Consider the following 115,343-nt stretch of genomic DNA (forward strand, 5'->3'; position numbering starts at 1 on the left):
TTCTGTCTGAACAAGTTCACTGCTGCTGGTACAAACAGTGTCCTTTTCTCCCACGCCTAAAACCTCCTTTGCCTGATTATTTATTTACAACGTAACTTGCGTGTTCTGGTTCACGAACAGTGCAAACCATACTTCCAAGCCAGTTATATAAATCCGTTTTGCGAAAAATAATGTGTCTGCCATAACTTACATGCGGAATCCTTTTTTCTCTTGCTAGCCGGTAAACAAAAGTTGTACTGAATTTCAAGTAAGCCGCAGCTTCTTCAACCGAAAACAACTCCATGTTTTCTTTTTCAGTTTCGTCCATAAAAATCTCCCTGGGCCTTTTACGCAGAGCAAAAGAGCATAAAAAAAGCCACAACAGTTTTCTGTTATGGCTTAATGATAAATCCAAAGTGTTAAGCAAAAAGGTTTAGGATTTTTAACCCAGAGGTTAATTTTTCTAAACCTTTTTGCACATCAGGCAGAAATAATACATTCTTTCCAGGCATCTTGCATAATGCTTCGCATATTATTCAATTGCGTCATAGTCTCATGGTCCGCATAATGCAAGCTCATAGAAGCACTCTTATGACCAAGAATAGCCTGAACATTTTTAATATCAGTTCTCTGTGCAAGAAGAGTAGCGCAGAAGTGACGCAGACTGTGAAATACAATGTTTCTCTCTTTGCGCTGTTCTTCGCTAATTCCAATTTCACTAAGAGCCTCATAAAAGCTGTCCTGATAATAAGCAGGCCTGCAAGGAATCTCAGGTTTTACGTTACTGAAAAATACATAACTCAAATCAGAATAATTAGGATTCAATCTTGCCCTGTTCATAAGCTGCAAAAGAAGTTCACGAGTAACAGGCACGTCACGATCTTCGGTATTCTTAGTAGACTTCAAACCGTCTTTTTCATTCCAGCTATGACGGATGTGCAAAACTTCAGCCTGCATATCAAGGTCACAAACTCTAAGTCCGCTAATCTCTCCGGCACGCAACCCACAGTAAGCGGCAAGCTCAAATGCAAGTTTCCCAAGATGGTTTCTCCAGTTCAAATTCAAGAGAGAACGAGCTTCACTCTCAGTTGGAATGTCACGTTTTTCATTGCTGATGCCATAACGCTCAGCACCAGCCATAGGATTAAACGAAATCTTATGCTTATCAAAAAGGTATCCAATAGCCTTACTTCCACAAGTTATAGCATGGTTTACAGTAGAGCCCGAAAGCTTCTTTACCGTGTATAGGTAAAAGAAAAAGTCATCAAGTTCATCCTGTTCCAAATCTTCAACAAGCTTGTCCGGTCCAAAGTACGGAAGCCAGTGATTCTTAGCAAGCCCCTTCATTGCATCAGTATGCATACGCGAAAGTTTTTTACCTTTGGCAAAGGAACGTTGAAGAGCTTCAGACTTATCATAATCCCAGAAGTTAATTAAGAACTCAGCAAGCTTAATGTCAGATTTTTTCGGAGCCGGTTTTTCAACAGGAACAGAAACAGGTGCAACAGTTTGAATAGGCGTGGAGAGAGGAGTTGCAACAGATACGCCCATTTTTTGAGAAAGCATAGAAAACATAAGCTGCGCATCAGAAGCAGAAAGACCGTTAATAATGCTTTGAACTTTTTGTGGAGAAGCGGAATCAGAATTCAGAAAAGCACGTGAATGACTCTTAGCTTCCGGCAAACCATTCTTTACCCAGTCTGCCGCAATCACAGTAGCTTCAACCTTGTCTTTAGAATGAGTGCTTTTAGAAGCTCCCTTCAAACCAGTAATTGGATCAATCATTATGGCCATGTAATAGCCCCAATGATTCTTTACAAGATAGAACTGACGCATAAAAACCTCCTGTTCTGACATATCAGGACAGCAGTGGAAAAACTTCAAACGAACAAGCCTTGTGTAGGTTCTTATGTAGGTCTTTATGTAGCTCGTTGTGTAGGTCTCAGTTTTTCCACAAGTCTTTAAGCAACCTTTCCATCAGGAGGGTACACTCAAACTCATTGAATAAACTCTAATTCCTTACAAAATAAGAAAATAGACAAAAAAAAGACCTTCTCATCTGAGAAGGTCTTAAGCGGCTGCTGCAGGTTTTGAACCTGCGACACATGGATTAACAGTCCATTGCTCTACCAGCTGAGCTAAGCAACCAGCAGTTCTATTGAACGTGAGTATCATAGTATAAAAAAATGAAAAAAGAGTCAACCTAAATTGATTGATTTATCAGCAATTCATGATATTTTTGCTTAAATCAATTGTTTTTTTTTGCTTTATCACATTTTCTTAAACTTTTGGCAATAATTTGATATTATCTAAAAAATGAATCTTTCAAAAAATGAGTTGAGAAAACAAATAAAAACAGTAATCTCGGAAAACGGCGCAAAACTTGCTTGCTGGTCAAACAAAATTTGCTGCAAAATAATGTCATCTGAAATTTACAAAAATGCAAATACAATATTAAGCTATATGCCACTTTTTGACGAAGTTAACGTTTTGCCTGTCAATCAAAAAGCAGATGAAGATGGAAAATCAGTTTTCATTCCGCGAATTGAGTTTGAAAACAATTTATCACATATAAATTTTTATAAATTTTCTAATAAACTGCCAACTGAAACAGGTCATTTTGGAATTCAAGAACCGCAGACTGATTGTGCTCCATTTAAGATTGATCAGAGTGTCAAAGATATTCTTATATTGATTCCAGGGCGCGCTTTTACAAAAGACGGCAAACGGATTGGACGTGGAAAAGCATACTACGACATCTTTCTTTCTAAAATACTGAATAACAAATTTGTGTTAAATAAAAAATGCCGTGTCCATTTTGCCGGAGTTTGCTTTCCAATTCAGATAATGGAAAGCATTCCAACCGATGAACACGACATTTTGATGGACTTTATATTTTTTTAATCCAACTTTATTCTATTTTTCAAGGATAAATTCTACTCGTCTGTTTTTCCAGTTATTGTTCTTATCTTTCGGATTTACAACTGGCTTAGTGCCGCCAAATCCTTCTGTAGAGAGAGACGAAGAACTTACACCACGCTTAATCAAATAAGTTTTGATTGCCTCAGCGCGCTCTTTAGAAAGCGGCATAGAAGCACGTCCCCATTCACGAGGGTTATCTACAGTCTCTTCATTAGGATTATCTGTGATTTTGTTAGCGTGACCAACTACTGTTACTTTGTAATCAGGGAATTTCTTCAAGATTTCAGCAATTCGGTTCAAAACTTTAACGTTGTTGTTTACCTGAACTTCTGTAAGTTTAGCAGATGCCTTTTGGAAGTTTGAATCATCAGACTCAAAAATTATAGAAGGAACTGCCATCTTGAGAACATTGCCCTCGCGGATAACAAGCACATCGACAGGAATTACACCTTTGATTGTAGAAGTCATTCCAAGAGTGTCTGTCACAGTGAATTCATAAGGATAATCCATTGCAGACTGAACACGCTCCGCGTTTCCTTTATCATCTTTTTGAGTGTTACTCAACCCGTCCCAAATAATTCTTTCAGTGATTGTTGACTTGCCGGAAGTCGTCCAGAATGCATTTCCTTTTGGATCGTTGATCGTGAACGACCAGTTCTTTATTTTAGATTTTGTAGAACCTGAAAGTCTTATATACAGATCATCATCTATTCCGTCGTTGTCAGGGCTAAAGAATTCCGGAGCGGTCTTGATTGCAAGAACAGGAGGAGTTGCCGTACAAACAAATGCTGAAGAAACAGCGCTTACTGTGTTTCCGTTCTTGTAAGAAATGTCGAGAGTTCCAATAAATGTTCCTTCACATGCAATTCCGGATTTATCCGCACCGTTCCAATTTATGACAGCAGGCAGATTAGCGCTGTCTTTTTCTGTAAGCTCGTAAACGCTTGTGCCATCCTCTTTTCTTACATTGAAGTTCCAAGCAAGGATGCTGTCAGCCACAGTTGTTCGAATTTCAAATTTCTGAACATCGAGAGTTCCATCATTATTTGGAGAAATGCCTTCGTATTCCGCAGTGATATAAGCTTTTGTTTCACGATTATCGAGAGTGATTCCTTTTATTTCTGTGCTAAAACTATTGCCGGCATCATCCGTAGCAAAAATTACAACATTGTATTTTGCATTGTCTGCGAGATTTCCGGCTTCGTCTGTACCGTCCCAAGTAAAGTCGTCTGATTTTCCGTTCCAAGTGAATTTCTTGACTGCTTTATCTTTTGAGTTGCGAACTTCCGCCGTCCAAAGTTTTTCTGATGTGCTTTCTTTGATAGTGACAGGAATATTTTTTTGAGCACCGTTTCCGTTCGGAGCAAAAGAATCCCAAGGAATTTCTGCTGTCAATTTTGGAGCAACTGTATCTAGTTCAAATGACTGAGTTGAAGCAGCAGCAGTTGAACCGTTTGCAGCAGTTATTGAAAGCTGAGCCGAATACATGCCGTCTGCACAAAGAATCTTATCGTTATCTTTGCCGTCCCAAACAAAACTTACAGGAAGCTTTTTTGACTCTTTTACTGTATAAACAGCTTTTCCTGAAGAATTTTTTACTGAAAATTCATAAGAAGCAACATCTTTTGTGGCAGTTACAGGATTAAATGTTATTGTGTCTTTTACTTTGTTTCCGTTTGGAGAAAATGCTTTATCAGACATCGCTAGCAAAAGCTGAGTTTCTGTAGTGTCAAATGTTACGAGTTCAGAAGACTGGCTTACTCCTGTGTTGCCGGCAAGGTCTGTTCCTGTAAGGACAAACTTATACTGACCTTTGTCAGCAATAGTTCCCTTTGCAGAAATACCGTTCCAGATAACTTCTGACGGAGGATACTCTCCAAAATCATACGTATTTACGACTGCGTTTGTCTCAGAATTGATAATTTCGGCTTTCCAAGAAGGAACAGGAGCTCCTGCGGATGGTGTCAGCATAATTGAATATTTTACAGAATCTTTAGAACCGGCGCCAAAAACTTTTTCAGAAGCGACAATCTGAGCTGACGGTTTTTGAGTGTCGAGAACTATCACAGGAGATTTAATTTCCGCAGGTTCGTATCCGTTGAGATATTTAGCGGTAACTACAGCTTGATATTCTCCGTCTTTGAGAAGTTTTCCATCGTCGCCGGTTCCGTCAAATACGATTTTTTCCGGTGGAACTGAACCAGAATTGCTCTGATTGAATGATTTTACAACTTTGTCGCGGCTGTCTTTAATTGAAACTGCCCATTCAACAAGTTTGTTTCCTGAACGTTCAGATGGAACAGGGATTGTCAGCTCAAAAGTTACGTCAGAAAGTTTGCTTTCCGTTTTCGGAGAAAAATAACGCGAGCCTTCAACGAATATGTTTGTAGCAGGCTTATCAGCTGAATAAATGATGTTTGAGATTACAGACTGAGCTGCAACGTTTCCTGCTCTGTCTTTTGATGTAATTTCATAAGAATAAACTCCGTCTGCCAACTGCGCATCAAAATCATCTGTACCATACCAGTTGAAGTCCGCAGGTTCAGCGTTTACCCATTTTACAGTCTTTACGATTTTCCCATCGGAAGCTTTGAAAGTTCCAATCCATTCATCTTCTTTTGAACCGGTCTGCTTGATTTTCAATGCAGATTTAGAGCCTTCACCGAAAATCTTGTCAGAAGGCTGAGCAAGCTCAATATCAGGAGCAACTGTATCTACGACAACTTTAAACTCCTTTGTCTTGCCTTCATTTCCGTTATCATCAGTTGCTGTGAGATAATATGTATATGTCCCGTCAGGAGCTGTTTCTCCGTTGTTCATCGCACCGTTCCAGATAACTTCACGCGGAATCTGAACACCTTTTTTTACAGAAAAAAGCTGCTTAAAGAATGATTTGAATGTCACGCTCTCAGGACGTGCAACTTTATTGCCAATTGTACGGATTACGTTTCCTTTTGAATCTTTTATGATAAGACTCCATCCCTGAATATAGCGTCTATCAGATATATTGAGGGGGATTACGAGTTCATCTTTTACACCGTCATTGTTTGGTGAAATATATTTTGTTTGAGCCGATAACGCATTAGCCGCAAAAATTAAAAACAGACTAAAAATCAATATTTTTTTGTTCATTATTCAGCCTCCTTTATTTCAAAAATTTCAATTTTTGGACCTTCTGTATCTTTCATACCGAGGTCAATATCTGCACAAACCGAAAACGCATTTACTGCGCTGTACATATTTTTGTAACCGGCAGATGTAGTCATTTCACTTTCGCTCCAGCCGTTGTTCTTAAGATACGAATTTGATTTTACGTTGAATGAAAAAGTAAAAAGGAATGCAATCGATGGAATGTAGTTTGCATGACCGGCCATCGATTCTTTTAAGTTATATTTTTCTCCAATGCTTATAATAAATTTTTCTTTGATTGCGAGCATTACATTTGCGTCAACAATCAGGTTTTGAAAAAGCGGAGTCGTAAAATCGAGCGCAGTGCCGACCTTTAATACGTCGTTTTCAAACATCGTTGCAGAAGCGCCTAACTTAACTGTTGCGAGAGTTGGGAATGGCGTGCTGTCAAGCATGCGTCCCTTGTCATCAAAAGTTTTAATCGCATATTTCCCATTATCAGGAGTCGAATTCGTATAACCTTTACCGAGATTTAAAGCTGAAAAGCCTAGTCGAAAGTTTTTCATAAATCCGACTTCTCCGTAGTTATATACAGTACCTATATTTGCGCCCAATGACCAGTCAAAGCCGCTAGAAAGCTTTATTCCGGCATTCAAACTCAAGCCAACATCGAGTTTATCTGTGATTTCTTTTGAAAGCCCAATTTTCATATTGACTGAATCACCGAGGTTCATCTCGTTATAACCGACAAAAATCCCATCGACAAAACCACTTACAATATATAACTTTGTTGGGATCATAATGCCTAATTGGAATGCCTGTCCTATTTTGTGTATTAAAGAATCATATCCTCCCGAATAAAAGAAAGTATATCCAAGGTTTAAGTTAATTCTCTGTTCTTTAGCAGCAAGTGCAGGGTTTACAATAAGAGAATCAGAGCCGGCATTAAAAAGCCCACCTCCGGTAACAGAAAGCCCGCCGGAAATGTTTAGCGGACTCGAAACTAGATATAAATCCTCTGTTCCAACAGGAGGATTGTAGGCATTAACAGCAGTCAGCATAAATAAAGCCGAAATGACCGCAGTTGCTAATTTTTTCATATAAATCTCCTTATATGTTTAGGTATTTCCAATGACTGATTATAACTGAATAAATTTATTTTTACTATATGTTAAAATTTTCGGATAAAAAGCTTTGATTGTAAAACTGATAAAATCTTGAATTATTAATAGAATTACCATATAGTAAGTGTATGATCAGCAAAGAAAAAAATCAAAATTCTAAGAAAAAAGAAAATTTCTTTCAGGCGCTTATCGCTTCTATTTTTAAGTCTTCAAGCCCGGATGCAGAAAAAAAACGTCGTCTAAAAGCGATCGCAAAAAATATTGCAAAATCGAAATATCACAATTTTTATAAACAGTCTTCAGGAGAAATGCTCGCTCCTTTTGGCAAATTGATTTTTGAAATTTACAAAGCGACTTCTCCTGCCCAAATCGTATTTAAAAATGCTCAAAACCCTGCAATTTTCAATCGTCAGATTATAAACTACATCCTTTCTGAACGCCAGCTGGAACTTCTTGACAGCTTTGATGAAACGAAAGTTCTTGAAGCAATCAGACACACACCTGTATCCCAAGTAAAAAACGACATTGAAAACAAATTACAAGAATTTTCTCACGATTTTGACGAAGCAAAAACCGCAAAAGCCGAAGCAATTTCTAAAACTTTCACAATTTTCAAAGATTTCTGTTGTTTTGATTATTACATGATTATCAAAAAGTTCGATTCAACATATAGAGAATATTCATTCGATTTGGCTCCCACTATCGAAAAAGTCAGCGCAGAATATATCCTCGACGATATAAAAGATTTTCTTTCAGTCGCATATTCGCTTACAGACGATTCGATTGACTGGGGTCCACTTTTTGATTTCTTTAAGAAAACTCAAGGGAAAGAATTAGTTCCTTTTGGCAGCTGGAAAAAAATTGTCGCAAAAATCAGGAGCATCCAAAGCTCTCGCACCCTCGACTTAATAGTTCAGCACGCTTCAGAAAATCCTGAATATGTAACAGAAGTTGCCTACCATTACGAGCCGATTGTCGAACCATATTTTGATAAAATTGAAAGTGATGTAAGAAATCTTATCGCAAAAATAGAAGCAGAGCAGAAGGCTTCAAAAGTTTCTTCCATCTGCATTCAGATTTTTGGAACGGCAAATCCACAAAGTCTAAAATTTTACGTTCCATCTTTCAATGCACCTCTTGAAAAAAAAGATTTAAATACATTTGAATACACAGAGCCTTTGAATTATTTGAAAACTTTCCTTGTTGAATTTGTAAAAACAGCAATCCGTGAATTTTATGATGTTGTTGTAATCCGGGGTCAGTGGGATGCGACGCTTTCTGCACCTCTTTCAAACGCTTATCAAGAGCTTCTTAAAACTTCTGACGAAATTACAATTTTTGATGAAAAGTTCTCGGAAGACGGTGTCAGCGGAATTAAAGTAAAGACACTTTTGCCAAAGACCGCTCACGATGCCGGCGCAGAAAACATCATAAACCGAGTGATTTCAGATGCAAATGAAACGGCGCGAGGTTTTATAATTTCTTCTGCACAAAATTTGATAACGATCGGAAAAACAATAAAACCATTGATTGACGATATGGCTCTTTCAAAACCTGTAATTGTTCAAAACTGGAAAGAGCTTGATAAATACATCGACTTGCCGATGCATGATTTTTGCGTTGGAATTTATAAAAAGATTTATATGTTTGTTCAGTTGATGCAAGCTTACGTCAATTAATTTTTATTTGTTGCAGATTTTATTTGCCGACGCTTTCTCTGTCAACAATTTCCTGCAAATTTTCGAGTGGTTCTTCTGCAAATGACGACAGCGAAAAATAATCATTCTCTTTGTTTGCCGGGACTTCTTCTGTAAGTTCTTCGATCTTTTCCTGCTTCTCTGAAGCATAATCTTTCAAATCGAACACTTTAAATATTTTCCGATTTCCATTTAATGTCGCAAAAGAATATTCCGAACCGAGCCTTATTTCTTCTGCATAAAGATTATCTACAGTAGCGAATTCGTTGTTGTCAAAATACGTTTCGTCAGAAGGTTCGTACTTGTGTTGCCCCTTATTTATACTGAAAAGTAATTCTTCAGTGCGTTTATTTTCGAATTCGGATTCTTCGAGTTCATCAAGTTCGTCTATTACGTCGTCAATTATATCTTTTTGAACAGGAGGGGTATATTTCAAATCTTCATGACGTTCTTTTTCAGACTCAGGCGGCGAAACATCATCGGCATCTTCAAGCTCTTCAACGTCTTCAAGCTCTTCAACATCCTCGAGTTCTTCAACCTCTTCAACATCTTCAAGTTCTTCGACATCATCTACACCTTCAGGTTCTTCAACATCTTCAAGTTCTTCGACATCATCCAAGCTCTCTTCATCTAGTTCTTCAACATCATCGAGATCTTCAACATCTTCAAGTTCATCTATATCATCTGAATGCACAACAGTCTGCGCAGCGCCATCGTTTTTTTGCCCTGTCAAATCGCTTCCAGCAGAAACAACAAGATTTAATTTTGCCTTTTTGATTACGTCTTCAAGAACTTTGCGAATTTCTTCAACCGATGCTTTTGAAATATTCCTGTCATCAGATTTCAAAGCGGCTTGACTTTGAGTTTCCGAGTCATAGTCAGCTTCGGTTTCTGCCGAGATGTTTTTTATTTTATTGTCAAAAATAACAAATATCTCGTTCCAGTTTTTTTCGAGATATTCGCTTAATTCTTCTCTGCGCTTTTTGCTGTGCACGTTGAGGCTTTTTACGATATCAGTTGTAAAATCTTCTTTCCGAGTCTTTAACTGCCCCGCAACGTAGCTCCATTTATTTCCATTTTTACGGCTTTCGTCGCTGCTCAAATATTCGTCTATTATTGCAAGCTGTATGCATTTAATACGGTTTTTCAGAATCGTGATTGGATCTTTCCTAAAACTGAACACGAGAAAAATTATAAGAAAGATTGAAATAAATGCACAAAGATAAATTAAAATTTTTAATTCGTTTGAAAGTTCAAATAAATTGCTCGGGAAAACTCCGCTTATTCTGATAAAATCTTTGCGAGATGAAGTCAGAATTACCCAAAAGCGACCGTCTCTCATCTCTAAGATTTTTTCCGGTGATGACACTTTTTCAAGCTCAACGGCAGAGACTGCTGTTTTTGAAAGCGTTTGCCAATAATTTTGAACAGGCGTTTTAAATGTTTTTGTTTCCCCTGCCGGGATTCCTAAAACGATTCCGCCATTTAAACTATTGTCAGAATAAATCGTAAAGCTTTGAACAAATGAAATTGCATTTTTATCTGCAAGAGATTTTTCGATTTCGTAAATATTTAAGTAAAAAAGACATTTTGCCGAATAAATTCCATCCATCCAGCAAAACGGCACATAAATGATGATCCTCCCGCGCAAATCGTCAAACAGAATTTTTACGTTGCTTTCGTCGGTGTTATTTTCAAAAATATTGAATTCGAGCTCGCCTGCATCTTTTACAATATCAGGATAATTTTTGTAACTTTTTGTTATTCCATTCAGCCGCAGAACATCAGTATCATTATAAGAACTGAAATGAAGATTTTTACCGTTTTTATCGATGATTCGGATTCCATCGAGTGAAGGAATCTCAGCAAAAAGCTGTTCCGTGAGTCTGCGGCGGCGGCTCACATCGCTTTCAGATGGATTTTGAACGTAATAACTGCGGACAGAACGGTCATTTATCCAAGCTGTTTCACTTCGTTGAACTTTTTTGAGAATATCAGAGATGTACAAATTACAGCTTTCAGAAATTTTATCAAGCTCAGCTATGTTTTCACTAATTTTTGCCTGCGAATAAAACTTGTTTTCGATATACTTGAAAACGCTTGTATTAAGCGACAGAAAAAAAATTGCAAAGAGACTAAGCGCACTCAATAAGCTGAAAGCGATCTTCTGCCTAGAAGTCATCTTTATCGTTATATTATCGGCATAGAGATTAAAATTCAACAATGTTAGTTTTCAATCCTACACAAATAGAGTATTATAATTGCGATGGTTGAAGTAGAAAAAGAAGCAGCAAAAGTACCACGAGCACTCCTTGTAGGAGAGCCGGGAAATGATTTACAAGAACTCAAAGGCTTAGCCTTTACGCTTGGAATTGATGTAGTTCAGCGCCTTACATTGACTAGGATGGAAGTTCAGCCCGCATACGGAATGGGAAAAGGCAAAGCTCAGGAAATTTCAGATTTGGCGAGAGAAATTCAAGCTGACTGCATTATTTTTGATTTCAACCTTGAGCCGAGAAAACAGCGAAACTGGGAAGAACTTTCAGGAATCTCGTGTTTTGACAGACAGGAAGTCATCATAAGAATTTTTGCTCAACGTGCACAGACACGCGAGGCAATGCTTCAAGTTGAACTAGCGCAGCTTTCATATTCGCTTCCACGCCTTGCTCACGTCAATAAAGAATTTGCGCGCCAGAGAGGTGGGGCGTTTGGAACAAAAGGTTCTGGAGAGACTCAACTAGAACTAGACCAACGAAAAATCCGTGAGCGAATAGCTTTTCTAAAAAAAGAACTCGCAGAGATTGAATTGAACCGTAAAACTCAGAGAAAACAGCGTGGCAAAGTTTTTTCATGCGCGTTAGTAGGCTATACAAACGCAGGAAAATCCTCGCTGTTGAATGCGCTTACAGACTCAGATGCATTTGTTGAAAACAAACTTTTTGCAACTCTCGATCCTCTAACTCGCAAATTACCGTTAAACGAAAGCGCCGGAGTTTTGATTACAGACACAGTAGGATTTATCAGCAACATTCCACACCATCTGATAAACGCATTTAAATCTACACTCGAAGAAGCAGCCGATGCCGACCTTCTGTTGATTGTGCTTGACTCTTCAGATAAAGAAGCGGAGTTTCAATATAAAACTGTTTGCGACGTCCTTGAAGATATCGGGGCGGACAAAAGCCCTCGCATTATTCTTCTAAATAAAATAGACAAAGCCGAAGAAGACGAAAATAAAACACTCCAAACTTTGCGTCACAAATTCCCGGATGCGATTTTAGTCAGCGCAAAGGAAAAAAACGGTTTTGACGAACTAAAACAGAGAATTTATGAAACACTTTACGGTGAAATTGCAAATTATATAATTCCTGTAGAACGTGCAGACCTTGTTACAGAATTGCGAAAAGCTGGGTGTATTCAAAAAGAAGAATGGCTTGAAGACGGTGTTCATATAACTGCTCGTACAACTGGAAGGCTTTTAGAATTGATTAAGGATTATAGGTAAAATGCAGTCTGATTTTTATAAAAAAAATACATGGGAAAGACTTTTATTGCGCGACAAGATTATGCTCGCAGTTATAGCGCTGCTTGTTCTTGTAATATTGATTGGAACACTTTTTTCAATGCTCAACGAAAGGAGAAACACACCTGAAGTCCTGCTTTCAAAAGGTAAAGCGGTTAGTCTAGCCCCCCCTGTTGATGATGAAAAGACTGCGTACTTTGAGCTTGGGACGATGAGGATTGTAAATGCAAGCGAAAATACGAATGAAAATACAGTCCTTGTTGCGTCGGCATGGCTAGCGTATCCCGCAGACGACACCGTTTTTTATGAGGAAATCGCAAGAAAACGCGGAGTTGTAAGAGGAATAATGCAAAAGTACTTTTCGGAACGCACAAAAAATCAACTGCTTTCCGAAACCGAAGAAGTAATAGAAAAAAAATTGGTACAACAGATAAACAGCCGTTTTTCACTCGGGAAAATAAGCGGCATTTATTTTACAGACTATATTTTTCTGGAATAAAATAAAAAATCATAAAATTACCGATAGGAGTAATCATGGCAAAAACTATACCTTCTCGCAAAGATGTTCCTGAATCAGATAAATGGAACCTCTCTTCAATCTATAAATCAGATGATGAATGGGAATCTTCATTAAAAGAAATACCTATACTGACAAAAAAAGTATTGGAATATAAATCAAAGCTGGGAAGTTCTGCACAAATGCTTTTAGAAGCGTTGAAAGCGCTTGAAAAGGCAAATCTAAAAATGGAAACCGTTTATCATTATGCTTCACTTCAACACGAAGCAGATGAAGACGATTCAAATGCAACAGACCGCGAGGGTCGCGCTATGATGGCATACACTCAGATGGAAACTGAACTCAGCTTTATAGACCCGGAAATTCAGTCAATCGACGAAACAAAGCTTATGGAGTGGATCGAACAACCTCAATTTAAAGATTACAAAGTCTATATAAAAAAATTGCTGCATTTTAAACAGTTTATCCTAAGCGAAAAAGAAGAAAGAATTCTTTCTCTCGCAATGCAGCCTGCCCAAACTGCGCAAACAGCATTCAGCGTGCTTACTAACGTCGACATGAACAAAACTTTTGGAACTGTAAAAGTTGATGGAGAAGAACGGCAGCTTACAGAAACAACGTGGACGCTTTTTCTTCACTCTCAAGACAGGAAAGTCCGGGAAGAAGCGTATAAAAAATTTTACGGAAAATATGAAGAACATCAGAATACAATTGCAGCGCTTTATGCAGGCAGTGTAAATCAAGATGTATTCACGATGCGTTCACGCGGATACAAATCATCTCTCGAGCACGCTCTTTACGGAAACAAAGTGCCTCAATCGGTTTACCACAACTTGATTGAATGCGTGCACAAAAATCTACCGACTCTTCACACCTATTATTCGCTCCGAAAAAAAATTATGGGTGTCAGTGAATTGCGTCACTACGACGTTTATGTTCCGCTAGTAAAAACTGTTGAAACGAAAACTTCTTACGAAGAATCAGTTGAAATATGCAGGGCGGCTCTTGCTCCTCTTGGGAAAGAATATACAGACAGGCTTTGTGACGGCTTATTGAACGGTTGGGCTGACCGCTATGAAAATGTCGGAAAACGCTCAGGAGCATTCAGTTCTGGTGCGTACATAGGAGATCCTTATATACTTTTAAACTACAACGAATCAAATATCCGCGATGTATTTACAATGGCACACGAAGGCGGGCACAGCATGCACAGCTGGTATTCAGTCCACAACAATCCGTTTATGAGCTATGACTACACAATTTTTGAAGCAGAAGTTGCGTCGACATTTAACGAAGAACTCGTATTTGAATATCTTTTCAAAACGGCAAAATCAGATGAGATGAAAAAATATCTTCTTGCGATGCGTGCTGATGATATTCTTGCAACTCTGTACCGCCAGACAATGTTTGCAGAATTTGAACTTAAAACTCACGAACTTGTAGAAAAGGGAACTCCGCTGACTGCAGAGCTTCTTCGCAAGACATACCGAGAGCTCCTCGAATTATATTTTGGTTCAGAAATGCATTTCGAGAGCAATTCTGATTTAGAGGGACTTAGGATTCCACATTTTTACAACGCTTTCTATGTCTATAAATATGCAACTGGAATTTCCGCAGCGCTTGCTCTTGCAAAACGAGTGACGACAGGCGGCGAAAACGAGCGCAACGATTATTTTAATTTTTTAAAAAGCGGCGGCTCACGTTATCCAATAGAAAGCCTAAAAGTCGCTGGAGTAGATATGGAAAGCACGGAACCTGTTCAAGCCGCATGCGATGAGTTCAAAACAATCGTCGATGAATTAAATAGATTTTTCAACAGATGAAAACGGTATTTTTAAAGCTTCCCTTTGACGATTTCTTTAAAGTTGCTAACGTTTTATACCGATATTATAATACGGTAATATTATTCACTTATTGAAACGTCAAAATAATAGTGTTACAGTCAGAATCAGGAGATGATTAAATTGAACAAATCGGAATTCAAAACATTTCTAGCATGTATTCCAAAAGCAGAATTGCATATTCATCTTGAAGCAGTTATCACTCTATCAGGAGTAAAAAAACTTTATAAAAACAAATACGGAAAAGAGATGTCAAAAGAAGAACAGGAGTCTCTCTTCTCTTACAACGACTTAAACGGTTTTATAGAAGTTTTTCTCAAAATTCAAGAAATGTACAGTTCTGTAGATGACTTTAACCTTGTGTTTGATGAACTAGAAAAATATCTTGTGGAAAATGGAATTGTATACACCGAAGTGTTTTTTGCACCGACTTCATTTTTGAAGATGGGCTTTAAATACGAAGATATGGTAAAAATCTTCCACAAAAAAATCACGGAGATTAAAGAAAAACGTGGAATCACAGTAAAATTACTGATGGATGTATCTCGCACATTCGGCTGTAAAAATGCGATGAATAACTATAGCCTTTTCAAGAAATATCCGTGTGAAGACATAATTGGGATTGGTCTTGGCGGTGCTGAATCAAAAGGACCTGCAAAAGATTTTGCTCCTGTCTATGACCTTGCACATAAAGACGGATTTAAAGCTGTTGCCCATGCCGGAGAAGATGTCGGTCCCGAATCTATTTGGGATTCTATAAATTATCTTCATGCGCAGCGCATTGGGCACGGAATTACAGCGATTCAGGACGAAAAACTGATGGAAGAGCTCACGAAAACAAAACTTCCGATTGAAATCTGTATTTCATCAAATACATTCACAAAAAAAATCGTTCAAAAAGCAAAAGACCATCCTGTCCGCGAGTTTTATGACCGAGGGATGATGGTAAACATCAACACAGATGACCCTGTTTTCTTTAAGACGACTTTGCTCAACGAATATTGGATTTGTTACAGCGAACTGAACTTCACGATGGACGAAATCAAAGAACTCGTAAAAAACGGGTTTACATCATCATTTATGAGCGAAAAAGAAAAACAAAAAGCGATCAAAGCTGTAGACGAAGCTTGGAAATTGTAAAAAACATATCTTCCAAAACATTTTTGCAATTTTTATGTCCAAAATATGACTAAGCTCGAACAATATTACAATAAATTTCACGAAGAACACAGATTAGAGACTCGGCACGGAATTGTAGAATTTTCGACAACTCTAAAGTATATTTTAAAATGTGCTGAAGAGTTGGCATGTGCGGAAAAATCTGTTCTACAGGCAAATCAAGAAGTGCCCCGCAAACTAAAAATAGCTGATATAGGTGCTGGAACTGGGCGCTATTCTGTAGAGCTTTGTCACAGAGGTTTTGATGTAACTGCAGTCGAGCTTGTACCACACAATCTTGAGATATTGCGAGACAAACACGAAAACATAAAAACATGGAAAGGCGATGCGCGTGACCTTCACTTTTTAGATGACGAAGCTTTTGACATAACTTTATTGTTCGGGCCGCTTTATCATCTTCATGGAGAAGAAAACAAACTCAAAGCTCTTTCGGAAGCAAAAAGAATCACAAAAAAAGGCGGAAATATTCTAGTTGCATACGTGATGGACGACTACAGTGTGATTACATATTGTTTTAAAGAACACAACCTCGAAGAAGTTTTAAAAAAAGGCGGGCTCACCCAAGACTTTCACACAATCTGCACAAAAGACGATTTATACGATTACGTACGGATTTCAGATATAGACGTGCTGAATAAAAAAGCTGACCTTGAGCGTATAAAAATTATCTCCGCAGATGGACCTGCTGATTATATGCGCCGCGAACTCAATGAAATGTCTGATGCGGAATTTGATGCTTTTTTAAAATATCATCATGCAAACTGCGAACGACCAGAACTTCTAGGAGCTGGCAGCCACACTGTAGATATTTTAAGAAAATCATAAATCAGCAAATCCTTTACCTTTATGAATTGTAATTAAAAAATAAAATTTATCGGCTCAATTTTCTGTATACAACGCGTTTTGGAACTCCGGCTTCTTCACCGAACTGCTGCTTTTTCCACTCTGCGTATTCAGACCAGTTTCCTTCAAAAAACCGAACTTCTGAATTGTTTTCAAATGCTAGAATATGCGTACATATACGGTCTAAAAACCATCTGTCATGACTTACGACCAAAGCACAGCCTGCAAAATCTTCAAGAGCCTCTTCAAGCGCACGAACAGTCTGAACATCGAGGTCGTTTGTAGGTTCATCGAACAAAAGAACGTTTCCGCTTTCCTTTAGCATCATACCCAAATTCAAACGGTTTCTTTCACCGCCGGAAAGCACGCTGACTTTTTTGTTCTGGTCTGGTCCTATAAAATTGAACCATCCGCAGTATGCATGAGCGTTGATTTCGCGAACTCCGCCTTCAAGAGCACGACCTTTTTCATCGACAGCACCGAGTTTCACAATATCACCGCCACCGCCGAGAGTTTCATAAACAGTTTTGTTCATGTCGAGTCCTGAACGCATCTGATCGACATAGACAAGTTTTACTGTAGAGCCAACTTTTATCTCTCCTGAATCAGGTTTTTCTCCATCAGGAAGCCCTGCGGCATCTACAATCATCTTAAAAAGCGTTGTTTTACCTGCCCCATTTGGTCCGACAATTCCGACAATTGCGCCGGCAGGAATATGAACGTTGAGATTTTCAAACAAGAGTTTGTCGCCGAAAGATTTTGTCAGGTTTTCTATATCAATCACCTGACCGCCGAGCCGTGGACCTGCCGGTATCGAAATCTGAGTATCTTTCAACTGCTTTTTACTTTCCTGAGCCATGAGCTCGTTGTATCTGGTGATGTGTTCCTTGTGCTTTGCCTGACGCCCTTTAGCACCCATGTGAATCCATTCCAATTCCCGCTGAATCTCTTTTTGGCGCATGCTTTCATTTTTATTTTCCTGAGCAAGGCGCGCCTCTTTTTGTTCAAGCCAGCTCGAATAATTTCCCTTAAATGGATAGCCTTCTCCGCGGTCGAGTTCCAAAATCCATCCTGCAACATCGTCCAAAAAATAACGGTCGTGAGTTATCGCAATCACAGTTCCCGGATATGTGTGAAGATGATTTTCAAGCCATGCGACTGTTTCGGCATCAAGGTGGTTTGTAGGTTCATCTAAAAGAAGGATGTCAGGTTTTTGAAGAAGAAGACGGCACAATGCAACACGACGACGCTCACCGCCTGAAAGGACATCTACAATCTGCTCGGCAGGGGGACAGCGCAGCGCATCCATCGCAAGTTCAAGGTTGTTGTCAAGGTTCCAAGCATCACAAGCGTCAAGCTGTTCTTGTATTTCACCTTGCCTAGCGCAAAGTTTGTCAAAATCGGCATCAGGGTCACCAAACGCTTCGTTGATTTTATCAAATTCTGCGAGGAGGTCTGTAATCGGCTTTACGCCTTCTTTTACGATGTCCATCACAGTTTTACCTTTTTCAAGCTGAGGTTCTTGTTCAAGATATCCTATAGAGTATCCTGGAGCGAGATGAGTTTCTCCGACAAAATCTTTGTCGACTCCTGCAAGGATTTTAAAAAGCGAAGATTTACCGGAACCGTTTGCTCCAATCACGCCGATTTTCGCACCATAATAATACGAAATGCTGATATCTTTAAGGACAACTTTTGTTCCATACGAACGCGAAACTCTGTCCATTGTATATATTATTTTTTTGTCATCAAATGTTTTTGCCATCTCGAATATCTCCTTAAACTATAATGAAGCAAAGTTTAACATATATTGAATAATTCAACTAGGGAATATGTTCAAGAATGCGTACCTATCGTTTTAAGTAAACCATCAGCAGCATGATGTCGCTGTTTCGTATGCCTGAAATGCGGTTTGCCTGCCCCAAAGTCACAGGTCTAATCTGCTCGAGCTTAAGCCGCGATTCTGCAGACAAAGAAGGTATCGAACCGTAATCAAAATCTGCCGGGATATGAGCGTTTTCCATTTTGTGAAGTTTTTCCACACGCTTGTCTTGCTTTTCAATGTAATATTTATATTTGACTTCGATTTTTGCTTCTTGCCAGTCTTTTTCCGGGTAGCCGGGGTTTTCCATTTCAGGATTTTTCAAAAGCTGTGATTCAATTTCTTCAAGCCGCGCATATTTTTCGTTTACAGCATCGAACTGTGCCTGCGTTTTCAGACCACATTCAAAAGCATATTTTACAAGGCGGCGGTCGGCTGTATCGTGTCTAAGCTTCAACCTGTATTCAGCGCGTGCCGTAAACATACGGTAAGGCTCTTTTGTCCCAAGCGTCACGAGGTCATCGATTAAAACACCTATATACGCTTCATCGCGACCGAGAATTATCGGTTTATACTCAGGAATAAATTCGAATTTGTCATAGCCTGATTCATGTTGAAATTTTGCTTCATATTGATTTAATTCTTTTGTTTCACGTTCAGAAAATTCTGCAAATTGACGCTTTTCGTCGGCTGTCATATCATTTTTGAGGCAAAAAAATCCGGGCTCCATGCTCAAAGGAACTCCGTTTAAAGATTCAGGGATTGGACTCAACGGTCCACACTGAGCAATATGGGAGCGCGCATAAAGACTTGCGTTTATCCCAGCGATGAGCCCCTGCCCAGCCGCTTCTTCATACCCTGAAGTTCCGTTTATTTGACCCGCATTAAAAAGCCCTGCAACACGTTTTGTCTCCAACGAAGGATACAGCTGCGTCGGCTCAACAAAATCGTATTCTACTGCGTACCCGGGACGGCTCTGGACGGCGTTTTCAAATCCGCTCATCGTTCTCATAAAAGCGTCCTGAACAGATTCCGGCAAACTCGAAGAAAGTCCGTTCAGATAAATCTCTTCAGTTTCAATGCCCTCCGGTTCAACAAAAATCTGATGGCGATCACGTTCCTTAAAGCGCATGACTTTATCTTCGATTGATGGACAATAGCGAGGTCCGATTCCGCTTATCTTTGACGAGTACAGCGGAGAGCGACCAATATTGTCGCGGATTATTTTATGAGTTTCTTCATTTGTGAATACTATATGGCAAGGGACAAATGGGCGTTCAACAGTTTCATCATCAAAGCTGAACGGAATAACTTCGCTGTCGCCAGGCTGTTCTTCAAGCTTAGAAAAGTCGATTGTTTTACGAAGAATACGAGGCGGTGTACCTGTTTTAAGGCGTCCGGTCGTGAACCCAAGTCGATGAAGACTTTCTGTTAAACCGTAAACAGCAGATTCCCCGACACGACCGCAAGGAGCATCGTATTCGCCGATAAAAATGCGTCCACCTAGAAATGTGCCCGTTGTTAACACTACGGAACGCACTGGAATAATTCTCCCACGCTCCGTGACAATTCCTGTTACTTTTTGACGCATCCCCGATTTTGCAGCCAAAGTTTCCCCTGAGTGACGGCTTTCGCCGGGAATTGACCCTTTTTCTGCATGGCTGTCAGAATTTGGAGGAAGAGGCGTTGAAGATGCAGTTGTGAGAACATCTATAACTGTGTCCATAAGAGTAAAAAGGTTTGGGGTCTGCTCACATATTTTTCGAGCAAGCATTGAGTATGCAATTTTATCTGCTTGAGAGCGAGGTGCTTGGACGGCAGGTCCGCGGCTTTTGTTTAGCATTCGGAACTGAATCATGGAGCGGTCGATGAGCTTAGCCATTTCGCCGCCGAGCGCATCGATTTCGCGGACAATGTTGCCTTTTGCAATTCCCCCTATAGATGGATTGCAGCTCAGCCTGCCGATTGTATCCGGAGTTTGTGTAATAAGAACAGTTTTAAGCCCCATCCGTGCAGCGGCAAGAGCTGCTTCAATTCCTGCATGGCCGGCGCCAACTACAGCAACATCGTAATAATCATAAAACCCGGGCATTTTTTTCCTCGTGCAAGGATTATACTTAAAACGCCATTTTTTTACAATAAAACATCATTGTGAGAATTTGCGTATAAAAAGGCTGATTTATAGCAAACGCACCGTAAAAATAAAACATCACCCGATGCCTAAAATCACTTTTGCCATTTCAGATGGAGTCATGACAATGATTTTTGCACCGTGCTGAGCCAGAAAATCTTTGCCTCGAAATCCCCATGCGCAGCCGATTGCATCCAAACCTGCATTTGTGCCTGTTTGAATATCAACTTCTGAGTCGCCTATAAAAACTGCCTTTTTACAATCTGAACTGCATTCAAATCCAAAATGATTAAAAATCTCGTAAACTCCAACAGGGTCGGGTTTGTGAGGTTTGCCTTTTCGCCCACCGGAAACATAATCGATTAAATCTGGAAAATAATTATCACAGAGTTTTTTTGCAGCGGTTTCATCTTTGTTTGTGTTTACTGCAATTTTTACCCCAGCAGACTTAAGAGCCTTGAAAGCTTCTATCATTCCGTCATAAGGTGCTGTTTTTATTTCGCAGTGATTTCTGTAATAATCGATAAAATCTGCAAGCACTTGATTGTATTTCGGGTTGTTGACGCCATCAGGAATCGCTCTTTCAATCAGCTTTGGGATTCCGTTTCCGACCATCAGACGAACGTTGTCAACAGTGTGTTCAGGAAATTCAAATTTTTTCATAATTGCATTTGTTGAATCTGCAAGGTCCTGGAGCGTGTTTAAGATTGTTCCGTCTAAATCAAAAATTGCAAGTAAATATTTCATATATCCGACTATAATGATTTTTGTTTTTTTTAGCAAACTCTGATTTTTTTTCCACCAGTTGCTATTTTCCCGCCGGTCGTCAATAAATTCCCATGTGTCTAACAATTTTTCCCGCCGGCGCCAACGCATCAAAAAACTGAAAATATTTCACATCGGTAGCAAACACTCCTCGAGCCACAGTTTCGCCTATCAAACATTCGCTTTTCACTAAATAAAATCTGTGCTAGAATACCCGAACTATGGATTTACTCAAAAAACTCGATGAATGTGAAAAACGCTTTAAAGAAGTCAACGACCTTGTCATGGATCCAAATCTTGTAAAAGATCCGAAAAAGTACAAAGACACAATGCGTGAACATGGATATTTATCAGAATTATGTGAACTAAGTAAAAAATATAAAAACGTCCTTCAAGGTATCCAAGATGCAAAAGAGATGATAACGTCGGAAGATGATGTTGAAATGAAAGAGATGGCTCGCGAAGAACTTAAAGAACTTGAAGAAAATCAGCCGAAGCTTGAAGAAGATATAAAACTGAAACTCGTCCCTCCCGACCCTCTTGATGAAAAAAACATCATCCTTGAGATTCGCTCAGCCGCCGGCGGTGATGAAGCATCTTTATTTGTGCGCGACCTTTGGGAAATGTACACTCACCTTGCAGACAGAAAAGGTTGGAAAACAGAAACGATGGAAGTGCAGGAAACTGAAGTCGGCGGATTCAACAAAATCGTAACATCAATAAGCGGTAAATTTGTATACGGAACACTGCGTTGGGAATCAGGCGTTCACCGTGTTCAGCGCGTTCCTCAAACAGAAAGTCAGGGACGATTGCAGACTTCTACAGCGACAGTCGCAGTTTTGCCGGAAGCGGAAGAAACAGAAATCGAAATTAAACCGGGAGACGTTCGCGTTGACGTAATGCGGGCAGGAGGACCCGGAGGACAGTGTGTAAATACGACAGACTCTGCGGTACGCCTAACCCATATTCCAACAGGGATTGTTGTAATTCAACAAGATGAAAAATCACAGATAAAAAACAAGGAAAAAGCGTTCCGCGTACTTCGTGCCAGATTGTTCGACCTTGAAGAATCTAAAAAACAGGAAGAACGAGCGGCAGCTCGCTCAAGCATGGTCGGCTCAGGTGCACGCTCTGAAAAAATCAGAACTTACAACTTTCCTCAAGACCGCGTAACAGACCATCGAATCAACTACAGCCAGCACAATCTCCCTTCTTTTATGATGGGCGACATGGACGATATGCTTGACGCCTTGAATGTCTACGCAAAAGAAGAGCAATTAAAGGCTGACGTAAGTTCTTTGAGTGAAGAGTAAAATTGGACTACAATATTTTGATAACAATAGCTGCAGGCATTATTCTCGTTGTTGGCTTAATAGGAACTGTTGTCCCGGTTCTTCCCGGAGTTCCTTTAGCGTGGCTCGGACTTCTTGCCGCTTTTTTTTCGTCGTACAATTCAGTTTCAATTCCAACACTTGTGATAACAGGAATCATTGCAGCTGCTGTCTCAATTGCAGATAATTTTATTCCCGCTGCGATGACAAAAAAGTTCGGCGGAAGTAAATATGCAGTCAGAGGCTCCCTGCTCGGGATGATAATCGGATTTTTTATCGGGCCTGTCGGTTTAGTTATTGGTCCGTTCGTAGGCGCTTTGATTGGAGAACTTATTCACTCAAACGGAAACTTTAGCGCTTCGCTCAAAACCGCAGTCGGTTCTTTTGCAGGATTTTTGTTCGGGACCGGGCTCAAACTGATAACAACACTTTGCTTTATCTGGATTTATATAGTTTCATTTTTTCATCGCTAAGGTTAAACTAAGATTTCAGATGAAAATATCAGAATTCAAAAAATCTGCTGTTGACAACCTGACCCCATTTTCTACCACACCCCAGCTCGACGCAGACGTTTTAATACAACACGCTTTCAGCTATTCAAAAACCGAACTTTTGTTAAACCGCGATAAGCCGATAGACAATGAAAAACTTGCATGGCTCAATGACGCAGTTTCAAAACGCAAAAAAGGTTTCCCGATTGCATATATAATATGTCATAAAGAATTTTACGGCTATGACTTTTTTGTGACACCGGCAGTTTTAATTCCAAAACCTGATACAGAAATTTTAGTAGAGCGTGCAATAGATACAATCATAACAAAAATGGAAGTACAACAGAACAAAATCCTGACAGTTTGCGACATGTGCACAGGGAGCGGTTGTATCGCGCTTTCAGTTTTAAAATCTCTAAAAGAAAATCACGATATTCCAGAAAACATGCTTCCGAAGTTCACGCTCGCAGATATATCTCAGCCTGCTCTGGAAATTGCAAAAAAAAACGCCGACAGCCTTTTACCGCAGACAGACAGAGTGCGCTTTATTCAGACAAATCTTTTTGAAATGCTGCCTCATTCTTTTGATGTGATTCTCTCGAACCCACCGTATATTCCTCACAAAATGGTAGATGTTTTATTAAAAGACGGAAGGGGTGAGCCTCGCCTTGCCCTCGACGGAGACGTAAAACCCGACAGGACGAGAGGTGGCGACGACGGACTTGAAATCATAAGAAATTTAATTCCACAGGCAAAAGCACATCTTTCCCCGCGAGGAACTATTTTGATTGAAACCGGTGAATACAATGCGGAAAACGCAGAGAAAATCGCTCAATCATTTGGATTTAAAACGCGAATTCACAAAGACTTGGAAGGGCAATTACGTATTGTCGAGATGGAGTGAAGCAGCGTTTGATGGAGGGAATTAATAACCAAAATACACGTACTGTTTGTAATCAAAATCCAGTAAAGATGAGACTTGCCTTGCTTTTTCCAAGTAAAATTGCTGTTTCTCAAAATCTCCAGTTTTCTCCTCACAAAGTGCCATCTTTCTGTAAGTGAGTTTTAATACTGGGCTTGCATATATCAACTGGTTTCGCAAAAGCTTCTCCCATTCTCTTAGCGCTTTTCTATAGTCAGATTTTTTCTCTGAGTAGCCAGCTTGTTCCGTCCTGAAATAACTTATCCAATATTGGGGCCAGATATCGTGAGAATTTATCTTGTTAGCTTCTTTCATATTATATAAAATACCTTCTATGTATTCTGGTTTTGGATTATTTAAATATTCCGTGAGCATCCCATACGCATATAAATATTTCGCATATTCTTCCAGTTCTTCTATTTTTGAATCTCCATAAAGTTGATTTTTATTGATTAAGGGACTAATTTTCTCTAATGCTGGCTGCAACTGGTTAAAATCAGTTTCAAATGTGTATGGAAAATCATTCCCAAAGTAATATTTAAGATAGTAAGTCGCCAACAAGAATTGCATATAGTTATTTCCTACAACAGTTGGCTGTGTTTTATTTCTTCCTGAAGAATTTATTTGAAGCTGAACATTTTGTATTAGTACATCTATATTCTTTTTCGTTGGAATATAGCAGTATGGAACTCCATACAATTCTGTTTTTGTAATACACAGCCTCTCATAAGATGAGATAAAATCTTCCCTATACAAATTCAATTTAATAGAGTCAGATACAACCACACACTCTTTTTCACCAAATTTCCCATATATTTGACTCGAGTCATAAAATGTATCTATTTTATAATTTACAAAATTTTTACCATAATATTCATTCAAATACACACCAATTGATTTCCAATCAAAATCATAAAATTTTTGCACATTTCTATTACCATGATCACTTCCATAAAAAACAATTGCTTTCTCGCTTTTTTTAGAACCCTCAAGAGACTTTATTATGTTAGACTGTGCGTAATAGTCTCTCTTATTTAATAATTCACACTGTCCCTTTAATGTGTAATTAGCATCTTCGATGAAACCTTCTTCTGGAAAAATTATATGAATTGGATCGTTTTTATTCATATTGTTAATATTCAATATCCTTTCTTCCAGTATATGCTCCTCATACCTCCACCCACTGTTAATCCAAGGAGGAATTATTTTATATACGTTACTATCAAATTGTAACATTGGATAATTACCCTCAAGAAATATATATCTTAGACCAGCATCATAAAAATCATCTAAATATTTTGTAAAATACAATATTGGATAAATATTGCTATGATTTTCTCCAACAAATACAATTTTTTTAGATTCTAAATCTAATACTATTGAAGAATGCGCTTCTTGTAATTGCGAAAAATCATATATTTTTCTACATGAGAGTAGAATTAAGGGAATAAAAATAACGAATAGTATCTTTTTCATATTTCAAAAATATCTTTCAGAAAAAATTCTTCTCCTAGTGAACTAATTTCATTAATTATATAATCAGCCTCTTCAAGTTTATTCCATAAAGGTACACGAAGATTCGGATCAAATGAAATAAGGCAGCCGTTTTTCTTTGCAGTCATAACTGCAGTCTTTGTAGCTTTTCTAACTTCAGAATTTGTCATTGATAGAGTTCCAAGGTGAAAAAGTTTCGAATCTGCGATTAACTTCTGGTCAACATCTTTTACACGGAGCATCATGTCTGCACCTGGGTTTCTATAAAAAGAAAAATCTCTGTCCCCTTCCTCAAAGGTATGAACAAAAGCAAGTGTCGTATGTACTGCATTATCAAATAAAAGATTGCGAGTATCTATTCCAATCTTCGCTACTACATCTGCAAGATGATGCCCCAGAAAGTCATTTCCTACCTTTCCTATAAAAGCAGTTTTTTTGCCAAATTTTGTAAGTATAGCAAGAACATTACAGGGGGCTCCACCAGGATTTGCTTCCATAAGAAAGTTCCCCTGCCTACTTAAACCATTTTCTGTAAAATCAATCAATAGTTCGCCTAAAGCTGTTACATCATAATTTTTTATTTTATATCCCACTTACAAATAGAAACTTCGGACATTCCATAACTCATGAAAGTAATATTTTTATTGGTATGATTTTGATATACAGCCATTGACATAGCAAGTTCCCCTTCGCCAAAAAATAATTCCAAGGAATTACTATCCAACACAGCACGAATCTTTAATACTTCACCCTTAAATCCATACTTTATGCTTCTTTGATGGAGACAAGCAGACTTTGTTCCAGAAAATGAACGATCTAGGATCAGCTGCTGTTTTTTATATGAGTATGACAGAGAGACATATTCTGTTTTCTCATCATTCTGGAAAAAATGTATTTCAAAGTCTGATAAAGAGTCATCCGATTTTTGTATATAAATTTCCATATCGCAATTATTTCCAGAAATTCCGGTAAATTGCTTTTCTTCATTATTTATGATTTGAGACTTAACCTGAACTTCATTACAACGCATTGAAAGCAGTTCTTTTACAGGCTGCTGGATTAATTTATTATTTTTAATGGTAATTTCACGAGGCACGGACATCTGTCCATACCATTGGGAATTTTCTGTTCTATATCCACAAGTATCCCAGTTTTGAAGCCAGCCAATCATAATTCTTCTGCCGTCTGGAGAAAGAACTGTCTGCTGAGCATAGAAGTCTGTACCACAATCAACATCATAAAAAGTGTCGTATACAAAGTTTCCATTTTTATCAAAATTACCTGTTGCATATACACCAATATTTCCAGAGTGCAACCTTGCGTTTTGAGTAACACCCTGAGCACTGAGCATAAGAACATATTTATCATCCAGTTTAAAAAAATCTGGACATTCCCACATAATACCAACGCTTTTTTTGCCCTCTTTCTGATTTTTTGCAAAAACCTTATCAAATGTCCAGCTCGTTAAGTCTTTACTTTTGAAGGTTAAAATCTGACCAAGTTTATCTTCATTAAGATTTGCGATAAAAGCTATATACCCGTCTTCTGTTTTAATAATCTTTGGATCACGGAAGTCTTTTACAGTCGCCCCCTCGGGAAGCAGTTTTTTGTCTATTATAGGATTATTTTCAGATTTTATAAAGTCTTTTCCATCTCCAACCGCAAGGCACTGTACCTGACTTTCATTCTGTGAAACCCCTGTATAGACAAGCGCCAGTTTCCCATCTTCCATAGGAACTGCACAACCAGAGAAACAACCTTTGGCATCAGCAGGGGTATCTGGTGCCAAGGCTACGGGAATATATTCCCACTTTAAGAGATCCTTAGAAACTGCGTGTCCCCAATGCATTGGTCCCCACACAGTGCTATAAGGATGATATTGGTAAAACAGATGATACTCTCCATTATAAAATGTAAATCCGTTAGGGTCATTCATCCAGCCAATTTTTGGAGTAAGATGAAAAACCGGGCGAATTAATATAGGACATTCTGCTTCATATTTACGCGCTTTTTCAAGTATTGTCTGCTCCATCATTATACATCCTTATTGCTTTTATAGCTTACAAGTTCTTCTTGTATCTATCATACGCATCTTGATAAACCTTTATAAGCTCATCAAGTCCACAGTTCTTCTTAAGCATAGATTTATAAGCTTCCCATTCTGCGTCAGTAGGTCCCCCGTCTTTAAGCCATTTTCCTTCATATTCAGCAACAGTATTCTCAAAATCAGTTTTATAGGTGTCGATTATATCAAGTTCATTTTTTGTGAAAACACAGTCTACAGGGTAAGTTATATCGCTCTTAACAAACTTCATCCAGTAATTATCCAAATCTGTAAGACGTTCAATAGCACGGTCTTCCATCTTGAAAGTTGTTCTGTAATAATCAGCAAGAATTAACTTTGGACCTGCAACTTCAAAAGTTGATTTAAGCTCTCCTGCTCCTTTTCCATATTTTTGTTTTGCTTCTGATTCTGTGATAGAAAGCCATAAACCATTTTCATCTTTTCCAGTAAAGAAAACATCTTTTGGACCATACTGAAGCTGCATTGTATTCTCCGGTTCATACCACAAGTCATAGAACTTAAGCAAAGCAGCAGGATTTTTACAGGCTTTTGTTATAGAAAGATTTCCACTTGTTGTCCCGCCACCAGTACGAACTGTAACATTATATGTTCCATCTGGACCCTTAAGAACAGGAAGGAAAACATAATCTGCAGAATGAGGTCCCATCAATTCTTCAATATACCACCACGTGGAAACACCAACATAACCGTTGGAACATTTAGAAATAAGCTGAGTAGCCTTCATACTGAACATTGCAGGATCAATTAAACCTTCTTTATACCACTTGCTGAAGTATGTAACTGCCTGTCGATATTTATCTCTTGTAGAAACAAAATCTACTTTTCCATTGTCATTCAAGACTAAGTCACTTATTACATCATTAATCCAGTTAGTAAAACCAAAGCCTGCATAGAAAATATTCTGACCCCAGCACCATTGGTCAAAACCTGTGCTCATTGGAATAGTTGAACCTGCAGCATTTCCATAATAAGTATGACTCATATCGTTGTCTTTGAAGGCTTTAAGACAAACATAAAGTTCATCCAAAGTCTGAGGAACATCAAGTCCCAACTTATCAAGCCATGCTTTATTAATCATAGAAAATTGCGGTATCGCAAAAATTGAATGATTTACATCTGCTCCAATAGCAGCAGTTCCCATCTGCTCTCCCGAAGGAAGTCCGTAAATCTTTCCATCGGACATTGTAATAGCACTCTTAATTTCCGGATGTTTCTTTAAGATTTTAGAAAGGTTTGGCATGTATTCGTCCGTCAAATATTTTGTCAAATCAATAAAGGTACCGTCATGACCATATTCAGAAAGTTCATAGTTGCTGAATCCAATTCCTTGGAAAGCATCTGGGAGTTCATTTCCGGCAATACGAATGTTTACCTGTTCAGAAACTGAATCGCTTAACGTTTCCCATTTAATGCTAACTCCTGCTTTTCCAGACATCTCATTAAGAATCACGCTCTTGTCATAGCCGGCACTTAAAGCACTCATTCCAGCCAACACTTTAAAGTCTGTTTTAGAGCGATCCTCTTTTGAACCTTTTCCACCACATGAAATCAGCGAAAGCAAAACAGCTGATCCTACAAGGACTGAAGCAACTGCGCTCCAAACTCTTTTCTTTGCGTTCATATAATCCTCCTATTTTAATTATTGAACTATTATTTATTTAGCCGCGCCGTGTTTGATTAGCCTTTAACAGCGCCGGCCATAATTCCTTTTTCAAAATATTTTTGTACAAATGGATAGATAACAAGCATTGGAATAGCTGCAACAATCATTGAAGAAAACTTTATCATTTCCGTAAGCTTGTTAAGCTCTGCATACCCGCCAGAAATAGTACTTGCCTGAGCTGCACTAACTGAACTTTTAATCAAAATATTGCGTAACACAAGAGGAAGCGGAGCCTTTGCCTGTCCCGGAAGATAGATTAAAGCTGTAAACCAGTCGTTCCAGTAAGCAACCATGGAATATACCAACATTACAGCCATAATTGGCTTACTGAGCGGTATAATTATCTGCAAGAAAATTCTCCAGTAAGATGCACCATCTATTTTTGCAGCTTCCATTAAGTCCTTAGGCATAGAGTTTTCAAAAAAGCTGCGGACAATAATCATGTTTCCAACTGCAACTCCGCCAGGAATAATAATTGCGGCAGTGGTGTTGATTAAGCCAGTACTCTTTACAATAAGGTAAGTAGGAATTAATCCTCCTCCAAAATACATGGTTATAATGAAGAAAATGCTTATAATTTTTCTACCGGGAAGAGCTTTTACACTCAATGGAAAGGCACAAAGGTAAAGCATGGCAACAGAAAAAGCTGTCCCTAAAATAGTGTATTTGACACTGTTCACGAATCCCATAAAAAGTCCGTTATCGCTAAAAACCGCAGCATAACCTTTTAATGTAAAACCGCTCGGCTTAATAAAGGTCTTGCCGGCATATACGTCATAAGGATTAGAAACAGATGCCACCAGTACGTAATACAATGGATAGGCAACAATCACAGCAACAAGGACGGCCATAATAGCCAACACAAAATATCCAAATTCGCGATCTGTTTTATTTTTCATTTCGGCATTCCTCCTTATACAAAACTTATTTCTGAAGAAATCTTTTTAGCTAATTTGTTTACAACTAAAAGCAGCACAATATTTACAACAGTGTTAAACAAACCGACTGCGGTCGCATAACTGTATTTCGCATTTTCAATACCCTGTTGATAAACATAAACAGGAATTACATCGCTGTTTACCTTATTTAAGTCAGTTTGTAAAAGCCATGCTTTTTCAAATCCTACATTCATAAGATTTCCCGAGCTCATAATTAACATAAGAACAATAGTTGGAAGCAATGCCGGAAAGTCGATGTGAAAGATTCTCTTAAATACATTTGCACCATCTATTTCCGCAGCCTCATAAAGAGCTGAATCAATTCCAGAAAGTGTTGCATTATAAATAATGATTCCCCAGCCCGCCTCTTGCCAAATTCCAGATGCAATGTAAATAGTACGGAAAGCATTTGGTTCAGCCAGATAGTCAATATTTGTTCCGGAAATAAGATTTACAAGCCCGCCGGCAGGATCTAAAAAAACTCTGACCATACCGCATACAATCATTGTAGAAATAAAGTGAGGGGCATAAAGAATAGTCTGAACTGAAGTTTTCATTCTGTTAGATTTTAGTTGGTTCAAAACAAGAGCCAAAATGATTGGAATTGGGAAACTCCATAAAAGGCTATAAAGGCTAAGGAGAAAAGTGTTTTTTATCATACGGATACAATTTGGAGAAGAAAAGAATCTGATAAACCATTTGAAAGCAACCCATGAACTGCCTGTAATCCCTTTACTCGCTTTAAAATCCTTAAATGCAATCTGGATTCCATACATTGGGATATACTTGTAGATAAAAGTAATTATAACAGGAATAAACAGCATTAAATACAACTGCCAGTATTCAATAACTTTTCTTTTCATATTGCCTCCTAGTATGAATTTTCAAACCTTAATACGTGAAACGTTTCATAATCGTTATAAGCCCAAAATAAGCTGTTGTCAAGTTTTTTTTTAATATTTTTAAAAAAATCGTGTTTTTATAATTTTTTCATTAAAAAATCTAGAGATTTCATTCACTTTTCATGAATTAATATGTTATATTTCATGATTTTTGTGAATTTTATATTTACAATATTAAAATCAGGTTTTATAATCCAAAATACAGACACGGAGCATTTATATGAAAGCAAAGAACTCTTTACCCACAATGAAAGATGTCGCAAAGGAAGCTGGAGTTGCCTTAGGGACAGTCTCAAATGTTATCAACAATCTGCCGGTGGGAGATGAATATAAAAAAAGAGTAGATGCTGCCGTAAAAAAGCTTGGCTATAAAATAAACAATTATGCAAAAGGATTGAAATCTAATAAAACAAATACAGTTGCATTTATTATTCCAAACACAATACATCCATTTTACGCCATTCTGACAAATGCAATAAATTTGGCATTGCTCCAGAAAGGGTACAAAATGTTCCTATGCTGTACCGACTTTGACAGACATCAAGAACAGGATTTTATAGAAATGGTTCAAAGAAACAGAGTTGACGGTATTATAGGGCTTACCTATAACCCGGAACTTTCGGTTCCATCGGACATTCCATTTGTTTCCATAGACAGAGTTTTATCACCTGACATCTGTTGTGTTTCATCAGATAATTTTGGAGGAGGAAGCATTGCAGCCCATAAACTGGCAGAATTAGGATGTAAAAGAGTAGCTTTTCTGAGAACAGGCTCAAGCCTTAACAATGAGCCAAATAAAAGACGAGCAGGTTTTGAAAATGGATGTATGGAATGTGGACTGTCTTACGATCTTAAGATTATTGGGGACGAGGCACCTGTAGACGCTTTTTTTGATTTCTTAAAAGAACATTATCATAATGGAAAACTTGATTATGACGGACTTTTCTGTGTAACAGACATTCTGGCGCTTAAAGTTATCAAAATGCTCAAGCAGTTGAAACTTTCTGTTCCGGAAGATGTACAGGTAATAGGTTTTGATGGAATTAAATCTTATATAGATGGACGCTATCATTGTTCTACAATTGTGCAGTCTGTAGAAAAAATAGCTCAGACTTCAGTTTCAATCCTGCTACAAGACCCTTCAGAAATTAAATATCCTATTATTTATATTCCTGTCGAATTTGGGCAGGGGAACACCACATCCCATTAGAATTCTCTGAATATAAGTAATTGCCGTTTCTTGGTAAACTGCTATATTTTATCGAGCCCCGTATCCGCATCGCAATCTTAGCCTTTTCATATTTTTCTGTTTTCAAACAAATTTACTGTTTTTTTTCAAAATAATTTGTTATTTTTAATATATAACTTGAACTCGGAACAAAAATGGCTAAAAAAAATGTTTTTAATTCTGATATAAACGATTCTTCCGCTCTGATAAATGAGTTTCTTTCTCTCCATGAGTATTTTTCGCAGGAAGAAAAAGAGAAAATTACACTCGCCTGGAATCTTCTTGTTTTAAAAGCTGATGGAAAAATCTGTTCAAGTGGGGAGCCATTTTATATTCATCCTCTCAGGGTCGCTGAGATACTCGCACAGGACAAGCTCGACTGCGACACAATCATCGCGGCGATTCTTCATTCAATAAACAACTTTGAAGTTACACCGGAACAGATAAAAGAAAAATTCGGCGAAAACGTTTATAAAATCATCCTGACTACAAACAAGATTCTAAATCTGCCTGTAAACGTAAAGACGCTTCATCAGTCGGACGCAATCAGAAAAATGCTTTTTGCGATGAGCGATGATGCAAGGATTATTTTGATTACGCTCGCAGACCGTCTCGACAGAATCAGAAACATCGATTGTTTTCCGAAAGAAGAACGCCACGCAATCGCACAGTCAATTTTAGAGATTTGGGCACCGCTTGCTGACAGGCTTGGAATGCAGGAAGAAAAAAATGAATTCGAAGATTTGAGCCTGAAATATACAAACCCAGCTGTTTTTCAACAGATAAAATCGATTGTTTCTCAAAAGCAGGACGAACGCTCTGCATATCTTGGGAATGCAGTCGATGAGATTAAAAAGCAATCGTTCAAGGCCGGAATCGATGTTGAAATTCAAAGCCGCGCAAAACACTTTTATTCGATTTATCAAAAGATGCGAAAGAGGAACAAAGAGCCGGGAGAGCTCTACGATTTATTAGCTCTGCGTATTTTGTGCAACACGACGCCAGAATGTTATACTCTCATTGGAATTGTACATGGGCTTTGGAAACCGCTAGACGGTCGTTTCAAGGATTACATCGCAATGCCTAAGTCAAACGGCTATCAATCGCTCCATACAACAGTTATGTGTGAAGATAAGCCCCTCGAGATTCAAATTCGCACTCACGCAATGCACAACACGGCGGAGCATGGAATTGCATCTCACTGGTTGTACAAAAAAGGCACTAGCAAAGAACTTGTAGAAGCCGACAAACTCGACATTTTCAACAAATTGCAAAAGCTCAAAGAAACCCTTACAGATGGAGACAATTTTGAAACTCTCAAAAATGAGCTTCTCGGCGATGAAATATATGTTTTCACTCCAAAAGGAGATGTAAAAAAACTTCCGATTGGGGCGACAGCTATCGACTTTGCTTACACAATACACTCTGCAATCGGTGAAAAAATAATCGCTGCAAAAGCTGATGGAAAAATTATCCCGCTTTCAAAACCGCTTGAAAATACGCAAATCATCGAAGTGATAACAAATCCGCAAGCTCACCCTACGGAAAACCAACTCAAACTTGTAAAAACAAATAAGGCACATCAAAAGATTCATTCATGGCTGATGGCAAATGACCCGACGTTTAGCGAACGCCTTGCTGCTCTTACACAGGCAGATACTGTTGATACGTCGAATGCCCAGTTAAACGGAACCGCAGTCGCTCAACAGTCAATAAATCCTACTACAGGAAAACTTCGCAAACAGCGTCCAAAAAGAAAAACTAAAAACGATGAAAGCCAACCACAAGTTGTAAAAAAATATGGAGTTCTTGTTCAGGGCGATAAAAACGTCATCTACAATCTCGCTCAATGCTGCAAGCCGCAATATCCGAACATCATTGCAGGATATGTTACGAGGACACGCGGAGTTACAGTTCACCGCGCAGACTGTCTGATTTACCAACGCATTCCAAACAAGGACAGCCGCAGCGTCCAAGTTGAATGGAATGTTCAAAAAAGTTAGCACAAAATCGACACAAATCAATCTATCATAACTCGCTCAATCTCAGTTCCCTTTACGTGAAATAAAAGAAAATCTTTGTCATAGCCGAGTGAGCCTGCGACATAAGTTTTAAATCCGCCAAAATCTATAAACTCTGGAGCGTGATGATGACCGCAAATCACAAGTTTAGCGTTATTGCGTGAGTATAGATTCATCAGAAGATTTCTCTCTGTTGTATCGTCCATCTTAAAATAAGGAAACTTACAGAATATCGGATAATGAGAAAAGACAACTTTAGGATTGCTATCTTTTTCCATCTCAGATTTTAATATTTTGAGTTGCAAAGTTCCCATATTGCCGGTGGCAGTGTCGAGAGAGTAGAATGAGAATTTCCCAGCCTGAAATTTATAAAGAGTTGAGTGAGGATAATTATATTTTTTCCAGTATTTGTAGCCGTCCGAATAAACATCATGATTTCCAACCGAATTGAACATTTTTATACCGTAGGCTTCAATTTTATCAGAAAGTTCTTTAAACTGAATAAATTCAGATTCCACACCGTAGTTGACTAAATCCCCAAGAGAAAGACAAAATTTTGGGGTTTTTCCTGCGGCTTTTAATTTATCAAGTTGAGAGAGAAAATATGGACCACCTTGCGCTGTCCTTGCAAATCCGATATGAACATCAGAGATAACTACAAAATAAAAATCATCAAGTGACTTAAAAAAATCATTGCCATCTATATCTGAAATATTTTTAAATTCTGGAGAGCGATTTTTTACTGAATAACTCTTGTTAAAGATATTCGCAGTATTCCACATACAGCCTGCAAATAAAACTGAAAAAACAATAAAGGTAAAAATTGTTAAAAATTTTCGAAGCTTAATCATAATTAAAAACTCCATTTACAGTCGATATTGCACGCAAAATGAGTCATATTGTGGCTTACAATCACCAAATCTGTCCATTTTGAAGTGATGTTGAATCCCAAAACAAGAGATTTGGACATTTGCTTATCAAATCCTAATGTAAAGAAGAATGTATCAAATGCCGGATAATCGTAAAACTTATTTGTTGAAAAAGTTTGAAAAATTCTCCAGCCATTGCCCGGGTAAAACGAGGCAATCAAATCTAACGAAACCATGAGAGGCTCTAAAACAGGCCCATACGCCTTTGAAACTTCATTTACAACCGCAATTTTAGACGCATTTCCAATTCTAAAATAAAGTTTAAAAACCTTAGATATATCAAAATTGAAGTAAAAACTCGCAAGGATGTCGTGCTCGTGAAATTCATCCGGATAATTATAGAAGTGATAGATAACCCCAACTCCAAAATTTAGCCAGTTATTAAATGTCGGCCAATAAACAACTTCCGCAGAAGCATCGAAGAGGGATTCTGTCTGTTTTATTCCGGCTTGAAAAACAAGCTCTTTCATGTCTACAAGAGCTGTTTCAGAAAAACCGATTCCGCTATTTTTTAAATCGGGGAGAACGTTAAACTGAATGTCGGTGTGCAGTTTAACGGCAGGTTTTTCAAAAGTGAAGAAGTTTACTTTTTTGGTATTTTCATCGCAAAAAGCAAACTCACTGATAAATGCAATAAATATACAAATCGCATATTTGGTAAAGTTTCGCATAAATTTTTCCTCTATATTACTTTTTTATCTTCCTGTATCACGAATCTGTCCAGAAACATAATCGGGATCTAAAGTTCTAAGCAAAGTTCCGTCCGGCAATTGATACTTTGTATAAATCACAGCAGGGTGCCCATCACATATCCAGTTGAGTTTAAGCCCTGTCTCTGAACTGATAATCTCCCATTCGTCCGCTTTTGCTGTGATAGAACAGAACTGAGGTGAAACAAATTCTATTTCGGTTTGGGATTGTATCATATTTACGGCAGTACAGGAATACATATTCCAGCCTTCGCGTTTTTCAAAAGGAACTACATTGCGGTCTTTGTGAATTTCAAGATCTTTAAGTCGCGCCTGTCGAGCCGACGGATGCATTTTATCAAGATTTTTTTTGAACTCTGCGTAACGGCGGCAGCTTTCCTTGTAGAGTTTTTCAAAAGCTTCACTTGAAACTTCTTCGCCGATTTCTGCCGCAAGCTGATATTTGCTGTCGCTTGCACCGACAGTAGTTTCGTCCGCATCTGATTTGTTGTAATAAAAACCTGTCGTGCTCGCCCTGTGGCTGACGTTTTCAAGTTCCTTAATATAAGGAGCGGCTTCTTCTACGCTGATTTTTCCTTCAAGAGCATCGAGGGCTTTGCGATATGCACGCGTGACCATTGCAACGTAATAAACGCTTTTCATGCGCCCTTCAATTTTCAAAGAATCGACTCCAGCTTCTTTAAAATCTTTTAAGTGCTCAATCATTCGTAAATCTTTTGATGAAAGAATCGCCGTGTAGTCATCGCCTTCATAAACAGGAAAAAACTCGCCCGGACGCTGCTGTTCTTCTAGAAGAAGCATTCCTGATTCTGCGATTTTTTTTGCTAAAGCTTCATCTGTTTTTTTTATCTGATTCACTTCATTCTTATCTGTCCCAACTTTAAAATTCCATCTGCAAGTATGAGAACAAAATCCGCTTTGTGCCGAACGTCCTGTCAAATATGCGCTCATCAAACATCTGCCTGCATAAGCGATGCACATCGCCCCGTGTACAAAAGCTTCAAGTTCAATATCCGGCACAGAATCTTTAATTCGTTTTATCTGGTCAAGAGATATTTCTCTGCCAAGCACAATTCTCTTAAAGCCAATGTTTTTGTACATTTTAACCGCTTCCGAGTTTACGCAGCTCGCCTGAGTAGAAAGGTGAAGCTCAGCATTTGGGAACTCTTTTTGCAAAAGCGGAACAATCCCAATATCTTGAACGATAAAAGCGTCTATCGGGTACTGTTTAAAATAACCGATATTTTCTTTAAGTGAATCGATTTCTTCATCGTGAAAAGAAATATTTAAAGCGCAGTGAAGCCGTTTTCCATGATATTTTTCCTTTAGAGCAATCACTTTTTTATATTCATCATCGTAAAAATTGTCTGCTTTTATGCGAAGAGAAAACTTTTTCAGCCCTATATAAGCGGCATCAGCTCCGTAAGAATAAGCGTAGGCAAGTTTTTCAACATTTCCGGCTGGCGACAAAAGTTCCACAATAAACTCCTGATAAAACTGATTTACGCTTCAAAACGAAGACCGCGCTCCAGCTTTGGCTTGTTTTCAATTTGAATCGCTGTACCGCAATCACAGTCCGACGTTACGATTTTTCCGACTTTGTCGAGCGCAAGGTGAGATTGATGAAGATATTCATCTGCCATCTGAAACATAAACATCATATCAGTCCAGACATCTAGCTGGCACTTGCAACCTGTTTCTTCAAGTTTACGTTTAAACTCCTTTGCCCCGTCAAGGAGAATTTCTTTTTCGCCCATCTGAATGAATACAGGTGGAAAATTTTCAAGAACATCTTTTTCGGCAAGCAATGGAGAAATGTAAGGGCTGTTTGTGTTTGACTCGTAAGTATAAAGTGAAGAACTTTTTCTGAGGATGTCGCTGTTTATGACTTCATCCGACATTTTTTTTGCCGAGATGATTTTTGAAGAGCGAGAAACATCGAGCCATGGTGAAAACATGATGATTTTTTTGATACACGTCCTGTACCTGTCGCGAAGATTAAAAATTAAAGAACATGCGATAGCCGCCGCAGAGCTGTCACAAGCAATGATAAATTCCGGCAACATGTTTTTTGAACCTTTTTCTGCATTTAGAGAACACGCAATCTGCTCTTCTGTAAATAGAGATTTGAACACGCTTTGTATATCTTCGTTAGCAGCAGGGTATGGAAAATCCGGAGGAAGTCTGAACTCCGGCAAGACTACGCGGCAATAACATTTTGTCGCAAGTGAAGAACAAAACCCTCTGTAAGCATCTCGAGAACCGCCTACATAAGAACCGCCATGGATATAAAGCATCACACGATTAGATGCATAAATTTCCGGTGCAAGGACGTCACAGACAACGTTTCCGTATTTGCATTCATTGCACTCAACTCCGTTCGGAAGAAAAACCGATTTAAACCCTTCATCAAGTTTTGCACGAAAAGTATCAACATTTGATTTTGAATTAAAAGTCAAAAGTTTTAATTTTTTTATTGCACCTTTGCGGTCGTTAGGATTTTCCATAGTGCGTCATTATAGCAAATATGAATAAATTTTGCTATAATGCATAAAATTGTTGAAGGAGGATTCCATGCCGATAAAAGTGAACTCAGATTTACCTGCAGTACAAGTTCTTGAAAGAGAAAATATATTTGTCATGACAGACAGCCGTGCATCTACGCAGGATATCCGTCCGCTAAAAATTGCAATTGTAAATCTAATGCCGATAAAAGAAGTCACAGAAACTCAGTTGCTTCGACTGCTTGGAAATACACCGCTTCAAATTGAAATCTCTCTTGTCCGCATGGAAGGACATCAGAGTAAAAATACAGATGAAGGCTATCTCAATAAATTTTACATCCCATCATCTGACCTTTTAAAACATAAATATGACGGAATGATAATAACAGGCGCTCCTGTTGAATTGCTTGATTTTGAAGCTGTAGATTACTGGAGCGAGCTTTGCTCAATAATGGACTATGCGCGTAGAAACGTATATTCTACACTCTATCTGTGCTGGGGTTGTTTTGCAGGACTTTATCATCATTATGGAATTCCAAAATATACGCTCGAACACAAGATGTCTGGCATTTTTATGAACGAGCGCACAGTTGACGGAGACCCTCTTTTACGTGGATTCGACGATACTTTTCCAATTCCGCAAAGCCGTCACACAACGCTTGACAAACACGATATCGAAAAATGCGGCGAGTTGACAATCCTTGCAGAAAGCGCAGAAAGCGGCGTTACAATCATAAAATCAAGCGATAACCGAGAAGTGTTCATGACCGGGCATCTCGAGTACGACACACTGACTCTTGCACAAGAATTTTACCGAGATACAGATAAGGGAATGAAAGTTCCTCTTCCAAAAAATTATTTTCCTACAAACAATGTAAACAGAATGCCTTCCAGTTATTGGCGCGCAACTGCACACTTGTTCTATTCAAATTGGCTAAATTATTACGTATATCAGGCAACACCTTTTTCAATTGATGAGATTAAATAAAATCACAAAACAAAAAAGAGGTTTGTATGACGATTTATGAAAATATTTTAAGACTTGTCTCTTATGCTCTTTGCAATTCCCTCATCGCAAAAGAAGATGTAATTTACACAGAAAACAAACTGCTCGAACTTTTTAATCTCGACGGATTTGAAACTCCTACAGCTCCAAAACTTCCGAATGTCGATGAGTCTACTCTTGAAATTATTTTGAAAGAAATGCTCGACTATGCTGCTGAAAATAAACTTTTTGAAGACACAGGCGTTAGCTCAAGAGACCTTTTTGATACGAAAATAATGGGTCAGCTAGTTCCGCCTCCAAGCAATGTCGTGAATATTTTTTACAAACTTTACAAAGAAAAAAGCCCAAAAGACGCAACTAGCTGGTACTACAAATTCAGCTGTGACACAAACTATATCCGCCGTTACAGAATCTCTAAAGATTTAAAATGGCAGACAGACACTCCTTACGGAAAACTAGACATCACGATAAACCTTTCGAAACCTGAAAAAGATCCCAAAGCGATAGCGGCTGCTCAAAACTCAAAACAAAGCGGTTATCCTGCATGCCTGCTCTGCAAAGAAAATGAAGGCTACTCCGGACGAATCAACTATCCTGCAAGACAAAATCACAGAATTATTCCGCTCAAATTGAACGGTGAAAGCTGGTATCTGCAATATTCTCCTTACGTTTACTACAACGAACACTGCATTGTTTTTGACACAAAGCATGAACCGATGAAAATCTGCAGGGAAACTTTTTCTTGTCTTTTAGATTTTATAACTCAATTTCCTCACTACACTATTGGAAGCAATGCAGACTTACCGATTGTCGGAGGTTCGATCCTCACTCACAATCATTTTCAGGGTGGCTGTTACTCATTCCCTATGGAAAAAGCTCCTATAGAAAAGCGATTTTCTCTCAAAGGTTTTGAAAAAATAAGTGCAGGAATCGTGAACTGGCCTATGAGCGTAATCAGGATTGACTGTGAAGACAAAGAAAAACTCATCGATGCCGCCGATAAAATTCTCAATACATGGAGAGAATATTCAGATAAAGATTCATTTATTTTTGCAAAAACAGAGGGTGAGGTTCACAACACGATAACACCGATCGCGCGTCGCTGCGGAAAAATGTACGAGCTTGATTTGGTTTTGCGCAACAATATCACTACAAAAGAAAATCCGCTCGGGATATTTCATCCACATGCGCAACTTCATCACATAAAAAAAGAAAATATCGGGTTGATAGAAGTGATGGGGCTTGCTATTCTTCCGGGTCGCCTCAAAAATGAACTTTTGGGTTTGGAGACTGCAATCAAGACATGTAGAAGCATAAGAGATGACCAAGCTCTTTCAAAACACGCTGACTGGATTGATGAACTTTGTAAAAAATACAAAAACCTCAAAGACCTCCCAGATGCAGAACTATCGGAAATTTTGCGTCAGGAGACTGGAATTGTGTTCAGCCGCGTGCTGGAAGATGCCGGCGTTTATAAAAGAACAACAGAAGGAAGTGCCGGCTTTGCTAGATTTATCGATTATCTCAACAAGTAAATTCAGCTCTTTTATTGCTTTCCATTTTCGTCTGTCAAAATTTCTTTTGCCATGACCATGTGGGTTGCGTTGTAGCCTGCAAACATTTCTTCTACATTTGCAGGACAAGTTTTAGGTGTAAGTAGGCTCACTACTGGAACAATAATCAAAGAAGAGAGCATGCAAAATACACCGGAATAAAGCGAATTTCTAAAAACAAAGTTAAAAAATGAACCGCTAAAATCAATGAATCCAATCGAAACAAAAAGTTGGACAATCATAATAGAGCATCCAAAACAAAATGATGAAATGACGGATGCTTTGCTTACTTTTTTCCAATATAGCCCGTAGAAAAATGGTGCAAAGAACGAGCCCGAAAGTGCTCCCCATGAAATGCCCATCAGTTGCGCAATAAATGTCACTTTTGATTTAGCCTGGACAATTGCAATAACGGCAGAAATCACGATAAACACAGCGATGAACAATCGCATAACAAACAGATTTTGACTATCCGGCAATCTCTTTTTTCGCAGAGGGTTGATAAAATCCAAAGTCAATGTTGATGAGGAAGTCAGCACAAGAGAAGAAAGAGTAGACATTGAGGCTGAAAGAACGAGAATCAGAACAACCGCAATCAGCATATCGCCTAGCCCTGACAGCATTGATGGAACTATACTGTCAAATCCGTTTTCTCTTACCTGCTCAACAGAATTAAACAAGCGGGCAAAACCTCCAAGAAAGAAACAACCGCCGGCAACGACAATTGCAAACAGCGTGGAAATCATCGTGCCGCGTTTTATAGAATGCTCATTTTTAATTGCATAAAATTTTCCGACCATCTGCGGAAGTCCCCAAGTTCCGAGTGAAGTAAGAAGAACAACAATCAACAGATAAAATGGGTCAGGGCCGAAAAACGATGTATATGCGCCGTTCATCACAGGAGATTCAATTTCCGACATCAATGCAAGCGACTGCATAAATCCGCCGTTTTTTGAGAGAACGGTATAGATAACAGCTATAATGCCTACTAGCATGATGATGCCTTGAATAAAGTCATTTATTGCAGTCGCCATGTAGCCACCTATGATTACATAAACGGCGGTAAAAACAGCCATTACAATTACGCAGACAGAATAGTCAACATTAAAAGCCATTTTGAAAAGGCGGGAAAGTCCGTTGAACAAAGAAGCTGTATAAGGAATTAAAAATAAAAAGGTAATAGCAGAAGCAGATATTTTTAATCCAGATGAAGCAAAACGCTGTCCAAAGAAATCAGGCATCGTCTTTGAATTTAGATGTTGAGTCATAATTCGCGTACGTCGTCCGAGTACAACCCAAGGAAGCAGAGAACCTAAAAAAGCGTTTCCAAGCCCAATCCATGTAGAAGCGATGCCAAAATTCCAGCCAAACTGACCAGCATAACCTACAAAAATTACAGCAGAAAAATAGGATGTACCGTACGCAAACGCAGTGAGCCACGGACCTACAGTTCTCCCACCGAGAACATAACCGTTTACATCTTTGCTTGCAAAGCGGCATTTAATGCCAACAAAAATGAAAACAGTAAAAAAAATGATAAGCAATAATAATTTTATAACCATGATATTTATTTGTAAAAAACTAAAAATAGTAAAACATATTTTTCAGTTTTTCTCTTTTTATTTCATCAGCTCGCGATATTTTTGAGCGAGTCTTTTTGACTTTTTGGCAGCAAGTCCACAGTAATTTGCAGGATGTTCAAAGAACATTGAAGGATTTTCTATGCCAAGTTTTTCGAGCTGTGCCGTTATATCAGAAAATTCTTTTTCGTGAGTTTTAAGAACTTCAAAAAATGTTTTGCCGCTCTTTTCCGCTTCAAGTGTGATTTTGCGGATAACTTCATGACCGTCGTTGTATCCGGCTTCGCCGAGCAAAATGTATGCAGGTTCTGCAAGAACTCCTCCTTTAACTTTTCCACCGGCATTTTCAAGATTGTGGACCATGCTTTCTTTATCAGCTTGTAAACCTTTGACTACGCTGTTCATTCTTGCAACTGCCATCGTAAAGCCTGCTACATAATCGGCAATAAAACGCTGAGATGCAGAGTTTGTCAAATCGCGCTGATGTTCGGAAATTTGATCCATGTAAAATGTTATGACGCGCGGACACATCGCTTTCCACAAAGATTTTACGTGCTCCGAGTTCCAAGGATTGCGTTTCTGTGGCATTGTCGAAGATCCGACTTGAGTCGAAGCAAAATATTCAAAAACTTCGCCGATTTCAGAACGCTGAAGGTTTCTGAGGTCGTCTGCAAGATTCGCGATGATTCCAAAAGCGACATTCATCTCAAGCAGCAGGCGAAGAACGTTTTCAGGCTCGACGAGCTGGTTAGAATATTCAGAAGGCTGAAGCCCTAAAAATTCTACATAAGTTTTTTCCAACTCTTCAGGATCTTTTACAATCATAGAAGGTCCATTGTAAGAGCCGACCGGCCCCGCAAGCTTTCCGACAAGCTGCTTGGAAAGCTCTTCAATTCGAATGATAGATTTCCCAAGCCTAGAGACAAATTCTGCAATTTCCCATCCAAAAGTGATAGGCACTGCGTGCTGCCCATGAGTACGCCCAACTTGTGGAGTAGCACATTCTCGTTCTGCAATGTCGCAAAGATAGTTTTCAAGTTTTTTAAGTTCAGGAAGCACGACTTTTTGAGTAACATCGCGCATGCGGCATGAAAGCCCTGTATCAAGAATATCAACAGACGTAGCGCCAAGGTGGATAAGAGGTCCGATATCAGAATCGACTTTTGTCTTCATCACATTTACAAGAGCACGGATATTGTGTTTTGTTTTTTCTTCCTCTTTGTAAACTTCTTCAGGATCGATATTTGCTGCCACAAAATCAAGTTTTTCAGCAACTTCGTCAGTCAATTTACCACGAAGCTTAAGGTGTGCTTTTACGAGAGCTGCTTCGCATTTTGCATGAGAGCGAACTGAAGCTTCTTCAGAAATGTAGTTTGATAGGCTGCTAAAAACAGCGGATTCAGACAACGAGTATCTGTGGTCAATACAAGAAATGTTTTCAAAAATGTTACGAGTTTCCATAAATTGAATATAGCAAAAATACAATAATTGAGGAATATGTATCGCAAAGTTGGCAGGCAATTGCTAAAAAAATATGTGAGAGCGGATATTGCTTGTTTCTGGGAGAGCAAATATTGTCTTTGGGGAGGCAATATTCTTTCGGATTTAATTCAAAACTCCAAGAGGATTTACCGTCTTTCCGTTTTTATAGACAGTAAAGTGAAGATGAGGACCTGTGCTCATACCTGTCGAACCGACTCGCCCTATCATCGTGTTTGTATAGACAAAGTTTCCGCGTCTGCAGTTGATTGAGCTCATGTGTCCGTAAAGAGTTTTGTATCCTGAATGATGCGTAATTATTACATAATTGCCGTAAGTTGCGTTGTAACCTGTTGCAGTAACTTTTCCGTCGAGTGCTGCATAAATTGGAGTGCCGTTTGAAACTGCCATATCAAGCCCGCCGTGGAACGTGCGTTTTCCCGGATTGAATGGTGAGTCTCTCCAACCGTATGCAGAAGAAAGCCAATAGCGCGCACGCAGAGGTCTATGGAACAAATCTCCGTTGATTTCCTGACGCGTCACCCAATCGAGTTCTGCATCAGGGACAAACAAAGAAGTACCGGCAGACAACTCAGTATCTTTGTCCAAAAAGTTTACTTTTGCACATTTTTCCGCATTTATTTCGTATTTTTCTGCGATTGCAGCCGGCGTTTCGCCTGATTTTTTTACAGTGTAGATAATCCCTGTCATCGATGGAATTTTCAGGTACTGACCCGGCTGAATTAGCCGCGATTGTTTTATATTATTTACGCTGATGATTGTATCTTGGGTTATGTCAAAAGCGTCCGCAATATAACCGATCATATCTCCTGATTTTACACGGTATGTCTGATACGTGATGACAGATTCTTCATCAGATGATGTTTTGCCTGAATCTAAAGAATCTTGTTGTGCAACGAGTCTTTCCGCAGAGGCTGCATCGTCTTCTTCAAGCAGAGAACTTAAATTTTCTTCGTATTCCGGTGCGACAGCTGTTTCAAAACCGCCGACACCATGGCGAGTCTCTGCACGTCTGGCATTTATAATACCGCAAGTTAAAAATACACCTGCACAAAAGCCAGCAACCGAAAGGCAAATCACATCGACCGAACGTGTCTTAAAAATCATCTTAAAACCATTTATTATGTTCAACAGTATACACTGTATTCTTTTAGAAAGAAAGTCATTATTATCGCTCATCATTTTTTATCAATCCCAATTAAATACGTTTCAAATGATTCTGCACGGCACGCTTCAGGTTTGAACCCTTTGGCTGTCGTAAATATTTCCCGCATCGATTTTAAAATTCGCTGCTGGTCGCCATTCTGAAAGATTTTAACCGAAAAGTTTCCACCTTTTTTTAGCATTGATTGTGCATACCAAACAGCCATTTCTACAAGTTGTTCAGAACGTGCCGTATCAACAGTTCTGTTACCGGTCGTCTTAGGAGCGGCATCGCAGACAACAAGATCATAAGGACCTGCTGCTGCAATCTGTTCTCGAATTTCAGGTGCGTTCAAATCACCCTGAATAAAAAGAAGATTATCTCCTTTTACAGATTTTGAAAGCTGATTCAAATCGCAGGAAACAACTTTTCCCGTTCCTTCCATTTTTCTCAAAAGAAAAGTAGTCCAACTGCCGGGTGCAGCCCCTAAATCGAGAACTGTATAATTTTTCTTTATCATTCCAAATTTTTCGTCAATCTCTTTAAGCTTGTAAACAGAGCGCGCAGGATATCCTTCAGAAAACGCTTTTTGAGACCAAAAATCTGGTTTTTCATAACTGTTAGCCGGCATATATATAGATTTTCGGAAGATTTTTAATGAAAATTGAGCATTTTTTGCCGTCGTCGAGCTGCGCTGAAAATCGAGGCGACGCTGCTTTTTATATCTTTATTTTCTTCCAAGAATAAACGCCTTCTTATTCATCTCAAAAAACTGAGGTTTTACAAGTTTTTCAATAGCACGAATCCACGCTTCTTCAGGAAAGTCCATATATTTTGAAAGCCGTCCCATCAGAACAATGTTCACAGCTTTTGTAGAACCGACCTCTTCTGCAATGGAAAGGCAATCTACAGCATCAACTTTAAATCCGGCAGATTTCATTTTTTCCGTCAGGTTTTCAGGATATTCAGCAGCTCCTGTTATTACTGGCATAGGGTCTATCATCTGTGTATTTACAACAATCTGTCCATCTTTTTTTAGATATTCCGTATAGCGGGCAGCTTCGAGAATTTCAAACGAAACGATAAAATCAGCTTCGCCTTTATCTACGATTGGGGAATAAACTTTGTCGCCATAGCGAACATAAGTCACAACAGAACCGCCTCTCTGGCTCATCCCATGAACTTCGCTGACTTTTACATCATAGTCTGCATCGAGCAAAACTTGTCCCAACGTTTTAGAAGCAAGCAATGCGCCTTGCCCACCAACTCCAACTATCATTATATTTTTTACCATAATCACAACGCTCCAAATTTACACATCTGACTGCAAACAGCACATCCTGTACATAAAGTAGGATTGATTTTTGCCTTGCCGTTTTTCATTGCAATTGCAGGGCATCCAATCTTCATACACATTTTACAAGAAACGCACTTATCTTCCTTTACAACAAGAGGAGGATATGTTTTTACTCCTTTCAATAATGCACAAGGACGTCTGCTGATGATTAAGCTCGGTTCATCAACTTCAATTTCTTCGCGGACTGCCTGTTCGCATTCTGCCATATTGTACGGATCAACTACGCGAACTCTATTTATTCCCATCGCACGTGCCAAAGCTTCCAAATCAATCCGCCCTGCAGGTTCCCCATATAAGTTTTTACCTGTTGTCGGATTTTGCTGATGCCCTGTCATCCCTGTGATTGAGTTGTCGAGGACAATGACAGTTGAATTAGACTGATTGTATGCAATTGTTGCGAGTCCAGTCATGCCTGAATGCATAAAAGTTGAATCTCCGATTACTGCAACAGATTTTTTTTCATTTTCTTGACCGCCTGCTTTATTCCATCCATGAAGTCCGCTGAACGATGCCCCCATACAAAGCGTAACGTCCATTGCAGAAAGAGGAGCAACAGAGCCGAGCGTATAACATCCGATATCTCCAAAAACAGTAACTTTGAGCTTATTCAATGCGTAGAACATTCCACGATGTGGACAACCGGCACACATAATTGGAGGACGCACAGGAATCGCAACATCTAATTTTTTTCCTTCATGTACCGGTTTTCCAAGAGCGGCGGCAACCATGTTCTGGCTGAATTCTCCACAGATTGGAAATATATCTTTTCCATGAATTTCTATTCCGAGTTCAAGTGTACGGCAAAAATTTTCAATAATAGGGTCGAGCTCTTCTATGACGAAGATTTTTTTGAGTCCTTTAGCAAAGTTGCGAATCATATTACCCGGAAGAGGATTCACCATTCCAAGTTTTAAGACATTTACGCTGTCGCCTAGAACTTCTTTTGTGTACTGATAGCATGTTGAAGAAGTTATAACGCCAATCCCATCGGGCTCATCACCTGTAGATTGAGATTTCGCAATCTCTATTCTATTGATTCCGCTAGTTTCAGACCAAGTCTCTATATCTTTCATTCTCTGTTCTACAAAAGGATGTCGGCGGATTGCATTGGCAGGAGCCATTACGTATTTTTGAACATTTTTTTCGTATTTTTTATGCTCAGGCACAAAGCGTTCCGCAGTTTCCACAATACTCTGACTGTGAGAAACGCGCGTGCACATTTTGTACAAAACAGGCGTATCAAATTTTTCACTTATCTCAAAAGCCATCGCTGCAAAGTTTTTTGCCTCTTCTGAATCGCTAGGCTCTATCATCGGTATTTTTGAAGCGATTGCGTGATGACGGCTGTCCTGTTCATTTTGGCTTGAATGCATTCCGGGGTCATCAGCAACTCCAACGACAAGCCCTGCATTTATTCCCGAGTAACTTGCAGTGTAAAGAGGATCTGCGGCAACATTTAAACCGACATGTTTCATGGCACAAAAAGCTCTTCGACCTGCAAGGCTTGCACCAAATGCAGTTTCAAAAGCAACTTTTTCGTTTGGGGCCCATTCACAATATATTTCTTTGAATTTTGCTGCTTCTTCAGTTATTTCCGTGCTTGGAGTTCCGGGATAGCTTGATATAAGTTCGCATCCGCCTTCAAAAAGTCCACGTGCTGCCGCTGCGTTGCCTAGCATCAGTTGTTTCATTCGATGACCTCAATTGGATAATTAGATTGATTTTATTTAAATATACTGCAATTCTACAATTAAATTTAATTCTGGTAAATAATAAGAATTGAATTTAACACCAAAAATCACTATAATGTGTCCATATTTTTTAGAAAAAGGAAATCTGATTATGGGCGGATATTTTGGGGTTACCTCAAAAAGTGACTGTTCGTTGGATTTATTCTTCGGAGTAGATTATCATTCACACTTGGGAACAAGACGCGGTGGGCTCGCTGTGGTCGGTTCCGATGGGAAAATCATACGCTCCATTCACAATATTCAGAATTCACCATTCAGAACTAAATTTGAAAAAGATATAGAAGAACTTCGCGGGAACATTGGAATCGGCTGCATCAGCGATTTTGAACCGCAGCCATTGTTAGTTCATTCGCACCTTGGTAATTTTGCAATCACGACAGTTGGAATTGTCTCAAACAAAGACGAACTGATTAAAGAAGTTCTTGACAGCGGTTACACACACTTCCTTGAAATGAGCGGCGGCGAAATCAACCAGACAGAGCTGATAATCGCACTGATAAATCAAAAAAAAACAATCCTTGAAGGAATCAAGTACGTACAAGAAAAAATAAGAGGTTCAATGTCTTTGTTGATCATGACAAATGACGGAATTTACTGTGCCCGCGACAAATTCGGACGGACGCCAATTCAGATTGGGCATAAGGAAGGGGCTTTCTGCGCTTCTTTTGAAAACTTCGCTTATGTAAACCTTGGATATAAAGATTACTATGAACTTGGTCCTGCCGAAATTGTGTTCATGACTTCTGACGGTATTGAAACTCTTCAAGAACGCAGTAAGAAAATGAAAATCTGTACATTCCTGTGGATTTACTACGGCTACCCTACAGCATCTTACGAAGGCGTAAATGTCGAGACAATGCGTTACAACTGCGGAAAATACCTTGCACAGCGCGATAAAGGTTATGTCAAACCTGATTCTGTCGCAGGCGTTCCTGACAGCGGAATTGCACATGCGATCGGCTATGCAAATGAATCTGAAATTCCTTTTTCACGTCCTTTTATAAAATACACACCGACTTGGCCGCGTTCATTTATGCCGACAAATCAGGAACAGCGCAACTTGATTGCTCACATGAAGCTGATTCCTGTTCCACCGCTTATTAAAGGTAAAAAAATTCTTTTGATCGACGATTCTATAGTGCGTGGAACCCAACTTAGAGAAACAACAGAATTCCTTTATGCTAGCGGCGCAAAAGAAGTTCATATCAGGCCTGCATGTCCGCCGCTTTTATACGGATGTAAATATTTAAATTTCAGCCGTTCTAAATCTGAAATGGATTTGATTACACGACGCATAATTAATAAATTTGAAGGCGAAGATGTAAGTCCGGAAACACTGCAAAAATATTGTGACCCGGATTCTCCTGAATATGCAAAGATGATAGAAGAGATTCGCAAAGAGCTTCATTTTACATCTCTCCGTTTTCACCGTTTGGACGATATGCTCGATTCCACAGGAATTGACCATTGTAATCTTTGTACTTACTGCTGGAACGGTCGAGAATAAACTCTCTTTACACTATTTTATTTTCTGCAACAAGAATCCACTGCATTAGACAAAAATTATCCTTTTATAACTCTGAACGGAGCTGCCGGCAACAAATCACTTGAATATAGGTTTATTGGAGCCGGACTATTTGCCCACAGATAGCGAAGTTCTTTTAAGTTTTTGCAGCAGATTGGGATTGAAACTTCGACGGTGTCATCGTTTTTGAGCTTTCCTGTTGTCTCAATTATAAAGTCATTGCCTTTTTTGCTGTAAAGCAAACTGAATCCGTAGACTTTTTTGTCTTTGCTTTCCGTATTCAAATCTGCAATTTTTCCGTCAACTTTGCAAGCCTTCAGAATTGAGTTTCCGCAGTCAAACCGAACGATGCACTTTAGCCTTTTGAATGTACAGCTACAAACTTTAGGAGAAGCCGAAATATAACTTCGTCCATAAGCTACACGGAGTGCTTCAAGAGCGGCACGTGTTCCACAAGTCAATTTTTTTTCTGGATGAAGGTCATTCCATTCTCCGGCATCTATTGTAACTGCAAGCCCTGCATGCTCCGCTAAATCAACAGCGTCTGACTGAGCTTGTCTCATTTTTGCCCATCCTCCGTCAAGCGATGCAACATCTTCATCGTTGCCGTCACTCCAGTTAGGAAGCTGCATTATCACAAACGGAAGTTCCTTTGCGCTATAAACAAATTTACGCCTCCACAAATCAATCATTTTTTTGAGTATGCTTTTATATTCTTCCGACCTTTCGGCATCAGATTCACCTTGATACCATAAGACACCTGAAACAGTGCTTTTAAAGCACGGAGAAAGCATTGCGTTGTAAAGAGCTGTCGGCTGCCACTCAAAAAACGTCACTTCAGGACAATCGCGAATTTTTACATCAACTTTGATTTTCCATTCCCCAATTAAGTCAATTTTTTCAGAATCTAGCGGCAACAAAGTTTGCTCGTGATTTTCAATATTGCGTGTAGCGGTTGGCTGAACAAAAACATTTTCCGTAAAAATACAATACGGCTTTTCTTCATAAAATCTTATGCGTGAGTTGTGGTTGTTTAGCTGAATATGAGCTGATATGATGTTTTTACCTTCTTTCAGAATCTCAGGTGGAACTTCATAACGCCTCGGCGGATAGCAATACGAAGTCTCTCCTATCTTTATTCCGTTTATGTAAAATTTATCGGCATCTACGATTGCCCCGAACCAAAGCCATGTTTTATGAGATTTGAAATTCTTTATCTGCTCCGAATCGAGTTCAATCGTTTTTTTTATCCAGACGAGCCCTGCACTGTCAAAATTTTTTACGATTCCCGGAATATTTACATTCTCCCATCCATCATCATCTTCAAAATCAGGCATCTTAGACTGCCCAAAAAGTTCTCTGTTCCACTTGTCTTGATTTTCTGCGATGTCTTTTTGCATAGCGGCAACATTGTCATCATTTTCAAAATATTCAAGCTTTTTTAGATATTTTGTTTTATCACCCATCTCAAAAAGCGCCTGCTTGCTCATCCACGCAGAAATTGGAGAGCCTCCCTGGCTCGCATTTATAATTCCGACAGGAACTCTTAGCTCTTCGGAAAGTTTTTTTGCAAAAAAGTAACCGGTGCCTGACATTGTCCCAATATGTTCAGGATTTGCACAAACCCATTGCGGATTTTCAACAGAATCTTGCTCTCCTTTGAAAGACCATTTGACAGGAATCGTAATCATCCTGATTTTTGAATTTTCGGGAAGCGCAAATTCTTCAGGATAAGAAAATTTCATTCTCTCCATTGGAAGCTGAGCGTTTGACTGACCTGAAAGAACCCAGACTTCACCGACAAAAACATCTGTAAATTCAATTTTCTCTGATTCGCATTTCACAGTCATTGTAAAAGCGCCGCCTGCATTCCCAGGACAAAATTCAATTTTCCAGTCGCCTTCTTGAGTTGCTTTTGTGATGTATGTTATGTCGCGGAACTCCATGCTGATTTCTGAAAGTTCTTTTGCTGTACCATAAATGCAATTTATTTTGTTGCGTTGCAAAACCATTCCGGATGCATAAATCCCTTGAACTTTAAATGTTTTTTTCATGCTTTCCTCACTCCAGCAAATTGATGATATGATTCGCCGTAACGATAATATTTTACTACAACATTTCGCTTTTTCTATCAGATTTTTTCTTATTTTCAGTATATAATGTTACATCGGAAGTTGCCCGATGTTTTAAAACAGATATGCATAGTTATTTTAAAAATTATAGATTTTGTTTTTCCCATTCGACAAAAAAGCTCTGCACAAGCATTGCGATGATCGCTCTGACATTTTGTGCATCCGCAGATATCTATTACACGTGGACAGGAGCGATTGACGAAACATGGACAACAGCCGGAAACTGGGATTATACAGACACAAATGCAACCCCGCCGACTACTACATCAACGATTGTACCTGGAGCTTCAGACACATTAAAAATTCCGGTTACGGCAAACAAACCTGAAATTACGACATCTGTCACTGTCGGAGATATTGCGTTTTCACCCGGAGCCGTCTTAAAAATATCAGGGGCTTCCGGTTCTCTCACAGTTTCTCAGAATTTTGCTCTGGAAAACATAGATACGACCTCGAACGGCACAATCGTCGTCCCAGGCGGAATAACGCTATCATCATCGTCTAGCTTTCAAGCAGAAAACTTATCATTGACAATCTCGGGCACAAACACGCCCGCCACAGTCAAAGCGGCTTCACTTTCGATTGGAACAATCACCGCCACAACAAATAACACTCAAAATTTGATATTGGAATCGACTGCGACAACCGGAACTATATCGACGGGGCCAATTGGAACGGCAATCACAAAGTTTGATTCTGTAACATATAAATCTTCAGGCAATATAACATACACTTCATCAGACAACATTCAAGTCAATTCTTCGTCGTTAAAATTTATTTCGATAGCACCGTCTCCGCTTGGAAATATCGTGATTTCGGGCTTATCATATACAGGAAATTTGGAGCTACAAGGGCAGTCTCTCTCTCTTGATACACTTACTCTTTCCGGAGAACTCACCTTAAATCAGGCGGTAAACAAGCTCGTTTCATTAAGCGATATTTCTGCCGGCGCCGTTCATTTCAGCACATCGAATAAACCGTCGTTTATAAATCTTAAGGGAAATATCATCATAAACGGGAACGGAGATTTTATAACTCCAACATATCCGACACCGTCTGATGCTGCCGTCATAAATCTCACAGGAGGAACTGTAATTGATACAACATCGAGTTCTTCAAACGGAGATATAACTCTTTACGACAATCTTACAGGAGGAACGCAAGACCTCACGATAAAAAACAAAGGTGTTTTTACATTAGCAGATGTTTCATCTGTGAATGATATAACACCGAGTCCCTCGCAAATCGGAAGTTTTTCACAAGAAGGTGATGGGACGAGCTCTGTCTCTGGAGATATCATCGCCTCAGGAACAATTTTGTTTGCAAAAGCAGTTGCCCTCTCCGGTGATGTAAAATTCACATCTGCCGGCACGACAACTTTTGAATCGGACATTTCCGGCTCTCATGATATTACGATTCAGGGAGATGCCGTTACATCGGGTACTGTTGAAATCAGCACGAACAGATTAAATGCTAAAGGAAATTTCACGAACACAGGAAACCTGACAAATAAAACAACGATAAATGCTGATAAAGATTTTACAAACAGCGGAACGTGGCTCACAGACACAAATGATAAAGTTATTTTTAATGGAGCTGGAAACCAGACATTCAACTCTGGAAACGGAACTTATTCAAGCGTGGAAGAGAATAAAACTTCTGGCTCGCTGACTATAAACGATAGCGCGAATGTGACGGCTTTTACAATAACAAACGCGACATCTACTGTTTTTGAAGACAATCAAACGATTGGAACTCTTTCCCTTGCTTCCGGTGGAACAACAACTTTCAACGGTTTTGCAGAAATCACAACGCTTACAGACTATTCAACCAGCGGAGACATTTCTTTCAACGCCGGAGGAATCATAAAGACAGACACAGTTTTCAATACAACAGGAACTTTGACTTTTGGAAGCTCCTCTGATACGTTTATTTTTGCGACATCGTCGTCAGCAAACCCTGCAGATAAAAACATTACACACACAGCAGGACAGACAATAATCACAGGCACATTAAAGGGTGCAACACAAACGTTTGCGTCAACAAAGCTAAGTGGGACGCTTGATGCTGAAAACGCAGTGACAATTTCCACCGCAACAATCAACGGAGCTTCCACAATCAAAAGCAATTCAATAAATTTCATCGGAGCGATATCAGGGCTCGGCAAAGAACTCACGCTTGAAAGCACAGGAAGTTCTGCCAACATATCGATAAAAGATACATTGCTAAAAACTCTAACTTTCACAGCCCAGTCTCCAGCATCGACAACTTTGACTTTAACTGGCACATTGACAACGGCAGATACAATCACATTCCCGTATCCGACAACAATAGATGGAACAATAATCTCGCAAAACGGAAACGCAGTTTTTAATTCTGCTCTCATTTTGGCGGCGGCTTCCACAATCGGAGATTCGACATACAGAACTCCGTTTATTGTCTCAAAAAACTCGACAGTAAATTTACAAAGCAGCGGCCTTTCACTCACCGGAAGCACACTTTTTCTCGGAAAGCTGAATGCCGCAAGCTCGTCGAGCGGACTTTCTGTCGCTAAAGACTTTGTAATCAGTCATGCAACTGGAACAGATAAAACAGAAATCAACGCTCCTGTCATCGCGAAAAACATAGTTCTTTACAAAGGAGAGCTCGCCGCAAATGCAAACATGACATCGAGAAGCGACATAGTTTTATTCGGCTCAGCTTACGACGAAAAAGACCACATCTCTCAACTTCCTGGAATCTACACGTATAAAAACGTACACAACAACACAGCTTACGATGCGGGAACACCGGCAAAACTTCCCAGCGGAGATTTTGTTCCGGCGTCTACAGACTACTCGGGAAAACTCACGACTAAAGCTGGAATAACGTTAGTTGCCGGCAAAAACTTTTATGCAAACGGGCTCTCTGCGCAAGATTCCTCTTCAACACCCGGAGACTGGACTCTTAAAATAAAATCAAATTACAACACCGACGCAAACTTTGCTCAAGCGTTCTACAGCGACTTTTCTTCATCTTCTTGTAAAGTAGAATGGGAAGGAAGTCCAGGAAAGATTGTCGCAGAGGGGTCCCTATATCCATCTGTAAAACCCGGTTATGAAACAGGCTGGGATTTAGACGACTTTTTTATCACCAGCGCAAATACTGTCGATGACAACGTTGTCAAAGTTGAGTTCAATCGCCACTTAAAAAATCTTGCATCTTATCTGAACAATCATATCGGATATATGAAAAGTTCTTCGTCGCCATTTGACGGAATATTCACAGATGCATCTTGCACAATTCCACTTGCGGCAACAGATGCTACCCCCCCTGTAACCCCTGTACGCACAGTATTCATCCGCGCACCTGAGTCAGCAACGTGGAACACAGATGCAAATGGAACAGATGCAGGCAAACCGATTTCAACCGACAAAAAAGGTGTTCACAAAGATGTAATACCATATCTCGACATACCTCGCAACACGAGCGAATACACATATTTTATCACGGACCTGTATGGAAAAAGGCTTGCCCACTATCACGCATCCGGACTTTCGTCAAACGCTGTTTATTCAAATGTCACAGATGGGTGTGCACCTGTCCTTGTAAAAGTCAGAACAGGTCAAGAAATTCACAGAGATTATGATTCTTTAACAGGTGAATCTTGCCAGCCTTCTTACGACGCACACAATTTCATCGAATTCCGTTACTCAGAAGAAGTAAACTTCGGCGACAAAACAGGACTTTTAAATCCCGCTCTGAACAATTTCAACAATACAAACTTAAATGCCCGGATTTGGCTTCCTGCATCTGCCGCAACTGTAAACCCTACAACACATTTTGCGGATACGCAAAACGTCCGCGTAAACGACAAGTTCGGCGTATCAGTGACAGACATAACATCAGATGCCTCATTCGGGTTTACGCTGCTCGGTCTCGGTCAGATAGAAAAAGGTCAAATCTACACAGGATCCGCAGGTGCGCCAAACAAATACACAAACGCTTTGTACAGACCAGACAAACATTCTATCAGGCTCTCAATTGCAGGTTGGACAGACGGAATAACATCTGACAGAAATGGATTTACATATAAAAACTGGAAAGGCTATATAGAAAAAGCAGTTCTTCCGTCAGGATCTGTCACAACAAACGCACTTTATTATAATCTGATAACAGATTTAAAAGGCAACAATCAGGGCGATTCAAAAATTGCAATTTCAGTAGATTCCACTCAATCAGGCTTATACGGAAAGTGGGATACGTCGGAGCCTATTTTTGCGCCATTTACTAAAATGAATCAAACAGGCTCATCTTTGTATCACGAAGCAGTTGGAAACACAACAGGTTCTGGCTCAACGTTAGATAAAATCGAATTCCACTTTTTCGACAACGCAGTTCCCGACAGCGCAGATTACTCTTGGATTACAGAGCAAGGCTGGAGTAAAGCAAACAAAAAGGATGAGCTTTATAAAACTTACTCATACAGTGCAGATATTTTCGGCGGCTCGCGGCAGTTTGCAGATGACCCGTCAACAAGGACATCAGGGGGAATTCGATTTTGCTCGATTGTAAATATTTCAGGAGCGTTCAAATACATTGCCGGCAACACCGACAGCGCAATCCCGACAAAACCTTTTGTTCCAAATCCGAATGCAGTTTATCCGGGTGCAAAAGCGGCTTTGTTTACAGGCTCTTCTGCAACAAGGCGTTCAGCTGACGTTCTTGACGGGCTTTATTTTGGACTTAAACTCTCGGAGATGAATTACCCGACAAACACATCTTTTGTAATCTCTTACGATGAAACTCAAGGTTATGCGACAGACCTTGCAGGCAACAGATTGCGTTCTGCAAAAATCAAGACAATCGACCGCACGCCTCCTTCAATCGACATGACTCTTGCGTCAATAAACCAAAATGAAATTACAATTGTATTCGTAAAAAATCTCGAGACAAATAATATAAAATACATTGTTGGAGGACTGCAGCACAATTTTACAATCCCGTTTGCCCAATTAATCACAAAATGCTTTAAAATCATCGAGATAGATTCGACAGGCAATTTTACAAGAAACAATGCTTCTTCTCTAATTATTGACGAATCAGTTCCTGCAAAAATAAAACACATAACAAGTGAAAAATCAGGCAAAGCTTTTACGGCAATAACGCTTGCAACAAACCGCAAAATCACTTTTGAAGACTTAAAAAATTATACTCTGCAGCTGACAGGACCTTCAGATGCCGGTTTTGCAAACAATTATTCATTCGACCCTGTTACGAACATATTCAGTGCTGTAACATTCATTCAAGATACTTTTGGCAACTTCTTACCGATTTATTCGGCGCACTCGCTTTCTGATTTTGCAATCAATTCAGTCAATCCGCTATACGCATATCCGTCTGATATAAAAGCCGACGATGAAAAATTATTTGGCGGAGTATATGAAAAAGGAACGTGGGCAGTACATGACTGGAACGCAGACCAACAAAACTACGGAACTCTTCCTGTAGCTCATTCTTTTGACATAGTTGCAGAACACTGTGATGGAGTAGAAGAAACAAGAATGTATATTTCTGCAAATCCGATTTCTTCCTCTTTATCAACTCAGATAAATGAAGATTTGAATTTAAATCTCCGTGTATGGTTACCGAACATCTTTGGGTCAAGCGTCCCTGCCTGCCCTGCCATTGCGCCGATAGACAACCCTGCCTCAAATTTTTTCACGATTGAGCCAGAGCAAACAGATATCCCAAATCGAATAACATACAAAGCTCCTTTAAGTCTTGTAAACAACTGGACAAGCGGTCAACAAGTTTCATTCCTATTCAGCATTTTAGATGCACACAAGAATCCTGTTGCAATTTATAATTCGCCGTTTTATGATGTTTCAAACAATAAATACGACCTCACAAAAAGCCAAAAAATACCATTGTTTGCACTACGGCTCGCCGACAGTTCTGACATATTATCCCTTGATTTGTGGTCTGTAAAACTAAAATCATCTACAAGTCAGAGAGGTGGAATAACGATTTTGAACAATGTCATAAACGTCACAAACGGTGAAAAAGTAACTTTAAAAGTAAATCTACCATCGGACGGGAAATTAAATGTAATAATCACCACCCTTGATGGCAACGTCATCAAATATCTTGCACGTGGTCAAACAAATGCAGGCGAACACTTGTACACATGGGACGGCAAAAATACAAACGGAAACAATGTCGCACGAGGAATGTATTTTATACGAGTGACTGGAATCGGAATAGATGAAACGCGAAAAATAATGGTTGTAAAATAACAAATGCTCCGCATTCATAGTTTTATACATAGCCATTGTTTTGTATTGTATCACCGTAAAAAAAATCGTATACTTTAACACATGGAAAAAGAAAACCGCAAAAGCCCACGGTATGAAGAAATCGGTCGCATATTTGCTCCTGAGCTATGCACACTTCCAGGTATTCTCGATGACATAAGCGCCACCGGCTGTAAGCTTCATTACTCTTTCCCTGTTGTAGTCGATTTGGAAAATGAATATGAAATAAAAATTCAGCCTCTGCACAACTCCGACAATAATCCGCTCAATTTAATTTGTGTCCCGCAGTGGGTTAAAGAACAACACGACAACACTTTTATCGGTTTTAAGATTTTGTATTCTCCGGATGCTTCGCGCCTAAACGATTTTATTCAGCATCTGCAAAACCTATCTAAAAACGACATTCCGGATATCATCTAACTTATGAAAATCGCATTTTTATCATTTCCTGAGATGAAAGAGATTTTGCTTTCAGAACTGCGAGGACGATTTGGGATAACACAAAAACCGACGGAAAATTACGGAGACTTAATTTATTTTGAAGATTTAGCAATCCCTAAAAATTTTTCAAAAGTTATCCCCTATTGGGCACGCACTGTGATGCTTGAGCCGATTTTTGTCACATTTAATACAATCTCCGAAGCTGCAACTAAATTAAAACAGATTCAAAGAAACTGGGCGCCGTATCAGTACACATGTTTTCGCCGTTCACAGCTGATTCAGGAAAAACTGCCATACATAAACCTTAAAGATAAAAAATTTCCGGTGACAATTCCTCAAAGTCCAATCGGTCTATATACTCTGATAGATGAGCACAACATGATTGCAAGCGCAAAAACATCAAGTTGCCTTCCGGCAGGGACAATCCATTTCATCGAAGATCACGATAACCCACCAAGCCGCGCATATCTGAAAATCCAAGAAAGTTTGACAATTGCTAATTTGCTAAACGGCACGGGATTGCCGCACAAAGGGCAAATGTGCTTTGAAGCGGGAGCTTCACCCGGCGGTTGGACATGGGTTTTGGTGAATCTCGGAGCAAAAGTGTTCGCTGTAGACCGTGCAGAACTAGCTTCTGAATTGATGAAAAATCCTTTAGTAAAGTTTCAGGCACACGACGCATTTAGCCTCAAACCTGACGACATCGAAAAAGAAAATGGAAAAATAGACTGGGTGTTCAGCGACGTAATCTGCTATCCCGAACGGCTTTTGCAGTGGATAAATATGTGGCTCGAATACAATCCCGAATTAAACATGATATGCACAATAAAAATGCAGGGCGATATAGACTGGCAGCTAGTAAAAAAGTTTGAAGAAATTAATGGCAGCAAAATTGTGCATTTAAACTACAACAAACACGAATTAACTTGGATCCACACAAGATAAGCGAATCAAAAAATCTGATTTTAAATATCATTAATTACAGTATCACAATCAATATAAGTCGATTTTTTTCTTTTAAATGATATAATCAAAAAAACGAGGTTTAGATTATGAATAAGTTAGGTTTTATCGGAATGGGAAACATGGCGCAGGCGCTTGCAACAGGTTTTATCAAGTCAGGAAAAATCAAGCCATCTGACATTTTTGCGTATGCTCCGCATTTAGAAAAACTGAAGGAAAATGCAAAAAAAATCGGATTTACACCGGTAGACTCTTTGGATGCGCTCGTTGATTCTTCAGATACAATACTGATTGCGTGCAAACCGTACCAGATTGAAGATGTGATTTCACAAATCAAACACAAACTCGTCGGCAAAGCCGTTATCTCAATCGCTTTAGGCTGGGATTTCGCAAAATATTATAGAATTCTTGGTAATGAAGTTCGGATTCAGTTTGTAATGCCGAATACTCCTGCTATGACCGGCGAAGGCGTTATGCTTTTTGAACAGAACAATTCTCTAGGCAAAGATGAACGCATGCAAATCATGGATTTATTTACTTCTGTTGGAATCGTCGAAGAACTTCCAACAAATTTGATGGGAATCGGCGGTGCAATCACAGGATGCGGTCCGGCTTTTGTAGATTTAATGATAGAAGCTTACGCAGATGCAGCTGTAAAATATGGGATTCCAAGAAAAGATTCGTATCGGCTTGTCTCGCAGATGATTTTAGGTTCTGCAAAATTGTGCCTTGAAGCAGGCGAACACCCTGCAGTTTTAAAAGATAACGTCTGTTCTCCAGGCGGCTCAACTATATGCGGAGTTACAACTCTTGAAGAAAAAGGCTTTAGAAATGCGTGCATTTCTTCAATCGACGCAATAATGAACAAAAAAACAAACTGATTGTAGAATTTAGCAAAGTTTGCAATTCACCGATATAGCTTGCAATTCTCCTGAATATTTTGCGCTGCGCCTAACAGCTTTTGTAATCCCTCTACGAGCTTTATAATTCATCTAAACGTTTTGTAATTTTCCGAACCTTTTATTTTTCCACCGAATAAAAAAACAGACCTTTATAATCCTATATTTTTAAGGACATTAAAGGTCTGTTTTTCAGTTGATGAACATGCCTAGAACTTTAAATTTCAGGCAGATTCATTTAATTTATGCACAAACTATTCATGCATAAAAACTATTTAGACAATCTCGTTTCAAGGTCATCGAGACAAGCAGACAATTCTTTTGGAAGGTGCTTTCCGAATTTTGGATAATGGTTTTCACGAATATCCTTAACTTCTTTCAACCAGCCTTCTCTGTCAACTTTGAGAATTTCAGGAAGTGCTTTTTTGTAGCAGTCAGAAAGTCCATCTGTGTTGAGAGCTCCTTCTTTTGGCATATATCCGATTGGAGTATCAATGAAGTTGTCTTTTCCATCACATCGGTCAAAAACCCATGCAAGAACACGAGAGTTTTCACCATATCCCGGCCACATGAATCCGCCAGGAAGGTCTGCATTGTCATCGTCCTTGCGGAACCAGTTAACGTAGAAAATCTTTGGAAGTTTATCAGCATTTGTAGATGGATTGTTACCAACATCGATCCAGTGCTGGAAGTAGTCACCCATGTTATATCCACAGAACGGAATAATAGCAAATGGGTCACGGCGAATCTTACCAACATCTGCGGCGTTGATTGTAGAAGCTGCTGTGATTTCAGAACCTACTATTGAACCAAGGAACACACCGTGTGCCCAGCTTCGAGCCTGATGTACGAGAGGAATAGTTGACGGACGACGACCACCAAACAAAATTGCAGAAATTGGTACACCTTCAGGGCTTTCCCAATCAGAAGCAATACAAGGGCACTGTTTTGCAGGAGCTGTAAAACGTGCATTTGGATGAGCGAATTCTTCACCTTTAGGAGATTTATCTTTTGGAAGTGCTTCACGAACGTTACCTTTCCAGTCAACAAGTTTACCTTTTGCAGGATATCCGATTCCTTCCCACCATACGTCACCGTCTTCTGTAAGAGCACAGTTTGTAAAGATTGTATTCTTAGAAGCGGCAACAAGTGCGTTTTTGTTTGATTCTTCTGAAGTTCCCGGTGCAACACCAAAGAATCCTGCTTCAGGGTTGATAGCATAAAGGCGACCATCTTTTCCGAATTTCATCCATGCGATATCGTCACCGACTGTTTCAACTTTCCATCCAGGGATTGTCGGGATCAACATTGCGAGGTTTGTTTTACCACAAGCAGATGGGAATGCACCTGTTATATATTTAACTTCACCTTTAGGGTTAGTCAATTTCAAAATAAGCATGTGTTCTGCAAGCCAACCTTCTTCACGAGCAAGAACAGTTGCAATACGAAGAGCAAAACATTTTTTCCCAAGCAGGGCGTTTCCACCATATCCTGAACCATAAGACCATATCAGGTGTTCTTCAGGGAAGTGAGAAATGTATTTGTGATCAACATCAGCGCAAGGCCAGATTCCATTGTCTTTTTCACCGTTGTTGAGCGGCTTTCCTACAGAGTGAAGACAAGGAATAAAATCATCACCAAGATACTGCCATGTTTGTTCGCCTGCACGAGTCATGATATCCATGTTCAATACAACGTATTCTGAGTCTGTAAGTTCAACGCCGTATTTTGCGATAGGAGAACCGAGCGGACCCATACAGAACGGAAGAACGTACATTGTACGACCATGCATGCAGCCTTTATACAGACCTTTCATTGTTGCTTTGAGTTCTTTTGGAGCAATCCAGTGGTTTGTAGGACCTGCGTCTTCTTCTTTTACAGATGAAATGAATGTGCGGTTTTCAACACGTGCAACATCACTCGGAAGCGAGCGGAACAGGAAACTGTTAGGTTTCTTTGCCAATGGAGTTGCGAGACCTGCATCTACACATTTCTTCATCAAGCGATCATATTCAGCCCGAGAGCCGTCGCATACAACAACGCTATCAGGTTCACACATCTTAACACATTCTTCAACCCATGCCTTAATTTTGGCATTTTTAATGTCGTTAACTGTCATAATAACTCCTAATTAGAACTACCGAATCGGTAGCCTTTATTAATTATGCATGAGCAGAGCCTCTCCAAGAGACACAGTCATACAATGTTAATATAATGGAATTTGTAATACTATTCAATGAAAAAAAATTAAGAAGTTAAAAATTGCTATCAGGAGTTAGGAAATACTGATTAATTCACATCTAATTGGTCAGCATTTCCTAATTTATAATAAATATAAAAAAAAAGACCTTAGCCATAAACTAAGATCCATAAAATATCTAGAGCCGACTGTCGGACTTGAACCAACTACCTACACGTTACGAGGGTGTTGCTCTACCAGGTGAGCTAAGTCGGCATATTTTTCATTTTTTTTAACTGTTTCCAACGCTTGTGCGAGTGTCATAAAGACGCCTTAAATCGTTGATATTGTTTACAATCACGTAGCTATCATAAACTTCAATTTTTCGCTTTTCGATGAATTTGCTGATTTCATCGCGGCAGACTTCCACGCTAAGCCCTGCCCAGTGCGAAATGTCGGCGATTGTAACATTGAAACGGCGCTGTTTTACAGCTTCGTCTGAAATCGGATTCATTTCGGCAAGCAACAAGAACACATCTGCGATGCGCGCCTGCAAATCTTTGACAACAAGAATTCTAAATCGCCGTTTTTGGTCATAAATGCGTTTGCAGAACAGCTTAAGCAAAAGCAAAGCCATCTGAGGGTTTCCTGTTATCAAAAGCTCAAAATTTTCCTTATTGAATTCAAGGCATTTTACAGAGCCAACAGCCACACATGTCGCAGAACGCGGAGAATTGTCGAGAATTGCCATCTCGCCAAAAAATTCTCCGGGTTTGAGGATATCGAGATTTTTCTTTGAGCCGTTTACACATTTTACAAGCTGAACACGACCGCTTTGGATCAAATAAAAACTATCTCCCGGTTCATACTCCGAAATTATAACTTCGTTCGGTTCGTAAGTTTTCGCGAAACGTTCAAATGCTGGAAGTGAAAATATTTTAAGCGAAGAATTATTGCTGTCATCTTCAGGGCTTTCTGTTACACCACGATTATGAATTGCAAGTTTATCACATCTGAGTTTCGCATCAGCATAAAGTTTACTTACCTCTTCTTTTTTCGAAGTGTTCGGATATCGTTTTAAAAACTTGACGTAAATATCGCAAGCAGAACGATACTGTTCATCATTGTAAAAACTCTTTGCAACAGCGAGCATGCCTGATTCCTGATCTTCGGCAACATTATTTAATATGGATTCTGTTTTTTTGTGAATTTGACGAAGCTGATTAGAAAAAACACGGAGCATCTTCATTATCAAAGCTTTATTATTGCTAAAAAGAACTTCAAATTCCTGAACTGTCAGAGCGACAGCGACAGTAGTGACAAGCGCTGTAGCAGTTTCTTCACGACCGAAATGACCCAAAGCTGACTTGACACCAAAAAATTCCCCACTCTTAACCTGTTCGGATACAGGCTGTCCGGTTTCAATATCATTAGAGGAAAGAAGAACCGTTCCTGTCTGCATGATAAAAATGCGGTCATCTTTGTCGTTTTCAAAATAGATGATAGACCCTTTTGTATATTGCATTGCTTTTGGCATCGTCTTATACAACTCCTTAGACTTTTAGTAAAAAAATAACACCTATACCTGCGGTGTCAGATTATATCACATATTAAAAAAAAATGCTATTCTAAAGTTATGATAGATTTACATGTACATACAACCGCATCAGACGGACAATATACACCGACAGAGATAATTGAAAAAGCAAAAGAAAAAAAACTAAAAGCAATTGCAATCACCGACCATGATACAGTAGCTGGGCTCGAAGAAGGACAAATTGCAGCAGACAGATGCGGAATTACATTTATACGCGGAGTTGAATTAAACATAAATGCGACAAAAGGAGAATTTCACCTTCTTGGATTAGGATTAAAAGCAATTTCGCCCTCTTTTCAATTGATTTTAGAAAACCTAATAAAAAACAGGGACATAAGAAACAGACAGATAATCTCAAAGATGAACGGCGATGGAGTCGACATCAGCATTGAAGATCTTTATCACGATTTTCCAAACACTGTAATCGGTCGCCCTCATTTTGCAGCAGAGCTTGTAAAACGCAATATTGTAAAGACAAGGCAACAAGCGTTTGACAGATTTTTAGCAAAAGGAAGAGCGTGGTATTGCGAACGTATCGGCTCAAATCTTGATGAAGCGATTGTAGCAATCACTGAATCGGGAGGAGTGCCTGTAATTGCTCACCCGATGTCGCTTTATCTTTCTTGGGGAAAATTGCCTGAGATGATTGAAAAAATACATGAACAAGGAATTGCAGGTCTTGAAGCATATCATCCGGGAGCGAGAGTTTCCGAATGTGAACGCCTTGAAGGATTAGGTCGCAAACTCGGGATGTTTATCACTGCCGGCAGCGATTTCCACGGTGAAAAAGTCAGAGCAGACCGAAAATTGGGACACACTTGCGGAGGTCGAAAAATTGATGACAAATATTATTTTGAAGAGCTTTTGCCAAATATAAAAAAGGCTACACAACAGTAAAAACCGATTATGCAGCCTTTTTTTATGATGTGTTAAATTGTCAACTGACAACCGTCAATCGACATCTGATTAAACTACTTCAATCCGTCCGAGAGCAACAAAACGCTGGTTTGCCTTTGAAAAAAGCATAGCCTTTTCTGTTTCAATGTCAAAGTGGATTTCTTGCCCGATTTTAAAGTTGATGTTGCCGAATACGACGCCTGTCAAAAGATATCCATTTATATCGATTTTTACAGTCGTCTCCATTCCTGTCGGCATGGAACTATAAATAGAACCTTTCAATTTTCCATCTTCTTTAATTTTGATGAATTCAGGACGCAATCCCATAACAAAATCGGCTTCAACGGCGTTCACTTCATCTTCCTCTTCTTCAGCGCTTGTGTCACCTGCTGTTTTTTGAATGATGTAATTAAACGGCATCATCTTGTTGAGCTTTTCATTTTGCTTTGTGCGCTCAGCTTCATCTCGCTTTTCCTGCTCTATTTTGGCTTCCGTATCTTTAACCCAAGTCTGGTAATCCATCTTTTCACTTGGAACAAATTTCAATGAAACGCGTCCGTCAAAAACTTTTAAGTTAAAGTTATTTGATTTTTGAGCACCGAGTGCTTCAACAAAGTTTATCGATGGGTTTCCTAAGAAGTCAGCTGCAAAAAGATTTGCAGGTTTTTCATACATGGCAAGAGGAGTTTCATACTGGTGAATAATACCGTTATCCATCAAACAGATTTTTGACGAAAGAGTCATAGCTTCAAGCTGATCGTGCGTGATGTAGATAAAAGTTGAACCCATATCGAGGTGTAGACGCTGAAGTTCACTGCGCATCTCGAGGCGGAGCTTTGCATCGAGGTTTGAAAGCGGCTCATCCATGAAGATAACTTGAGGTTTTGGCGCAAGAGTACGTGCAATAGCAACGCGCTGCTGCTGTCCACCTGAAAGTTCATTTGGATATCTGTCCATAAACATTCCGATTTTTACAATGCGAGAAACTTGGCGAACAATCAAATCAATCTCTTCTGCAGTCAATCCTCTCATCTTTGTTATACGTTTTCCATCTTTGCAGAGCGCACATTCGTTATCAAGCGTAAAGCCTTTTGCCTTATACGAAGCCGTCAATCCTTCTTTTTTTGCTTTTAGCTCTTTTATAACTTTTTCGACTGCATTTTTTAGATGACTTGCATCATCTGAAATGTGCGTTTCAAAAGAATAATCGAGCAATTTTTTAGCAGTAAACTGAGAGATTTCATACTTATCAATCAGGCGAACAAGGGTTTTAAGAGCGCTTTCTTTTTTATCTTTTGCAGCCTTGTGTTCCGTAAAGATAGAAACCAATTCTTCAGGTTTCGAAAGAATCTTTATCAGAGAATCTATAGACTGCATCTCGTGTGCGTAAATCGGTTTTTCCTCTTTTATGTTCTTTAATCCGAATGCAATATTCTGATAAACAGTCATGTTCGGCCAGAGTGCGTAATTCTGGAACAAAAAACCTACTTTTCGTTTGTTGGCAGGGATATTTATTCCTTTTTCGCTGTCAAAAACAGTTTCTCCGCCGATTGTAATTTGTCCGCTTGTCGGAGTTTCAAGTCCGGCAATCATTCTAAGAGTCGTCGTTTTTCCGCAGCCCGAAGGTCCAAGCAGTGTTACAAACGATGCGTCATGTATAGTCAAATTGAGGTTGTCGGTTCCGTAAAACTTTCCCCATCTTTTTGTCAGATTCTTTAATACGATTTCCGGCATTCTATTTTCCTCCTAATCCCTTATCGATTCCAGAATTGGTCAATTTGTTTACGCTGAAATTCAAAAGCAATATGAACACGATGATGATTAAGTTCATACCGCTCGAAAAAGCAAACAATCCCATTTCGTCGTAATAATCCATTTTTGTCGTCATAAGGCGATCCTGATTCACTAAAAGCATAAAGAGCGGCAACTCGCGGATACATGTCATAAACGGCAGCAAAAATCCGCTGATTATCGCAGACTTCTGAATCGGAATTATGATTCGTATCATTCGCTTGTACCACGGAGTTCCTGCAATCAAAGCCGATTCTTCAATTTCGCCGCTTATCTGCATCATCGAGTTTAGAGAGCTGCGAGATGCAAACGGAATGTATTTTACAGTAGCTGCGATTATAGCAAGCAAGAAAGTGTCGTACAGTCCGAACAGAGACCCGAAGATAAAAAACGCGATACCGACAGCGATTGACGGCAAGAGATATGGCAAAAATGCGATGTCGTTTACATAGTTTGCAAAGCGATTTCGGCGGTTTTTGCTGACTGCATAACCGATCAAAAGCCCAATCGTTCCAGCCAGAAGAGAACAGAATACAGCGACAATTATAGTTCCTTTAAAACTGTTCCAGATTCCTGTGTTGAACAACATACCGTGCTGTCCGTACAACCCTACATCTGTAGTTCCTCGGTGCATCCACCATTTTGTTGTAAGATTTGCAACATTGCCGGTCGTAAAGAAACTGTAGTCTCCAGGGTTTGGCAAGAACGTTTCAAATGCAAACGAAATGATTGGGTAAATACTTGTAAAGAATGTAAGAACAATCAGCACGATTGGAATGATATATTTTCCGACTCGTCCCAGATTCACTTTACTTACTTGTCCGCTCTTTCCGGTAACAGTCGTGTAACTTTTTCGAGATTTTGTGCTCACCTGATTTGCAAGAAGAATGAGAACGCCGAAAATCATCATCAAAACACCGATGATACTCGCCTCTCCCGCATAATTGACTTTCAAATCAACGTATTTTGTAGATAACGTTGTCAGCTTGAGATAGTGAGGAACAGGATAACTTCCCATTGAACTTCCGAATACAAGCAAAATTGTTGAAAGAATTGCAGGGGTGAGCAATGGCAACGTGATTCTAAAAAATATCTTAGATTTTTTTGTGTTCAAAATGGTTGCGGCTTCTTCCAAGTTTGAATCCATATTTTTAAAAATACCGCCGATGAGAATATACGCAAACGCAGAATAATGGAGAGCCAACACTATGATTGACGGGAACATCCCCTCAATCCACCAAGCCGGCATATAAATATGGAACAGAGATGCTAAAAGTCCGTCCGCTCCACCTACAGCTTGCGTATTTCTAAACATGTTTCGCCACACAAGCGCAAGAGTCCACTGCGGCATGATATAAGGGAAAATAAAGATTGCACTCAAATATCTTTTATATTTCATATTTGTGCGCGTAATTAGAAAGGCGAAAATACCACCGACAATTATCGCTCCGGCACATGAAAAAACGGCAAGAATCATACTATTTGCAAGCGGATGCCATAAGTTTTTTTGCGCAAGTGAGCTCGTAAATAAATCAATCCAGTTTACAAGCGTAAATCCAGACGCTTTGCCTGACAAATGCTGGTCTATCGTTCCTGAATGAACAGAAATGGTATCAGCAAGAATCGTTACGACAGGTGCAATCGTCGAAAACGAAAGGAGAATGCCGAAAATTAACAGAATTACGTTCTGAGGTTTTTGCAGCAAGTCTCTGATTTTGTTAAAGAAGATTTTAGTTTTATTGACTTTTTCCACAAGATACTCCTACTAAACATATTGAATCAATGTTTCAATATGTATCTTCCCGATTCATGGAAGTCTGATTAATCCTAATATAATTAATCAATGTTTCCTTAGACTAAAAAAATCCGTCTGAAATTATCTTGAACAGCAAGTTTTCAGACGGATTAATTTACGCAAACGTAATTTATTTCTTCAAACTGTCAATCCAAAGTCCTACAGTGAACTGAACGCCAGCACAATAGTTAGTTTCTTCGATTACCAATCTTCCGAAATCAGGAGATACCCACCATGAATATCCTCTATCATTTTTTGCAGGGAATTTATTTACACCGTCAACATATCCGTCTCGGCTGTGATCCTGATTGATTGATGGATTTGATGAATAACCGCCCATGTCTTTTCCCCATGGCTGGAAACCGTCTTTGCTTGTAACCATGTAAGAAATGAATGCACATGCAGTCCAAGGATATGGAGTATTTTTAGGAATCTGGAGATAGTGCTTGTAAGCGTATCCACCGAATCCCTGATAACCGTCTTGATAAGCAGCAACAGCAATATTGTTTACAGAAGTTTCTTGCGATTCGTTGATTGAGCGAAGTTTTGAATAAACGATAAGAGCTGTCTGTCCAGTAGCAGATTTTTTTACAATTTCCGTACTTATAGGACCGTCATCAGTCATTTTGTTGAACTGAGTTACGAACAATTTAATCCAAGCGAGAGAATATTCAGCATCGCTTGTGAGATTCAATTCTTTTACTTTTGGTTTTACTTCTTTGATTATAGGGTCAAAATATGCCTTATCTTCTGCAGAAAGTACTTGATATGCATCTTTTACATATTTAACATATTTTTTTTCTGTAAGCATATAAAGGAAGTTCTTTCCAACAGGTTCTGAATCAAGTCCCATGAACATAGGTTTTTCGCCTTCTTTTACAAAGTCCCATACGTTCATATATTTTTTAGAACCGTCAACAATGTTATACATAAAAACTTTGCTCAAAGTTTGAAGTGCAAGAGGATTTCCGTCAGCAGCGATATTTACTCCTGCAGTTTCACGCCATTCTTTTGGAATGAAGTTGTAAAGGATTCCTGTTGAAATCATCTTATTTTTAATCTGAGCAGCATCCTGGATAAGTGTAACAGCCTGAACAGGATTTGCAGATTCAGTGTCTTTTTCAAGCGCTTCAAAAATAGAGTTATTCTTTGGCTGACTCCACTTGATAGAACCAGTATAGTCAGAATGAACTTTTTTGATTTCTGCTACAAATTTTTCACCTGCAGTTTTTCCTCGGCTTGAATTACCAATTCCGGAAACTTCTTTTCCATTCGATTCAGCATAAGCCTTTTCCAAAAGCTCTTGAAAAGTCATTTTTTCAGCCTGAGCGATGATGTCCTTTACAGCTTTGTTTTCATTTTTCTTTGAACAGCCAAAGAAAGCAATTCCAGCCGTAAGCAAAAGCAACGTACCAAGTACTCTTTTCATAAAAACTCCTTAACCTTTTTTTGAAAAGTAATAATGTATAGATTAGACATGAACAGAAACATAGACGCAGCGGATGTAGAATCTGCAGACGAAATACTTTTTCTGATATATCTTTATTAATTATATCCTCATATACAAATATGTCAAAAAATTATTTTACAAAAATGAAAAATTCGCATTTTTTGACATTAAAACAGCAGAGGAAAAGAAGCTTTCGGCAGTCATTGAAAGGCATTATCAATTTTGAATAAAAACCACACAAATGTTTATACTGTGCAGCCACCTGTGCACCTCCCCACGCTCACCTCCCGCACGACAGCAGCGTCCCTACACTCGCGCCAGCCGCAACAAAACTTTCCCGTTAAATAAAAAAAAGCCGGCAACGTCACTCGCTAAAGCTCGCTCCCAAGCCGAACGGGGGAGGAACCTAAAACGACCCACTTGTGGCTCGTTTTTTAACGGTTCTCCAGTCGTCGGCTTCTACTAGCCCGCAGAAGAGCTATCCGGGTTCGGCTTCTACTAACCTACGCTTACGCTACCAAGTTTTTGACGCTCGTAAACTCGCTAAAACTCGCACATAAGAGCTATCCTTATTCGGCGCCGCCTCACGACGCGAGGCTTTGCCTCGCTCACAAAAGTTTGACTGCTCTTCAGCTATAGACAAAACAACACAGTCATTTTTTTGGAAAATCAGAGTTAAATAAAAAAAAGCCGGCAACTATCTACTTTCCCGCTAAAGAGCAGTATCATCGACGTAAGAGAGCTTGACTTCCGTGTTCGGAATGGGAACGGGTATTGCCTCTCCACTATGGTCACCGGCATTTATAAACAAAATAAAAAACTAAGTGTAAGTCTGTTCTAGGACAGAGCACACGGAACGGAAAAAACTTTAAGTAAAAGGAAATGAAAATATGGTCAAGCCTCACGACTTATTAGTAATGCTCGGCTGAACGCCTCACAGCGCTTACACCTGCATCCTATCAACCTGGTAGTCTCCCAGGAGTCTTAAGGAGGGTTGAACCCTCAGGGAAGTATAATCTTGAGGTGGGCTTCCCACTTAGATGCTTTCAGCGGTTATCCCTTCCGAACTTAGATACCCAGCACTTACCCTTGGCAGGATAACTGGTAAACCAGAGGTTCGTCCGCTTCGGTCCTCTCGTACTAAAAGCAGCTCCTCTCAAACTTCCAACGCCCGTAACAGATAGGGACCGAACTGTCTCGCGACGTTCTGAACCCAGCTCACGTACCATTTTAATTGGCGAACAGCCAAACCCTTGGGACCTGCTCCAGCCCCAGGATATGATGAGCCGACATCGAGGTGCCAAACTTTCCCGTCGATGTGAACTCTTGGGGAAAATCAGCCTGTTATCCCCGGAGTACCTTTTATCCGTTAAGTGATGGCCTTTCCACTCAGCACCATCAGATCACTAAGACCTACTTTCGTACCTGATCGATATGTCTATCTCTCAGTCAAGCCTCCTTGTGCCTTTACACTCGTACGATGATTTCCAACCACCGCGAGGAGACCTTCGCGCACCTCCGTTACTCTTTTGGAGGCGACCGCCCCAGTCAAACCGCCTGCCTAACATTGTCCCGCAACCTGCTTCAAGGTCACGGTTAGAAATCCCATTCATCAAGGCTGGTATTTCACCGGCGGCTCCACGCAACCTGACGGCCACGCTTCTCTGCCTCCCAGCTATCCTACACATGATGAATAGAATCCCAATATTAAGTTACGGTGAAGGTTCACGGGGTCTTTCCGTCTAATTACGGGTATCCGGCTTCTTTACCGGAATATAAATTTCACCGAGTCTCGCGTTGAGACAGTGCCCAGAATCGTTACACCATTCGTGCGGGTCGGAACTTACCCGACAAGGAATTTCGCTACCTTAGGACCGTTATAGTTACGGCCGCCGTTTGCTGGGGCTTCGATTCAATGCTTCTCCTTACGGATAACATCTCCTCTTAACCTTCCAGTACCGGGCAGGTGTCACCACCTATACGTCCCATTGCTGGTTCGCAGATGGCTGTGTTTTTGATAAACAGTCGCCTGGGCCTGCTTTGTGTCACTCCCTGTATTTCTAAAGGGAGCCGCACTTCTTCCGAAGTTACGTGCGCATTTTGCCGAGTTCCTTAACGCGAGTTCGCTCGAGCGCCTTAGATTACTCATCCTACCTACCTGTGTCGGTTTCCGGTACGGTTTACTAAGCCTTACTTAGGAACTATTTCTCGTCACCATGATTACGTCCGCTTCAGTCCCACTTTCTGGTTCCTCGCTGTCACAGCTCATCTTGGTTCTTCTTTTAACCAGAACCTCATAAACTCGCTGCTTTGACCGGGACTACCGTCGCCCGGCCGGATTTCACCTCATGCGTCATTCCATCAAAACTCAATAAGTACTGGATTATAAACCAGTTTCCCATCGGCTACGACTTTCGTCCTCGTCTTAGGGGCCGACTTACCCAGGGCAGATTGCCTTTACCCTGGAAACCTTAGGTTTTCGGCGAGCGGGGATCGCACCCGCTTTTTCGTTACTTATGCCTGCATTCTCTCTTGAATCTCCTCCAGAACCCCTCACAGGTATTCCTTCGTCAGTTAATTCAATGCTCCCCTACCACTCATAACTTCTGTCATGAATCCGGAATTTCGGTTTTATGCTTAGCCCCGTTACATTGTCTGCGCAAAAATGCTCGACCAGTGAGCTGTTACGCACTCTTTTAAGGAATGGCTGCTTCTAAGCCAACCTCCTGGCTGTCTGTGCATCTTCACTTCATTTAACACTTAGCATAAATTTGGGACCTTAATTGCCGGTTTGGGCTGTTTCCCTTTCGACTACGAACCTTGGCGCACGCAGTCTCACTCCCATAAGCTGGTTACCGGCATTCAGAGTTTGATTGAAATCGGAAAGATTTAACTCCCCCTTTTCCATCCAGTGCTTTACCTCCGGTAACTTTTTATGAGGCTGTCCCTAAAGGCATTTCGGGGAGAGCCAGCTATTTCCAGGTTTGTTTAGCCTTTCACTCCTAGTCACAAGTCATCACTACCTTTTTTAACAGATTACTGTTCGGTCCTCCACAGGGTTTTACCCCTGCTTCAACCTGCTCATGACTAGATCACCTTGGCTTCGGGTCTGCGTCATGCAACTTATCGCCCTTTTCAGACTCGCTTTCGCTTCGGATCCAAAACTTCTATTTCTTATCCTCGCTGCATAACGCAACTCGCAGGTTTATTCTACAAAAGACACGCCACTACCCTTGCGGGCTGTGACATCTTGTCAGTTTATGGTTTCAGGTTCTATTTCACTCCCCTTACAGGGGTTCTTTTCGCCTTTCCCTCACGGTACTTGTTCACTATCGGTAGCTGTCTAGTATTTAGCCTTGGATCGTGGTCGACCCGGATTCTGACAGGGTTTCACGTGCCCCGCCATACTCAGGATTCTGCTAGGAGTCAGTTTGTTTCGGATACGAGGCTTTCACTCTCTTTGACGCTCCTTCCCAGAAGCTTCTCCTACAAACTGATTTTCTGCCTACTCCATATCGCAGTCCTACAACCCCGCTTTACGCGGTTTGGGCTCTTCCCTCTTCGCTCACCGCTACTGGGGGAATCTCTTTTGATTTCTGTTCCCGAGTTACTTAGATGGTTCACTTCACTCAGTTTGACTTCTCTATCCTATATATTCAGATATCGAGATGGTGTATTTCACCGGATTACTCCATTCGGAAATCCGGGGGTTTGCGGATATGTGCTCCTAACCCCGGCTTATCGCAGCTTATCACGTCCTTCTTCGTCTTACAGCTCCTAGGCATCCACCATAAACCTATATTCGCTTGACCATATTTTCATTTCCTTTCATTCCACTCTTTCGCAGCTCAAGGGCTTTTTATTCAAGCTTCCCTTTCCTCTGCTCGCAGACTGAAAAGTCCTTCTTCTGATAACGCAAGTCTTTCCATGCGTCATCTTCCGTTCCTTCCTTAGCAATTTCAAAAAACAATAAAATCCAGCAATGAAGCTTTCATTAGATGGGACAGACAAGAGTTGAACTTGTGACCCCCGCCTTATCAGAGCGGTGCTCTAACCAACTGAGCTACTGTCCCTTAAATAATATGGAGAATAAGGGATTTGAACCCTTGACCCTCGGCTTGCAAAGCCGATGCTCTAGCCAACTGAGCTAATTCCCCATGATTGTATTTTCAGTCTTCGACAGACCAGAGAAAGAAACAATTGACACTGCTTTGTACACCAAAGCCTATTCCTTTTTCTTAAAAAGGAGGTGATCCAGCCGCACCTTCCGGTACGACTACCTTGTTACGACTTCACCCCCCTCACAAATCCTACCTTCGACAGCGTCCTCCTTGCGGTTAGACTGCCGGCTTCGGGTAGAATCTACTCGGATGGTGTGACGGGCGGTGTGTACAAGGCCCGGGAACGTATTCACCGCACCGTGCTGATGTGCGATTACTAGCGATTCCAACTTCATGGAGTCGAGTTTCAGACTCCAATCCGGACTACGAGAGGTTTTCTGCGTTTTGCTCCGCATCGCTGCTTCGCTTCACTCTGTATCTCCCATTGTAGCACGTGTGTAGCCCTGGACATAAGGGCCATGATGACTTGACGTCATCCCCGCCTTCCTCCGGTTTGTCACCGGCAGTTCCGCCAGAGTCCTCACCTTTACGTGTTAGTAACTGGCAGCAGGGGTTGCGCTCGTTGCGGGACTTAACCCAACACCTCACGGCACGAGCTGACGACAGCCATGCAGCACCTGTTCACAGGCGCATTGCTGCGCTTACATATCTCTATATAATTCCTGTGTATGTCAAACCCAGGTAAGGTTCCTCGCGTACCATCGAATTAAACCACATGCTCCACCGCTTGTGCGGGCCCCCGTCAATTCCTTTGAGTTTCACCCTTGCGGGCATACTCCCCAGGCGGTGCACTTATCGCGTTTGCTTCGACACCCGGTCTGTCGACCAGACATCTAGTGCACATAGTTGACTGTGCGGACTACCAGGGTCTCTAATCCTGTTTGCTCCCCGCACCTTCGCACCTCAGCGTCAGTCATCTGCTGGTAACCTGCCTTCGCCATTGGTATTCTTCCAGATATCTACAGATTTCACCCCTACACCTGGAATTCTGATTGCCCCTCAGTGACTCTAGTTTTGCAGTTCTCAATGCTATTCCGGAGTTAAGCCCCGGTATTTCACACCAAGCTTGCAATTCCGCCTGCATGCCCTTTACGCCCAATAATTCCGAACAACGCTCGCAACTTACGTGTTACCGCGGCTGCTGGCACGTAATTAGCCGTTGCTTATTCATGACCTACTGTCACCATACGGCGTTTCTCTCACCATACTTATTCTTCAGTCATAAAAGGATTTTACAATCTTCCGACCTTCATCATCCACGCGGCGTCGCTCCGTCAGACTTTCGTCCATTGCGGAATATTCTTAGCTGCTGCCTCCCGTAGGAGTCTGGGCCGTATCTCAGTCCCAATGTGCCCGTTCACCCTCTTAGGCCGGGTAGCTATCATCGCCTTGGTGGGCCGTTACCTCACCAACTAGCTAATAGCTCGCGAGCCGTTCCTTCGGCGGAACAAATGTTCCTTTCCTGACCTGCCTCTGACACAGGCCACCTTATCCGGTATTATCTGCTATTTCTAGCAGCTATCCCCGTCCAAAGGGTACGTCACCCACGCGTTACTCACCAGTCCGCCATTCTAGGATCAGTGCAAGCACCAATCTTGCCATTCGACTTGCATGCTTAAGACGCGCCGCCAGCGTTCGTTCTGAGCCAGGATCAAACTCTCCATGATTATTTCTAAGTCCCGAAGGACTAAGATTTTCCACAAATCGTTCAATCACAGCTTTATTTTTGCTGAAATTGATTTTCAATTCTTAATTCGTGAACCGAATTAAGCGGTATGTTTTTTATTCAATTGAAACACTTAAAACAAATTATATGTCAATTGTTTCCTTCCCTGAACTGTCAAAGAATCTTTTGGATTTTTGTCCAAATCTCAGGCTTTTATTGTAAAACCTGCGAAAAAATATCATTTTACTGGTATTTTGTGCCGCCCAAAAGATGTGGTTTTGTGACGGTGAAGATGAATATACATCTGAATTAAAAAAGTGTCAACATAATTTTTAATTTATTTTTCTTTTTTTTCTACTTTTTTCCCCTTTTTTTTGTGCGCAGAAGAGCCTCACAAAAGAGAATTTCAACGCTCAGAGAGGCAAGAGGTACGGGAGGACGGGGAAGTTTTTTGTGCGCAGCCTCGTGGAAAAACTTTGCTTGGATATGTCTTTATAGTCACTTTTTTATAAATGGTATAAAATCTCATCTATGAAAAAGACAAATGCAATGCGTATTTTAGACGGCTTAAAGATTTTATACGAAACTGCAGAATACGATGATGATGGTGAACATGTCCTTGAAAAAGGGGCTGCATGCCGCATGGCTGAAAAACTCGACGTTAACCCTGAAACAGTTTTTAAAACTATTGTAATGCGCACTGAAGCTAAAGAAATCTGTGTTTTTTGCCAAAGTGCAGTCAATGAAATCAATTTGAAAAAAGCGCGTCAGGCAGCGGGCGTAAAAGAGATTGCTCCTGTAAAACCGGAAGATCTTTTAGGATTGACAGGTTACGTTCGCGGAGGCTGCACTCCAATCGGGATGAAAAAGAAATTCAGAACCTTTATAGACAAATCTGTGATGGAATGCGAAAAAGTTTGCATAAGCGGTGGGCAGCGTGGAATTCAGATAAAAATAAAGCCCGAAGACTTAGTGAAAGCTACCGACGCAGTTTTGTGCGATTTGATACTCTAACTTCGCTGCGATTTGTTTTAAAACCAGATTATGTCTAATCAAACATTTTTTTTCGCCAATCTTTTTCCAAATCTGCGATTGAAGGAACTGCTGTCCCTCGTTCTGTAGTTATTACATTCTTTATATAAGGCTCTACAACTTGGTCTTTATAGCTTTCCCAACGAGCAGGAAGCATTTCAGGGACGAATATCATCTGCGCAGGTGGAAGGTTTGTAAGCAGATGCGTATAATAGAGAGGAAGAATATTTTCTGTAACATATCGAACGGCAGAAAATCCTCCTGCAATACCAAAATGTTCAGTCTCAAGATTCATATTGTCTTTTTGGCTCAAAATTGCATGCTGACTGTCTGAATTGAAAAACCACGAAATAAATTCCGTAGCTCCCGGCTGATTTTTTGCATTTTTAAAAATTCCCATCAGCGTGTAATCATCTTCAATCGGGAGCGTATTATCTTTTACAATCCATCTATAATCTTCATTCAAATTTTGTTCTTTAAAAACTTTAAATAACTTATCGCTCGTAGTGTAAGCAAATAAAGTTCTTCCTGATGTAACTTGACGATAATACGGCATAAATAAATATCTAAATGCGAAATCCTGAGCAACAGCTGCCGAAGAGTTTTCTTTTTCAATCCAATCTTTAAGAGCGTTTATAGAATTAGAAAGAGCTGTTGAATTATAAGTGATATTGTCTTTTTCTAAACGGAATCTTGCTCCGTAAATTTTTGTGACAAGATATAAAAAATCATCATTAGAAAGCGGAGTAAAACCTATTTTTGTATAATGCCCTTTGTTATTCTTTGAATTATAAGAAGCCGAAGTCTTTCTAATTTGCTCTAAAGTCATTGTGTAATTATCTTTTACAATCTCTTTGTTTTCATCTGAAAAGATAACAGCAGGAAGATTAAAACTCACAGGCAACAAGTATTGAACTCTATTTTTTTTCCCTGATTCAAGAAGGTTTCTGTAAAAAATATTTGATGAAAGGTGTTTTGTATCAAAAAGATAATCAAGCGATTTAAAATTCTTTTTAGGATTTTCCGTTCTAAGCCAAGCCCCAACAACGATGTCCGGAGGAATTTCATCTTTTGCCGGCGGAAGAGAAAGAGCAGGATTTTCTTTGTAGACTAAAACCGCCTTATTGTTCGCATGCGTTCTGTTGAATAATTCTATATATTGAGCAAACTCGCTGTTGTTAGTCCAGATAACAATCCTGCTGTTAAACTTTGCACTAATTTTGTCATTCTGATTCCCGCAAGAAACAAAACACAAAGCGGCAAGCGTTAAAATTATCGATAAACTTAATCTTAATGATGATTTTTGCATTATAACCTTAACTATTTTGTAGTTTCGGCTTCATTATAAATGCTTGCGTAAACCAAATCAATCTTATCTTCATCGATGCTTGAAAAAGCAACGCGCAAAGTGTAAGGATCAATCTGAATTACCCCGATACAATCTACCGCAAGAAGTCTTTTTCTTATCTCCTCTGCTTTTCCCGTATTAACATGAAAACTCATAAAGTAGCCGGAATTGAAAGGCAACGGTTCAAGCACTGAAGATTTGTGAGTATTTACGAATTTTCTTACAAGGTCGTAACGGCGCTTAAGCATTGCTCTAAGTTCTTTTTTCTGTTCTTCATGCGCCTGATCATTTAATGCATGCATAATAATGCTTTGCGAAGGAGTTGCAGAGCATGAAACTGAAGAACGAATTGCAGACATAAACTTTGTCGTCAATGCCGTATACTGAGCTTCTGAAAGACTCTTTGAAGCAAATGTTATAAAACCTGTGCGAAATCCCCAAGCAAAATCTTCTTTTGTTGGACCATCAGCTTTGATTGCAAGCACGTTTTCGTGAATATCGCATAGATAAGCAAAAAGTGACTGAGGCTCAATATCATCTTCGTAGTCCAACCCAAAATACGCATCGTCAGAGAGGACGAGGACTTTTTTACCGCTTTCGGCAATTTCTTTCACAATTCTGCATATCTCCAAAACCTCATTTTTTGTAGGGCTGTATCCTGATGGATTTTGCGGAAAATTCAAAATAACGCGCACAGAACCATATTTTTGTGCATCTGCTTTCATTTTTTCTTCAAGACCAGATATGTTAAACTTGCCGTTTTCAAAACATTTAAATCGGTGAAATTCTGCATTGCAACGCGCAGCTGCGATAAGTTCGTAATTATCCCAACAAGGCTCTGCTGAAATCATAGGCTTTGTTTCGTCTACAAATAAATCGCATACGTATGATAAAGCTGCGGTAAGGCCGGGAACAAGAATTGGCAGCGAAAAAGTTTTGCCTTTTAACAAAGGATTTTTTGATATAATTTGCTCTTTCCAAATCTTACGCAATTCAGGGTTGCCCCCGGTTTTTGCGTATGCGACCGCTTCTCGCGCATTAAAATTCGGCATACTTTTTTTGTAAGAATCGAGTTCAATTGGAGTTCCATTTACAACTGCCATACCGATTGTACCGTTTGCAAAGGTAGCATCTTTTGCAGCTTCCCCACCTTGTGAAATAATTCCGTTAGGAAAATAAAGTCTTTCACCCATCTTTGAAAAAAGAGAGTCTACTACAGAACCTGCGAGAGTTTGATTTAATTCTTGTGCTAAAGCATTTATCATAATGAGTCAATTATGCGAATTTACGCAGTTTTAGTCAATAAAAATGCATAACTATGTGATTTCTTTGCATAAATATACAAAAGAAAATCACGGCGTTTTTGATGTTGAATTTGTAACGCTGTGCTATTTTCGCTATAATCTTCAATAATATGAATAATGAAATCGAACGTTTTAAAATCATCACGAAAAAATGTCGCACAGAAGCTGCAAAGCGCCTTATTGGGCAAGAAAATCTCGTTGATGATATATTGACTGCCTTTATAGCCGGGGGACACGTATTGGTCGAAGGAGTGCCGGGACTTGCCAAAACACTCGCAATTAAAACAATAGCGGAGATTCTCGGACTTGATTTTAAACGAATTCAATTTACACCCGATTTGTTGCCTGCCGATGTTACAGGAACTTTGATATACGAACAAAACAAGGGAACTTTCACTGTAAGAAAAGGCCCTGTTTTTGCGAACGTAATTCTTGCTGATGAAATAAACCGTGCACCTGCAAAAGTTCAGTCTGCAATGCTTGAAGCGATGGAAGAACGTCAGATTACAATCGGAGAAGAAACATACAAGCTGCCGGAACCTTTTTTTGTGCTTGCAACTCAAAACCCTGTTGAACAAGAAGGCACATACAATCTGCCTGAAGCAGAACTTGACCGTTTTTTGATGAAACTTGTTGTCAAATATCCTGCTGCAGACAATGAAATTCAAATTGTCCAGACTTGCGGGAAAGCTCCTGACGTTCCGGTAAACCAGATTGTAACGGCATCTGATATCGCAGACATGAAAGCCACAGCAGACAAAGTTACATGCAGTGAAAAACTCGTTGAATATATCGTTTCGATTTTAACAGTCACACGTCCTGAAAGCCCTCACAGACAGCAGACAGGTCGTACAATTGTAAATACAACTAACACAAACGACATCACCCGTTATATTCATTTTGGAGCATCGCCACGAGCGGGGATTGCAATGCTGCAATGTGCAAAAGTTCGTGCGCTTTTTGCAGGCCGCGATTTTGTTTTGCCGGAAGATATAAAATCAGTCGCAATGAACGTATTGCGTCACAGGCTCGTCCTTTCTTACGAAGCAGCTGCAGACAATGTCACCGCAGACGAAATCATATCTCGTATTATGAACTTTATTCCTGTTCCGTAAATTCGACTTTATCCAAACGGAATTTAGAAGATGAAAACAGAACTTCTTGTAAAAAAAGCCACTTACCTCAGAATTCAGGCAGCAGAATTAGCCGAAGGAATAAAGTCGGGGAATTTTCAGTCTCTTTACCGTGGGCAGGGGATTGAGTTTACAGGAGTTCGAGACTATATACGCGGAGATGATGTCCGTTCGATTGACTGGAACGTAACTGCAAGGATGGGAAAGCCGTTTGTGAAAATGTTCGTTGAAGAACGAGAGTTTCAGATTTTTTTGATTGTAGATTCATCGCTTTCAATGAAACTTGATACAAAGTCTTGCAGAAGAACAAAATTTGAATCTGCGGAAGAAGCCGCAGCGTTAGTGACAATTGCAGCCGAATTAAACGGATGCCCTATAGGGGCGGTTTTTTTTGACGGCGCAATTTATTTTTCATGCAAACCGGCTCTCTCAAAAGAAAACACAATGAATATCCTAAACAACCTTTACCGCACTCCAAAGGGAGCGACAAAAGGCTCATCGCTTGGAAACGCAATAGAGTACGCATGCAATTTGCTTCGTATGCGTTCACTTGTTTTCGTGTTGTCCGATTTCCGAAGCGCGGAATGGGAAACTCCTATGACCGCAATTGCTCATAAAAATGACGTCATCGCAATAAATATCCACGATTTTATAGATGAAGAACTTCCATCACTCGGGACTGTCGTTTTTGAAGATGTTGAAAGCGGAATTAAAATGGATCTTCCATCATCTTCTGAAAAATTTAAGAAAGAATGGCGCAGATATAACCAAAAAAAAACGGAACGGTGGCAGGATTTTTGCTACAAGCACGGAATTCTGCCTGTCACAATGGACACAAAAAGCGAACCTCTTCAGGTTTTAAATTCCATTTTTACAAGAAAAGCAAGGACAAGATAATTCATGGCAGAAATAAAATCAGAGCAAGTCCTTCTTCCTCGCAAAGTTTATGTAGCCGACACGGCAGAACTGAGATGTTCCTTTAATTCTGACAGTGCAAATCTAAAATCGCTTTCAGAAAAAGGCGCTTTTGAGATTTCTTTTGAAAACTTTGCAGGAGAATTAGACGGAAACGATTACGACATCAAGCAGGTTCAAGTCGTCCCATCAGGGATAGATTTCTACAAGCTCGTCATAACATTTGTTCCATGGAAAACAGGCACAATCAAATTTCCGCCGATTCAGATAGAAGACCTCTACATTGACTTTGCTCCGATTCAAATTGTTTCAATCACAGAGCAAGCAAACAACGCAACTTTAAGCGGATTTGCAGCGCCGCTTTTACTTCCTGGAACGACTTACAAACTGTATGGCATGCTGATTTTTTCTTTGCTTTCATTTTTGTTGATTATCAGGCTTGTCATAAAGCGAAAAAGCATCGCATTTTTTATTAAAAACCGAAAACTTTTGCGCAAATACAAAAAAAACAAGAGAAAAACTGCAAGGCTTCTGCGTTCAATTAAAAATAAAAAAATCGGCAGCTCTGAAATCGCCGCTCAAATTCAAAAAATTATGCGGCAATATCTTGAAATACGTTTTGATTATCAGTTTACGCGGGCCGCATCATCAGAGTTTGAAGAAGGTTTTTGCAAAGCGACAGGCGGACTTTTGCCCGATGAAAAAAATATAGCGTTCGGTAAAATTTTATCAAGTTTTGTCAGAACAGATTTTATCAGATACAGTAAAAATGCTGTTTTCAACGATGGCGAAGTTGCAAAAATCGTAAAAGAGCTCATCAAAAATATCGACATAATCGAAACGGCGGCTGACAAAAACAACAAAAAGGCGGAGGAATCAAAAAATGCTTAATTTTCAAAATCCGTTTGCGTTTTTCCTCTTGCTTTTAATTCCAATTCTGTTTATTTTGCGTAGACTAAAAATTTTCAACAGGATATCTTTTCCGGCAGTTCTTTCCGATTGGAACGGACAGCATTTTACATGGCGAGGAAAATCTCAGAAGTTTTTGTCAATTCTCGCAAAAATTCTACTTGGAATAGGTTTTTCTCTTGTCGTAACCGCTTTTGCCGACCCTGCAATTTCAAGTCAAGAAAAAGTTTTTTCGACGCTCGGCACGGACATTGTTTTTGTTTTAGATACAAGCCCTTCGATGGCTGCAAAAGATGTCGACGGCAATTCTCGGCTTGAAGCAACGCTTCGTTCAATTTATTCTCTTGCAAGAGCCCACGACGGCTGCAGATTAGGGATTGTCGCTCTGGGCAGCAGTGCAGCTGTCATTGTCCCACCGACAATAGACAGCGAATCATTTAACAGCAGTCTCGGACGGATTTCTGTTGGAAGCATGGGAGACGGGTCTGCAATTGGGGACGGATTGAGCACAGCGGTGTGTCATCTTGCATCTTCATCAGCTCCAAAAAAATGTATAATTCTCTTCACAGATGGCGAAAACAATGCCGGAGAAATCCATCCTGAAACGGCAGCAAAACTAGCGGCAAACAATGGCATTACACTTTATGTCGTCGGAATCGGCTCAAAAGGTACAGTCCCTATCGAATACACAGATCCTGCGACAGGAAAACAATATTCAGGATACTTAAATTCAAACTTCAATCCTGCGTCTCTTAAAAAAATCGCAGAAATCGCCAACGGTCGTTATTTTGAAGCACAAACTTTATCCGAGCTTTCAGAAAGGCTGAACACTGTTTCAAAACAGGAACAAGTTGCACAAAATTATACGTATAAAACAGTCAACAAGCTGTATTATCAGAAATTTCTTTTTATTGCTCTTATACTTTTTTCTGCTTCTTGGTTTATCAAAAGAATTTTGTTGAAAGAACTGATATGTTTCAGGCATAAAAAAATTTTGTTTGCTCGCTCAGGATTTTTGCTTTTTGCATATATCATGCTTATTCTTGCGAATATGGGACTGACGTGGGGAACATATCTCGTACCGGTTCAAAAAAGCGGAACGGCAGTTTCTATGGTGTTTGATATTTCAAACAGTATGATGGCAAAAGACTGCCCTATGAATACGACAAGACTAAAAGCCGCCGGGACATACGCAAAAAAACTTCTTTCAAACATGAGTGGAGTACCTGTTTCAGTCGTACTTGCAAAAGGTGACGGAATCCCTGCAATTCCTCTTACAGAAGATACTGCACAGATTGAATCTTTACTTGACGCTCTTTCTCCGAATTTAATGACAGTTCCTGGTACAAGGCTCGGGAAAGGCATTTTAAAAGCAAAAGAAACATTTCCATCAAAGTACTCAGCGGCCGGAAGAATTTGGGTATTTACCGACGGAGAAGAGACTGACGGGGAACTCGTTCCTTCTTTATCTGAATGTTTAAAATCCGGCATTCCTGTTACAATTATAGGATTTGGAACAGAAAAGGGAATTGAAATCACTACCGGAGATGGAAAAACAAAAGTGAATTCTGCATTGCGCAGTCAGGAGATTGAAAACGCAATTTCCGAAGCGACGTCAAAATTCAATCTTTATAAAAACCGTTCTGACTTGTCGTATATAAACTCAAACGAAAAAGGCTCTGCCGCAAAACTTTTGTCGCAACTGAGGCGTTCAGATTCGGATAACCTCATCACATCTTACGAATCAAAACCTGTGCAGCGTTACAAACTTTTTATAACGCTTTCATTGCTTTCCTTTATTTTGAGCTACATCGTTACTGAAATTAATTTCTCAAAATTTATAAAAAAATCTCTGCCTGCAGAATTCCTGGCACTCATTGTAACGCTTTCAGGCTGCGGCTCAGATACAGTTAAAATTTTTGATGGAACTTATTCATATCACAAAAAAGACTACCGACACTCAATATCATGTTTTATCGACGTTTCCGAAAATGCTCTTTCTATGGAAAATCAACAGACTTTAGATTTTGCTCTCTACGATTTAGGCACGGTATATGCGATGATTGGAGAAAACCCTGTGGCGATTGAACAGTTTGCAAAAATTTCAGAAGAAGCTCCATCAAATGTACGATACGCAGCATTTTACAACGCAGGAGTTTTATCATACAAAGCCGGAAATTACGAAGATGCTCAAAAATATTTTAGAAAAGCGCTCGAGACAAATAGCGCAAAGATAGAAGCCAAAATAAATTTTGAGCTCTCGGCTAAACAAGCAGAAGAGGCCTCTAAAAAAAATGAAAACGAATCGATTCAGGCGCAAGCCCACGAGTCAAACATCCCAGACCTTGAAAAAGCAGTTTTTAAACACATAAAGGAGAACGATCAAAAGCAATGGAAAAACAGCGAATCGCAACCGTCAGAAATTTCTACAGAAGATTATTAACTGTAACTGCATTTTTGATTTTCTTTTCAAGCAGTCTGTTTTCTCAAAATGTAAATTACAACAATCTCATCATAAAGCATGCAGAAAACCAAAATTTGTTTACAAACACTGATTTAAAATTTCTGGTGAAAATTGCAGATGTAAAACCTTCACAGATTCAAGTTTTATCTTCAATGAGCAGACAAAATGTGACATATCGTTCAATAAAAAAGACAGAAGTTTTTGATGAAAGTGGAAATTTTGGAACGGAAATCGAAATTTGGCTTTCTTTCGACAAAAAAGGAATCTACAATCAGCTTTCTCTCCCTGTGATGATAAAAACCAGGCGACGAAACTTAGCATTTGAATCAATTGAGATTACAGAAGACCCCTCAAAAAAAAGTCCGCTTATTACAATCAAATTTTCAAACGGATACGAAGTGTATTCTGACCAGCCGCCGGAAAAAAATCCGATATTCAATGCAAAAATCGGAGAAAAAATCACTTTTACTGTTTACCTGCAATACATAAATCAACTTGTTCAATTAAACTGGGATCTTCCACAAAATTCGATTTTTACACGAACTGAAGAATACGAAATCACTGAGATAAAATACCGCGAACGAACATATACGCATGACTTAATTCCGGTGTCAACATTCGAATGGACTGGACTTGCACCCGGAGAACAGCAATTTCCAAAAATAAAACTTTCAGCTATGGATTATAACGGCTACAGGACAGACCTTTTAACGCCTAAATTTTCTATCAATTTTACGGAAAACGAAACATCATCTAAAAAAAACGAACCCGACATTTTCAAAGACGCTTTTACTTCTTTTGATTCTGAAGCAAATGACATTTTTGAAGATGATATCACAGACGAGACTTGCCGAAAGCTCGCCGATTTGTATTACAAAGAACAGATATCTTTTTTCGGATTTAAAAATGCGCATGAAAAACGAATTGAGCTTGAAAATAAAATAGGAGTTCCATCGACTGCCCAAAACAGCATTCCCATCATCTATATTTGCATCTTGCTCACCTTGTGCATTACGTTCACTGTTTTTGTTGTCGTATTTATAATTAAAAAAAGGAACTTGCTTTTGATTATTTTTATCGCATTGTTGTCGTCTTCTGTTATCGCGCTCGGGATGGGCATTGCAAAACGGTTTCAAAGTTACGGAATATGCAAAGGCTGTATGATTTATTCAATTCCATCAGAAAATGCGGAAGCGTTCTCGGAAATTGGAGCTGGCAACAGAGTTTTGATAACAGAACATGCTGGTTCGTGGATAAACATTCAGCTCGGAGATAGCAGCGGCTGGTGTAAAAAAGACGACATCATCGAAATAAAGAGGTGATTTTATGGACATGAATGATATTTTAAATCGATGGGCAGATATTCAATCTCAAAAGAACCTGAAACAAAAAGAAAGCGGCAAAAACAAAGTGTCTAGCAAAAAGGCAAATGCTCCAACTCCCGAAGAAAAAGCGCTCGCTGCCGAAAAAGATTTTGAGGCAAAAATCAATGCGGAAAATTCAAAGCAAATAAACCCGATTGAATTGTGGCTTCGTCGTTACGGAACTGTTGACAAAGACAAGGTTTCCGAAGATCAGGAACGCCGCACAACTCAAATGGACAGGAATTATCTTATAAATATGAGACCCGAAGCTCGTCTTGATTTGCACGGACTCCATCAAGATGAAGCCGAAATCGCTCTCAATAATTTTATCGAAAAGTGTTCAAAAAGCGGAATTCGCAAAGTTATTGTTGTACACGGCAAAGGGATTCACACGACAGGAACAGATCCTGTGCTCGGAAAGCTTGTGCGCAGGTTTATCGAAAACGACAAAAGGTGCGGAATGTCGGGGCATCCAAAGTCAAAGCAAGATGGCGGAAGCGGAGCAACGTGGATTATTCTAAAAAACTGAGTTTGCTAAAAAGCGGCAGATGGTCTGAATACCCTTTCCCATTGTAAATTTTATAACTATTCGGCACGGAATCTTCATTAGCCCACGGACTTTCCGCAATAGAACGGAAATCCGAAATCTCTACATTTCCAATGCAAAAAATGTTGTCGATATATTCCCATGAATTTTTATAAAAATAACTGCCGGTTTCGTATTTATATTTCCCATTTTCATCGAGCCACGGATTATAAGCACAGATGTTCTCTCCGTCTGCTCCAAGAGTATTGCTTCCCCTCAAAACAACGTTGCTTAATCCTTTTCTTGATTTTTTACAGACAAAATCGGCAGCATTGCGGTTGAAGTCTCCACAAGCGATTATCGCACTTTTTGAATCTGCTTTGTAGATATTTTCAATTCGCCCAGCCAAAATCATCTCTTGCCAGTTGCGCCAAACTTCAGTTTCTTCTGCACCGCCGCTTTTTGATTTCCAATGATTTACAAAAAGCACAAGATTGTGCCCATTCACATCTACAGTAACTTGAATGATAGGTCGAGACGCTGGTTGTGCTTTCTTTTCGCTTTTTATCAGCATAGAATGGAGTTTCATATCTCTTAGGGCAAATCTTGAAAAAACTGCACAACCGATTGCAGTCCCTTTCGTTTTAGAAAAACACGCATACTGCCACACCTTTTTTGAATGCCACGAGTTTCCGGCAAGGGAATTTGCAATATCTTGGACGACGGCAGAATTTTCAATCTCTTCTAAAACAAAGACATCTGGATTAAGAGTTGTCATGACTTCGCAAAGCCGGCGTAGCCGCTCGGAATATTTTTCTTTTGACCACTTAGCCATGTTTTTGTAATCATTGTATTCCGTTCCATCAGTTTCCGCATCAAAAAAAGTCTGAACATTCCAACATGCAAAGGTGAAAGAATCGCACCTGCCGGTAAAATTCTTTTTTGAACATGCACAAAAACTGCACATAAAAAGAAAAACCACGCAAAAATAAAATGGCGCAAAAACAAATTTAAAATATTTCATCAAAAACCTCTTCTACAATACTATTTTCCTCAATATGCGATTTTTGACAAAATTTTACGGAAAATCATTTTAAATAAAAAAAAACCGAACCCCGTTGCGGAGTTCGGTTTTTTTATAGACTTATAGTCTACTCGAGGCTTCCATACATAAGGAACCAGAATCCATAAGGTGAATGCCATGTTCCTTTGAGATTTGTTTTCTGCAACCAGAAGTCATTGTAGTAAGCAATCGGAGCCATAGCAGCATCGCTCAAGGCAACTTGTTCTGCCTTGTGGAGCAAGTCATAGTGTTTTTCGACGTTGTTTGTGTTTCTAGCTCTGTCAACAAGTTCGTCAAATCCTTCAGATGAATATTTACCGTCGTTGTTGCCGTTTGCAGTTTCGAAAAGGTTGATTATGTTAGACGGATCATCCCAGTCGCAAACCCAACCATTGCGGGCAATATCGAAGTTTCCTGAACGTCTGTCAGCAGTAAATGTCTTCCATTCCTGGATATTTACGTTCATTGTAATTCCGAGTTCTTTCCATGCAGACTGAAGGTATTCAGCAACAGCCTTGTGATAACTGGCATCGTTTGTAAGATACTCTATAGTAGGGAATCCTTTTCCGTCTGGGTATCCTGCATCAGCTAAGAGTTTCTTTGCCTTTGCCAGGTCAGCGTTGTAATCATCAGAGAAATGGTTGCCATATTTTTCTGCAGTTACTTTTTCAAAAGATGAATTAAGAGCTGCATCTGTCATACCGGGACCAACAAAGTTCTTTGCAGGAGAGTATGTTCCACCCATTATTGTGTTTGCAACGTAGTTGCGGTCGATTGACAATGAAAGAGCTTCTCGAACGCGTGAATCTTTAAAGAGCTCTTTACGAATATTGAAAGAAAGATAATATGTACCCATAATCGGTTCAACGTGGAATTCAGAAGAGCCTCTAAGCGAAGGGATTTCTTCAGTTGGAACGTCTTTTATCAGCTGAATATTGCCTTCGTTGTATGCTGTGTAAGATGTGTTAGGATCTTCAATCAAGTGCCATACGATTTTGTCGAATGTAACATTTTCAACGTCCCAATAGTAAGGGTTCTTTTCAAAAACAATCTGTGAGCCGTCTGTAAATTCTGTCATATAGTAAGGACCGCTCGAGATGTATGTTTTTGGATCAATAGTCCATTTATCGTTGGCCGCTTTAATTGTCTTCTCCTGAACAGGAACGAGTACAGGGAATGTTGTAATCTTATCAAAGTAAATACACGGAGTAGAAAGATGAACAACAAAAGTGTTTGCATTAGGAGTTTCAACTCCAAGTTTTGACACATCACCTTTAGCTGCTTCCGGATAACCTTTTACAACTGAAAGAAGATCATATCCGTAAGGAGCGGCTGTAGCAGGATCTGCAATACGTCTCCAAGCGTAAGCAAAATCTTTTGATGTAAGAGGAGAACCGTCTGACCATTTCAAGTTTTTGCGTAAATGGAATGTCCAAGTAAGACCATCGTCTGACTTTTCCCAAGATTCTGCGAGAGCAGGAACAACGTTATTGTTGCGGTCAAATTTAACAAGACCTTCAAAAGCATGAAGAATCATGTTACCACTGTCGACAGCACTGCTCAAAGCTGGATCAATTGTTTCCGGAGAAGGACCAATTTGTACATGCAATTCAGTCTTTGCAGTACCTACAGTCTTTCTGTCTGCTTCCTTTTTGCTGCACGATGTAAATACAACAGCGGCTGCAAAAACAGCAATTACCAAGTTTTTTTTGTTCATTTCAGAACCTCCAAAAATTTTATATATAAAACTTATATAAACAATTCAATCACTGCACAATCACTGTATTTTGTCAAGGTGATGACACGCAGCGTAGTGTCCGCTTGAAATCTCTTTAAACTCCGGTTTTTTCTCAGCACAAATTTCATCAGCATAAGGGCAACGTGTCCTAAACGGACAGCCTGATGGTGGATTTACAGGAGATGGCACATCGCCATTTAAAATAATGCGTTTTGAAGAACGTGCAATTTTCGGGTCTGCAATCGGCACCGCAGATATAAGAGATTTTGTATATGGATGTGCAGAGTGAAAAATCAATTCATCTGAATCTGCAAGCTCAACCATGTGTCCAAGATACATCACCCCGATTCTGCTTGAAATATGATTTACAATCGAAAGGTCATGTGCAATAAAAAGATATGTCAACCCCATCTTTACTTGAAGATCTTCAAACATATTTACAACTTGCGCCTGAATAGAGACGTCCAAAGCCGAAACGGGTTCATCGCAGACAACAAATTCCGGTTTTACAGCAAGGGCTCTGGCAATTCCGATTCTCTGCCGTTGACCACCTGAAAATTCGTGAGGATAGCGGTTTGCGTGCTCAGAATTCAATCCGACAGTTTCAAGTAAATCAAGAATCTTTTCACGTCGTTCCGCTTTTGATGAATAAAGACGGTGAATATCAAGGGCTTCCCCGACGATGTCGCTTACAGTCATTCGCGGATCCAAAGATGCATAAGGGTCTTGAAATACAATCTGCATCTTACGTCGAAAAGGAAGCATATTCGCTTTAATTTTATTTTTGCTATCAAAAAGAACTTCGCCGTCGTAAACTATTTTTCCGGCGGTTGGTTCTGTAAGGCGCAAAATTGAGCGTCCTGTAGTTGTTTTACCGCAGCCTGACTCGCCTACAAGCCCAAATGTTTCACCTTTTTTGATAAAGAAACTTACATCATCTACTGCGCGAACAGTTTTGCTTGAACCGGGCAGAGGGAAATATTGTTTTAAGTGTTCTATTTCAAGAAGTTTTTTATTTGAATCGTTACTCATTCTCATTTTCCTTTTTTTGATTTTTTTGTGCCGACTCAAATTCAGCCTTTTGTTCTAACCAACATCGGGAATAATGGACACGGTCTTTGCCGCAAAGACTTTCGTAATCGCTGCGGACAGGTTTCGTTGTAAGGCAAATCTGCATGCATTTTTCACAACGAGGGGCAAATCCGCACCCTTTTGGAGGATTGAGGAGGTCAACAGGGTGTCCTTCGATTGGAACAAGTTTTGAATAATCTTTTTCTTGAAACTTTGGAATAGATTTCAAAAGACCTTTTGTATACTCATGCTTTGGATTGTAAAAGATATCATCTGTTGCGCCATATTCAACAATCTCGCCTGCGTACATAACAGCAATCTGGTCACACATAGAAGCGACAACTCCAAGGTCATGTGTAATCATAATTATTCCCATTCCGAGTTTTTTCTTCAAATCCTGCATTAAGTCAAGAATCTGTGCCTGAATGGTGACATCGAGCGCCGTAGTCGGTTCGTCAGCTATTAAAAGTTTCGGTTCACAAGCCAAAGCCATAGCGATCATAACTCGTTGGCGCATACCACCTGAGAGAGCATGAGGATATTGCTTAAGCCGTTTTTCAGGTTCATTTATTCCTACAAGCTGCAAAAGTTCTATCGCGCGTGCACGAATTTCCGGTCCTTTTTTTTCTGTGTGAAGACGGACTGCTTCTTCAATTTGATTTCCAATTGTCCAAACAGGGTTTAATGACGTCATCGGGTCTTGGAATATAATGCTGACTTCTTGCCCGCGAATTTTGCGAAGCTCTCGCTCCGACAATTGGTCAATCCTGTGCCCGTTAAAAGTTACCGAACCTCCGGTGATTTTACCGTTATCTGCCGTAAGTCCCATGATAGAATAAGCTGTAACTGATTTACCGGAACCTGACTCGCCTACAATGCCAAGAACTTCTCCGTCTTTCATCTGAATCGTCACGTCATTTAAAGCCTTAACTTCGCCTGCCGGTGTAAAAAATGAAAGTCTTTCGTGCTTTATATCTACTAAGTATTCGTTTTCGCTCATCTTAAATTCCTTTTTGTCTATTGCTTAAGTTTAGGGTCGAATGCATCGCGCAATCCATCCCCAAGAAGGTTAAAACTGAGGATAATAACAAAAATAAGAGCTGCGGGAGCAAAGAGCTTTTCAGGGAATGTCTGGAACCCGTTCAAAGCTGCAGACGCAAGCGAACCGAGAGAAGGCATTGGAGCCTGAACGCCAAGCCCGAGAAACGAGAGAAACGATTCTGTAAAAATTGACGACGGAATCTGAAGCGTTGTTGTAACTATCAAAGTTCCAATACAGTTCTTAATAAGATGTTTTCCGATAATTCTCCTGCGCTTAGCACCAAGAGCAGTTGCAGCAGTCACATATTCATTCTGTTTCAAAATCATAATCTGCGAGCGGACTATACGAGCCATACCAACCCAGTACAAAAGCGCAAACACAATAAACATTGAAACCATATTAGGGCCGAGTTTCTGAATCCAACCAAACCCAGCGACAGTTCCAAGATTTTTCAAAGGGAATTTCAAAGTCTGCGCAAGAAGGATGATGATAAGTACATCAGGGACAGTGTATATTACATCGACGATACGCATCATTATCAAATCTACAATTCCGCCAAAATATCCTGAAATCGCTCCATAAAGGGAACCTATAATCAAGATAAGCAAAGAAGCGATGATGCCGACAAGCATTGAAACACGCCCTCCAACCATTACACGAATTGCATAATCGCGCCCGTTTTGGTCAGTCCCCAAAATATGAGGAAAAACTTTCTCCCCACTTGCGATACGCTGTTTTTCCGAAGCCGAATATTCCATTGACTTAAGGCGTTCAGAGCCTTTCATCTGCTGTTCGTATTTATAAGGATAAAAAACAGGAACAATAAAGCAAAAAAACATAATTATCAAAATGATAACTAACGAAATCATTGCGATAGGATTTTTTCGGAAACGTCGAATACCGTCTTGCCAAAAATTTACAGATTCACGCATCACGACAAGGGAATCTTTATCTTCCGCAGAAGCAGGTAAAAAATCATCAACATTAAGCTGAAGACTTAGAAAGTTTTTCTTTTTTTCATTCATTTCATTGTTTTCCATCTTTGAAGCACCTTATTTAAGTTTAATTCTCGGGTCAACAATTGCATAAAGGATATCAACGATAACGTTCATAAAAATTACAAATACTGCAAGGAATATTGTTGTTCCCATAATCATAGGGTAGTCACGAGAAGTGATTGCCCCTACAAATTCGGAACCGAGCCCCGGAATGTTAAAAATCTTTTCAATAATAAAACTTCCGGTCATCAACGATGCAAGAAGCGGTCCAAGATAAGTTATGACAGGCAGGATCGCATTACGCAAAGCATGTTTGAATATTGAACGGAATGTGTTTACACCTTTAGCACGTGCGGTGCGCATATAATCCTGTCCGATTACATCGAGCATAGAAGACCGCATAAGGCGGGCGATGTAAAAAGTCGGATAAAGAGAAAGAGCCACAACAGGCATGACGTACGCTTTTGGAGTATTCAGCCCCAAAGAAGGAAGCCATTTGAGTTTTGTTGTAAAAATGTACATAAGAAGTGTAGAAGAAAGGAAACTTGGAATTGCAATACCTGCTGTAGAAAGAACGACGAGAATGCGGTCTATAAGTTTACCGCGTCTGTAAGCAGCGATAGCTCCAAGTGGAATTCCTGCGAAGACTGCCAATATCATTGCCAGACCGCCAAGCCGTGCGGAAACCGGGAATTTTGTCGCAATAATCTGACTCACTGTTCGTCCACGTTTTTTAAGAGAGATCCCGAGATCTCCATGAACCAATCCATTCATATAAGTCAAATACTGCTGTCCGAGAGGCTTATCGAGTCCATATTTTGCTTCCATTGCAGCTTGTGCCTGTGGTGTGACGGCTTTTTCTGCAAGAAAAGGTCCACCGGGAACCATATTCATAATAAAAAATGTCAATGTTGCGACTACAAAAGCAGTAAATATAGCAGTGATCATGCGTTTTGTAAAATAACGTAGCATATAAGTAAAATCCTCGTTTTTGTTATAAAAATGGACGAACTATCAAGTACACCATGTTATTCAAAAATATAATAGTCATACTATCAGTTTTGTACATCAACTTATCATAATACGAAAAAACACACAAATAAGATAGTATGCTTTTGCAAAAAAAATGCATAAAAATAATTTTTTTTAATATTTTTTATGCATTTTTAATTATAATGCGTTTTCACAGGCATAAATAATCTTTTTTCTCTGCTTTTCAATCTTTTTTTAGCAAAAATAAATACTCTTTGACGTGAATTTCGCGTTCATTTAGATTTCGCGAGCCCCTAAATGCGTTGTAATCAGATTCAAGAACTTCAACCTTTCCACATTCAGAAAGGATTTCTATCATTTCTTGCTTAGGAATAAACCCTTCAGAATTAAAAGAGACAAGCACAAACTTTGCGCGCACATTTTTAACAAGATTAAAAAAGACTCCCGAAACCTTTTTCTTTTTATTGTAATCAGACCTGTTCCATTCGCACGGAATTCCTGATACGCGGCTGATTTTTTCAGCATCGGGGCATTTGTATTCTGCAAGGAGATTCAGCATAAAGTAATTTGAACCGTACGGGTGCTGATTGTAAGGAGGGTCAAAATATGCAATATCAAAAGTTTCCACATCTTCGTAAAGTTCATCGCTTAAAACTAGCTGATTTGCGTCGTTGCAAAAAACTTTGCTTTTACATTCGAAATCCGAAAAAACAGGAAACGGAAGCTTTATTTTGCCAAGAATTCTAGAAAGCGCATTGCAACCGTTTCCGCCAAACTGACCTGTTCCTGTGCTTGAGTTTTTGTAAAATCCTTTAAATATGCCGGCAGTGTTTGCGTGAATTGACGCTTCGGAAAGCAGAGGCGCGATAAAATAATCACGGAGAACCTCAGGCACTGTCTCATCAATTTTTTGCCGGGCGACGTCGAGGTACGCAGCATTGTACGATGTATAAAAACATCTGTCGGATTTCAGGATATTTTTTTCATCCGAAGGTGAATACAATTCAGAGATAAAACCTTTGCGCCCTTTTTTTATGTCCGAATCGATTTCTGCACACAGTTTTTCGTGAAGAAAATGCAAACGCTCAAGCGGAAGTTCAGATTTATTTGCGAGATAGCATCTGCTGATTATGCCGGCGTATTTTTCCAAATCGTTTACGGCAATAAATTCCGAATACTGCTTAAGAAAACGGCTTACAATTCCGCTGCCGGAAAAAATATCGAGACAACTAAGTTTTTCCTTTCTAAGCCGTTGTTGAACGATTTTTACCCCTTCTCCGATAAAACCAAGTAGAGCTCTTTTATTGCCGATATAAGTTATGAGCTGAGAACGGAGGAATTCATGGTTTTCCCCGCTGAAATTTTCAGTTTCGTTATTTACATACAAAGCCGGCTCCAATTTTATTCATCACTTCAAAAAAATGCGGGAATGAAACATTGCAACACTCGGCATCGCAAACGGAAAGAGATTCGCCTTCAGAAAGCCCGAGTCCAAGACATGCGAGAGACATCGCAATTCTGTGATCTTTATAAGAGTCGCAGTTGCCGCCGTGGAGACCGAATCCTCTATTTTTCCCGTGAATTATAAGGCAATTTTCGCCTTCTTCCACAGAACCGCCGAGTTTACAAAGTTCTGTTTTCATCGCTTTAATCCTGTCTGTCTCTTTTTTACGGCAGATTTCGACATTTGTGATGACAGTTTTCCCGTCAATAAAGCACGCAATTGCAGATAGAGCGCAAACAGCATCAGGAAAATTTGAAATATCTATGCAAAGTTCACCATGAGGAAGATTTTTTGTAGAAAGCTCGCTTTTAGCACTGACACTCAGCGTGCATTTTTCCTTGTTCCATTCAATATCGGCACCGACTGATTTTAGGACATCGACTATTTTTTCATCACCTTGACTGCCAGAGCCATCAACATTGTCAATTGTGATTGAGCTGCCTGAAATAAGAGCTGCAATCAGAGGAAAAGCAACTCCTTCCCAATCTGACGGGACTTCTCTATCAAAACCTTTTATGGTTACACTCCCGCGTACTTTCACTGATTTAAAATCATCGGAAATAAAAACTCGCTCTGTGCCGTCTGCACAAGTTTTTCCACAGACATCGTCGAGCCAAAGTTTTGTCATTTTTAAATATGGAGTTTCTTGAGGAGCCGTAAGTTTGATGTTCAAAGTTCCGTCAAGCCTAGTAGCCGCCATCATGAATCCGCTTATATACTGAGAGAGCGCTCCTTCCGTAACAAGAGTTTTTTTTACATCAATGGGTCCGCAAAAAGTAAATGGCGGAGTATTGCCTTTTTTGCAGCTGGCAGTTGCCCCAAGTGTATTCAAAGCATCTACCAGATGATTTACAGGTCTTTTACAAATTGACTTGTCACCCGTGAAAAGACATTTTCCAGACAAAGTTGCAAGCACAGGAGCCAAAAAATACATGAGAGAGCCGGAGTTTCCGACATCGATAAAATCTGAAGGAATATGAATGCTGTCGCCGGCACCAAAAACAGTCCAAACGTTATTATCGCCAAAAGTTACTTTTCCTCCGATTTTTTCTATTGCTTTTACCGTCGAAAAACAGTCATCTCCTGAAAGCGGGTTAGAAATATGCGAGACACCATCTGCCATTGAAGCTAAAATAAGTGCACGAATTGTGTGACTTTTTGAACCGGGAACGGCGATATTCCCGGAGAGTACAGACTTTTTTGCTACAACTTTCATAATTATTATCTTACCTTATTTTATCGTCTATTTTCAATTATATTTTTTTTTGGTAAAATACAACCATGTCTAAGAGTGCGATTATTCATGTAGAAAATTCAGATAACATTTTAGAGTTTGCAGAATATCTTGCCTCTGCGGGCTGGGCTATTATTTCTGCAGACAAGACAGAAGAATTACTAAAAGAAAATAACATCCCTGTCATTCACGAACCTTCTCTTGTTGAAAACAACATATATCTTTCAGATTTTTCTCAGCTTATCAGGAGAATTCTTTTGACAAAGCACGGTGTAAACCGGTTTTATGCAAACTCGTCAGATGTCGAAAACGATATTTGCATAGTGTGCATGAATGTTATTCCCGGATTGAACACCGCAGTTCTTACGAACCAGTTCGACAATCAGCTCATAACTCCAAACTTTCCATGCACATCGATTTTACGCAGCTCTACAGGAAACTACGAAAATGTTTTGATACTTACAGACCCATCTGATTATAAAGAAGCGATTATCCAGCTTAAAACAGATTCTGTCACAAAGGAATTCAGGACATACCTTGCCGCAAAAGCATTGAACCTTCTGTCAGCATACGACGCAGGGCTTTCCTCGTCATTTTTACAAATAGCAAATAAATTCAGCAGCAAATATATGAATTATCTGATGATTCCTTTTAAAAAAGAATTCCAGATAAAATGTGGTTCAAATACACAACAAGACGCATGCCTTTACAAACTTCCGGCAGAGCACGGTGCCACAGGAAATTTCTTAAAATTCCAAGGGCGCGAACTTACGTACAACATTATCGCCGATATTTCATATTCGTGGGGACAGATAACAAATCTCTACGCTGCGTTAAAAGAACAGTACACAGTAAAAAGCACAAACAGCGACGGTTACGAGTTTACAACTCAGTTTACCCCACTTACAGGCACGGTCTTCACAATGGCAGTAAAGTTTTGCACGATTTTAGGCGCAGGACTTTCTTCAAACGTGCTCGATTCATTTAAAAAAACATACACGTACGATGCATCAAATACAAAAGATGTCGTGCTAGCGTGCAGCGCCGTAATCGATTCAGCCTCAGCAACAGAGATTATTCAATGTGATTTTGCCGCAATCGTCGCACCAAGTTTTACAAACGACGCAAAACAGATACTTTCTCTCAACAAAAAAATCAAATTGATTCCTGCTGTAAAAAACTCTCGCATTCCTTTTAAAGGGAAATTTATGAACATGAACGGAGGAATTCTCCTTCAAGATATTGATGCAAAACTTTTTAACCACTGGGAAATAAAAACGAAAAACAGACCGTCGCAAATTCAGACTGATGAAATGGTTTTTGGAATGATGCTTGCGATGGGCGCACGTTCATATTCTGCGGTCATATTAAAACAAAATTCGATAGTTGGAATCTCTCAAGGATGCACTTCTACAGCGAACGCAATTCAAGGAGTTCTTTTTGAGGCTGCTAAATATAATGAACGCACAAGCGGTCAAAAAGAGTCTAGAGATTCGACTACATATTTAGGCGATGTCCTTGTGACTGACGCAGAAATCCCGTTCAACGATACGACAAAACGCCTTGTAGACAGGGGAATTAAAGCAATTATGCAAACAGGTGGAACTCCAATGGACAAGGAATTTATAGATTATTGTAACGAACGAGAAATTGTGATGGTGTTTACAGATATGACGCACATCTCATTTTAATCATAGATATAAAAAATATTTTAAGAGGTAAAAATGATTTATTACTTAGGACAGTATCTTCAACATATTTGGGGCCCGGCAAGACTTTTAAATTCATACGCTGTTCTGATAACTGTTTCACTTTATCTTGGTTTTTTTCTTTCACGCAAGCTTATTCCAAAATTTTACGAATTCCTTCCGCATGACCGTGGGCGCGAGTTCACAATTAAAGAGACTTCAGAAGCGTCAAAAGGCAAGCCGACAGGAGCCGGAAGCATTTTCATCACTTTTTTTGTTTTAATCTGCTTTTTGATTTGTCCTATGAACTGGGTGCGCTCATCGATTGTGCTCCTCACTTGGATTACAATGCTTACCGGATTTTTAGATGACCGCAGCACAACAAGTTGGGGCGAATATCTAAAAGGAGCCCTAGATTTAATAATCAGCGTCACAACTGCATTCATACTTTATTTTGGGCTCAAACAGATCTCCCCTGACGGACTTGTAAGGTTCTGGTTACCATTTTTTTCAAATGAAATCGTAGTAAATCCTGTTGTGTACATAGTGATCACAACGATAATGCTCTGGGCAAGCATAAATACAACAAACTGCACAGATGGCGTAGACGGTCTATCATCTTCACTTGTTTTAATTGCACTTCTGACTCTCGGCATGTTGCTCTACTTTATACTCGGTCACAAAGATATTGCCGCATATCTGCTTTTGCCTCATTTTCGCTACGGTGCAAACTGGGCAATCATGCTTTTCGCAATGGCAGGAGTTGTGATGGGTTATTTATGGCACAACGCATACCCAAGCCACTGTCTGATGGGAGACGCAGGAAGCCGAGCTCTAGGATTTTTTATTGGGGTCTGCGTTATGGTTTCAGGAAATCCATTCATAATTCTTGCGACATCGTCAATTATTTTTGTAAACGGAGGGATGGGTCTTTTAAAAGTGTTCCTGCTCCGTTTCTTTAAGATTAAAGTTTTTGAAAATATAAGGTTTCCGCTCCACGACCACATGCATAAAAACAGAGGCTGGTCTCCAACTCAAGTTTTGCTTAAGTTTATGATCATGCAGCTTTTAATTACGTGCGGACTGCTCGGAATGTTCTTAAAAATACGATAAAAATAATGCGGATTTGCCGCACAAAGGAAACAAATATGGATAAATTTTTTGAAGAAAATCGCAGAGAAATAATAGAGCTGGAAAAGATGCTGACATCTCACATAGCAATCGCTCCAGAAGGTGGCGGAGACGGAGAGACGGAAAAATGCAACGCTCTGGAAGCATGGCTCAAATCAAAAGGGTTTACAAATATAGAACGATATGAAGCTCCTGACAGCCGAGTCAGTTCAGGCAGTCGCCCTTCTCTCGTCGTTACAATTCCGGGAAAAGACGATTCAAGCAGAATCTGGGTGATGGCTCACTTAGACGTTGTCCCAACAGGCGATCTAAAATTATGGGATTCTGATCCTTGGACAGTCGTTGAAAAAGATGGAAAATTGTACGGGCGCGGCGTTGAAGACGATCAGCAAGGATTGTGCAGCGCAGCGTTTGCAGGTCTTTATTATATTAAAAACGGACTTACACCTGCTCACACAGTTAAACTCCTTTTTGTAGCAGATGAAGAAAACGGAAGCCGATACGGAATCCTCTGGCTAATAAAAAACCAAAATCTTTTTACTAAAAAAGACTTGATTTTGATTCCTGACGGAGGCGATCCGGAAGGAAAAACAATCGAAATCGCTGAAAAAAATATACTGTGGCTGGCAGTTCATGTACAAGGCAAACAGACTCACGGAAGCCGTCCAGATAGCGGAGCAAATGCGTGCCTAGCAGCGTGCGATCTTAGTTTGCGTTTGCACAACCTAGAAAAAATATTCAATAAAAAAGATGAACTGTTTGAACCTGCATATTCTACATTCCAGCCGACAAAGCGTTCAAAAAATGTTGACAGCATAAATATAATTCCGGGCGAAGACACATTCTGCATGGACTGTCGTATTTTGCCATGTTATCACCTCACAGACGTTCTCGTAGAAGTAGACAAATGCTGCCGTGCAGTTGAGCAAGAATACGGAGTAAAAGTTGAATACACAACTCCGCAAAAATCAGAATCACCGGCAACCCCGGTAACTGCCCCTGTAGCACAAAAACTAGCCGCCGCAATCAAAAAAGTTCACAACATAGATGCAAAGTTCATAGGAATTGGCGGTGGAACAGTTGGAGCTGAGCTCCGCAGAGAAGGAATTGATGCCGTTGTTTGGAGTACGCTCGATGACCAGGCTCATCAACCTAACGAATATTGTATCGTAGATAATCTCATAAAAGACGCAAAAACTCTTATAGAGCTGTTCAGAGAATAGATTTTACACAGCGGTTTGATTTTTTATAACTTTATATAATTTTTTTTAATTTTCCTCTAAACTTTTTTTTCCATACCCCGAGAATGTAGTATAGGGTGGTGGAAACCCAAAAAGATAAACCACGTCGTGGTTTAAAAGCCCACCATGTGTTTTATCTTAATTACTAACCAAGCTTTATAGGAGATTATTATGGTTATTAATCACAATATGAGCGCAATGTTCGCTCAGCGTTCCCAGGGACTTCAGGATCTTAACCAGCAGAAATCAATGGAAAAACTTTCTTCTGGTATGAAAATCAATCGTGCCGGTGATGATGCATCAGGACTCGCAGTTTCAGAAAAAATGCGTTCCCAGATTCGCGGTTTGAACCAGGCATCTACAAACGCCCAGAATGGTATTTCATTTATTCAGACAACAGAAGGATATTTGCAGGAAACTACAGATATCGTACAGCGCATCCGTGAATTGGCAATTCAGGCTTCAAACGGAATTTACTCTTCAGAAGACCGCATGCAGATTCAGGTTGAAGTTTCTTCTCTCATCGCAGAAGTTGATAGAATTGCTTCATCTGCTCAATTCAACGGAATGAACATGCTTACAGGTCGTTTTGCTCGTCCAACAGGCGAAAACGTTGTAACAGGCTCTATGTGGTTCCACATCGGTGCTAACATGGATCAGAGAACACAGGTTTACATTGGAACAATGTCAGCAACAGCACTCGGACTTCGCAATCTCGGAGACGAGTCAATTATGACTTTGGAAACTCCTGATGAAGCTAACCGTGCAATCGGAACTTTGGACGAAGCTTTGAAAAAGATCAACAAACAGCGTGCAGACTTGGGAGCTTATCAGAACCGCCTCGAAAAGACTGTAACAGGATTGGACGTAGGTGCTGAAAACTTACAGGCTTCTGAATCTCGCATCCGTGATACAGACATGGCTAAAGAAATGGTTAAATTCACAAGTTCTAACGTGCTCTCTCAAGCCGGCACCGCAATGCTCGCACAAGCTAACCAGAGTTCACAGAACGTACTTTCTTTGCTCCGCTAGGGAAAAAGTTAGTTGAATTAAAACAAACTGGCGAGCTATTGCGAAGTCAGTTTGCGCAAGCAAACTGAGTAAGCAGACGCTGTAAGCGTATGCGTCCAATGCTCGCACAAGCTAACCAGAGTTCACAGAACGTACTTTCTTTGCTCCGCTAGGAAAAGCGTTAGTTGAATTAAAACAAACCGGCGAGCTATTGCGAAGTCAGTTTGCGCAAGCAAACTGAGTAAGCAGACGCTGTAAGCGTATGCGTCCAATGCTCGCACAGGCTAACCAGAGTTCACAGAACGTACTTTCTTTGCTCCGCTAGGAAAAAAGTTAGTTGAATTAAAACAAACCGGCGAGCTATTGCGAAGTCAGTTTGCGCATGCAAACTGAGTAAGCAGACGCTGTAAGCGTATGCGTCCAATGCTCGCGAAAATTAAAACACGGTAGATGAAACTCCACAATTTTGGACGCTTCGTCGACCGTGTTTTTTTATGCTCACAAAATTATGACGGTTCAAATGAACCCTTTTCTTTTATTTTGACGGCATTATGTTTCCTCGCTTGCCATGCCCATTACATACCAAAAAAAATTGACACCCATTAGCTTTCCTGTGTATAATTGCTACAAATTATTTCATTACTAAAGGAGAAAAAGTATGAAAAAAATGAGTTTGGCAATGGTAATTCTTCTGGCATTAGGACTGGTATTTACATCTTGTAAACAACAGGATACAGATATGACACTATCTGACCTTGACAACACTGACTGGTTGCTTGGCACATGGGAAATGACGTCTACAGTAGATTACAATATCACAGGTGCTGATGCAGCTACAGAAAAGGCGATAAAAGAGAATTTTATGGCTTCACCCACTACGTCTATGACAGTTACAAAAGTTAATGTTGGAATATTTGCCGGAGTGCTTAAAGGATACGTTCAAATGGCTGGAAAAGAAGTGCCTGTTCCGGATGGAAAATCTACTATCAGCGTAAAAATAAACAAAGCTAAAACTAAGGTTTCCATATATACGGACACAGAAGTTTCAAAGACAATTGCAGATAAAAAAGTTAATGCAAAAATCTCAATAGCGGTTACTTACACAAAGAAGTAACAATACCTTAGCAAAATAAAGCATTTTATTTACAAAAAAAAGCTGCCCTAAAAGTTAGATAAACTTTATAAAGGGCAGTTTTTTTTTATAAAAAAGACTTGCCCCCACACACACAACCTCGTGATATAATGTTGCTATATTATTTCATCACCAAAGGAGAAAAAGTATGAAAAAAATGAGTTTGGCAATTGTAATGCTTTTGGCATTAGGATTGGCATTTACATCTTGTAAACAACCGGGTACACAAGATGCAGATTTGACAGCAGAGGATCTTAACGACACAAGCTGGATGATTGGCACATGGGAAGAAAAATCAGAGAATGATTACAACATAAGCGGTATTTCGGATGTGTTAAAAAAAGAGGTTGAAAAAAGGGTGCCATCAGCTCCTGCCCCTACGGAACTAACAGTTACTAAAGATAATGTTGACGAATTTGCTACAAAATTAAAAGGATATATCGCAATCGCAGGAAAACCGCAGCCCATCCCGGGTAAAACTGAGACATATACGATTAACATAAAGATAAACAAGGACAAAACAAAAATTTCTATATACAATGAGACAGAAACAAAAATGGATTTTATGGGAAACAAAGTTAGCGTAAAGATTACAAAAGCTACTATTTATACAAAGAAATAACCCTCCCTTAAAAATAAAAAACGTCCCTTGTTCGGGACGTTTTTCAAAACAAATCACAAATTAAAAACACCGCAATTAACCAAGCACTACAGAACCGTCAGCTTTAATTGTAAGAATCGCTTTACAATTTGTGCAACGGAAACGCCCTGCATGAGCTGCTTGAAGGCTTCTTCCACAAGATGGACAAGGAAACAATTTTGGAAACACCGTTCCCATAGACTTGCCTCCGCCATTGCGCAAAAACTCGAGAGCTTCCTCTGTTGTCTCTTTAAGATTAAAAAACTGAGAGAATCCCAAAATCTGAAAAACCTCTACAACTTTTTCTTGCACTTCAGAGAGCACAATATCTCCGCCTTTCACTTTTACCATCTTAAGAAGAATAGTAAATGAGCCGAGTCCTGTTGAAGACACGTAAGAAAGCCTCTTACAATCAAACAATAAATTGAAAAAGCCTGCTCCAATAACTTTTGTCATTTGCTTTTGGAAAAAAGATGAATTGTAAGTGTCAATATAGCCTTCCAAAATAATCATACAGCCATTTTGGACTCCTGGAATCTTACACAATGTAATTTTAAGAGAATCATCTTTGTCGCTATCAAACCCTGAAACAATCGAATTATTTGATTCCATTTTGTACTCCTGCAAAAGCATTCTAATAGAAATTATATTTATTGTCTACGAAACGTAATTCTTTAAAAATCGTAAAAAAGTATCTTTTACACTTACACAAAAAATTGGTTTTTACATGCAGCTTCTGCCCCGAAAACTCAACGAAAGTGTACGCTTGTCTATGTACTCAAGGTCGCCTCCCACAGGAATTCCAGTCGCAAGGCGCGTAACTTTTGGAGAACTGGAGAGATTAAGCTCCGTAATCACCTTGTTGATATATAAGGCTGTCGTATCACCTTCAACTGTTGGATTTGTGGCGATAATGATTTCCGTAATTGCCCCGTCTTTGATTCTATTCAACAAAGGCTGAATCGCAAGTTGCGCAGGGCCTATTCCTTCGAGCGGTTTTATAAGCCCTCCGAGAACGTGATACAACCCTTTATATTCACCATGAGCCTCGATTGTAGAGACATCCTGTGGCTGTTCAACAACGCATATTTGTGTTTTATCGCGGATTGGGTTAGAACATATTGGGCACGGATCAGATTCCGTCCAAGTTCCGCAAACAGAGCAATGTTTTATTCTCTCTTGAAGCGTTCCAAGATTTTGTGCAAAGCGTTGAATAAAAGCGGGGTCTTGCCGTAAAAGCCAGTTCACCATTCGCACGGCACTTTTTTTGCCGATTCCGGGAAGCCGCGAAAAATTGTTGGAAAGTTCTTCAAATGCGTTCATTTTACAATCCGAATTTGCCCAAATCTATTCCACCGAGCAAGGAAGCTGACTTTTGTTTAATCTGCTCTTGAACATTTTCTATTGCATTTTTGTGCGCAGAAACAATTAAATCCTGAAGCATCTGAACATCGCGATTGTCGACGCAAATTGGGTCAAGAGTTATGTCGAGCATCTCAAATTTTCCATTCAAAGTGACAGTTACCATTCTGCCACCTGACGAACCTATGCCACGAATGTCAGCTAATTCTTGCTGAAGTTTTTCAGATTGTTCTTTTAGCGCCTGCGTGTTTTTTAGCAATTCAAATGGATTCATCTACATCCTCCCTGCAACAATTGTTCCTTTGAATATATCTACAAGTATTTTTGCCTGAACAGGAATTTCTACTTGTTCAGATTTTTCTTCAAGTTCCATTTCTTTTAAAGCGATATTAAACTGCATTTGGCATTGGCAGATATTAGAAAGTTCTGCAGTAATTTCGCCGGAATACTTTTTTATAAGCTGGAGGTCATAATTATTTTCGACGGTTATATTCACAGAAGTTGCGTCAACTTTCCATTCGCCGGTTTTGTCGAGATTTGATGCCGCAAACGGAGCTGAAATCGAAAGTGCAGCCATGAGGTTTCCTCGCAACTGTGCAACGGCCATCCGCTTTCCATTTGAAAGCGTAAAAAAATCGTTCAGCTGAACAGGAAAACCGGCTTCTTTTGTATGATTTTCAGGAACTTCCGAAGTCGCAAACGGCTGCCCTGAATAATCATCAAAATCTGAGAAGCCTTGATGATCTTCCGGCGGAGAATCAAAATTTGTCCAGCCGTCGTTTTCCATATCTGGATTTTCAGTATAACCGATTTCTGACGGCTCAACGACAATTGCCTTTTGAAAAGATGGCGGCGGCACCGTTTGCTCTTGCTCTACGTGAATTTTTAATTTTTCATTTATTTCTGCCGACTGTATTGCAACTGCATTTTGACTCGCTGATTGTTCAGGCGGCAGCGAACCGCCATCAAGAAAAGGGCTCGATTCTCCTTTTGAAACATCTTCTGACGGAACAGAAACTCCGCCCAGCAGAGCTCTTGCTGCGTCAATAGCTTCTTTCACTTCACTGTTAGAAACATACCGGTTAATCCAACACAAACGGCTGAATGAAAGTTCTAGTTCATAACGCGGAGAAACCGAATAACGAATATCGCGATAAAGTTGAAGATAAATTGAAAGCGCTCTCTCAATCTGAACTGCGTTCCAAGCGCCGAGAACAATGCTGCTGAAACGCTCCTTTGAATTCCCAAGCAGAGACTCTTTTGAAACTCCGCTTTTTATCAACAGCAACGACCTTAGATAATCAGCACTGTTGGAGATAATTTGCTCGATTGAAACTCCACCTTGCAGATATTCGTCCAAAATATTGAGGACTTCATCTGTCTTTCCCACAGCACATCCTTCAAATATTTTGTTCAATCGGTCAATTCCGAGCAATCCGAGTTTGTCCCGAATCTTTTCATAAGTTATATGACCTTCGCTGAACGCAACAACCTGATCAAATAATGTATACGCATCACGCATAGAGCCGGTAGATTCTCGTGCAATCCAAAAAAGAGCTTCATCGTCTGCCTGAATGTTCAATTCTTTTGCGGCATCGGTTAAACACTGCTTTACTTTATCTATTGCAACAAGTCTAAAATTATACTGCTGACAACGTGATTTTATAGTTGCCGGAACTTTTTGCAGTTCTGTCGTCGCAAAAATAAAAATTACATACGGAGGCGGCTCTTCTATCGTCTTTAAAAGAGCATTAAAAGCCGAAGTCGAAAGCATGTGGACTTCATCGATTATATAGATTTTGTATTTTGCATTTACAGGAGGAAAAAGAACTTCGTCTTTAATCTGGCGGATATTTTCAACACTTGTGTTTGACGCACCATCTATTTCGATTACATCAAGGGAAGTTCCTTTTGTGATTTCCTGACAGTTTGCGCACTGCCCACACGGAGTGTCTGTTGGACCTCTTTGACAATTCAACGCTTTTGCCAAAATGCGTGCAGTCGATGTTTTTCCACACCCTCGTGGACCTGCAAACAGATAAGCATGTGCAATTTTTTTTGATTTTATAGAATTTTTGAGCGTTTCTGCAACAAATTCCTGCCCAACAAGGTCATCAAATTGCTGAGGACGCCTTCGGGCTGCTGTTACTTCGTATGACATACGCTGAATTATAATGTGAAAAAACAAATTTTGAAAGTATACTTGCTTACATTTCATTCCGCAATTATACTTTTTAATATGAAATTTTACGGTGAGCTTTTAGTTTTTGCGATGCTTTTAATTACTAACTTGCGAGTCTTTTTTGTCAAACAAGTCAGACGTGACCCATTGGTTGTCCTAGCACCTTTTACTTTCACAATTTCAATTCTTCAGGTTTTTGCATTTGGAATCGATTTTATTACAGCTCTCGGCGTTTTTATCGGACTGCTCGTCTTGCTTTCAAACTTTCACGCAATTTTCCGATATTTCGAAAAACTTTACATTGACCATTACAGTATTTTAATGAAAGTCTGGGCTGTTTTTACAGTGACGCTCTGTGTTTTAGCGGCAGGAATCACAATATATTTTGCGCCGGTAGAAGTTCCAAGCCGAAAACTTAAAATTGCGGAATTTCAGATGCGTTATAAAGGGCGCTTTGCAGATGGATTTGAACTGATAAAACCGTTTGAAAAAGCAAATGCGGTTTTAACGTGCTTTTCACCGAATTTCACTCCAAAAGCTGATTTTCGTTCTCTAAAAAACATCGATAGAGATAAAATCATCATATTTTTCCCCGACAAACGTGGAGACACTGCAAATTACGTGCCGTATCTTCAACAACTTGCGCTGGAAAACTACACTGTTTTTTCAATCGACTATTTTGCAGATGACTGCCGCTGGATGCATTCAAAATTTGAAGATTTAAAAATATCGCGCCGAATAAGCATAGTTGTAAGAAGTTATCTAAATGACAAGCTTTTTGCCTCTCAACGCGAATTTTACAATTACAACATCAAAATGGAAATTGGCGCAAGCATTAAGCTGATAGACGATATTCTAGCCAAATTAGACGGTGACGGTGGCGCAAATGACGGAGATAACAAAGTCAGCACAACTCCCGGTCTCTCTAAAAATCAATACTATCTTGTTTGCGACTGGATGGGAAAAACTTCTCTCGACGAATATCAAAAAAAATATCCGGAAAAAATCCGTGATATCTTCCTGCTCGACTCCGTTGAACAATATAAAACACCCGGTTATGGAGTGATTGAAGAGACAGACCCTTTTCTTGCAACATTGCTCGGTTCAAAACGGGATTCTGCTTTTTCAACATCAAAAATGCTCGCTCTAAAAACTTCACAAAAATTTGGAGGAAAAAATGACATTAAATGAATTTAACAATTATCTCAACGCATTTCTCAAAAAAGAGAATTTTTCCGACGACCCTTCTTTGAACGGAATTCAGATTCAAAACTCATCGCCGGATTCAAAGCAGTTAAAAAAAGTTGCTTTTGCCGTAGATGCGTGCGAGGCAACTGCCCTTGCCGCTGCAAATGAAAATGCAGACGTTCTTATTGTTCATCACGGGCTTTTTTGGGGAGGATGCGAAACAATCACCGGTTCTTTTTACAAAAGAATTGCGCCGTTTATAAAAAATGATTTAGCGCTGATAGCATATCACATTCCTCTTGACGCAAACAATCCTTACGGAAACAACTATGGACTTGCAAATCTGATTGGTCTTACAGAACTTGAACCGTTTGCATTTTGGCATGGAATGCCGGTCGGAGTAAAAGGCAAGTTTTCTTCGCCGCTGTCGCTTGACGAAGTTTGCAAAAAAGTTTCAGAGCACACAAAGACGGAATGCCAGTCGTTCCCATTCGGCAAAAAAGACATTCGGAATGTAGGAATCGTTTCAGGCGGTGCGAGCGGAGATGTTTGGCAAGCTGTTGAAGACGGGTTGGATTTATACATAACGGGAGTGTTTATGCACGACAATTTTCATTATGCAAAAGAGATGAAAATGAATGTAATTTCCGGCGGTCATTACGGAACTGAGATAATAGGAGTAACCCTTCTTAAAGAAAAAATTGAAAAGGAACTTGGGCTACAGACATTGTTTATTGACCAGCCTACGGCTTTATAAGTATATTGGAAATATGACAAAAGAATTAAAATCAAAACTGCTCCCTTTTACATTGACAATTGTAGTTATCATTTTAGATCAAATTACAAAACTTATTGTAGTCAACAATATTCCGCCGTACACAATCGGCACACAATTTTTTGGTGATTTTTTAAGAATCATCCATGTTTCAAATAGCGGCGTTGCTTTCAGCGTCGGTGCTAGCTGGTCTCTGACTATTAGAAAATTGATGTTCTCATTGATTCCTCTTATTGTGATGGGGATTGTGATTGCAGTCTATTTTAGAAATAAAGAGTGGAATAAGACACAGCGATGGGCGATTATGGGAATCGTCGGCGGAGGTTTTGGAAACCTGATAGACCGTATTTTCCGTGCAGAAGGTGTCGTAGATTTTATCGATATTAAATTTTATGGACTTTTTGGGTTCCAACGCTGGCCGACCTTCAACATCGCAGATTCAGCAGTTGTGATTTGCGGAATTATACTTGTAATTTCATTTATCTGCACAAGCATAAAACAAAGCAAATCAGAAAAATAAATTCAGGAGACCGGGAAAAATGCAAGATTTAGATGAACAGGAAAAAGCTCGCCGCAGAAAAGAAGAGATTGAATTCAGAAATAAGAAACGGTATTCAAATTTATTTTTGTTTTTTGGAAGCATTTTTCAAATCGCAATAAGTTTGCTTATAATACTAGGGTTGTGGCTCTTGTTTGCATTTATATTTTTCAAAGTAATTGGAGCTCAAAATCAATATGTTTTTCAGGGATTCACAATCATCATATTTATTGGCGGCTTGATGCTTGGATTTACGATTTATAAAAAACTCGCTCAATATATTATCGAAAAGAAAAACCTCAAAGAAAAACTTACAAATGATGTTATAAAACATTATGCAAAGTTGACTAAAGAAGAACAGGAAAAACTATATAGAAGATGATTGGAATTATCGGAGCGATGGACAGCGAGGTAAATTCTTTATTTTCCAAGATGTCAGCAAAAGAAAAAATTCAGTACAACAACCTTGTGTTTTACAAAGGAAAACTTCTCGAAAAAGATGTTGTCATCGTAAAATGCGGAATCGGAAAAGTAAACGCCGCTTTATGCACACAACTTTTGATTTTAAAATTCAAAGTTTCGGCTGTGATAAACACGGGAATTGCAGGGGCGACCGGTGACGGGTTGAAAATCTATGATTTTGTAGTTTCGTCAGAAGTTGTCTACCACGATTTTGATACTGTTTTTTTCGGCTATAAACCGGGGCAAGTTCCGGGAATGCCTGAAAATTTTAAAGCTGATGCCGCTCTTGTCGACGCAGCGCTCGAAGCGTTTTCAAAAACAGATTTAGCAAACGAGCACAAAATTAAAAAAGGGCTCATCGCATCAGGTGACCAGTTTATTGCAGGCGGAGAACGAAAAAAAATCATTGTCAACACTTTCCATCCATCTTGTGTTGAAATGGAAGGCTGTGCAATCGCACATGCATGTTATGCAAACAATATTCCGTTTGTGATAATCAGATGTATGTCCGACTGTGCAGATGAAAACACTCATGAATCTTATTCCGAAGGCACTGCATCAGAGCTAAGCAGCAAATTTTTGATCCAAGTTATCAAGGAGCTATAAAATGGCAGAAAAAAAATATAATGTGGATTCATTTAATCTAGACCACACAAAAGTAACGGCGCCTTTCGTCCGCCAGGCTGGAAAGAAAGTCGGTCCAAAAGGTGATATAGTCACAAAGTTCGATATCCGTTTCTGTCAGCCTAACAAAGAGTTTATGACAACAGGAGCAATCCACACATTAGAACACCTGATGGCTGAATATATCCGCGACGAAATGCAAGGAGTGATTGACCTTTCTCCAATGGGCTGCCGTACAGGTTTTTATTTTACTGTTTTTGGAGAATATTCGGAAGAAGAAATTGCAGAACATCTCATGCGCGTCCTTGAAAAAGTCGCAGTTTGGGATAAACCGATTCCCGCAACGACAGAACAAGAATGCGGAAACTACCGCGACCACGACCTAGAAGGAGCAAAACATTACGCAAAAATGTGGTGCGACCAAATAAAATCAAAAGGATACAGCGCTTTTATCTAATGTTTGATTTGAGGTCTCTATGAATATTCTTGAAAAACTAAAAGAAACTGCAATTTCGGTTTTGCCGGTGATGGCAATCGTCCTCGTGTTAGGAATTTTCGTTGTTCATCTCGACGCGGTTCTTTTAACTCGCTTTGTTATTGGAAGCTTTCTTTTGATAGCCGGTCTCACAATTTTTCTGCTTGGGGTTGATTTAGGCATTCAACCGCTCGGAGAACGTTCCGGTTCAGAGTTGACAAAAAAACGCTCTCTTCCTCTTTTGCTTTCAGTTGCCTTTATAATCGGATTTATCGTTACAGCTGCCGAACCTGATATTCAAGTTTTTGGAGATCAAGTCCGCAGAATTTTTCCTATGGTAAACAAAACGGTAATCACTTTTGTAATAGCAGCCGGAGTTGGCTTTTTTACAATGCTCGGGCTTTTCCGGGCTGTTTTAAATTTTTCTCTTAAGCTAACATTTTTGATATCTTACACTGCCCTTTTTTTGATTGCAATCTTTGCGCCAAACAGTTTTATAGGAATCGCTTTTGACTCAGGAGGAGCAACGACAGGTCCGATGACAGTTCCGTTTATCATGGCTCTAGGACTTGGTGTTTCGTCTGCTCGAAATGACAATAAAAACAGTTTCGGTCTTACGGGAGTTTGCTCTGCAGGTCCCATAATGGCTGTTTTACTTTACGCCATCTTTTTGAAATTCAACGGGTCTCTCGCCAATTCCGAAGCGATTGGAGCGACAGGCGCTGCCCATTCTGCAATATCATCAGGCGGATTTTTATATAAGGTTTTCAGTTCTTTTGGCGGCGCAATCGGCGCTGTTTTGCACGAATCTCTTTTATCAATCTCGCCTTTGTTTGCAATGTTCATTTTATTCCAGATATTTTTAATCAAAATGACAGCACATCAAGTTACGCGCATAGTGATCGGATTTATATATGCATTCGTTGGGCTTGCAATTTTTTTAATCGGAGTGAATGGAGGATTTTCGCAGGCAGGCGCTGCTCTCGGGCATGCGCTTGGAGCAAAAGCAATAACAGGCGGCAAATTTTGGTATGCGATTTTGATTGGGACAGGGCTCGCACTTGGAGCAATCATCGTCTGCGCGGAACCGGCAGTATGGGTTTTGAGTGAACAAGTTGAAAGAGTCAGCGGAGGCACAATCAAGCGTAAAATGCTGTTGATTTTCCTTTCAGTCGGAACGGCGATCGCTATCGGTCTTTCAATGCTGCGCGCAGTCAGTGGATTTGACCTTAAAATCATTTTAATTCCAGGATATGTAATTTCAATTATTTTGATGATTTTCTGCCCGTCATTGTTCACTGGAATTGCATTTGACTCGGGAGGAGTTGCATCCGGCCCGTTGACATCGACTTTTGTTTTGTCATTTACTTTAGGAGCCGCAGCAAGCGGAAATTCCGGCGACGATTCGTTTGGCGTAATTGCTCTTGTAGCGATGATGCCGCTGATAGCAATTCAGATAATGGGAATCATCTTTAAATTCAAACAGGGAGGCAAAAAATGAACCATGCACTTTTAATAAGCATCATACCTCACAACAGTGCAGAATTTATTGTGGAAGCAGCAAAGACAGCAGGAGCTGGCGGCGGTTCAATAATCATGGGGCGGGGAACTGCTTCGAGCAATATAGTTCAGCTGCTGGGATTTGGTGACAAAGCGCAAGATATTGTCTACATAGTCGTAGAAAACGAAAAAAAACAGGCAATTTTAGACGCAATCAAAAAAGCTTCAGAATCAAAAAAAGAACACTTTGGAGTTTTGTTCACAATTGAAGTAGATGATTTCATAAAATCTGGACATATAACTGAATCGGAAAGCACGAAAAATGCGGCGACAAATTTTGCAAAAGCAAAAAACCACGAAGAAAGTCGAAACGGAGGAAAGAAAATGAACAGCTCATATCAGATGATAAATGTGATAGTAAACAAAGGTTATGCAGAAGACGCAATGGCAGCAGCGCGTAAAGCTGGAGCAGGAGGCGGCACTACAATCGGGGCACGCGGAACTGCACGTGAAGACGACGTTGCATTTTTTGGAATGAAAATAGTTCCTGAAAAAGAGATGCTGATGATTTTAGTTCCATCGGAAAAGAAAGACGAAATTGTAAAAGCTATCACGGCTATTCCATGCTTTGCAGAAAAAGGTAGCGGAATTATTTTTTGCAGCGAAGCAAACGACTTTACACTTTTGGGAAAATAAAATTTTAAAAATGAAAATTTAAAAACACTTGCAAACTTGCTCAAATGATGATAACATTTGAACAAACGTTCATTTGAACAGTTATTCAAGTATTGCCCCGAAAATTCCGGCTTTCTAAAAACTGTTCAAAGAACTTGTTATCAAAAGGAGGGTGTTTTGCAAGATTCAAATATATGCGAATCTGATATAATTCACGAAGACGCAGTCAACAAAGTCAAATCTCAGTTTCCGCCGGACGAAACAATTTTTGATTTGGCGGACTTTTACAAGATATTCGGTGATACTACAAGAGTTCGAATTCTTTATGCACTTGATAAAAGCGATCTGTGCGTCTGTGATATTTCAGCACTGTTAAACATGACTGTTTCGGCAGTCTCTCATCAATTAAAAGTTCTACGAGACTCAAACCTTGTCGCAACTCGCCGAGACGGTAAAATTGTTTATTACAGCCTCGCAGACGACCACGTAAAAGAGATTATCGAATGCGGTTTAGACCATATCAAAGAAAAATAAGGAAAGAAATATGAAAGAAGAGATAAAGGAAAAAGAATCTGACAATAGAGAAAGTTGTCATTGTCACTGCGACCACGAACATCATGAGCATAATCACGACCACCATCACGGAGAACATGACCACAATCACGAGCATGAACATCATCACGAGCACTGCGACGAGGTGCACTCTCACGATGACTGCCACACGCATCACGAACATGACCACCATCACGACGGCTGCAGCTGCGGTCATTGCCACGGACATCACGACGATGATGATGAAAAAGAACTTTCTGTAAAAGCGCTTGTATTTGCAGGAATCCTTTTTGTAATCGGAATTGTCATTGAACATCTTCCGCTTACGACTTATTTTGCCGGTGTAAAAAATATTGAAACAATTCACAAGGCAATTTTCATGGCACTTTACTTTGTCGCATACATGATTACGGGAAAAGGCGTAATAATCGGCGCTATAAAAAATATTATTCATGGAGAATTCCTCGACGAAGTCTTTTTGATGTCTGTCGCTTCAATCGGGGCAATCTTGCTCGGAAAATATGAAGAAGCAACTGCCATAATGATTTTGTATCAAATCGGGGAAAAGTTCGAAGATTATGCGGTAGATAAATCTCGCGACTCAATCGAAGCGATTTCAAAACTGCGCCCTGACCACGCAACGCTAAAAGTCGGGAACGAAACACGAGAAGTTTCTCCCGATGATGTTGAAACTGATTCTATCATAATCGTAAAACCTGGCGACAGAATCCCTATCGACGGAATTGTCACAGACGGAGACAGCTTTATAGATACTTCTGCACTTACAGGAGAAAGCATTCCTCGCCACGTAAAAGTTGGGGACAACGTTCTTTCGGGTTCAATCAACAAGCAGGGTGTCCTCGAAATCCGCACGACAAAACACGCAGGAGAATCAGCCCTTGCGCGCATATTGGATCTCGTGGAAAATGCTACAGAAAACAAAACCAAGTCTGAACAGTTTGTAACTCGTTTTGCAAAAGTCTACACGCCGATTGTAGTTGCCGCCGCAATCTGTGTCGCACTTATTCCGGGCATAATAACTGCAATTATGACGGGAAACTGGAACTATCAAGCGACGTTCTCCACTTGGGCATACCGCGCATTGATGTTCTTAGTTGTAAGCTGCCCTTGTGCGATTGTAATTTCAATCCCATTGAGTTTTTATGGCGGTATTACGGCAAATGCAAAAAGAGGC

At 39.8% G+C, this 115,343-nt stretch carries 88 protein-coding genes, 4 tRNA genes and 3 rRNA genes (2 of these 95 cut by a window edge); 43 read left to right on the forward strand and 52 right to left on the reverse strand.

Annotated features, from left to right (window positions below; all coding sequences use genetic code 11):
- The 4 genes from H9I37_RS00360 to H9I37_RS00375 form a co-directional block, all read right to left on the reverse strand.
- Window positions 1-54, reverse strand: the beginning of a protein-coding gene (locus H9I37_RS00360) for a hypothetical protein (protein ID WP_187380510.1). It extends 474 nt beyond the left edge of the window; only the first 54 of its 528 coding nucleotides appear in the window; the start codon lies at window positions 52-54; its stop codon lies off the left edge, out of view.
- 22 nt (window positions 55-76) lie between these two features.
- A complete protein-coding gene (locus tag H9I37_RS00365) occupies window positions 77-307 on the reverse strand; it encodes a helix-turn-helix domain-containing protein (RefSeq protein WP_187380511.1) in 231 nt (76 codons plus the stop codon).
- Window positions 308-459: 152 nt separating this feature from the next.
- Window positions 460-1,815 (reverse strand): tyrosine-type recombinase/integrase, encoded by a 1,356-nt coding sequence (locus H9I37_RS00370; RefSeq protein WP_187380512.1) that lies wholly within the window; start codon window positions 1,813-1,815, stop codon window positions 460-462.
- 239 nt (window positions 1,816-2,054) lie between these two features.
- Window positions 2,055-2,127: transfer RNA gene (locus H9I37_RS00375), tRNA-Asn, on the reverse strand.
- A 168-nt stretch (window positions 2,128-2,295) separates the two neighbouring features.
- Between H9I37_RS00375 and H9I37_RS00380 the strand changes: the two genes are divergently transcribed.
- On the forward strand, window positions 2,296-2,883 hold the full coding sequence (locus H9I37_RS00380) for a 5-formyltetrahydrofolate cyclo-ligase (protein ID WP_187380513.1): 588 nt from the start codon (window positions 2,296-2,298) through the stop codon (window positions 2,881-2,883).
- A 12-nt stretch (window positions 2,884-2,895) separates the two neighbouring features.
- Here H9I37_RS00380 and H9I37_RS00385 read toward each other — a convergent pair whose 3' ends face one another.
- Together H9I37_RS00385 and H9I37_RS00390 are read right to left on the reverse strand one after the other, a co-directional pair.
- On the reverse strand, window positions 2,896-6,033 hold the full coding sequence (locus H9I37_RS00385; protein ID WP_187380514.1) for a FlgD immunoglobulin-like domain containing protein: 3,138 nt from the start codon (window positions 6,031-6,033) through the stop codon (window positions 2,896-2,898).
- A complete protein-coding gene (locus tag H9I37_RS00390) occupies window positions 6,033-7,130 on the reverse strand; it encodes a hypothetical protein (RefSeq protein ID WP_187380515.1) in 1,098 nt (365 codons plus the stop codon). Before H9I37_RS00390 ends, H9I37_RS00385 begins: the two co-directional genes overlap by 1 nt.
- 152 nt (window positions 7,131-7,282) lie before the next feature.
- On the opposite strand from H9I37_RS00390, the gene H9I37_RS00395 reads away from it, so the two are divergent.
- On the forward strand, window positions 7,283-8,833 hold the full coding sequence (locus H9I37_RS00395; RefSeq protein ID WP_187380516.1) for a DUF5312 family protein: 1,551 nt from the start codon (window positions 7,283-7,285) through the stop codon (window positions 8,831-8,833).
- Between the two features lie 19 nt (window positions 8,834-8,852).
- Here H9I37_RS00395 and H9I37_RS00400 read toward each other — a convergent pair whose 3' ends face one another.
- Window positions 8,853-11,033 carry a hypothetical protein gene (locus tag H9I37_RS00400; protein ID WP_187380517.1) on the reverse strand — a complete coding sequence of 727 codons (2,181 nt, stop codon included), beginning with the start codon at window positions 11,031-11,033 and terminating at the stop codon, window positions 8,853-8,855.
- An 84-nt stretch (window positions 11,034-11,117) separates the two neighbouring features.
- Here H9I37_RS00400 and hflX point away from each other — a divergent pair, with 84 nt between their 5' ends.
- The 5 genes from hflX to H9I37_RS00425 all read left to right on the forward strand — a co-directional run bounded on the left by hflX (window position 11,118) and on the right by H9I37_RS00425 (window position 16,736).
- A complete protein-coding gene (hflX, locus tag H9I37_RS00405; RefSeq protein ID WP_187380518.1) occupies window positions 11,118-12,356 on the forward strand; it encodes a GTPase HflX in 1,239 nt (412 codons plus the stop codon).
- A 1-nt stretch (window position 12,357) separates the two neighbouring features.
- On the forward strand, window positions 12,358-12,873 hold the full coding sequence (locus H9I37_RS00410) for a flagellar basal body-associated FliL family protein (protein ID WP_187380519.1): 516 nt from the start codon (window positions 12,358-12,360) through the stop codon (window positions 12,871-12,873).
- A gap of 32 nt (window positions 12,874-12,905) precedes the next feature.
- Entirely contained in the window at window positions 12,906-14,714 is a 1,809-nt protein-coding gene (pepF, locus tag H9I37_RS00415) for an oligoendopeptidase F (RefSeq protein ID WP_187382486.1), read from the forward strand.
- Window positions 14,715-14,855: 141 nt separating this feature from the next.
- Entirely contained in the window at window positions 14,856-15,872 is a 1,017-nt protein-coding gene (gene add, locus H9I37_RS00420; RefSeq protein ID WP_187380520.1) for an adenosine deaminase, read from the forward strand.
- Window positions 15,873-15,917: 45 nt separating this feature from the next.
- On the forward strand, window positions 15,918-16,736 hold the full coding sequence (locus tag H9I37_RS00425) for a class I SAM-dependent methyltransferase (protein WP_187380521.1): 819 nt from the start codon (window positions 15,918-15,920) through the stop codon (window positions 16,734-16,736).
- 46 nt (window positions 16,737-16,782) lie between these two features.
- On the opposite strand, the gene ettA is transcribed toward H9I37_RS00425, so the two are convergent.
- From ettA to H9I37_RS00440, 3 genes are all read right to left on the reverse strand, one after another.
- Window positions 16,783-18,519, reverse strand: a complete 1,737-nt coding sequence (gene ettA / locus H9I37_RS00430) for an energy-dependent translational throttle protein EttA (RefSeq protein ID WP_187380522.1) — start codon at window positions 18,517-18,519, stop codon at window positions 16,783-16,785.
- A gap of 85 nt (window positions 18,520-18,604) precedes the next feature.
- Window positions 18,605-20,668 (reverse strand): tRNA uridine-5-carboxymethylaminomethyl modification enzyme MnmG/GidA, encoded by a 2,064-nt coding sequence (locus H9I37_RS00435; protein WP_187380523.1) that lies wholly within the window; start codon window positions 20,666-20,668, stop codon window positions 18,605-18,607.
- A 117-nt stretch (window positions 20,669-20,785) separates the two neighbouring features.
- The gene (locus H9I37_RS00440; protein WP_222864159.1) at window positions 20,786-21,559 is read right to left on the reverse strand and encodes an HAD family hydrolase; all 774 of its coding nucleotides are present in this window, start codon (window positions 21,557-21,559) and stop codon (window positions 20,786-20,788) included.
- A gap of 134 nt (window positions 21,560-21,693) precedes the next feature.
- On the opposite strand from H9I37_RS00440, the gene prfA reads away from it, so the two are divergent.
- The 3 genes from prfA to prmC are packed head-to-tail and all read left to right on the forward strand — an operon-like array spanning window position 21,694 to window position 24,198.
- Complete coding sequence (prfA, locus tag H9I37_RS00445; protein ID WP_187380525.1) at window positions 21,694-22,785, forward strand: peptide chain release factor 1; 1,092 nt, start codon at window positions 21,694-21,696, stop codon at window positions 22,783-22,785.
- A 2-nt stretch (window positions 22,786-22,787) separates the two neighbouring features.
- Window positions 22,788-23,276 carry a DUF456 domain-containing protein gene (locus H9I37_RS00450; RefSeq protein WP_187380526.1) on the forward strand — a complete coding sequence of 163 codons (489 nt, stop codon included), beginning with the start codon at window positions 22,788-22,790 and terminating at the stop codon, window positions 23,274-23,276.
- Window positions 23,277-23,295: 19 nt separating this feature from the next.
- Window positions 23,296-24,198, forward strand: a complete 903-nt coding sequence (gene prmC / locus H9I37_RS00455) for a peptide chain release factor N(5)-glutamine methyltransferase (protein ID WP_187380527.1) — start codon at window positions 23,296-23,298, stop codon at window positions 24,196-24,198.
- A 21-nt stretch (window positions 24,199-24,219) separates the two neighbouring features.
- On the opposite strand, the gene H9I37_RS00460 is transcribed toward prmC, so the two are convergent.
- The 6 genes from H9I37_RS00460 to H9I37_RS00485 are packed head-to-tail and all read right to left on the reverse strand — an operon-like array spanning window position 24,220 to window position 31,260.
- Window positions 24,220-25,692, reverse strand: a complete 1,473-nt coding sequence (locus H9I37_RS00460) for a hypothetical protein (protein ID WP_187380528.1) — start codon at window positions 25,690-25,692, stop codon at window positions 24,220-24,222.
- Window positions 25,689-26,303 (reverse strand): PfkB family carbohydrate kinase, encoded by a 615-nt coding sequence (locus H9I37_RS00465; protein WP_370586883.1) that lies wholly within the window; start codon window positions 26,301-26,303, stop codon window positions 25,689-25,691. The genes H9I37_RS00460 and H9I37_RS00465 overlap by 4 nt, the downstream gene beginning before the upstream one ends.
- The gene (locus tag H9I37_RS00470) at window positions 26,288-27,745 is read right to left on the reverse strand and encodes a glycoside hydrolase family 32 protein (RefSeq protein ID WP_187380529.1); all 1,458 of its coding nucleotides are present in this window, start codon (window positions 27,743-27,745) and stop codon (window positions 26,288-26,290) included. Before H9I37_RS00470 ends, H9I37_RS00465 begins: the two co-directional genes overlap by 16 nt.
- A gap of 25 nt (window positions 27,746-27,770) precedes the next feature.
- Window positions 27,771-29,417 carry an extracellular solute-binding protein gene (locus tag H9I37_RS00475; RefSeq protein WP_187380530.1) on the reverse strand — a complete coding sequence of 549 codons (1,647 nt, stop codon included), beginning with the start codon at window positions 29,415-29,417 and terminating at the stop codon, window positions 27,771-27,773.
- A 56-nt stretch (window positions 29,418-29,473) separates the two neighbouring features.
- Window positions 29,474-30,358 (reverse strand): carbohydrate ABC transporter permease, encoded by an 885-nt coding sequence (locus tag H9I37_RS00480; RefSeq protein WP_187380531.1) that lies wholly within the window; start codon window positions 30,356-30,358, stop codon window positions 29,474-29,476.
- 14 nt (window positions 30,359-30,372) lie between these two features.
- On the reverse strand, window positions 30,373-31,260 hold the full coding sequence (locus tag H9I37_RS00485) for an ABC transporter permease (RefSeq protein ID WP_187380532.1): 888 nt from the start codon (window positions 31,258-31,260) through the stop codon (window positions 30,373-30,375).
- Between the two features lie 259 nt (window positions 31,261-31,519).
- Between H9I37_RS00485 and H9I37_RS00490 the strand changes: the two genes are divergently transcribed.
- Entirely contained in the window at window positions 31,520-32,509 is a 990-nt protein-coding gene (locus H9I37_RS00490; protein WP_187380533.1) for a LacI family DNA-binding transcriptional regulator, read from the forward strand.
- A 173-nt stretch (window positions 32,510-32,682) separates the two neighbouring features.
- Window positions 32,683-34,530, forward strand: a complete 1,848-nt coding sequence (locus tag H9I37_RS00495; protein ID WP_187380534.1) for a RelA/SpoT family protein — start codon at window positions 32,683-32,685, stop codon at window positions 34,528-34,530.
- Between the two features lie 17 nt (window positions 34,531-34,547).
- Here the strand turns inward: H9I37_RS00495 and H9I37_RS00500 are convergent, their stop codons facing one another.
- From H9I37_RS00500 to H9I37_RS00515, 4 genes are read right to left on the reverse strand one after another with little or no spacing between them, the layout of a single operon-like run.
- Entirely contained in the window at window positions 34,548-35,399 is an 852-nt protein-coding gene (locus tag H9I37_RS00500; protein ID WP_187380535.1) for a metallophosphoesterase family protein, read from the reverse strand.
- Between the two features lie 2 nt (window positions 35,400-35,401).
- The gene (locus H9I37_RS00505; protein WP_187380536.1) at window positions 35,402-36,148 is read right to left on the reverse strand and encodes a hypothetical protein; all 747 of its coding nucleotides are present in this window, start codon (window positions 36,146-36,148) and stop codon (window positions 35,402-35,404) included.
- A 24-nt stretch (window positions 36,149-36,172) separates the two neighbouring features.
- A complete protein-coding gene (locus H9I37_RS00510) occupies window positions 36,173-37,666 on the reverse strand; it encodes a peptidase U32 family protein (protein ID WP_187380537.1) in 1,494 nt (497 codons plus the stop codon).
- 23 nt (window positions 37,667-37,689) lie between these two features.
- On the reverse strand, window positions 37,690-38,694 hold the full coding sequence (locus tag H9I37_RS00515) for an alpha/beta hydrolase fold domain-containing protein (protein WP_187380538.1): 1,005 nt from the start codon (window positions 38,692-38,694) through the stop codon (window positions 37,690-37,692).
- 67 nt (window positions 38,695-38,761) lie between these two features.
- Between H9I37_RS00515 and H9I37_RS00520 the strand changes: the two genes are divergently transcribed.
- Both H9I37_RS00520 and galT read left to right on the forward strand, forming a co-directional pair.
- Window positions 38,762-39,679, forward strand: a complete 918-nt coding sequence (locus tag H9I37_RS00520) for a homoserine O-succinyltransferase (RefSeq protein ID WP_187380539.1) — start codon at window positions 38,762-38,764, stop codon at window positions 39,677-39,679.
- Window positions 39,680-39,705: 26 nt separating this feature from the next.
- Window positions 39,706-41,232, forward strand: a complete 1,527-nt coding sequence (galT, locus tag H9I37_RS00525; protein ID WP_187380540.1) for a UDP-glucose--hexose-1-phosphate uridylyltransferase — start codon at window positions 39,706-39,708, stop codon at window positions 41,230-41,232.
- Window positions 41,233-41,243: 11 nt separating this feature from the next.
- Here galT and H9I37_RS00530 read toward each other — a convergent pair whose 3' ends face one another.
- The 6 genes from H9I37_RS00530 to iorA all read right to left on the reverse strand — a co-directional run bounded on the left by H9I37_RS00530 (window position 41,244) and on the right by iorA (window position 48,522).
- Window positions 41,244-42,812 (reverse strand): sodium:solute symporter family protein, encoded by a 1,569-nt coding sequence (locus tag H9I37_RS00530; protein ID WP_187380541.1) that lies wholly within the window; start codon window positions 42,810-42,812, stop codon window positions 41,244-41,246.
- A gap of 57 nt (window positions 42,813-42,869) precedes the next feature.
- A complete protein-coding gene (locus tag H9I37_RS00535; RefSeq protein ID WP_187380542.1) occupies window positions 42,870-44,291 on the reverse strand; it encodes a lyase family protein in 1,422 nt (473 codons plus the stop codon).
- 144 nt (window positions 44,292-44,435) lie between these two features.
- Entirely contained in the window at window positions 44,436-45,512 is a 1,077-nt protein-coding gene (locus H9I37_RS00540; protein ID WP_255422447.1) for a M23 family metallopeptidase, read from the reverse strand.
- The gene (locus H9I37_RS00545) at window positions 45,509-46,105 is read right to left on the reverse strand and encodes an SAM-dependent methyltransferase (protein ID WP_187380543.1); all 597 of its coding nucleotides are present in this window, start codon (window positions 46,103-46,105) and stop codon (window positions 45,509-45,511) included. Before H9I37_RS00545 ends, H9I37_RS00540 begins: the two co-directional genes overlap by 4 nt.
- Window positions 46,106-46,201: 96 nt before the next feature.
- Window positions 46,202-46,768: an indolepyruvate oxidoreductase subunit beta gene (locus tag H9I37_RS00550; protein ID WP_187380544.1), complete on the reverse strand. Its 567-nt coding sequence runs from the start codon at window positions 46,766-46,768 to the stop codon at window positions 46,202-46,204.
- 2 nt (window positions 46,769-46,770) lie between these two features.
- Window positions 46,771-48,522, reverse strand: a complete 1,752-nt coding sequence (iorA, locus tag H9I37_RS00555; protein WP_187380545.1) for an indolepyruvate ferredoxin oxidoreductase subunit alpha — start codon at window positions 48,520-48,522, stop codon at window positions 46,771-46,773.
- An 88-nt stretch (window positions 48,523-48,610) separates the two neighbouring features.
- Between iorA and H9I37_RS00560 the strand changes: the two genes are divergently transcribed.
- The gene (locus tag H9I37_RS00560) at window positions 48,611-50,089 is read left to right on the forward strand and encodes an amidophosphoribosyltransferase (RefSeq protein WP_255422448.1); all 1,479 of its coding nucleotides are present in this window, start codon (window positions 48,611-48,613) and stop codon (window positions 50,087-50,089) included.
- A gap of 56 nt (window positions 50,090-50,145) precedes the next feature.
- Here the strand turns inward: H9I37_RS00560 and H9I37_RS00565 are convergent, their stop codons facing one another.
- Window positions 50,146-52,161, reverse strand: coding sequence for a sialate O-acetylesterase (locus H9I37_RS00565; protein ID WP_187380546.1), 2,016 nt, complete (start codon window positions 52,159-52,161; stop codon window positions 50,146-50,148).
- Between the two features lie 215 nt (window positions 52,162-52,376).
- On the opposite strand from H9I37_RS00565, the gene H9I37_RS00570 reads away from it, so the two are divergent.
- The 4 genes from H9I37_RS00570 (at window position 52,377) to proC (ending at window position 60,820) form a co-directional block, all read left to right on the forward strand.
- The gene (locus H9I37_RS00570) at window positions 52,377-58,517 is read left to right on the forward strand and encodes a FlgD immunoglobulin-like domain containing protein (protein ID WP_187380547.1); all 6,141 of its coding nucleotides are present in this window, start codon (window positions 52,377-52,379) and stop codon (window positions 58,515-58,517) included.
- An 81-nt stretch (window positions 58,518-58,598) separates the two neighbouring features.
- Complete coding sequence (locus H9I37_RS00575; protein ID WP_187380548.1) at window positions 58,599-58,955, forward strand: PilZ domain-containing protein; 357 nt, start codon at window positions 58,599-58,601, stop codon at window positions 58,953-58,955.
- 3 nt (window positions 58,956-58,958) lie between these two features.
- Entirely contained in the window at window positions 58,959-59,921 is a 963-nt protein-coding gene (locus H9I37_RS00580; RefSeq protein ID WP_187380549.1) for an SAM-dependent methyltransferase, read from the forward strand.
- A 107-nt stretch (window positions 59,922-60,028) separates the two neighbouring features.
- Window positions 60,029-60,820, forward strand: a complete 792-nt coding sequence (gene proC, locus H9I37_RS00585) for a pyrroline-5-carboxylate reductase (RefSeq protein WP_187380550.1) — start codon at window positions 60,029-60,031, stop codon at window positions 60,818-60,820.
- A 289-nt stretch (window positions 60,821-61,109) separates the two neighbouring features.
- On the opposite strand, the gene H9I37_RS00590 is transcribed toward proC, so the two are convergent.
- From H9I37_RS00590 to H9I37_RS00600, 3 genes are all read right to left on the reverse strand, one after another.
- The gene (locus tag H9I37_RS00590; RefSeq protein WP_187380551.1) at window positions 61,110-62,957 is read right to left on the reverse strand and encodes a phosphoenolpyruvate carboxykinase (GTP); all 1,848 of its coding nucleotides are present in this window, start codon (window positions 62,955-62,957) and stop codon (window positions 61,110-61,112) included.
- Between the two features lie 263 nt (window positions 62,958-63,220).
- Window positions 63,221-63,293: transfer RNA gene (locus H9I37_RS00595), tRNA-Thr, on the reverse strand.
- Window positions 63,294-63,309: 16 nt separating this feature from the next.
- Complete coding sequence (locus H9I37_RS00600) at window positions 63,310-64,554, reverse strand: Crp/Fnr family transcriptional regulator (RefSeq protein WP_187380552.1); 1,245 nt, start codon at window positions 64,552-64,554, stop codon at window positions 63,310-63,312.
- Between the two features lie 99 nt (window positions 64,555-64,653).
- Between H9I37_RS00600 and H9I37_RS00605 the strand changes: the two genes are divergently transcribed.
- The gene (locus tag H9I37_RS00605; protein WP_187380553.1) at window positions 64,654-65,511 is read left to right on the forward strand and encodes a PHP domain-containing protein; all 858 of its coding nucleotides are present in this window, start codon (window positions 64,654-64,656) and stop codon (window positions 65,509-65,511) included.
- A 69-nt stretch (window positions 65,512-65,580) separates the two neighbouring features.
- On the opposite strand, the gene H9I37_RS00610 is transcribed toward H9I37_RS00605, so the two are convergent.
- The 8 genes from H9I37_RS00610 to H9I37_RS00645 form a co-directional block, all read right to left on the reverse strand.
- Window positions 65,581-67,245, reverse strand: a complete 1,665-nt coding sequence (locus H9I37_RS00610) for an ABC transporter ATP-binding protein (RefSeq protein WP_187380554.1) — start codon at window positions 67,243-67,245, stop codon at window positions 65,581-65,583.
- 1 nt (window position 67,246) lies between these two features.
- Complete coding sequence (locus H9I37_RS00615; RefSeq protein ID WP_187380555.1) at window positions 67,247-69,055, reverse strand: ABC transporter permease; 1,809 nt, start codon at window positions 69,053-69,055, stop codon at window positions 67,247-67,249.
- 172 nt (window positions 69,056-69,227) lie between these two features.
- Window positions 69,228-70,526, reverse strand: coding sequence for a type 2 periplasmic-binding domain-containing protein (locus H9I37_RS00620; RefSeq protein WP_187380556.1), 1,299 nt, complete (start codon window positions 70,524-70,526; stop codon window positions 69,228-69,230).
- Window positions 70,527-71,235: 709 nt separating this feature from the next.
- A 5S ribosomal RNA gene (gene rrf, locus H9I37_RS00625) occupies window positions 71,236-71,346 on the reverse strand.
- A gap of 91 nt (window positions 71,347-71,437) precedes the next feature.
- A 23S ribosomal RNA gene (locus H9I37_RS00630) occupies window positions 71,438-74,359 on the reverse strand.
- Window positions 74,360-74,546: 187 nt separating this feature from the next.
- Window positions 74,547-74,620 (reverse strand) — tRNA-Ile (locus H9I37_RS00635).
- Between the two features lie 10 nt (window positions 74,621-74,630).
- Window positions 74,631-74,704 (reverse strand) — tRNA-Ala (locus H9I37_RS00640).
- A gap of 85 nt (window positions 74,705-74,789) precedes the next feature.
- Window positions 74,790-76,335, reverse strand: a 16S ribosomal RNA gene (locus tag H9I37_RS00645).
- The 16S, 23S and 5S rRNA genes sit together here with 2 tRNA genes alongside, the layout of an rRNA operon.
- 530 nt (window positions 76,336-76,865) lie before the next feature.
- On the opposite strand from H9I37_RS00645, the gene ybaK reads away from it, so the two are divergent.
- Complete coding sequence (gene ybaK, locus H9I37_RS00650; RefSeq protein WP_187380557.1) at window positions 76,866-77,348, forward strand: Cys-tRNA(Pro) deacylase; 483 nt, start codon at window positions 76,866-76,868, stop codon at window positions 77,346-77,348.
- A gap of 34 nt (window positions 77,349-77,382) precedes the next feature.
- Here the strand turns inward: ybaK and H9I37_RS00655 are convergent, their stop codons facing one another.
- Together H9I37_RS00655 and H9I37_RS00660 are read right to left on the reverse strand one after the other, a co-directional pair.
- On the reverse strand, window positions 77,383-78,675 hold the full coding sequence (locus tag H9I37_RS00655) for an extracellular solute-binding protein (protein ID WP_187380558.1): 1,293 nt from the start codon (window positions 78,673-78,675) through the stop codon (window positions 77,383-77,385).
- A gap of 11 nt (window positions 78,676-78,686) precedes the next feature.
- Window positions 78,687-79,979, reverse strand: a complete 1,293-nt coding sequence (locus H9I37_RS00660; RefSeq protein WP_187380559.1) for an aminotransferase class I/II-fold pyridoxal phosphate-dependent enzyme — start codon at window positions 79,977-79,979, stop codon at window positions 78,687-78,689.
- Window positions 79,980-80,128: 149 nt separating this feature from the next.
- Between H9I37_RS00660 and H9I37_RS00665 the strand changes: the two genes are divergently transcribed.
- From H9I37_RS00665 to H9I37_RS00690, 6 genes are read left to right on the forward strand one after another with little or no spacing between them, the layout of a single operon-like run.
- Window positions 80,129-81,133 (forward strand): AAA family ATPase, encoded by a 1,005-nt coding sequence (locus H9I37_RS00665; RefSeq protein ID WP_187380560.1) that lies wholly within the window; start codon window positions 80,129-80,131, stop codon window positions 81,131-81,133.
- Between the two features lie 30 nt (window positions 81,134-81,163).
- Window positions 81,164-82,048, forward strand: a complete 885-nt coding sequence (locus H9I37_RS00670) for a DUF58 domain-containing protein (protein ID WP_187380561.1) — start codon at window positions 81,164-81,166, stop codon at window positions 82,046-82,048.
- 3 nt (window positions 82,049-82,051) lie between these two features.
- Window positions 82,052-82,957 (forward strand): hypothetical protein, encoded by a 906-nt coding sequence (locus H9I37_RS00675; protein ID WP_187380562.1) that lies wholly within the window; start codon window positions 82,052-82,054, stop codon window positions 82,955-82,957.
- Entirely contained in the window at window positions 82,950-85,418 is a 2,469-nt protein-coding gene (locus H9I37_RS00680) for a VWA domain-containing protein (protein ID WP_187380563.1), read from the forward strand. Before H9I37_RS00675 ends, H9I37_RS00680 begins: the two co-directional genes overlap by 8 nt.
- Entirely contained in the window at window positions 85,367-86,761 is a 1,395-nt protein-coding gene (locus H9I37_RS00685; RefSeq protein ID WP_187380564.1) for a tumor necrosis factor receptor family protein, read from the forward strand. Before H9I37_RS00680 ends, H9I37_RS00685 begins: the two co-directional genes overlap by 52 nt.
- A gap of 4 nt (window positions 86,762-86,765) precedes the next feature.
- Window positions 86,766-87,332, forward strand: coding sequence for a Smr/MutS family protein (locus tag H9I37_RS00690; RefSeq protein WP_187380565.1), 567 nt, complete (start codon window positions 86,766-86,768; stop codon window positions 87,330-87,332).
- Here the strand turns inward: H9I37_RS00690 and H9I37_RS00695 are convergent.
- The 8 genes from H9I37_RS00695 to aroA all read right to left on the reverse strand — a co-directional run bounded on the left by H9I37_RS00695 (window position 87,316) and on the right by aroA (window position 96,954).
- Complete coding sequence (locus H9I37_RS00695; protein WP_187380566.1) at window positions 87,316-88,353, reverse strand: endonuclease/exonuclease/phosphatase family protein; 1,038 nt, start codon at window positions 88,351-88,353, stop codon at window positions 87,316-87,318. The two genes, H9I37_RS00690 and H9I37_RS00695, sit on opposite strands and share 17 nt — an antisense overlap.
- Window positions 88,354-88,480: 127 nt before the next feature.
- Window positions 88,481-90,109, reverse strand: coding sequence for a peptide ABC transporter substrate-binding protein (locus H9I37_RS00700; protein ID WP_187380567.1), 1,629 nt, complete (start codon window positions 90,107-90,109; stop codon window positions 88,481-88,483).
- Window positions 90,110-90,169: 60 nt separating this feature from the next.
- Entirely contained in the window at window positions 90,170-91,162 is a 993-nt protein-coding gene (locus tag H9I37_RS00705) for an ABC transporter ATP-binding protein (RefSeq protein WP_187380568.1), read from the reverse strand.
- Window positions 91,155-92,201, reverse strand: a complete 1,047-nt coding sequence (locus H9I37_RS00710; RefSeq protein WP_187380569.1) for an ABC transporter ATP-binding protein — start codon at window positions 92,199-92,201, stop codon at window positions 91,155-91,157. The genes H9I37_RS00705 and H9I37_RS00710 overlap by 8 nt, the downstream gene beginning before the upstream one ends.
- Window positions 92,202-92,218: 17 nt before the next feature.
- Window positions 92,219-93,283: an ABC transporter permease gene (locus tag H9I37_RS00715; protein WP_255422449.1), complete on the reverse strand. Its 1,065-nt coding sequence runs from the start codon at window positions 93,281-93,283 to the stop codon at window positions 92,219-92,221.
- A gap of 12 nt (window positions 93,284-93,295) precedes the next feature.
- Window positions 93,296-94,213: an ABC transporter permease gene (locus tag H9I37_RS00720; protein WP_187380570.1), complete on the reverse strand. Its 918-nt coding sequence runs from the start codon at window positions 94,211-94,213 to the stop codon at window positions 93,296-93,298.
- Window positions 94,214-94,457: 244 nt separating this feature from the next.
- Window positions 94,458-95,621, reverse strand: a complete 1,164-nt coding sequence (locus tag H9I37_RS00725; RefSeq protein ID WP_187380571.1) for a DNA adenine methylase — start codon at window positions 95,619-95,621, stop codon at window positions 94,458-94,460.
- Complete coding sequence (gene aroA, locus H9I37_RS00730) at window positions 95,608-96,954, reverse strand: 3-phosphoshikimate 1-carboxyvinyltransferase (protein ID WP_187380572.1); 1,347 nt, start codon at window positions 96,952-96,954, stop codon at window positions 95,608-95,610. The genes H9I37_RS00725 and aroA overlap by 14 nt, the downstream gene beginning before the upstream one ends.
- Window positions 96,955-97,019: 65 nt before the next feature.
- On the opposite strand from aroA, the gene H9I37_RS00735 reads away from it, so the two are divergent.
- From H9I37_RS00735 to H9I37_RS00760, 6 genes are all read left to right on the forward strand, one after another.
- The gene (locus H9I37_RS00735; protein ID WP_187380573.1) at window positions 97,020-98,663 is read left to right on the forward strand and encodes a hypothetical protein; all 1,644 of its coding nucleotides are present in this window, start codon (window positions 97,020-97,022) and stop codon (window positions 98,661-98,663) included.
- A gap of 33 nt (window positions 98,664-98,696) precedes the next feature.
- On the forward strand, window positions 98,697-99,773 hold the full coding sequence (locus H9I37_RS00740) for an MraY family glycosyltransferase (RefSeq protein ID WP_187380574.1): 1,077 nt from the start codon (window positions 98,697-98,699) through the stop codon (window positions 99,771-99,773).
- A gap of 35 nt (window positions 99,774-99,808) precedes the next feature.
- On the forward strand, window positions 99,809-101,014 hold the full coding sequence (locus tag H9I37_RS00745) for a M20 family metallo-hydrolase (RefSeq protein ID WP_187380575.1): 1,206 nt from the start codon (window positions 99,809-99,811) through the stop codon (window positions 101,012-101,014).
- A 189-nt stretch (window positions 101,015-101,203) separates the two neighbouring features.
- Complete coding sequence (locus H9I37_RS00750) at window positions 101,204-102,064, forward strand: flagellin N-terminal helical domain-containing protein (RefSeq protein WP_187380576.1); 861 nt, start codon at window positions 101,204-101,206, stop codon at window positions 102,062-102,064.
- Between the two features lie 637 nt (window positions 102,065-102,701).
- On the forward strand, window positions 102,702-103,157 hold the full coding sequence (locus H9I37_RS00755; protein ID WP_187380577.1) for a hypothetical protein: 456 nt from the start codon (window positions 102,702-102,704) through the stop codon (window positions 103,155-103,157).
- A 166-nt stretch (window positions 103,158-103,323) separates the two neighbouring features.
- Complete coding sequence (locus tag H9I37_RS00760; protein ID WP_187380578.1) at window positions 103,324-103,797, forward strand: hypothetical protein; 474 nt, start codon at window positions 103,324-103,326, stop codon at window positions 103,795-103,797.
- 75 nt (window positions 103,798-103,872) lie between these two features.
- On the opposite strand, the gene H9I37_RS00765 is transcribed toward H9I37_RS00760, so the two are convergent.
- The 4 genes from H9I37_RS00765 to dnaX all read right to left on the reverse strand — a co-directional run bounded on the left by H9I37_RS00765 (window position 103,873) and on the right by dnaX (window position 107,338).
- Entirely contained in the window at window positions 103,873-104,427 is a 555-nt protein-coding gene (locus H9I37_RS00765) for an STAS domain-containing protein (protein WP_187380579.1), read from the reverse strand.
- Between the two features lie 111 nt (window positions 104,428-104,538).
- Window positions 104,539-105,138, reverse strand: coding sequence for a recombination mediator RecR (gene recR / locus H9I37_RS00770; protein ID WP_187380580.1), 600 nt, complete (start codon window positions 105,136-105,138; stop codon window positions 104,539-104,541).
- 1 nt (window position 105,139) lies between these two features.
- On the reverse strand, window positions 105,140-105,451 hold the full coding sequence (locus H9I37_RS00775; protein WP_187380581.1) for a YbaB/EbfC family nucleoid-associated protein: 312 nt from the start codon (window positions 105,449-105,451) through the stop codon (window positions 105,140-105,142).
- Window positions 105,452-107,338, reverse strand: a complete 1,887-nt coding sequence (gene dnaX, locus H9I37_RS00780) for a DNA polymerase III subunit gamma/tau (RefSeq protein ID WP_187380582.1) — start codon at window positions 107,336-107,338, stop codon at window positions 105,452-105,454.
- 78 nt (window positions 107,339-107,416) lie between these two features.
- Between dnaX and H9I37_RS00785 the strand changes: the two genes are divergently transcribed.
- The 10 genes from H9I37_RS00785 to H9I37_RS00830 form a co-directional block, all read left to right on the forward strand.
- Window positions 107,417-108,550 carry a hypothetical protein gene (locus H9I37_RS00785; RefSeq protein ID WP_187380583.1) on the forward strand — a complete coding sequence of 378 codons (1,134 nt, stop codon included), beginning with the start codon at window positions 107,417-107,419 and terminating at the stop codon, window positions 108,548-108,550.
- On the forward strand, window positions 108,537-109,304 hold the full coding sequence (locus tag H9I37_RS00790) for a Nif3-like dinuclear metal center hexameric protein (RefSeq protein ID WP_187380584.1): 768 nt from the start codon (window positions 108,537-108,539) through the stop codon (window positions 109,302-109,304). Before H9I37_RS00785 ends, H9I37_RS00790 begins: the two co-directional genes overlap by 14 nt.
- 13 nt (window positions 109,305-109,317) lie before the next feature.
- The gene (gene lspA, locus H9I37_RS00795; protein ID WP_187380585.1) at window positions 109,318-109,842 is read left to right on the forward strand and encodes a signal peptidase II; all 525 of its coding nucleotides are present in this window, start codon (window positions 109,318-109,320) and stop codon (window positions 109,840-109,842) included.
- Between the two features lie 19 nt (window positions 109,843-109,861).
- Complete coding sequence (locus H9I37_RS00800; protein WP_187380586.1) at window positions 109,862-110,242, forward strand: hypothetical protein; 381 nt, start codon at window positions 109,862-109,864, stop codon at window positions 110,240-110,242.
- Window positions 110,239-110,928 (forward strand): 5'-methylthioadenosine/adenosylhomocysteine nucleosidase, encoded by a 690-nt coding sequence (locus H9I37_RS00805; protein WP_187380587.1) that lies wholly within the window; start codon window positions 110,239-110,241, stop codon window positions 110,926-110,928. Before H9I37_RS00800 ends, H9I37_RS00805 begins: the two co-directional genes overlap by 4 nt.
- Window position 110,929: 1 nt before the next feature.
- Window positions 110,930-111,403: an S-ribosylhomocysteine lyase gene (locus H9I37_RS00810; RefSeq protein ID WP_187380588.1), complete on the forward strand. Its 474-nt coding sequence runs from the start codon at window positions 110,930-110,932 to the stop codon at window positions 111,401-111,403.
- Between the two features lie 19 nt (window positions 111,404-111,422).
- Window positions 111,423-112,922, forward strand: a complete 1,500-nt coding sequence (locus tag H9I37_RS00815) for a DUF1538 domain-containing protein (RefSeq protein WP_187380589.1) — start codon at window positions 111,423-111,425, stop codon at window positions 112,920-112,922.
- Complete coding sequence (locus H9I37_RS00820; RefSeq protein ID WP_187380590.1) at window positions 112,919-113,617, forward strand: P-II family nitrogen regulator; 699 nt, start codon at window positions 112,919-112,921, stop codon at window positions 113,615-113,617. The genes H9I37_RS00815 and H9I37_RS00820 overlap by 4 nt, the downstream gene beginning before the upstream one ends.
- Window positions 113,618-113,773: 156 nt before the next feature.
- Window positions 113,774-114,130 (forward strand): ArsR/SmtB family transcription factor, encoded by a 357-nt coding sequence (locus tag H9I37_RS00825; protein ID WP_187380591.1) that lies wholly within the window; start codon window positions 113,774-113,776, stop codon window positions 114,128-114,130.
- A 10-nt stretch (window positions 114,131-114,140) separates the two neighbouring features.
- Window positions 114,141-115,343: the 5' portion of a heavy metal translocating P-type ATPase gene (locus H9I37_RS00830; RefSeq protein WP_187380592.1), read on the forward strand. The gene runs 990 nt beyond the window's last position; 1,203 of the gene's 2,193 nt are visible here — the first part of the coding sequence; its start codon is at window positions 114,141-114,143; its stop codon lies beyond the right edge, outside the window.

Origin of the sequence: Treponema sp. Marseille-Q3903 (assembly GCF_014334335.1) — a bacterium.
Classification (GTDB): Bacteria; Spirochaetota; Spirochaetia; order Treponematales; family Treponemataceae; genus Treponema_D.

Coding starts and splice junctions, on each gene's coding strand:
- H9I37_RS00570 (WP_187380547.1), top strand. CDS start 52,377: ATGATCGCTCTGACATTTTGTGCATCCGCAGATATCTATTACACGTGG.
- H9I37_RS00435 (WP_187380523.1), bottom strand. CDS start 20,668: ATGCCCGGGTTTTATGATTATTACGATGTTGCTGTAGTTGGCGCCGGC.
- iorA (WP_187380545.1), bottom strand. CDS start 48,522: ATGAAACAACTGATGCTAGGCAACGCAGCGGCAGCACGTGGACTTTTT.
- H9I37_RS00545 (WP_187380543.1), bottom strand. CDS start 46,105: ATGCCGGCTAACAGTTATGAAAAACCAGATTTTTGGTCTCAAAAAGCG.
- H9I37_RS00820 (WP_187380590.1), top strand. CDS start 112,919: ATGAACCATGCACTTTTAATAAGCATCATACCTCACAACAGTGCAGAA.
- lspA (WP_187380585.1), top strand. CDS start 109,318: ATGACAAAAGAATTAAAATCAAAACTGCTCCCTTTTACATTGACAATT.
- prmC (WP_187380527.1), top strand. CDS start 23,296: ATGAAAATATCAGAATTCAAAAAATCTGCTGTTGACAACCTGACCCCA.
- H9I37_RS00705 (WP_187380568.1), bottom strand. CDS start 91,162: ATGAGTAACGATTCAAATAAAAAACTTCTTGAAATAGAACACTTAAAA.
- H9I37_RS00485 (WP_187380532.1), bottom strand. CDS start 31,260: ATGAAAAGAAAAGTTATTGAATACTGGCAGTTGTATTTAATGCTGTTT.
- H9I37_RS00490 (WP_187380533.1), top strand. CDS start 31,520: ATGAAAGCAAAGAACTCTTTACCCACAATGAAAGATGTCGCAAAGGAA.
- H9I37_RS00715 (WP_255422449.1), bottom strand. CDS start 93,283: ATGGAAAACAATGAAATGAATGAAAAAAAGAAAAACTTTCTAAGTCTT.
- H9I37_RS00680 (WP_187380563.1), top strand. CDS start 82,950: ATGCTTAATTTTCAAAATCCGTTTGCGTTTTTCCTCTTGCTTTTAATT.
- H9I37_RS00665 (WP_187380560.1), top strand. CDS start 80,129: ATGAATAATGAAATCGAACGTTTTAAAATCATCACGAAAAAATGTCGC.
- H9I37_RS00400 (WP_187380517.1), bottom strand. CDS start 11,033: ATGACTTCTAGGCAGAAGATCGCTTTCAGCTTATTGAGTGCGCTTAGT.
- hflX (WP_187380518.1), top strand. CDS start 11,118: ATGGTTGAAGTAGAAAAAGAAGCAGCAAAAGTACCACGAGCACTCCTT.
- H9I37_RS00540 (WP_255422447.1), bottom strand. CDS start 45,512: ATGATGAGCGATAATAATGACTTTCTTTCTAAAAGAATACAGTGTATA.
- H9I37_RS00425 (WP_187380521.1), top strand. CDS start 15,918: ATGACTAAGCTCGAACAATATTACAATAAATTTCACGAAGAACACAGA.
- H9I37_RS00385 (WP_187380514.1), bottom strand. CDS start 6,033: ATGAACAAAAAAATATTGATTTTTAGTCTGTTTTTAATTTTTGCGGCT.
- H9I37_RS00480 (WP_187380531.1), bottom strand. CDS start 30,358: ATGAAAAATAAAACAGATCGCGAATTTGGATATTTTGTGTTGGCTATT.
- H9I37_RS00785 (WP_187380583.1), top strand. CDS start 107,417: ATGAAATTTTACGGTGAGCTTTTAGTTTTTGCGATGCTTTTAATTACT.
- H9I37_RS00775 (WP_187380581.1), bottom strand. CDS start 105,451: ATGAATCCATTTGAATTGCTAAAAAACACGCAGGCGCTAAAAGAACAA.
- ybaK (WP_187380557.1), top strand. CDS start 76,866: ATGAAAAAGACAAATGCAATGCGTATTTTAGACGGCTTAAAGATTTTA.
- H9I37_RS00760 (WP_187380578.1), top strand. CDS start 103,324: ATGAAAAAAATGAGTTTGGCAATTGTAATGCTTTTGGCATTAGGATTG.
- H9I37_RS00710 (WP_187380569.1), bottom strand. CDS start 92,201: ATGAGCGAAAACGAATACTTAGTAGATATAAAGCACGAAAGACTTTCA.
- H9I37_RS00565 (WP_187380546.1), bottom strand. CDS start 52,161: ATGAAAAAAACATTTAAAGTTCAAGGGATTTATGCATCCGGAATGGTT.
- H9I37_RS00520 (WP_187380539.1), top strand. CDS start 38,762: ATGCCGATAAAAGTGAACTCAGATTTACCTGCAGTACAAGTTCTTGAA.
- H9I37_RS00535 (WP_187380542.1), bottom strand. CDS start 44,291: ATGGAAACTCGTAACATTTTTGAAAACATTTCTTGTATTGACCACAGA.
- H9I37_RS00765 (WP_187380579.1), bottom strand. CDS start 104,427: ATGGAATCAAATAATTCGATTGTTTCAGGGTTTGATAGCGACAAAGAT.
- H9I37_RS00690 (WP_187380565.1), top strand. CDS start 86,766: ATGGACATGAATGATATTTTAAATCGATGGGCAGATATTCAATCTCAA.
- H9I37_RS00500 (WP_187380535.1), bottom strand. CDS start 35,399: ATGATTAAGCTTCGAAAATTTTTAACAATTTTTACCTTTATTGTTTTT.
- H9I37_RS00790 (WP_187380584.1), top strand. CDS start 108,537: ATGACATTAAATGAATTTAACAATTATCTCAACGCATTTCTCAAAAAA.
- H9I37_RS00610 (WP_187380554.1), bottom strand. CDS start 67,245: ATGCCGGAAATCGTATTAAAGAATCTGACAAAAAGATGGGGAAAGTTT.
- recR (WP_187380580.1), bottom strand. CDS start 105,138: ATGAACGCATTTGAAGAACTTTCCAACAATTTTTCGCGGCTTCCCGGA.
- H9I37_RS00530 (WP_187380541.1), bottom strand. CDS start 42,812: ATGGTTATAAAATTATTATTGCTTATCATTTTTTTTACTGTTTTCATT.
- H9I37_RS00475 (WP_187380530.1), bottom strand. CDS start 29,417: ATGAACGCAAAGAAAAGAGTTTGGAGCGCAGTTGCTTCAGTCCTTGTA.
- H9I37_RS00695 (WP_187380566.1), bottom strand. CDS start 88,353: ATGAAATATTTTAAATTTGTTTTTGCGCCATTTTATTTTTGCGTGGTT.
- H9I37_RS00655 (WP_187380558.1), bottom strand. CDS start 78,675: ATGCAAAAATCATCATTAAGATTAAGTTTATCGATAATTTTAACGCTT.
- H9I37_RS00395 (WP_187380516.1), top strand. CDS start 7,283: ATGATCAGCAAAGAAAAAAATCAAAATTCTAAGAAAAAAGAAAATTTC.
- H9I37_RS00505 (WP_187380536.1), bottom strand. CDS start 36,148: ATGCGAAACTTTACCAAATATGCGATTTGTATATTTATTGCATTTATC.
- H9I37_RS00620 (WP_187380556.1), bottom strand. CDS start 70,526: ATGAAAAGAGTACTTGGTACGTTGCTTTTGCTTACGGCTGGAATTGCT.
- H9I37_RS00580 (WP_187380549.1), top strand. CDS start 58,959: ATGAAAATCGCATTTTTATCATTTCCTGAGATGAAAGAGATTTTGCTT.
- H9I37_RS00470 (WP_187380529.1), bottom strand. CDS start 27,745: ATGATGGAGCAGACAATACTTGAAAAAGCGCGTAAATATGAAGCAGAA.
- H9I37_RS00370 (WP_187380512.1), bottom strand. CDS start 1,815: ATGCGTCAGTTCTATCTTGTAAAGAATCATTGGGGCTATTACATGGCC.
- H9I37_RS00805 (WP_187380587.1), top strand. CDS start 110,239: ATGATTGGAATTATCGGAGCGATGGACAGCGAGGTAAATTCTTTATTT.
- H9I37_RS00815 (WP_187380589.1), top strand. CDS start 111,423: ATGAATATTCTTGAAAAACTAAAAGAAACTGCAATTTCGGTTTTGCCG.
- H9I37_RS00515 (WP_187380538.1), bottom strand. CDS start 38,694: ATGGAAAATCCTAACGACCGCAAAGGTGCAATAAAAAAATTAAAACTT.
- H9I37_RS00365 (WP_187380511.1), bottom strand. CDS start 307: ATGGACGAAACTGAAAAAGAAAACATGGAGTTGTTTTCGGTTGAAGAA.
- galT (WP_187380540.1), top strand. CDS start 39,706: ATGACGATTTATGAAAATATTTTAAGACTTGTCTCTTATGCTCTTTGC.
- H9I37_RS00590 (WP_187380551.1), bottom strand. CDS start 62,957: ATGACAGTTAACGACATTAAAAATGCCAAAATTAAGGCATGGGTTGAA.
- H9I37_RS00575 (WP_187380548.1), top strand. CDS start 58,599: ATGGAAAAAGAAAACCGCAAAAGCCCACGGTATGAAGAAATCGGTCGC.
- H9I37_RS00800 (WP_187380586.1), top strand. CDS start 109,862: ATGCAAGATTTAGATGAACAGGAAAAAGCTCGCCGCAGAAAAGAAGAG.
- H9I37_RS00810 (WP_187380588.1), top strand. CDS start 110,930: ATGGCAGAAAAAAAATATAATGTGGATTCATTTAATCTAGACCACACA.
- H9I37_RS00685 (WP_187380564.1), top strand. CDS start 85,367: ATGGAAAAACAGCGAATCGCAACCGTCAGAAATTTCTACAGAAGATTA.
- ettA (WP_187380522.1), bottom strand. CDS start 18,519: ATGGCAAAAACATTTGATGACAAAAAAATAATATATACAATGGACAGA.
- H9I37_RS00720 (WP_187380570.1), bottom strand. CDS start 94,213: ATGCTACGTTATTTTACAAAACGCATGATCACTGCTATATTTACTGCT.
- H9I37_RS00740 (WP_187380574.1), top strand. CDS start 98,697: ATGATTTATTACTTAGGACAGTATCTTCAACATATTTGGGGCCCGGCA.
- H9I37_RS00600 (WP_187380552.1), bottom strand. CDS start 64,554: ATGCCAAAAGCAATGCAATATACAAAAGGGTCTATCATCTATTTTGAA.
- H9I37_RS00735 (WP_187380573.1), top strand. CDS start 97,020: ATGTCTAAGAGTGCGATTATTCATGTAGAAAATTCAGATAACATTTTA.
- H9I37_RS00755 (WP_187380577.1), top strand. CDS start 102,702: ATGAAAAAAATGAGTTTGGCAATGGTAATTCTTCTGGCATTAGGACTG.
- H9I37_RS00750 (WP_187380576.1), top strand. CDS start 101,204: ATGGTTATTAATCACAATATGAGCGCAATGTTCGCTCAGCGTTCCCAG.
- prfA (WP_187380525.1), top strand. CDS start 21,694: ATGGATTTACTCAAAAAACTCGATGAATGTGAAAAACGCTTTAAAGAA.
- H9I37_RS00390 (WP_187380515.1), bottom strand. CDS start 7,130: ATGAAAAAATTAGCAACTGCGGTCATTTCGGCTTTATTTATGCTGACT.
- proC (WP_187380550.1), top strand. CDS start 60,029: ATGAATAAGTTAGGTTTTATCGGAATGGGAAACATGGCGCAGGCGCTT.
- H9I37_RS00550 (WP_187380544.1), bottom strand. CDS start 46,768: ATGGTAAAAAATATAATGATAGTTGGAGTTGGTGGGCAAGGCGCATTG.
- H9I37_RS00660 (WP_187380559.1), bottom strand. CDS start 79,979: ATGATAAATGCTTTAGCACAAGAATTAAATCAAACTCTCGCAGGTTCT.
- H9I37_RS00675 (WP_187380562.1), top strand. CDS start 82,052: ATGGCAGAAATAAAATCAGAGCAAGTCCTTCTTCCTCGCAAAGTTTAT.
- dnaX (WP_187380582.1), bottom strand. CDS start 107,338: ATGTCATACGAAGTAACAGCAGCCCGAAGGCGTCCTCAGCAATTTGAT.
- aroA (WP_187380572.1), bottom strand. CDS start 96,954: ATGAAAGTTGTAGCAAAAAAGTCTGTACTCTCCGGGAATATCGCCGTT.
- H9I37_RS00495 (WP_187380534.1), top strand. CDS start 32,683: ATGGCTAAAAAAAATGTTTTTAATTCTGATATAAACGATTCTTCCGCT.
- H9I37_RS00745 (WP_187380575.1), top strand. CDS start 99,809: ATGGATAAATTTTTTGAAGAAAATCGCAGAGAAATAATAGAGCTGGAA.
- H9I37_RS00410 (WP_187380519.1), top strand. CDS start 12,358: ATGCAGTCTGATTTTTATAAAAAAAATACATGGGAAAGACTTTTATTG.
- H9I37_RS00670 (WP_187380561.1), top strand. CDS start 81,164: ATGAAAACAGAACTTCTTGTAAAAAAAGCCACTTACCTCAGAATTCAG.
- H9I37_RS00700 (WP_187380567.1), bottom strand. CDS start 90,109: ATGAACAAAAAAAACTTGGTAATTGCTGTTTTTGCAGCCGCTGTTGTA.
- H9I37_RS00460 (WP_187380528.1), bottom strand. CDS start 25,692: ATGAAAAAGATACTATTCGTTATTTTTATTCCCTTAATTCTACTCTCA.
- H9I37_RS00605 (WP_187380553.1), top strand. CDS start 64,654: ATGATAGATTTACATGTACATACAACCGCATCAGACGGACAATATACA.
- H9I37_RS00380 (WP_187380513.1), top strand. CDS start 2,296: ATGAATCTTTCAAAAAATGAGTTGAGAAAACAAATAAAAACAGTAATC.